The organism is Streptomyces sp. NPDC104096 (genome assembly GCF_055584385.1).
Genome location: NZ_JBVJMD010000001.1, coordinates 54,502 through 167,694, shown reverse-complemented (window position 1 = coordinate 167,694; position 113,193 = coordinate 54,502). Strand labels below are relative to the sequence as shown.

Genomic DNA, 113,193 nt, shown 5'->3' with positions numbered 1-113,193 from the left:
TCTCGAAGGTCGAGCGGCAGGAGGTCGACAACGCCCTCAACCAGACCGCCAAGGAGATCTCGCAGCGCTACGACTTCAAGGGCGTGGGTGCCTCGATCTCGTGGTCCGGCGAGAAGATCCTGATGGAGGCGAACTCCGAGGACCGGGTGAAGGCCGTCCTCGACGTCTTCGAGACCAAGCTGGTCAAGCGGGGCATCTCGCTCAAGGCGCTGGACGCGGGCGAGCCGCAGCTCTCCGGCAAGGAGTACAAGATCTTCGCCTCCATCGAGGAGGGCATCTCCCAGGAGAACGCCAAGAAGGTGGCGAAGATCATCCGCGACGAGGGCCCGAAGGGTGTGAAGGCCCAGGTGCAGGGCGACGAACTGCGCGTCAGCTCCAAGAGCCGTGACGACCTTCAGGCCATCATCGCCCTGCTGAAGGGCAAGGACTTCGACTTCGCGCTTCAGTTCGTGAACTACCGGTAGTTCCGGCGCGTCGGGCGCGTCGGCGCCGGGCGGACGCGAGGGAGGGGTGGGCGCCGTCGGTGCCCACCCCTCCCTCGCGTGTGTCGGGATCAGTCGCGTGAGTTGCCGAACAGCAGGCGGTAGACGATGAGGAGCACGAGCGCTCCGCCGATCGCCGCCGCCCAGGTGGCGCCGTCGTAGAAGTCCTTGGCGATCGGGTGGTCCAGCCAGCGCGCCGATATCCAGCCGCCGAGGAACGCGCCCACGATGCCGATCACGGTCGTGCCGATGAAGCCGCCCGGGTCACGGCCCGGCAGCAGGAACTTGGCGATGGCTCCGGCCAACAGACCCAGGATGATCCAGCTGATGATGCTCATGCCGTGAACCTGCCCCTCCAGGTTGTGCTTGCACTGTCCCGGCGCTGTGACTTTCTTCCGGCCGGGCCGTGTTCCGCCGTTCTCGCCACGCCCGTTCATGGCGTGTCGGCCAGGAAGACGTCACCGCGCCTCCCGGCGGTTGCGGCGGTCAGTAGGGTGCCGCCCATGACACAGTCCGGCTCTGAACTGCGGCGGACGCTGGGCGTGGGCGACGCCGTCGTCATCGGTCTCGGCTCGATGATCGGCGCCGGCGTCTTCGCGGCCCTGGGGCCGGCGGCGCGCGCCGCCGGCTCCGGGCTGCTGCTCGGGCTCGCCCTGGCCGCGGTGGTCGCGTACTGCAACGCCACCTCGTCCGCCCGGCTCGCGGCCCGGTATCCCGCCTCGGGCGGCACGTACGTGTACGGACGCGAGCGGCTCGGGGCGTTCTGGGGGTATCTCGCGGGCTGGTCGTTCGTGGTCGGCAAGACCGCCTCGTGCGCGGCGATGGCGCTGACGGTGGGCACGTACCTCTGGCCGGGGCAGGCACACGCGGTGGCGGTGGCGGCCGTGGTGGCGTTGACCGCGGTGAACTACGGCGGCGTCCAGAAGTCGGCGTGGCTGACGCGGTCGATCGTGGCGGTGGTGCTGGCCGTGCTCGCCGCCGTGGTGGTCGTGTGCCTGGGGTCCGGGGCGTCCGGTGCCGGACGGCTGGGCGCGGGCGCCTCCGGGGGCGTGGGCGGGGTGCTCCAGGCCGCCGGGCTGCTGTTCTTCGCGTTCGCCGGGTACGCGCGCATCGCGACCCTCGGCGAGGAGGTACGGGATCCCGCGCGCACCATTCCGCGGGCGGTCCCGCTGGCCCTCGGCATCACGCTGGTGGTGTACGCGTGCGTGGCGGTGGCCGCCCTGTCCGTGCTGGGACCGGACGGGCTCGCGCGCGCCACGGCACCGCTGGCGGACGCGGTACGGGCGGCCGGGGTGCCGGCGCTGGTGCCGGTGGTCCGGGCCGGGGCGGCGCTGGCCGCTCTGGGGTCGCTCCTCGCGCTGATCCTCGGCGTCTCGCGGACCACGCTGGCCATGGCCCGGGACCGGCATCTGCCGGGCGCGCTGGCCGCCGTGCATCCGCGGTTCCAGGTACCGCACCGGGCCGAGCTGGCCGTGGGGGCGGTGGTCGCGGTGCTCGCCGCCACGGTGGACCTGCGCGGCGCGATCGGCTTCTCCTCCTTCGGCGTGCTGACGTACTACGCGGTCGCCAACGCCTCGGCCTGGACCCTCGACCCGCGCCCGGCGGCACGGATGGTGCCCGTGGCGGGGCTGCTGGGGTGCGTGGTGCTGGCGTTCGCGCTGCCGTGGGGATCGGTGGCGGTGGGCGCGGGTGTGCTGGCCGTGGGGGTCGTTCTGTACGGCGTACGGCGGTGGCGGCGAGGGTGATCCCGGGGATGTCCGTCTCCGGATGTTCCCGATCACGCCACAAGGTCGCCGCAGCCCGCGGTCGGGCGCTCCGCCCGCTCATACTTGTCCGGGACGGACGGTGTCCGCGCAGCCACCTGGGGAGAGGTACTGATCATGAAGCTGTTCAACCTGTTGCTGAACATCCTGTGGCTGGTCTTCTGCGGTATCTGGATGGCCATCGCGTACACGGTCGCCGCCCTGATCTGTTTCGTGCTGATCATCACGATCCCGTTCGGGATCGCGTCGCTGCGCATCGCCGGGTTCGTGCTGTGGCCCTTCGGCCGGACCACGGTGGAACGGCCGGGCGCCGGAGCCGGGTCCTTCATCGGCAACGTCATCTGGGTGATCTTCGCGGGCTGGTGGCTGGCCCTGGCTCACCTGGTCACCAGCATCCCGCTCTTCGTGTCGATCATCGGCATCCCGTTCGGCTGGGCCAACCTGAAGCTGATCCCGATCTCCCTGATGCCGCTGGGCCGGGAAGTGGTCTCGACGGACGAGCGGTTCGGCGGCCGCTGACCGGGGTTGTGCGCGGCGGACGCCGACCGGGCCTACGACCGGCGGCCCGCCATCCGCTCCAGGCGGGCGATGCGCTCCGCCATCGGCGGGTGGGTGGAGAACATCTTCGACAGCCCCTGGCCGGGCCGGAACGGGTTCGCGATCATCATGTGGCTCGCGGTCTCGATGCGCGGCTCGGGAGGCAGCGGCAGTTGCTTGGTGCCGGCGTCGAGCTTGCGCAGGGCGCTGGCGAGCGCTATCGGATCGCCGGTGAGCTGGGCGCCGGAGGCGTCGGCCTCGTACTCCCGGGAGCGGCTGATGGCCAGTTGGATGACGGAGGCCGCGAGCGGGCCCAGGATCATGATCAGCAACAGGCCCAGGAAGCCGGGGCCGTCGTCGTCGTCCGAGCGGCCGACCGGGATGAGCCAGGCGAAGTTGACCAGGAACATGATCACCGACGCGAGGGCGCCGGCGACGGACGAGATCAGGATGTCGCGGTTGTAGACGTGGCTGAGCTCATGGCCGATGACCCCGCGCAGTTCGCGCTCGTCCAGGATCCGCAGGATGCCCTCGGTGCAGCACACGGCGGCGTTGCGCGGGTTGCGGCCGGTCGCGAAGGCGTTCGGGGCCTCCGTCGGGGAGATGTACAGGCGCGGCATGGGCTGGCGGGCCTGGGTGGAGAGCTCGCGGACCATGCGGTAGAGCGCCGGGGCCTCGAACTCGCTGACCGGGCGGGCACGCATCGCGCGTAGCGCCAGTTTGTCGCTGTTCCAGTACGCGTACGCGTTGGTGCCGAGAGCGACGACGACCGCGGCGATCAGGCCCGTACGGCCGAAGAAGCTGCCGATCAGGATGATGAGTGCGGACAGTCCCCCGAGGAGGACTGCGGTCCTGAGCCCGTTGTGCCGGCGGTGCACGGTACGCCCTCCAAGTGGTGCAGCAGGGGAACCCTTTGCTTGCTGTCTCCGATGCCACTGGTGTCGTGTCACGTCCAGTGGACCCTCCCGCTCTCGACAACGCCAGGCGGGAGCGCCGAGTTCCCTTGTGCCCGCGCGAGCGCGCGTACGCCGTCCGGGTGACGGGTCCGCCTACCGCCGCGCCGGTCTCAGAACAGCCCGGTGGCGGCGAAGCGCAGGACCAGCTGCGGCGCGCCGGACAGGACGACGCCCAGGACGCCGGTCAGGGCGATGGCGGCGGTGAGGGGCGCCGGGACGCGATGCCGCTCGGGCTCGCCCTCGGGCGCGCGGAACAGCAGCGTCGTCCACTGGAGGTAGTAGAAGAGGGCGATCACCACGTTGACGGCCATCACCACCGCGAGCCATCCCAGGCCCGCGTCGACGGCCGCCGAGAAGACGGTGACCTTCGCGAACAGGCCGATGACGCCCGGCGGCAGCCCGGCGAGGCAGAGCAGGAAGAAGGCCAGGAGCAGGGCGGCCAGGGGGTTCGAGGCGTAGAGGCCGCGGTAGTCCGTGAGGCGGTTCAGGGGGCTCCTGCGGCCGACCATGGCGGCCACCGCGAAGGCGCCCAGGTTCACGGCCGCGTACATGAGGGCGTACGCGAGCGTGGAGCCGACCGACTTCTGGGGGTCGTCGGAGTACGCGGCGGCGGCGATCGGTACGAGGAGGTAGCCGGCCTGGCCGACCGACGACCACGCGAGCAGCCGTACCGCGCTGTACGCGCGCGTGGCCTGCTGGCGCAGCGCGCCGACGTTGCCGACGGTCATGGTGAGGGCGGCCAGCGCGGCCAGCGCCGGGCCCCAGGCGTGGGCGTACGACGGGAGGGCGACGACGGTGACGAGGATCAGCCCGGAGAAGCCGACCGCCTTGCCGACCACCGACAGGTAGGCGGCGACGGGGAGGGGTGCTCCCACGTAGGTGTCGGGCACCCAGAAGTGGAAGGGGACGGCGGCCGTCTTGAAGGCGAACCCGACGAGGGTGAGGACGACGCCGGCCGCGGCGAGGGTGTGGAGGCGGCCGTCGACGTGCTGGATGCGGTCGGCGACCTGGGTGAGGTAGAGGCTGCCGGTGCAGGCGTAGACGAAGCTGATGCCCATCAGGCTGACCGCGGTCGCGGTCACCGAGGACAGGAAGAACTTCAGCGCCGCCTCGGAGGACTTCCGGTCGCCGTGCCGGATGCCCACCAGGGCGAACGCGGGCAGGGAGGCGACCTCCAGGGCGACGACGAGGGTGGCGAGGTCGCGGGAGGCGGGCAGCAGGGCGGCGCCCGCGGCGGAGGAGAGCAGCAGGAACCAGTACTCCCCCTCGGGCAGTCCCTTGTCGGCGTCCTTCAGGGTGGTGACGGACAGGAGCGCCGCGAGGAGGGCGCCGCCGAGGACCAGGAACTGCACGACGAGGGTGAAGCGGTCCACGGTGTAGCTGCACACCGCCGGGTCGCCGCTGAGGCAGAAGGTGGAGCGGTCGCCGTCGAGGAGGGGCAGCAGCAGGAGTGCGGCCGCGGCGAGTCCCGCGACCGACGTCCAGCCGAGCACGGCCTTCCTGGCCTCGGGCAGGAACAGGTCGGCGACGAGGACGGCGAGTCCCACCACGGCCGCGAGGGTGGGCGGCGCGACGGCGAGCCAGTCGACGGACTGGACCACGGACTGGGCGGCGGACTGTGCCGTGGACTCGGCCAGGGGCTGGGCCGCGGGCAGGGCCAGGGCGCTCATCGGGTGCCTCCTGCGAGGAGCTGCTGCACGGCCGGGTCGGTCAGGCCGAGAAGGGCCCTCGGCCACAGTCCGGCCACGACGGTGAGGACGACGAGCGGGGTCCAGGCCGCGAACTCGTAGGTCTGGACGTCGGCGAGCCGCCAGGTCGGCTGCGGGGCCGACGGGACGGCGCCCATGCAGACGCGCCGGACCACGATGAGCATGTACGCGGCCGTGAGCAGCGTGCCGAACGCGGCGATCGCCATGAAGGTGAGGAAGGCGGGGCGGCTGAGGCCCGCGGCGGGGTCGAACGCGCCGAACAGCGCCAGCATCTCGCCCCAGAACCCGGCGAGGCCGGGCAGGCCGAGCGAGGCGACCGCGGCGAAGGCGAGCAGGCCGCCCAGGCGCGGGGCCCTGCCGTAGAGCGCTGCGCCGGTCCCCTCGGCGAGGGTGTCGAGGTCGGTGCTGCCGGTGCGCTCCTTCAGGGCGCCGACCAGGAAGAAGAGCAGGCCGGTGATGAGGCCGTGGGCGATGTTGGCGAACAGGGCGCCGTTCACGCCGGTCGGGGTCATGGTCGCGATGCCGAGCAGGACGAAGCCCATGTGGCCGACGGAGGAGTAGGCGATCAGGCGCTTGAGGTCGCCCTTCGCGCCCTGCTTAGCGAGGGCGAGGCAGGCCAGGGATCCGTAGACGATCCCGACGACGGCGAAGGCGGCGAGGTAGGGCGCGAAGGTGCTCAGGCCGTCGGGCGTGATCGGCAGGAGGATGCGTACGAACCCGTAGGTGCCCATCTTCAGCAGCACGCCGGCCAGCAGGACCGAACCGACGGTCGGCGCGGCGGTGTGGGCGTCGGGCAGCCAGCTGTGCAGCGGCCACATCGGCGTCTTCACCGCGAGTCCGATCCCGATCGCCAGAGCGGCGATGACCTGCACGGATGTGGTCAGCGACCGGCCGTTGTCAGTGGCGAGTGCCACCATGTCGAACGTGCCCGCCTTGATTCCGATCAGGAGCAGGCCGAGCAGCATGACGACCGAACCGAGCAGCGTGAAGAGGATGAACTTCCAGGCCGCCTGGGCCCGCCCGGCGCCGCCCCAGCGGGCGATGAGGAAGTACATCGGGATCAGGACCGTCTCGAAGGCGAGGAAGAACAGCAGCAGGTCGAGGACGGCGAAGGTGGCGAGGGTGCCGGACTCCAGGACGAGCAGCAGCGCGACGAACGCCTTCGGGGCCGGCCCCGCGGGCGGCTTGAAGTAGGAGTACAGCGCGCACAGGAAGGTCAGCAGCGCGGTCAGGACCAGGAGGGGGAGGGAGATGCCGTCGACGCCGAGGTGGATCCGCACGCCGAGTGCGGGGATCCAGCTGATGTCCGTACTGGCCTGCATCTTCGACGGGTGGTCGTGGTCGAAGCCGAGCGCCAGGACGATCGCGGCCAGGAGGACGACGCCGGTGACGGTCACGCCGTGCCGCAGCACGGCCTGCCCGGGCGACTTCCCCTTCAGTCCGGGCGGGGCCGGCAGCAGAGCGGCGACGGCGCCGAGGAGCGGGCCGACGACGACGAACGCCAGAAGGAACTGCATCACGGACTCGTTGATATCGATCACGCCTGCTCACGCTCCCGTGGCGACGAGGACGGCGGCGACCGTCAGGACGACGGCGCCGGCGAGCAGCGCGCTCACATAGGTCTGCACATTGCCGGTCTGGGCCCGCCGTACGGCGGCACCGAGCCAGCGGGGTAGGGCGCCCGCGCCGCGTACGTAGGTGTCGACGACCTCCCGGTCGAGGAACCGCACGAGGCTCGCTCCGGCCTGGACCGGGCGGACGAACAGCACGCCGTACAGGGCGTCCAGGTGGAAGCCTGCGGCCGCGTGGCGGTGCAGCGGGCCGAGCAGGAGACGGCCGGGGTCGGCCGGGTCGGGGGCCAGGGCGATGTCCCCGTAGGCCGGCTCGTGGGCGGCGATGGCCTCGGCCTCGACGAGTCCCGCGTCGCCGCCGGGGTGGGCGGCGACCGCTCCGAGCGGTGCCCGGGGGGCGAGGGCGGTGACACGCTGCCAGGCGCCGTAGGTGACCAGTCCGCCGACCAGGGCGAGGCCCGTGCCGAGGATGGACGTGGTGAGCGTCGGGGTCAGGTCGCGGCCGTCGAACCAGGCGGGCAGTACCCCGTAGGCGAACCCGCCGAAGGCGAGGGACGGGACGGCGAGCACCCACAGCACCACGGTCATGGTGAGGGGCTCGCGGACCCGGTGCTCCTCGTCACGGCCGGAGTCGCCGGTCCGGGCGAGGCCCGGCACCTCGGCACCCTGTCCGCGGAAGGCGAGCAGCCACAGCCGGGTCGCGTACCCGGCGGTGAGCAGGGCCGTGACCAGGCCGGCGACGAGGACCGTCCAGCCTGCGGCGACGGGGGCGTGCCCGGTGTGGCCGGCGACGACGTGCTCGGCGGCGCCGAGGACGGACTCCTTGGAGAAGAAGCCGCTGAACGGCGGGATCGCGGCAAGGGAGAGGAGCGCCACGGTCATCGTCCAGTAGGCGTCCGGGATGCGGTCCCGCAGGCCCGTCATCCGGGACATGGCGGCGAGCGAGTTGGTGCCGGTGGCGTGGATGACCACGCCGGCGGCGAGGAACAGCAGCGCCTTGAAGGCGCCGTGCGAGAGGAGGTGGAAGACGGCGGCACCGCGGTCGCCGACGGCGAGGGCGCCGGTCATGTAGCCGAGCTGACTGATCGTCGAGTAGGCGAGGACGCGTTTGATGTCGTCCTGGGCGAGCGCCGCGAGCGCCGCCCCCGTCATGGTGACGGCGGCCATCACGGCGAGGACGACCATGGCCGCCGTGGAGGCCTGGAAGAGCGGGAGGAGCCGGGCGACGAAGTAGACACCGGCGGCCACCATGGTCGCGGCGTGGATCAGCGCCGAGACGGGCGTGGGGCCCGCCATCGCGTCGGGGAGCCAGGTGTGCAGCGGGAACTGCGCCGACTTGCCCGCCACACCCGCCAGGAGCAGCAGGGCGACCAGGGTCACGTGATGGATGCCGCCGCTCGCGACGGCGCCGAGGACCTTGGTGATCTGGAAGGAGCCGGCGTCGGTGGCGAGGGCGAACAGACCGATCAGGAAGGGGACGTCGCCGAGCTTGGTGACCAGGAAGGCCTTCAGGGAGGCGGCGCGGGCCTCCGGTGTCTCCCAGTAGTGGCCGACCAGGAAGTAGGAGCAGATGCCCATGACTTCCCAGCCGACCAGCAGCACCATCAGGTCGCCGGAGTAGACGACCAGGAGCATCGCGGAGGTGAACAGGGAGACGAGGGCCGCGTAGGAGGGGTAGCGCGGGTCGTTGTGCAGGTAGCCCGTCGAATAGATCTGCACGCAGGTGGCGACGACGCCGACCAGGACGGCGACGAGGGCGGCGAAGCCGTCGATGTGCAGGGCGAGTTCGATGGGCACCGAGCCGGTGGGCGTGAGTTCGGTGGCGGCGTCGATCGCCGGGCCGCCGCCCTGGCGCACCGCGGTCAGTACGGCGAGGACGAGCGCCCCGAGCGTCGGCAGCACGGCGAGCGGGCGGACGAGGCCGGGGGCCGTGCGGCCCAGGAGCAGGCAGGCCGCGGCACCCAGGAAGGGGAGGAGGGGGACGAGCGCGGCAAGGGTCGTGGTGGTCACGCGGTGGCCTCAGCCTTCTCGCCGGGCCGGTCGTCGGCCTTCCGCGCCGCGAGGGCGCCGCTGTCGGAGCCGTCCTTGTCGGGTCCCTCGGCGGTGTCGCGGAGCTTGTCGATGTCCGAGGTGCCGCGGTTGCGGTGGACGGCGAGGACGATCGCCAGGCCGATACCGATCTCGGCGGCGGCGATGGCGATGGTGAACAGGGTCAGGGCCTGGCCGGAGTGCAGGGTCTCCTCGGCGGTCCTGCTGAGCCAGACGTCGAAGGCGACCAGGTTGAGGTTGACGGCGTTGAGCATCAGCTCGACCGACATCAGGACCAGGATCGCGTTGCGGCGGGCGAGGACGCCGTAGAGGCCGGTGCAGAAGAGGAGGGCGGAGAGCACGGCGGGATAGACGAGGTGCATCAGCGGACGCCTTCCTGGTCGGCCTTCTCCTTGCGGGACAGGACGATCGCGCCGACCAGGGCGGCGAGGAGGAGCACGGAGAGGGCCTCGAAGGGGAGGACCCAGTTCTGGAAGAGGCTCTCGCCGGTGACACGGGTGGTGCCGGCGGGTTCTCCGTCCAGGTCGATCCAGGTGGCGCGGAAGGCGTCGACGACGACCCAGACCAGGGCGGCCGCCGCGGCGACGGCCACCGTGAGGGCGGCCCAGCGGTTGCCGGAGTCGGCGTCCGGGGAGCGGCCGATCGGCGCCCTGGTGAGCATCAGACCGAACAGCAGGAGGACGACGACGGAACCGACGTAGATGAGGACCTGCACCCAGGCGATGAACTCGGCGGTCAGCAGGAGGTACTCGACGGCCAGGCCGCCGAGGGTCACCACGAGCCACAGGGCGGCGTGCACCAGTTGCCGGGTGGTGACGGTGACGAGCGCGGCGCCGAAGGTGACCAGGCCGACGAGGAGGAAGGCGATCTCCACACCCGTCGGGGAGAGGAAGCCGTGCGGGACGGCGGCGGCGAGGGTCACGGCTGCTCCCCCTGCCGCTCGTCCGGCCGGTCCTGCGCGGCGGCCAGTTTCTCGGCGGTCTTGCGGGCGGCGGCGATCTCCTTGGGTTCCTCCGCCGCCGGGTCGAGGGCCGGCGGGGCCGGGACCGTCCACATCCACTCACGGAGCTTGTCGCGTTCGTGGGTGAGTTCACGGATGTCGGTCTCGGCGTACTCGAACTCCGGGGACCAGAACAGGGCGTCGAAAGGACACACCTCGATGCAGATACCGCAGTACATGCACAGGGAGAAGTCGATGGCGAAGCGGTCGAGCACGTTGCGGCTGCGCTCACGGCCGCCGGGGGCCGCGGGCGGGACCGTCTCCTTGTGGGAGTCGATGTAGATGCACCAGTCGGGGCACTCACGGGCGCACAGCATGCAGACCGTGCAGTTCTCCTCGAACAGACCGATCACACCGCGGGTGCGGGGCGGGAGGTCGGGCTGGACTTCCGGGTACTGCTCGGTGACCGTCTTCCTCGTCATCGTGCGCAGGGTGACGGCCAGGCCCTTGGCCAGTCCGGAGCCGGGGAACGTCAGACGGGGCCGCCCGGAGGGCGTCGTCGAGGGGCGGTGGTCGGGCGACGGGCGGGACACTAGGAGATCACCACCTTGACGATGCCGGTGAGGGCGATCTGGGCGAGGGAGAGCGGGACGAGGAGGGTCCAGGAGAACCGCTGGAGCTGGTCCTCGCGCAGCCGGGGGTAGGTGACGCGGAGCCAGATCACCACGAAGGCGAGCAGCGCGGCCTTCAGCAGGGTCCAGACCCAGCCGAGGCCGTCGGCGCCCCACGGGCCGTGCCAGCCGCCCAGGAAGAGCACCGTGGTCAGAGCGCACAGGACGACGATCCCGGCGTACTCGGCGAGGAGGAAGAGGGCGAAACGCAGACCGGTGTACTCGGTGTACGCGCCGAAGATGATCTCCGAGTCGGCGACGGGCATGTCGAAGGGCGGACGCTGGAGTTCGGCGAGGCCGGCGACGAAGAAGACGAACGCGCCGGTGAGCTGCCAGGGTAGCCACCACCAGTGGAAGGCGTCCACGATGCCGGGCAGGGAGACCGTGCCGGCCGCCATCGCCACCGAGGCGGCGGCGAGCAGCATCGGCAGTTCGTAGGCGAGGAGCTGGGCGGCGGTGCGCAGTCCGCCGAGGAGGGAGAACTTGTTGGCGGAGGCCCAGCCGGCCATGAGGGAGCCGAGGACGCCCACGCCCATCACGGCGAGCACGAAGAAGATGCCCGCGTCGACGACCTGGCCGACCGCGCCCTCCCCCGGGCCGATGGGGACGGCGAGCAGGACCAGGAGGTAGGGCAGCAGGGCCACGGCGGGGGCGAGCTGGAAGACACGCCGGTCCGCGCCCGCCGGAACCACGTCCTCCTTCTGCGCGAACTTCACACCGTCCGCGACGAGCTGGGCCCAGCCGTGGAAGCCACCGGCGTACATCGGGCCGAGGCGGCCCTGCATGTGGGCCATCACCTTGTGCTCGGTCTGACCGACGATCAGGGGGAAGGTGAGGAAGACGCCGAAGACGACGAGGAGTCGCAGGGCGACATCCAGCGCGTCGTTCACTGCGGGCCTCCTTGGGGGTCGGTGGGGGCGTCGGGGGCCGGTTCGCCGGACGCGGGGCCCTTTTTGGGCGTCGGCTTCGACTCGGGCTCGGGCGCCGACGCGGGTTCGGACTCACGCTCCGGCTCGGGCGCTGGCGCCGACTCCGGCTCCGGCTCCGGCTCGGGCGCTGGCTCGGGCGCTGGCTCCGACTCCGGCTCCGGCTCCGGCTCAGCGGTCGGCTCCGACTTCGGCTCCGGCTCCGGCTCCGGCTCAGCGGTCGGCTCCGACTTCGGCTCCGGCTCCGGCTCCGGCTCAGCGGTCGGCGCCGACTTCGGCTCGGGCGCCGACGTCGGCTTCGGCTCGGGCGCCGACGTCGGCTTCGGACGCGGTTCCGATTCGGGCTTCGGTTCGGCCTGGGGTTCGGGCCCCGGCTCCTGCCCCTGCTTCGGCTCCGGTTCCTCGAAGGCCGGGCGGGCGTGGTGCCACGGGGCGTCCGAGCTGCGGGGGCCGGTGGAGGTGGGCCGGGCAGGCGTGGCCGGGGCCGCGGGGGTTTCGGCGCGCTGGGATGCGGACCCCTCCGTCGCCGAGCGGGCGCGACGCGCTCCCCCGGTTCCCGTCGGTCCCGTCCCTGTTCCCGCTGCCCCCGCTGCTCCCGCTGCTCCCGTTCGCTGCGAGGCGGAGCCGCCGGTCGCGCTGCGGGACCGGCGGGCGGTGCCGGTCGTGGGAGCCGGAGCGGCGGCGGGCGACTGCGCCGCCGGGGCCGCGCCGGTTCCGGTGCCGGGGCCGGTGGTCGTGCCGGGCGTCGTATCCGCCGTCGCACCGGCATCTGCCCGCGTACCGGCATCCGCACGCGCACCCGAAGCCGCGCTCGCACCCGCACCCGCGTCCACACCCGTAGGGGCCGGCGTGCCGGTCTGGCTGGCCGAGCCCTCCGAGGCCGTACGGGCACGGCGCACCGGGCGTTCGCCGGGGGTGCGAGCCGCGGCGCGGGCCGGACGGGCCGGGGCGGCGGGGAGCTGACCCTTGAGCGGGCCCCACTCGTTCGGGTCGGGGACCCCCGGGGGAAGCATCTGGCGGCGCTTGGGGCCGCCGTGCTCGGACTCCCCGGGCTCCTTGGCGCCGGGCCAGGCCTTGGCGACCCGTGCCGCCAGCACGAAGTCCTTGCGCAGCGGATGGCCCTCGAAGCCCTCGGGCAGAAGGAGGTGGTCCAGGGCCGGGTGGCCCTCGAAGACGATGCCGAACATCTCGTGGGTCTCGCGCTCGTGCCAGGCGGCACCCGCGTAGACGTCCACGGCGGACGGCAGGACCGGCGACTCGTGCGGGACGGTCGTGCGCACCAGGAGCCGGCGCACCGGTCCCAGGGCGGCCACATGGGCGCAGACACGGAACCCGGTGCCCGGCTCGTCGACGGCGCTCAGCCAGTCGAAGTAGGCGCAGCCCAGTTCGTCGCGGGCGACGCGCAGCGCCGCGGTCCAGGCCTCCGGCGGCACGTCGACCGTCAGGACGTCGTACGACTCCTCGGCCGTGGCCTGCGCGCCGAAGAGCTCCTCGGCGGGGGCGGGCAGCCAGCCGACCGCGCTCATCGGTTCTCCCCTGCCGCGGTGGGGGCCGGCGGCGGCTGCACCAGCCCGCTCTGGAGGGCGGCCGCGGAGGGCCGCGTGGTCCCGTAGCGCTCGGCCAGCGACTCCCGGGCGATCTTCTCCTGGAGTTTCAGGATTCCCTGGAGCAGGGCTTCGGGGCGGGGCGGGCAGCCGGGTACGTAGACGTCCACCGGAATGATCTGGTCGACGCCCTTCGTGACCGAGTAGGAGTCCCAGTACGGGCCGCCGCAGTTGGAGCAGGCACCGAAGGAGATGACGTACTTCGGCTCGGGCATCTGCTCGTACAGGCGCTTGACGGCCGGCGCCATCTTGTCCGTGACCGTGCCCGAGACCACCATCAGGTCGGCCTGGCGCGGCCCCGGCGCGAAGGGGATGACGCCCAGCCGGATGAAGTCGTGGCGGGCCATGGACGCGGCGATGAACTCGATCGCGCAGCAGGCGAGGCCGAAGTTGAAGACCCACAGCGAGTAGCGGCGGCCCCAGTTGAGGACCACCTTCATCGGCTCGGGAGCCAGTCGGGCGAGGGCGCCCAGCCGCTTCGGCTCGGGGAGCGGCACGGGCTCGGGGGAGGCGGGGGTCACGTCCATGTCAGGACGCCCTTCTTGTATGCGTACAGCAGGCCCACGGTCAGGAAGCCGAGGAAGATGAACATCTCCACCAGCGTCGTCGCGCCGTATCCATGGTCGGCGAAAACCGTCGCCCACGGGAACAGGAAGATCGAGTCGACGGCGAAGATGACGTACAGGAACGCGTAGACGTAGTAGCGGACCTGGGTGTGGGCCCAGCCCTCGCCGACGGGGTCGACGCCGCACTCGTACGTGAGGAGCTTCTCGGGGGTGGGGACCACCGGGCGCAGCAGGCGGCCCGCCCCGAAGGCGACGGCGACGAACAGCACACCGACGACGGCGAGCAGCCCGACGACCGAATAGGAGTGGAAGTAGTCCGCCGCGACGACGACGGACGGGTCCCGCAGCGTGTCCCGCAACGTGTCCGGCAACGTCCGCCTCGCTCCCTGAACTCGTGACCCTCGTGAACCCTGCGTTCGACGATCTGTACGCACGGGAGTCTAGGCCCTGATAAAGAAGCGGTAAGCAGCCCGTCACGCCTTGAGATCCGACGGTGGGGCCGACGGTGGGGTTTTCCCCCGTCGATCGCGGTGGCCGGCCTCATAGCGTCCTGGCGCCGCGCCGGGCACCCTGACCGGTATGACCGCAGCCATGCCTTCCGACGGCGGAGACGTCGCCGAAGACACCCATCACGTCCACGGCCCCCGCAGCGCCCGGGAGGCGCGAGACGTACGAGACACCCCGGACGCCCGGGACACGCGCGCCTTCCGCAGTCCTCAGGGCAGCCCGCAGGGCATCTACGGCACCCCGGGCGCGCAGGTCGTCGACCGCGGTGACGACGGCGAGGACCGACTGCCTCCGGCCCGGATCGCCTTCGCCCCGCAGACGTGGAAGGAGATCGCGCATCTCCTGGCGAACCTGCCGATGGCACTGCTCGGCTTCGTCTACGTGACGACGGCGCTGCTCGTCAGCAGCGTGCTCACCTTCACCGTGGTCGGGCTGCCGCTGCTGGCGCTGGGGCTGATGGGGTCGCGGCTGCTGGGCCGGTTCGAGCGGGGCCGGGCGCGGACGCTGCTCGGGATACGGATCGACGAGCCGAGCCCGCTGCCGCTGAAGCGGACGGAGGGGTTCTTCCCGCGGATCTGGATGATGGTGAAGGACCCGGTGGGCTGGCGGGCGGCGCTGTACGACGTCATCCGGCTCCCCTGGGGCGTCCTCACCTTCACCATCACGCTGACCTCGCTCTTCGTGCTGTGGCCGGTGATGCCCTTCCTGGCGCGCGGGCTCGCCAACGCGGACCGGGCGATGGTGCGCGCGCTGCTGTCGCCCTCCGACGAGCTGGAGCGGCGCATCGCCGAGCTGGAGTCCGACCGCGGGGTCGTGGTCGACACGGCCGCGGCCGACCTGCGGCGCATCGAACGGGACCTGCACGACGGGGCGCAGGCCCGGCTGGTCAATCTGGCGATGGGGCTCGGCCTGGCCAAGGAGAAGCTGCTGGAGGGCCAGGCCGACGAACACGTGGCGGCGATGGTGGAGGAGGCGCACGGCGAGGTGAAGCTGGCGCTCCAGGAGCTGCGCGACCTCGCCCGGGGCATCCACCCGGCCGTCCTCACCGACCGCGGTCTCGACGCCGCGCTGTCGTCGGTCGCCTCGCGCTGCACGGTGCCGGTGAAGGTGACGGCCGAGCTGCCGTCGAGACCCGCCGCGGCCATCGAGGGCATCGCCTACTTCACCGTCTCGGAGCTGCTCCAGAACGTCAGCAAGCACAGCGGGGCGAAGTCCGCGTCGGTCGACGTGTGGCGGATGGACGACCGGCTCCTCATCCAGGTCGCGGACGACGGCGGCGGGGGCGCGCGGCTCGACGGCGGCAGCGGTATGCGGGGCCTGGCCGAGCGCCTCGGTGCCGTCGACGGGCTGTTCGTCGTCGACTCCCCGCCGGGCGGTCCGACGACGGTGACCGCGGAGCTGCCCTGGCGGGAGCGCGCGGAGGACTCCCCGCGGAGGTGAGCCGGGCCCGGGGGGTGGGGAAAACCCCCCGCCCAAGACGCCGACGGCCTCCATGTCCCGCTGACCTGCGATCGAGCAGGGTTGGAGATACGGGAGCAGGCCCGCCGACGAGCAGAACGGACGACACCGATGGCCAGCGAGTACGGACCGCGCTACGGGCAGGAGTACGGGATGTCCTACGGGCAGGAGCACCGGCAGGGCCACGGCGGCGGCGAGCGGCGCCACCGGCTGCCGGCCGTGCTGCGGGCGCCGTTCGAGGCGCGCGCCTGGCGCGAGTTCGGGTACGTCCTGCTGAGCCTGCCGATCAGCGTTCTGCTGTTCACGTACGCCGTCACGATGGTCTCGCTCGGCGCGGGACTGCTGGTGACCTTCCTCGGCGTCCCGGTGCTGGCGGCGGGGCTGGTCGGCTGCCGGGGCTTCGGGGCGCTGGAGCGGGCGCGGGCCCGCGGCCTGCTCGGCCTGGAGGTGGCCGAGCCCGAGCCGCTGCGGATGCGTACGCGGGGCGCGTGGGCGTGGATGGGCGCGGTCCTGAAGAGCGGCGCGTCGTGGCGGCAGCTGCTGTACGCGGTGCTGCACTTCCCGTGGGCGGTGTTCTCGTTCTGCGTCGCGGTGACCTTCTGGGTGTACGGCTGGGCGACGCTGACGTATCCGCTGTGGTTCTGGGTCTTCCCGATGTACGGCGGTCAGGACGGTCTCCAGCTGTACGGCGACGAGCACCACCGGGTCTACCTCGACAACCCGTTCGAGATCACCGTCACCGCGCTGGTCGGCCTGCTGTTCACACTGGCCACGCCGTGGATCGTACGGGCGCTGACACAGGTGGACCGGCTGATGGTGCACGGGCTGCTGGGGCCGTCGCGGCTGGCGTCCCGGGTGGTGGAGCTGGAGTCGGACCGGGGTGTCGTCGTCGACACGGCCGCCGCCGACCTGCGGCGCATCGAACGGGACCTGCACGACGGGGCGCAGGCGCGGCTGGTGGCGCTGGCCATGGATCTCGGGCTGGCGAAGGAGAAGCTGACCGAGGACCCGCAGGCGGCGGCGCGGATGGTGGACGACGCGCACGGCGAGGTGAAGACGGCGCTCCAGGAGCTGCGCGACCTCGCCCGGGGCATCCACCCGGCCGTCCTCACCGACCGCGGTCTCGACGCCGCGCTGTCGTCGGTCGCCTCGCGCTGCACGGTGCCGGTGCGGGTGCACGTGGACCTGACGGAGCGGCCTGCGCAGGCGATCGAGGGGATCGCCTACTTCACGGTCTCCGAGCTGCTCCAGAACATCAGCAAGCACGCGCGGGCCACGAGCGCGACGGTGGACGTGTGGCAGGCGGAGGACCGGCTGATGCTCCAGGTCCTCGACGACGGGGTCGGTGGCGCGGACGCGTCCGCGGGCTCCGGGCTGGCGGGGCTGGCCGGGCGGCTCGACGCGGTGGACGGGCTGCTGGTGGTGGACTCGCCGCCCGGCGGGCCGACCCTGGTGACGGCGGAACTGCCCTGGCGGGACTGACCCGCCCCGCCGGCGGCCGGACCCACCCCGGCCTCGTTCAGCGCCTGCCCCGAGGGCCGATGCCCCGGGGCAGGCCGTCGTCACGCCCCCGCAGACTCCGGCAGGACTCCGTACGACCCCCGACGGCTCCCGCAGGACCGCGCGCGGAACCGGGCAGGACACGACCCCGTGCCCGACCGTGCGCCCGAAGGCCGGAAGTCGGCATGCCGTGCGCGTTTTCCCGTCGCCGCGCCGCGGTCGGATCCGATTGCTGGAATGCTGGACGTATACGTACGGGCAGGTACCCGGTGGGGGTACGGCGAGCCGTGCGGAAGCCGTCGGGAGACACCGGGCTGTGGGGGGCCGAAGATCGTGGAGGACAGAGTGCGGGTGGTCATCGCCGAGGATTCGGTGCTGCTGCGGGAGGGACTGACCCGGTTGCTGACCGACCGCGGGCACGACGTCGTCGCCGGGGTCGGCGACGCGGAGGCCCTGGTGAAGACCATCACGGAGCTGGACGCCGAGGGCGCGCTGCCGGACGTCGTGGTGGCCGATGTGCGGATGCCGCCGACGCACACCGACGAAGGGGTGCGGGCCGCCGTACAGCTGCGCAAGTCGCACCCCGGGCTGGGGGTGCTGGTGCTGTCACAGTACGTGGAGGAGCGTTACGCCACCGAACTGCTGGCCGGTTCCAGCCGCGGCGTGGGCTATCTGCTCAAGGACCGGGTGGCCGAGGTGCGCGAGTTCGTGGACGCGGTGGTGCGGGTGGCCCAGGGCGGTACGGCACTCGACCCCGAGGTGGTCGCGCAGCTCCTCGGGCGCAGCCGCAAGCAGGACGTGCTCACCGGGCTCACCCCGCGGGAGCGGGAGGTCCTCGGGCTGATGGCGGAGGGACGGACGAACTCCGCGATCGCCCGGCAGCTGGTGGTGAGCGACGGGGCGGTGGAGAAGCACGTCAGCAACATCTTCCTGAAGCTCGGGCTGTCCCCGAGCGACGGGGATCACCGCCGCGTACTCGCGGTGCTTACCTATCTGAACTCATGACGTACTGACACTGCGGCCGGCACCTGTTTCAGTTGAACGGCCGCATGAACCACCACACGCACGGAAATGCACCACACGCACCACGCGCACCACATCTTCAAGGCAAGCGCCGGGGTCGGGTGAACCGTGTCGAGCCGGGCCGTCGGGAAGCTGCCACCTCCGGGCGCGCAAGCGCCCCGAAGCGGTGACCGTCGCCCGGATGACCCGGGGAAGGCGCCCCTTGCGGACGTAGGGTTGATTTCGGGAGGGCCTTCGCAAAGGCCACTCCCAGCCAGCCGCCTCGAGGGAGGTCCAGTTCAGTGACCAGCAAGGTCAGCAGCGCAGCGGAACAGGCCGACGGAGCCGTCGTAGGAGAGCAGCGCAAACCGGGCGGGGCGAAGGACGTACAACGCCTCGACCGGGTGATCATCAGGTTCGCGGGGGACTCCGGTGACGGCATGCAGCTGACCGGTGACCGCTTCACCTCCGAGACCGCGTCGTTCGGGAACGACCTGTCGACGCTGCCGAACTTCCCCGCCGAGATCCGGGCCCCCGCCGGCACCCTGCCCGGTGTCTCCTCCTTCCAGCTGCACTTCGCCGACCACGACATCCTCACCCCGGGGGACGCGCCCAACGTCCTGGTCGCGATGAACCCGGCGGCGCTGAAGGCCAACATCGGGGACGTGCCGCGCGGCGCGGAGATCATCGTCAACACGGACGAATTCACCAAGCGGGCGATGCAGAAGGTGGGGTACGAGGCCTCGCCGCTGGAGGACGGGTCGCTCGACGGCTACCAGCTCCATCCGGTGCCGCTGACGACACTGACCGTCGAGGCACTCAAGGACTTCGACCTCAGTCGCAAGGAAGCCGAGCGCAGCAAGAACATGTTCGCGCTCGGCCTCTTGTCGTGGATGTACCACCGGCCGACCGAGGGCACCGAGAAGTTCCTGACGTCGAAGTTCGCGAAGAAGCCCGACATCGCGGCGGCCAACATCGCCGCGTTCCGCGCGGGCTGGAACTTCGGCGAGACGACCGAGGACTTCGCGGTCTCCTACGAGGTCGCACCTGCGGCGAAGGCGTTCCCGACCGGCACGTACCGCAACATCTCGGGGAACCTGGCCCTGTCCTACGGGCTCGTCGCCGCGTCCCGCCAGGCGGACCTGCCGCTGTTCCTGGGCTCGTACCCGATCACCCCGGCCTCCGACATCCTGCACGAGCTGAGCCGGCACAAGAACTTCGGCGTACGGACCTTCCAGGCCGAGGACGAGATCGCGGGCATCGGGGCGGCGCTCGGGGCGGCCTTCGGCGGCTCCCTCGCGGTCACCACGACGTCCGGTCCCGGCGTGGCGCTCAAGAGCGAGACGATCGGTCTCGCCGTCTCCCTCGAACTCCCGCTGCTGGTGATCGACATCCAGCGCGGCGGCCCCTCCACCGGTCTGCCGACCAAGACCGAGCAGGCCGACCTGCTCCAGGCCATGCACGGACGCAACGGCGAGGCCCCGGTCCCGGTGGTCGCGCCGCGCACCCCGGCCGACTGCTTCGACGCGGCGCTGGAGGCGGCCGGGATCGCGCTGACCTACCGCACACCCGTCTTCCTGCTCTCCGACGGCTATCTCGCCAACGGCTCCGAGCCCTGGCGCATCCCCGAACTCGACGAGCTGCCCGACCTGCGGGTGCAGTTCGCCCAGGGCCCCAACCACACCCTCGACGACGGCACCGAGGTCTTCTGGCCGTACAAGCGCGACCCGCAGACCCTCGCCCGCCCCTGGGCGATCCCGGGCACGCCGGGCCTGGAGCACCGCATCGGCGGCATCGAGAAGCAGGACGGCACCGGCAACATCTCCTACGACCCCGCCAACCACGACTTCATGGTCCGCACCCGGCAGGCCAAGGTCGACGGCATCGACGTCCCCGACATCGAGGTCGACGACCCGCACGGGGCGAGCACGCTGGTGCTGGGCTGGGGATCGACGTACGGCCCGATCACGGCGGCGGTGCGCCGTCTGCGCGCGGCCGGCGAGTCGGTCGCCCAGGCGCACCTGCGTCATCTCAACCCGTTCCCGCGCAACCTCGGCGCGGTGCTCAGGCACTACGAGAAGGTGGTGATCCCCGAGATGAACCTCGGGCAGCTCGCCACGCTCGTCCGGGCGAAGTACCTGGTCGACGCTCATTCGTACAACCAGGTCAACGGCATGCCGTTCAAGGCGGAGCAGCTCGCCACGGCGCTCAAGGAGGCCATCGATGGCTGAGACGTCCACGGAAGGCACGGGCACGATCGAGGCACTTTCGCTCGTCCCCAAGGCCGAGGCCAGGCAGTCCATGAGGGACTTCAAGTCCGATCAGGAAGTGCGCTGGTGCCCCGGCTGCGGTGACTACGCGATCCTGGCCGCCGTGCAGGGCTTCATGCCCGAGCTCGGTCTGGCCAGGGAGAACATCGTCTTCGTCTCGGGCATCGGCTGCTCGTCGCGCTTCCCGTACTACATGAACACGTACGGCATGCACTCCATCCACGGCCGCGCGCCCGCGATCGCGACGGGACTCGCCTCCAGCAGGCGCGACCTGAGCGTGTGGGTGGTCACGGGTGACGGCGACGCGCTGTCGATCGGCGGCAACCACCTGATCCACGCCCTGCGCCGCAACGTGAACCTCAAGATCCTGCTCTTCAACAACCGGATCTACGGCCTGACGAAGGGCCAGTACAGCCCGACGTCGGAGGTCGGCAAGATCACCAAGTCGACGCCGATGGGCTCCCTGGACGCACCCTTCAACCCGGTGTCCCTGGCCCTGGGCGCGGAGGCGTCGTTCGTGGCCCGCACGATCGACTCCGACCGCAAGCATCTGACGGAGGTGCTGCGGCAGGCCGCCGCACACCCCGGCACGGCGCTGGTGGAGATCTACCAGAACTGCAACATCTTCAACGACGGCGCCTTCGAGGCGTTGAAGGACCGGCAGTCGTCGCAGGAGGCGCTGATCCGCCTCGAACACGGGCAGCCGATCCGCTTCGGAGCGGACGGTTCGCGCGGTGTCGTACGCGACCAGCACACCGGCGATCTGCGGGTGGTCAGCGTGACCCCGGAGAACGAGGCACGGATCCTGGTCCACGACGCCCACTGCGCGTCCCCGACCACCGCCTTCGCCCTCTCCCGGCTGGCCGACCCGGACACCCTGCACCACACCCCGATCGGTGTGCTGCGCTCGGTGGAGCGGCCGGTCTACGACACGCAGATGGCCGACCAGCTGGACACGGCGATCGAGCAGAACGGCAAGGGGGACCTGGCGGCGCTGCTGGCGGGCGGCGACACCTGGACGGTCGTCGGCTGACCGGACCGGAGGTTCCCGACCGGGCCCGGGCCTTTCGGTCCGGGCCTCGTCATGAGCGCGGCGCACGCCTTCAGGGCCGTCCTCGTCCCAGGCACGGCGCGAACCTTCAGGCCCGGGCCCCGTCGTAGGCGCGGCGCGCCTTCTCCACGTCGTCCATCCGCCGGTGGGTCCACATCGCCAGCGAGCGGACCTGCTCCGCCGCCTCGCGTCCCAGCTCGGTCAGGGAGTAGTCGACGCGCGGCGGAATGACCGGCTTGGCGTCCCGGTGCACCAGGCCGTCCCGCTCCAGGGTCTGCAACGTCTGCGTCAGCATCTTCTCGCTGACCCGGCCGATCGCCCGGCGCAGCTCGCTGAAGCGGTACGGGCGGTCCAGCAGCTCGATCAGGACGAGCACGCCCCAGCGGCTGGTGACGTGCTCCAGGACCAGCCGGTAGGGGCACATGTCCTCGGTGACGGTGTACTTGCCGTTCCCGGGGGCGGCCGGCGCGCCTGCCGCACTCACTGCGTTCACTGCACTTACTGCCATGTCGGTACCTTACTTCAAAGTGGGTACTTTCGCAGAGTTAGCGCTCCTTCTAGGGTTGACGACATCGCACCCCACAAGGAGATCCAGATCATGAGCATCGTCGTCACCGGAGCCACCGGACATCTCGGCCGCCACGTCGTGGAGCAGTTGCTGGAGAAGGTCCCGGCCGAACAGATCACCGCCGTCGTACGCGACGAGGCGAAGGGCGCCGACCTCGCCGCCCGGGGCGTGCGGCTCGCGGTCGCCGACTACAACGCCCCCGAGACCTTCGACGGCCTCTTCGCGGCCGGCGACAAGGTGCTGCTGATCTCCGGCAACGAGTTCGACAAGGGCCGGGTGCGGCAGCACCAGGTCGTCATCGACGCGGCCGCCGCGGCCGGTGTCGCCCTGCTCGCCTACACCAGCGCCCCGGGCAGCCTGACCGCGACGCTCGCCGACGACCACCGCGCCACCGAGCAGGTCCTGCTCGCCTCCGGCCTGCCCTACGTCCTGCTGCGCAACGGCTGGTACCACGAGAACTACACCGAGAACCTGGCCCCGGTGCTGGAGCACTCCGCCGTCGTCCAGGCGGCCGGCGAGGGCCGGCTGACCTCCGCGTCGCGCGCCGACTACGCGGCGGCCGCCGTCGCCGTGCTGACCGGCGAGGGACACGAGAACACGACGTACGAACTGGGCGGCGACGAGCCCTGGGGCTTCGCCGAGTACGCGGCGGAGCTGAGCCGGCAGACCGGCAGGAAGATCGCCTACACCTCCGTCTCCGTCGAGGCCTACAGCGACATCCTGGCCGGGGCCGGGCTCCCGGGCCCGTTCGTCGCGATCCTGGCCGGGGTGGACGCGTCCATCGAGAAGGGCGAGCTGGCCGTCACCTCCGGCGACCTCTCCCGGCTGACCGGCCGCCCGGCCACCCCGCTGGCCGAGGCCGTCGCCGCCGCGCTCAAGGGCTGACCGCGACACCGCGTCCCCGACCGCGCCTCCGCCCTCGTCATGACCGTATGGCGATACGGGCATGACAGGCGGAGGCGGTCGGCGTTACCTTCTGCGTACACGCCATGTGTACGAGCGAGAAGGAGGGGCCCGTGGCCGAACAGTCGAGGGGCGAGCAGCGGACGGGTCTGCTGAACGGCTTCGCGGCCTACGGGATGTGGGGGCTCGTCCCGCTCTTCTGGCCCCTGCTGAAGCCCGCCGGCTCGGTGGAGATACTCGCCCACCGGATGGCCTGGTCCCTGGTCTTCGTCGCCGTCGCACTGGTCTTCGTACGGCGCTGGGCCTGGGCCGGCGAGCTGCTGCGGCAGCCGCGCAGGCTGGCGCTGGTCACCCTGGCCGCCGCGGTCATCACCGTGAACTGGGGCATCTACATCTGGGCCGTGAACAGCGGGCACGTGGTCGAGGCCTCGCTCGGCTACTTCATCAACCCGCTGGTCACCATCGCGATGGGCGTGCTGCTGCTGAAGGAGCGGCTGCGGCCCGTGCAGTGGGCGGCCGTCGGAGTCGGCGCCGCCGCCGTCCTGGTCCTCACCGTCGGCTACGGCCGCCCGCCGTGGATCTCCCTCACGCTCGCCTTCTCCTTCGCCACCTACGGGCTGATGAAGAAGAAGGTCAACCTCGGCGGTGTCGAGTCGCTGGCCGCCGAGACCGCGATCCAGTTCCTGCCCGCGCTCGGCTATCTGCTGTGGCTGTCGGCGCACGGCGAGTCCACCTTCACGAGCGAGGGCGTGGGGCACTCCGCGCTGCTCGCCTCGACCGGCATCGTCACCGCGCTGCCCCTCGTGTGCTTCGGCGCGGCCGCGATCCGGGTGCCCCTGTCCACGCTGGGCCTGCTCCAGTACATGGCCCCGGTCTTCCAGTTCCTGCTCGGCGTCCTGTACTTCGGCGAGGCCATGCCGCCCGAGCGCTGGGCCGGCTTCGCGCTGGTCTGGCTGGCCCTGGCCCTGCTCACCTGGAACGCGCTGCGCACCGCGCGCCGCACCGCGCGGCTCAGGGCCGGGATCCCGGCGGGGACCGGGACGGGGACGGCGGCCGGAGCGGCCGTCGTCGTGGCCGGGTCCGGAGCCGTCACCGAGGCCGCCGCCGGGGCCGAAGTCGCTGCCGGGGCCGAGGCAGTGCCCGGTGTGCGCGGGGCCGCCGCGTCCAGCTCCGCCCCCGTGGACGCCTGAGCGGAGGATCGCTCGGCGGCGGGACTGTCGTCCGGTGCCCGCGAGCCGTCCGGCCGGACGGCTCGCGGGCACCGCGTTCACGGGGGAACCGGGCGCCCGGCCGCGGGTGCCGTTATAAGTGGTAACCATGACGCAGACGACCGATCCCGCCCCGCTGCACTGGAAACTCGTCATCGACGCCCTCGACCCGCACACCCAGGCCGACTTCTGGGCCGGCGCGCTGCACTACACGGTCGAGGACAACAGCGCCCTCGTCGAACGGCTGCTGGAGGCCGGTGCCCTGCCGGGCGCGGCCACCGTCGAGTTCCACGGCCGCCCCGCCTTCCGGGACCTGATCGCCGTACGCCATCCGGACGACCCCTACGACGAGGACAGCGGGACCGGGCACGGGCGGCGGCTGCTCTTCCAGCGCGTCCCCGAGGCCAAGTCCGGCAAGAACCGGCTGCACCTGGATCTGCACCCCGGCCGGGACCGGCGGGCGGAGGAGGTCGAGCGGCTGCTGAAGCTGGGGGCGAGCGTGGTGCGCGAGGTCGACGAGCCGGGCGGCACCTGGGTGGTCATGGCGGACCCGGAGGACAACGAGTTCTGCGTGCACTGACACCGCCGCCCGGGCCCGTCGCGGCGGGCCCGGGCGCGTGCGGTCCGGGCGTCACCCGGTCCAGGTGTCGCGCGGTCCAGGCGCCGTGCGGTCCGGGTGCGGTGCGGTCCCCGGGTGTCGCGGCGGGCGGTCGTCCGTCTATCGGGCGTCCGGGTTGCGGGCCGCCCGTTCGGCGAGTCGGTTCATCCGGGTGCGGGCGGACTCCAGCGGACCGAGGTCCTCGGCGGCGGGCCCGTCCTCGAACGTGAGCTCGGTCCACAGCCCGAGGAGCTCCTGCCCCAGTTGCAGGCCCTGCAGGGGCTCTCGCACCGCGCGCCAGGCCGCGGCCGCGCTCTGGACGTTGCCGTAGGCGGCCTCCGCGTCCCCGGCGCGGCGATGGACCCGGGACAGGTCGAGGGAGAGGTGGAAGGCGCGCAGCGGGTCGCCCGCGAGGTAGGCGATGTACGCCGTGAGTTCGAGCAGTCGGAGCACCTCGGGGTGTTCCGGGCCGAGCGTGCCCGACGCCTCGGCCACGGTCCGCTCGGCCAGCGCCGCCGCCACATCGATCTGCCCCGCCTTCACGGCCCCGCTGATCCGCGCGATCGGCTCGGCGAGGAGGGCCGGGGCGTCGGTGTCCCCGGAGCCGGCCGGCGGCTCGTCCCCGAGTACGGCCTCGGCGACCGCGTCGAAGCCCCGGGCGGGGGTGGGTTTGGGGTCGAGGTCGACGACGGCGTAGGGGTCCAGGTGCGGTTCCGGCGTACCGCCGCGGGGCGCCCCGAAAGCTGGAGCGGGGGCGGGGCTCGGAGGTTCGGCGGCGGGCGGGAGGGCCGCGGGTGCGGGAGCCGGCAAGGGGGTCAGCGGCCCGGAGACGGGCGAGAGGCCCGGCGCGGGTGCGGGGGCCGGGGGGCCGTCCATGGTGGGCGGCGGGCCGAACTCGCCCTTCGGGGCCACGGCCGTGCCGTAGGGCGTCTCCGGCGACGGCTCCGACACCACGCGCAGACGGAAGGTGGGGGCCGGGTCGTCCAGCCGCGGCGACTGCGGGTGCGAGTGCAGCCGCGGGTGCTCCGACTGCGGCGGGCCTGCCTGCGGCGGGCCTGCCTGCGGCGGGCCCGCCTGCGGTGCGCGGTCCGGCAGCGCGCGCAGGAGATGGGTCGGCTGCTCCTGACGGACCGGCACGGCGTCCTCCGGCTGCCAGGCCGGGGCCGCCGAAGGCGCGGGGGCCGGGGCGTCCTTCGGGGGCGCGGGGGCGGCGGCGGGCGCGGGGGCGTCCTTCGGGGGCGCGGTGCGGGCGGGCTCCCCCGCGAAGTGGCTGGCGCCGTCCAGATCCACTCGAAGGGGGACGACGTAACCGATGCGATCGTCCTGGACCATGGCGACGACCGGATGTCCGGTGGCGAGGGCGATGCGGTGGAGATGACTCAGCACGGCGTGCTGGACCTCCTGGCCGGGCGCCGGGAGGACCGGCACGCCGCCGATCGACGCACCGCCCAGGCCCGGTCCGGACGCCGGCACCCGGACGTCCAGGGGCGCCACCACGGGCGACGCGGGGTCCGCGGAGCGCTCGGAGCGCTTCTCTTCACGCTTCTTCTCGCGGCTGAGTCGAGACATCGCTTCCCTCACTCGGATGCGTCGGGGAGTCGGCGGTCGGCGCGGGCCGGTGCCGTGGGTTCCGCAGCTTCCATGGTGCTCCTTCCCGACGCCGGGCCACCGCTCCCCCGGCGGCAGGACCCGGTCGTGCACATACTGTCGAGTCTCTCCGCCCGCTTACGGTGCATGCGTCACCACGACGTCACAGACTCGTCCCAGGACCTTGCCCGGGTGCCGGACGCGTCACGGGCGGAGCCACGACGACCGGGACCGACGGGCGACCCGGATCGACGAGTGACCGAGACCGACGGATGAGGAGCACGGGAATGCCGAACGGCGGCGCACGGCAGGGGCCGGAGATCTGGATCCGGGGTCCGGTGAGCCCGCCGGAGGGGAACGTGCAGGTCTCGCGGAGTGCGGACCCGCAGGAGGGGTACGGGCCCGGACACGTCCACGGCACCCACCGGCGCTTCTCCTGGGTGGCCACGCACGGCGGCGCGGGCACCTCCACGCTCGCCGCCGTCTACGGCGGCCGGGACTGCGGGCGCGACTGGCCGGGGCCGGACGACCCGTCGTCCGTCCTGCTGGTCGCCCGGACCCATGCGGCGGGACTGGACGCCGTACTGCGCACCCTGGAGGTCTTCCGTCTCGGGGAGGCCCCCGTGGGGCTCGACCTGGACTCCGTCGTGCTCGTCGCGGACGCGCCGGGCCGGCTGCCGCGCCCCCTCGCCCAGCGGGTCGCACGGATCGAGTCGGCCGTCGACGTGCACCGGGTGCCCTGGGTGTCCGCCTGGCGCGTCGGCGACCTGGGCGGGGAGCCGCCGCGGGAAACCCGGACACTGATCCGCCTGACCGAGTACAGTTGCACGTGCATGTAATGCATGCGCATTCATTGCGGAACATGCACCTGTCGTCCGTCACTTGCCGTCAGTCACCTGTCGTCAGCCGACTCTCCTGGGGGAGCAATGGGCCGCCGTTTCCTGTTCGTACTGGGCAGCAGCCGCACCGAGGGCAACACCGAACTGCTCGCCCGCCGGGCCGCCGAGCAGCTGCCCGCGGACGTGGAGCAGGAGTGGATCAGCCTCCTCGAACGGCCGTTGCCGGAATTCGAGGACCGGCGGCACCCCGGCGGCCGCACCCGTCCCGACGCCGACGCCGCCCCGGCCGACACGGCGACCCGGGACAACGCGGCGGCGCTGCTGGACGCCACGCTCGCCGCGACGGACATCGTGATCGCCTCGCCGCTGTACTGGTACACGGTGTCCGGCCCCACCAAGCGCTACCTGGACCACTGGACGGGCTGGCTGCGCACCCCCGGCATCGACTTCAGGGCGACCCTGGCCGGACGCACCCTCTGGGGTGTCACCGCGCTCGCGGACCACGAGCCGGTCGTCGCCGACCCGCTGATCGGCACGCTCAACAACACGGCCGCGTACCTGAAGATGCGGTTCGGCGGGGTCCTGCTCGGCAACGGCAGCGACCGCGGCGACGTACTGAAGGACACGGCGGCGCTGACCCGCGCGAAGACGTTCTTCGCGCGCGAGGCGCCCCTCGCCCGCTTCCCGTTCGAGGACGCGTGACCTGTGGCCCTCCGGCACATCCGCCGTGGTGCTAGGTACTGATGTCCTTCGTCGTGAAGCGGGCCCACGCGGCGGTGCCGAACACCGCCGCGTACAGCCCCTGGAGGCCGAGGTTCTTCACCAGGTCGTCCCAGTAGACCGGCTCGCGCATCAGGTCGGCGAAGGACAGCCAGTAGTGCGAGAACAGGTACGGCTGGATCGCGTGCAACTGCGGGATCTGGTCGAGGATCTGGACGGTGATCAGCAGGCCCACGGTCGTCGCCATGGCCGCGATGCCGCTGCCGGTCAGGGTCGAGACGAACAGGCCGAGCGCCGCGACGCCGACCAGTGAGGCGGCGACGGCCAGGGCGATCAGCGCCGCCCGGACCAGGCCCTCGGCGAACGTGATCCGGGTGCCGGAGATCGTCGTCAGGTCGCCGAGCGGGAAGAGCAGCGCCCCGACCACCATCGCCGAGGTGGCGACGACGAGCGTGGCCACCAGGCAGAAGGCGATCGTGGTCGCGTACTTGGTGAGCAGCAGGCGGGTGCGGCCGGCGGGCGCCACCAGGAGGTAGCGGAGCGTCCCGGCGTTGGCCTCGCCCGCGATCGCGTCGCCCGCGACGACCCCGATCGCCATCGGCAGGAAGAACGGAAGCGTCGCGGCCAGCGCCGTGAACACCAGGAACAGTCCGTTGTTGGTGATCTGCGAGATGAACGCCGGCCCGCCGCCGCCTCCGCGGCCGGCCGGGGACCCGTCGCCGGTCTCGATCCTGACCGCGATCCCGACCAGGACCGGCACCGCCGCCAGCACGCCCAGCAGGGCGAGCGTGCGCCAGCGCCGGAAGGTGGTCACGAGTTCGCTGCCCAGCAGGCCGAGGGTCCACGACGGGCCGGGCCGGCGGGGGGCGTCCGCCACTCCGGCCGGGACGGCCGCCTCAACCCGCGACATCGAACCCCTCCCCCGTCAGGGCCACGAACGCGTCCTCCAGCGAGGCCCGTTCGACCCCGAAGCCACGCACCCGGACACCCGCGCTCACCAGTGCCGCGTTCACCTCGGCGAGATCCCTCCCGGGCGGTTCGCCGGTCACCCGGTCCTCGGCCACGACGATGTCGCCGACGCCCTGCTCCTTCAGCACCCTGGCCGCGTCGCCCGGGTCGGGCGTGGTCACCACCAGTCGGCCGCGCGCCCCCGCGGCCAGGTCGGAGACCGCTCCCTGGGTGACGAGCCGCCCCCGCGTCATCACCGCGGCATGGGTGCACACCTGCTCGATCTCGTCGAGCAGGTGCGAGGAGAGGAAGACGGTCGTGCCGTCGGAGGCCAGTTCCCGCACCAGGGTCCGGATCTCCCGCATGCCCTGCGGGTCGAGACCGTTGGTCGGCTCGTCCAGGACGAGCAGCCGGCGCGGCTGGAGGAGCGCGGCCGCCAGACCGAGCCGCTGTTTCATGCCGAGGGAGTACGCCTTCGCCTTCTTGCCCGCCGCGGCCGACAGGCCCACCCGGTCCAGCGCCTGCGCGACGCGGGTGCGCCGGGTGCGCGGGTCGGCCGTCGGGTCGGCGGCGTCGTACCTCGTCAGGTTGTCGCGGCCGGAGAGGAAACCGTAGAGGGCGGGGCCCTCGATGAGCGCGCCGACCTGCGGCAGCACGACGCGCGAGGCGCTGGGCATGGACCGGCCCAGCACCCGCGCCGTGCCCGAGGTGGGCGCGATCAGGCCCATCAGCATGCGGATGGTGGTGGTCTTGCCGGAGCCGTTCGGGCCGAGGAAGCCGAAGACGCTGCCCGCCGGGACGGTCAGGTCGAGACCGTCCACGGCGAGCTGTCCGCCGCGGTAGCGCTTGGTCAGGCCGCGGGTGTCGATGACCCCGGCACCGGCATGCGCACCGGCGTCGGCATCCGCGTCCCGCGGCGGCGCTTGCGTGGCGGACGGCTCGTCCATCGGCTCCCTCGTTTCGTCGTACCCGCCTCAGTGACCGGCGTCCGCCGCCTTGACCAGCGCGCCCTTGGTGACCGCGCCGACGTAGACCTTGCCGTCGTCCGTGATCAGGGCGTTCACCAGCCGGGTGGAGAAGACCGTGCCCGAACCGAACTTGCCGGTGACCTTGTCGCCGAGCGAGCCGAGGAAGCCACCGAGGTCGCCGGCCGGACCGGCGGCGCCGTCGGCGGAACCGGTGGGCAGGCCGCTCTTGCTGCCGGAGTCGAAGGTGGCGATGGAGGTCCAGCCCTCGCCGATGACCTTGGCCTCGCCGGGACCGTCGGAGCCCGTGAGACCCGAGAGGCCCGGGAAGCCTTCGAGGCCCTGCGCGCCCTTGGCGCCCTTCGCGCTGTCGTCCCGGGACTTCCCGCTCTCCCGGCCCTGCCCGTGGTCGCCGTCCTCGGTGACCTTGGCCCCCTTGGGCGGGGTGAAGCGGAAGGTCGACGCGGCGGGCTCGGCGAAGCTGATCCGGGTGAAGCCCACGTCCACCACGGCCGCGCCGCCACCGGCCGGGGTCAGCGTGAACTTCAGCGGCAGCCCGGTCTTCGCATCCACGGCCACGCTGATCGTGCCGACCGTGCTGCCGGACTGCTTGGGCTTGACGAGCAGCTTGTACGCGTCCCGCCCGGCGACCTGCATGGTGCCGTCGACGGTCACGGACGTGGTGTCGTCGACCGACTTCAAGGCCTCCTCGGTGAGGCCCTCGGGGGTCGCCGGGACCGGCTCCTCGCGGCTGTCGCCCTTGGCCGCGCTCTCGTCCGCGGTCGAGTGGTAGACCTCGTTGGACTTGCTGTCGTAGCCCCAGACGTCCTTGCCGTCGTGGATGACGCTGTACTCGGCGGCGCTCTCCAGCAGCGAGAGCTTCTGCCGGTCCGGCCCGTCGGTCGCGACCCGCAGGGTGTGCGTGCCGGAGGCGAGTTCGGTCAGCCTGGCGGACGGGTCCGCGCTCGACCCGTCGCCGGCGGAGCCCGTGGCGCCCGACAGCAGGCCGCTCTCCAGTCCGCCGAGATCGGGGAGCCCCAGGTCCGTGGTGATCTTCACCGTGCCGGACAGTTGCTCCACGTCCGACTGGGCGATCCTGTCGATGAGTTGCTGCGCGGTGATCTTCGGAAGGTCGGGGTCCCCGGAGGAGGCGAGTGCCGGGACGAGCCCGATGGTCGCCGCGGCCACCCCCACCACCGCGACCGGAACGACGTACCGAGCGGCCGTACGGCGCCCGGAGCGCAGGTCGTCGGCCTCCCCGGCGGTCGTACCGGTCGCACCGGTCGTGCTGTCGTCGGATTCGTACGGTGCCATGTGTGCCCTACCTCCGTGGTCGGCGGCGGCTGTCCGTCTCGGCGCGTCCTCGCACTCGTGGTCCCACCCTGAGCCGCCATTCTCACCCGAATCGGTGAGGAGTGGTGTTTTCCGTTGTGTCCATCTCACCAAAACGGGGCTGTCGAAGCGTCAGACCGCGGGATCAACTCCGCGTACTGCTGGGGTATGACACGAAGAGGCGGTGCAGCGCCCGACCCGTAGGGGTCGCGCACGGCACCGCACTCGTCCGACTCGGCACCTGCCGTCCGGCCCCCGCGGCGGGGCAGCCGGACGGAAGTCCCGGGGCCTGCCCGGGGACGGAGCCCTGGAGCCTGCCCGGCAGGGCCTAGCCGGCCCGGTGCACCACCGCGTCGCACAGCTCCACCAGCGCCCGCTTCGCGTCGCACTCCCGCAGCGGTGCCAGCGCGGCGCGCGCGTCCTGCGCGTACCGCACGGTGTCCTTGCGGGCCTGCTCCAGCGCGGGGTGCCCGCGCAGCGCCGCCAGCGCCTCCGTCAGCTTCGCGTCGTCGCTCAGGTCGGAGTCCAGCAGCTCGCACAGCGCGATGTCCTCCGCCAGTCCCAGCCGTGCCGCCCGCTCCCGCAGCCGCAGCACCGGGAGCGTGGGGATGCCCTCCCGCAGATCCGTGCCGGGCGTCTTGCCCGACTCACGGGAGTCCGACGCGATGTCCAGCACGTCGTCGGCGAGCTGGAAGGCGACTCCCAGCCGCTCCCCGTACTGCGTCAGCACGTCCACGACCGTCTCGTCCGCCCCGGACATCATCGCCCCGAACCGGCACGACACCGCCACCAGCGATCCGGTCTTGCCACCCAGTACGTCCAGGTAGTGCTCGACCGGGTCACGCCCGTCCTGCGGCCCCGCCGTCTCCAGGATCTGCCCGGTCACCAGCCGCTCGAACGCCTCCGCCTGCACCCGCACCGCCTCGGGCCCGAGGTCGGCCAGGATGTGCGACGCCCGCGCGAACAGGAAGTCACCGGTGAGGACCGCGACGGCGTTGCCCCAGCGGGTGTTCGCGCTGTCCACCCCGCGCCGCACCTCGGCCTCGTCCATGACGTCGTCGTGGTACAGCGTGGCGAGGTGCGTCAGCTCCACGACCACCGCCGACGGCACGATCCCCGGCGCGTACCGGTCCCCGAACTGCGCGGCGAGCATCACGAGCAGCGGCCGGAAACGCTTCCCGCCCGCCCGCACCAGATGCTGCGCGGCCTCCGTGATGAAGGGGACCTCGCTCTTGGTGGCCTCGAGCAAGCCTTCCTCGACAGCCGCCAATCCGGCCTGGACATCGGCTTCCAGAGCCTGGTCCCGCACGCTCAGCCCGAACGGCCCGACGACGGTCACGAGGGGTCTCCTGTCTGCTGGTGTCCACTGGCGCTTGCACGGTTTGTCGATAGGTCGCTGCCACCACCTCAAGTCAGCGTATCCGGTCACGTTTCGATCACCGATAGCCCCCACGGTTACCGGCCAGGCGGTACCGGCTCATGCCCGAGATGTTTCCCGACAGGCGACAAGGCAGGTGTTCGACCGTTTTCTACGGACAGGACGACGCCTGTCGGCATACCGCAGAGGCGGACCGGAAGCACCCGACCGAGTTCACGCCCCCGCCGCGCGCCACACACTCCGCGGCGGGCGCGCCGGGCACAGTACGGCGACACCCCGCCAGATGTTACAGAAACACACTCTAATAACCTTTATGTCCGATTTGCCGCTATTAATTACAGAATTCCACTTGGCGGTAAATGCGATCGGCTGCATAAACAGTGAATTGGCTCACACGGGCACATAAATGGATGCATCCGCCACTTACCTCCGCTACCCCTCCCCGGCAAGCGAGTTGAGCCTTGGCAACCGCAAAGGATCAAGTGCACCAAATGCCTCAGACCAAGGTCAAATGGGGCGAGGTGTGAACCAGTCGCTTGTTCCGGACATGTGCTCTCGCATACGTTCCCGGCGAGTCGGGCGGACGCCTAATCCTGCCGCCGCCCTTCAACACCACCGACGAACACACTCGTACGGCAGGAGCGGGGGAACCAGGTAAGCCGCCGGACCGGGCATCGCCCCCGGAACGGCTCGGGGTTGAGCCGCGTCGCCACAGTGCGGCGCGGACGGGCACCTCCCGGCCCGAACCCGACAGCTCACCTCGCAGGCACCGGAGAGGAAACACGCCATGCACGCTGCCGGTAACAGCCGTCGCGCCCGATTCGTCCGCACCCTCGCCGTCGCCGGTACCGGCGCCGCCGTGCTCGCCATGCCGCTCCTCGGCGCCACCAGCGCCTCCGCGGCCACCACCACGTCCGTGACCAAGGCCCCGAACTACACCAACAACCTCGACGGCTGGATCCGGCAGTCGCTGTCTGTCATGGCCCAGCACAACATCCCGGGCAGCTACAACGGGATCTACCGCAACGTGATGCGCGAGTCCTCCGGCAACCCGCGCGCCATCAACCTCTGGGACTCCAACGCGGCCAAGGGCATCCCGTCCAAGGGCCTGCTCCAGGTCATCGACCCGACCTTCGCCGCGTACCACGTGGGCGGCACGTCGTTCGACATCTACGACCCGGTCGCGAACATCACGGCCGCCTGCAACTACGCCGCCAAGCGCTACGGCTCGATCGACCGCGTGTTCAGCGCCTACTGACCGGCCCGCCCGGGACGGTCAGACCTCTCCGGGAAAGAGTCTCTCGAGGACGACGGCGATGCCGTCGTCCTCGTTCGACAGGGTGATCTCGTCGGCCACGGACTTGAGTTCGGGATGGGCGTTGGCCATCGCCACGCCGTGGGCGGCCCAGTCGAACATGGGGATGTCGTTGGGCATGTCGCCGAAGGCCACGGCGTGTTCGGCGCGCAGGCCGAGGTGCTCGGCGGCCAGCGCCAGACCGGTCGCCTTGGTGATGCCGCACGGCTGGAGCTCGACGGTCCCCGGCCCCGACATGGTGACCGTCGCCAGCGAGCCCACCACCGAGCGGGCCGTCGCCGCCAACTCGTCGTCGGACAGGGCGGGATGGCGCAGCAGAACCTTGCTGATGGGTTCGCACCACAGATCTTCGCGCCGCCCGACCCGTACCGCGGGCAGGGTCGGGTGCGGCATCAGATAGCCCGGCTCGATGAGCGTGAGGCCGTCGACCCCGTCCTGGTCGACGGCCGCGTACACCTGCCCCACCTCGGCCTCGATCTTGCCGAGGGCGGTCTCGGCCAGCTCCCGGTCGAGGGTGACCGACCACAGCAGCCGGTCCGCGCCCGCGTCGTACAACTGCGCGCCCTGCCCGCACACCGCGAGCCCGACGCAGCCGATGTCCTCGAGCAGCGGCCGCACCCTCGGCGCCGGGCGGCCCGTCACCACGAGGTGCCGGGCACCGGCCCGGGTCACCCGCGCGAGTGCGGCCAGGGACCGGTCGGAGAGCGTGTCGTCGCCGCGCAGCAACGAGCCGTCCAGATCGGTGGCGACGAGTGAGAACGCGAGGGAGGCGGCCATGATCAGAGAATACGGACCCCGCGCCCTCGCGACTCACCACTGTTTCGGCCCCAAGTGAGGCCTGCGGGCTCCTTGTTCGCTCCCCTCAGCCGTGGGCCGCCGTCAGGTGCTCGGCCAGCCGTGGGGAGGCGAACTCGGTGCCGCACACGAACCGCATGACCGGGCCGTACGAGGCCGCCGCCGGCAGTCCGGTGAAGTACAGACCCGGTACGGACGACACATAGCCCGCGCCCAGCTCGGGAGTGCCTCGGCTCACCACGAGCTCGGCACGCAGCCGGTGGCCCAGGAAGTCCATCGCCGCCATGTCCACCCGGTAGCCGGTCGCCGCTATGACATGGTCGGCGGACAGCCGGTGGGTACCGCTCGAGTACGGGGTGACGGTCAGCGTCGCCCGGCCGTCCGCCGTGCCCGCCTCGACGATCCGCTCGACCTCGGTGACCTGCACCTTTCCCTCGAAGCGGTCGCGCAGCCACCAGGCGCCGAGCGGACCGAGCACGCGGCGGACCAGGTAGTGGCGGGCCTGGGCCGGCAGGTACCGGTAGGGGTGCGGGTAGTAGCTGAGCGCCCACAGCGACCAGGCGCGGCCGAAGGGGGACTCGGGGCGCAGCCGCGGCTGCTTCCACGGGGGTGCGCCGAAGGCCACCCGGCCATGGCCGCGCGAGACCACGCGCACCTGCGCGCCCGCCTCCGCCGCCAGCGCCGCCGTCTCCAGCGCGGACTGGCCCGCGCCGACCACGATGAGTTCCCGGCCGGAGAAGCGGCCGAGGTCGTGGTGCTGGGAGCTGTGGGAGACCGGGCCGGTGGGCGAGGGCCCGTGCGCCCCGGCGACGGTCAGCTCGGGCGGCAGATGGGACAGTCCGGCCAGGCCCGTGGCCACGACGACCGCGCGAGCGGTGAACGACTCACCGGAGTCCAGTTTCAGTTCGAAGCCCGAGCCGCGGGGTTCCCCGGCCCTGCGGTCCACGGAGACCACCCGCACCCGCTCCAGTCGGGGCACCAGTCGCTGCTGGAACCACTCGCCGTAGGCGATGAAGGTCTCGGCGGGGATGATGTCCTCGTCCGTCACGAGCCGGCGTATGCCGGCCGCGTCGCAGTAGTCGGCGAGGGTGTGGCCGGCCTGCGGCGCGTCGATGCTGGAGGCCGCGGGCGTCGACTTCAGCAGCATGCCCGCGGGCATGTGGTCGCGCCAGCTGACCATGGGGTCGCCGAAGACGCGGACGGGGACACCGCGCGCCCGCAGATGGGCGGCGGTCGACAGGCCGAAAGGTCCGGCGCCGATGACTGCTACGGGTTGGCTCACGAAGTCCCTCCCCAGGACGTCACTTCGTCACTTCGTGGTGGTGCCGCCGCGGCGGTTGGTGCGCCACAGCTGATACAGGTGTTTCGCGCCCGGCCGCACGAAGCGCGCGAGCATCGTGAAGAACGGCCGCAGGTCGTCACCCGCCAGCCAGGCCAGCTCCGTGCCGCTCGCCCGCGCCGGCGCGTGCGGCGTCGTATAGCCGCTGCGGCGGTAGGCCAGCAGGGCGGGCAGGTCGATGTTCTCCACGAGATACCGGCGGCCGGTTCGCTGTTCCCCCTCCGGAACGGCACGCCCGGTCAGATCCAGATGCATGGCGCGCACGACGTCCACCCTCGTCCCGCTCTCGAAGAGCCGGAACTGGGCGCCCATGCGCGGGTTGAAGTCGAGGAGTTTGTACTGTCCGTCGCGCCGGTCGAAGCGCAGGTCGAGGTCGATGATTCCGGTGAAGCCGATCTGTTTGATGAAACGTGCGGCGAGGTCCGCGAGCTCCGGATTGTCGACGACGTAGGCATTCGCCGTCATCCCCGCGTGCGGCGGCCAGGAGCGGACCTTCACTCCGGTGAACATCGCCAGCGGGGTCGAGTCCCGGTCGAAGTAGGCGTGCACGATCCAGTCCTCGGCCTCCTCCCGCGGCAGGTACTCCTGGAGGATCACCCCGGGGTCGCCGGGGCGGCCGACCCAGTCGCGGGCGAGCGCGAGCAGGCCCTCACGGGTGGCGATCCTCGTCGTCCCGTTCACCGCCGGCCGTTCACGGCGCACGAACGCCTCACGGTTCTTGGCCACCACCGGGAAGCGGGCCTTCTCGGCGAAGGCGACGATGTCGTCGTAGGACTGCGGGAAGACCGCCGACGGGCTCGGGATGCCGTGTTCCACGCACAGTTCGTGCAGGCCCTGCTTGCTGGCCAGCCGGCGCGGCAGCTCCGGCTCGACCCGCGGGAAGAGGAAGCTGTCGCCGAGCGCTTCCTGGTGCTCGGCGATCAGGACCGCGGCCTCCTCGTCGGTGGGGACGAGCACGGCGGGACGGCCGATCCGGCGGCCGATCCGCAGCAGCCCCTCCACCAGGTACGCCGGCTCCTCGGTGCCGGTGGTCGGCCAGACGAACGCCCGCTCCAGATAGCGGGAGGCCGCCGCGGGTGTGTAACGGTCCTCGGTTATCGCGTACATCGGGACGCCCAGGCGGCCCAGACTGCGGATCGCTCCGACCCCGCCGTGGTGCAGCGGATAGTCGCCGAACTTGACGATCAGGCCCGGCACGCCGGCGTCGGCCTGTAAAGGCACGCTGCCGCCGCCCATGGCCACGGGTCCCCCCACGTGTCCCCCTCCACGGACCGGACCCACCCCGTCCGTGTCCCGAAAAAGACGCTAAGCCGGAATTGACCACTCCGACAACCCCAAAAGGGACATTGCAAACTCTTTAGACACTGCCCAAGACAGGCAACTCGGCCGTAACGTGTGGCGCGGCCACATGGAACGCACCGTGTGGCACGAACAGACGGAAAGCACCGCACGCATCCGAGAGTGAGGCAGCACCCATGCCCCCCTTCGACGTCCCCGAGGGCGATCCCTTCGGGCCGCACAACCTGCCGTACGGCGTCTTCTCCCCCGCGGGTCCGGACTCCGCCGAACGCAGGGTCGGTGTCCGGCTCGGCGATCACGTCCTCGACGCGGGGGCCGCGGCCCGGGCGCTCGGCTCGCCGTACGCCTCCGTGCTCGCCCGCCCCACCCTCAATCCGCTGCTGGCGGCCGGCCGCACGGTGTGGTCCGACGTACGGCGCGCGCTGACCGGGTGGGTGACCGTGCCGGCCCACCGGCAGGTCGTCGAGCCGTTCCTCCACCCGCTGTCGTCGGTGACCCTGCATCTGCCGTTCGAGGTCGCCGACTACGTGGACTTCTACGCCTCGGAGAACCACGCCCGCAACGTCGGGCAGATCTTCCGCCCGGACGCGGCGGACTCCCTGACCCCGAACTGGAAGCACCTGCCCATCGGTTACCACGGACGGTCCGGCACGGTCGTGGTCTCGGGCACGGACGTCGTCCGGCCGTCGGGCCAGCGCAAGGCGCCCACGGACGAGGCACCGGTCTTCGGCCCGTCGGTCCGGCTGGACATCGAGGCCGAGGTCGGCTTCGTGGTGGGGACGCCCTCGGAGCTGGGCCGGCCGGTGGCGCTCGGGGACTTCGAGGAGCACGTCTTCGGACTGTGCCTCCTGAACGACTGGTCCGCACGCGACATCCAGGCCTGGGAGTACGTGCCGCTCGGCCCGTTCCTCGGCAAGTCCTTCGCCACCTCGGTGTCGGCGTGGATCACGCCGCTGGACGCGCTGGAGGAGGCGCGGGTGGCACCGCCCGTCCGCACGCACGCCCTGCTGCCCTACCTGGACGACTCGGGCGAGGAACCCGGCGGCTACGACCTGCGCATCTCCGTCGCGATCAACGGCCATGTCGTGTCCGAGCCGCCCTTCTCCGGCATGTACTGGACCGCCGCCCAGCAGCTCGCCCACATGACCGTGAACGGCGCCTCGCTGCGCACGGGTGACCTGTACGGGTCGGGCACGGTCAGCGGTCCCACCGAACGCGAGCGCGGCTCCCTGCTGGAGCTGACCTGGAACGGCCGCGACCCCCTCGAACTCCCCGACGGGAAGCGGGCGTTCCTGGAGGACGGCGACGTGGTGACCATGACCGCGTGGGCGCCGGGTCCGAACGGGCTGCGGGTGGGCCTCGGAGAGGTGACGGGACGCGTGGTGCCGCGCGACTGACCGGCACGGGTGCGCGCGGTCCGGGCCGGGGAAGGCGCGGCCGACCCCGGCCCGGGCCCCGGCCCCGGTCTCCCCGGACGAAGGACCTTCTTCCGGCGCCCGGCGACCGCATACTGGCGGTGGACGCACGACGCGCCGGACGACGCGCGTGCCGTACCGCCCGAAGAGCCGTGTGCCGAACCCACCGCCCGACCGCCGCACCACCCCACGCTCCACCCGCGCACCCCGTTGTCTCCACGCACCCCGCTCCACCCGTACGCCCCTGACATCCACCCCCCTCCGATCAGGATCCGGAGCCCGTGGCATGACCGTCTGCCTGCTCCTGTTGAGCGCCGTCGCCCTGGCCGCCGCCGTACCGATCCCCCGTGCGCTGACCCGCGCCGTATGGCCGGAGCGAGAACCCGTGGTCGCGCTGTGGGTGTGGCAGTGCCTGGTCGCCACCGTGCTGCTGTGCTGTCTGACGGCTCTCGTGCTGAGCGCCGCCGCCGTCTTCCACACCGTCCGCGTCCGGGTCTTCGCGCCCGCGCCGCCGTCCGTGACCGAGGCCTACGACCTGTCCGGCACACCGCCCTGGGCGACCGCCGTCACCCTGCTGCTGGCCTGCGGGGCCGCCTGGACCACGGCGATGCTGGCCCGCGAACTGGTCGAGGCCCGGCGCAGCCGCGGCCTGGCCCGCGCCCACCTGCGCGAACGCGCCCCCGATCTGCCGCCCGGCCTGCCCCGCGCCCGGGGGCCGCTGCTGGTGCTGGAGGACGAGTACCCCGACGCCTGGTGGCTGCCCGGTCACCCGCCCCAGCTGGTCGTCACCACGGGGGCCCTGCACCGGCTCACCGCGCACCAGCTCGACGCCGTCCTCACCCATGAGCGCGACCACGCCCGCGCCCATCACGACTGGCTGCTGCATCTGTCCACGGCCCTGGCCACCGGCTTCCCCCGGGTCCCCCTGTTCACCCACTTCTGCGAACAGACCCACCGGCTGGTGGAGCTCGCCGCCGACGACACGGCCTCCCGCCGCTGCGGCCATCTGACCACCGCGCTGGCCCTCATCGAACTGAACCAGCACCGCGGCGTGCTCTCCTGCGCCTCCAGTCACCGTCTGCTGGGCGAGCGGGTCGACCGCCTGCTCGCGCCGCCGCCGCGCCTGGGCCGCAGGGACCGGGCCCTGACGACGACGGTGGCCGCGCTGGTCCCGCTCCTCCCGCTGCTGATCACCTTCGCACCGGCGCTGACGGCACTGAGCTGACGGCACTGAGCCGACCGCGCCCGGCGGCCCCCCTCGGGCCCCGGACTACATCCAGTCGTCGGGCTCCGGCTCGGCGTCCATCTCGGGCCAGTCGTCGTCTCCGTGACCGGTGTCTCCCCGATGGGCGTCGCCCGCCGGGGCCGACTCCGCCCTCGCCGTCCCGCCCTGGGCGGCCAGGGCCGCGATCACACCCTCCCCGTACGTCGCCAGCTTCTTCTCGCCGACCCCGCCGATCCCGCCGAGCTGGGCGACGGACGTGGGCCACACGGTGACGATCTCCCGGAGCGTGGCGTCGTGGAAGATGACGTACGCCGGGACCCCCTGCTCACGGGCCTGCTCCGCACGCCAGGCGCGCAGTGCCTCGAAGGCGGGCAGCAGTTCCTCGGGCAGCTCGGCCGCGGCGGCCCTGGGCTTGCGCTCACCCCGGCCGGAGGAGCCGGTCCGCGCGGCCGCGGGCTTCTTCGGTTCCTTGCGCAGCGCCACCTCACGCTCGCGCCGCAGCACCGCGCCGCTGTCCTCGGTCAGCACCAGCGTGCCGTACTCCCCCTCGACCGCGAGCAGCCCCTGCGCCAGCAGCTGCCGCACGACACCACGCCACTCGCCCTCGGCCAGATCCTCGCCGATGCCGAACACGGACAGCTGGTCGTGGTCGAACTGGATCACCTTGGCGGTGCGCTTGCCCATCAGGATGTCGACGATCTGCACCGCGCCGAACTTCTGCCCGCGCTCCCGCTGCAACCGCACCACCGTCGACAGCACCTTCTGGGCCGCGACCGTGCCGTCCCAGGTCTCGGGCGGGGTGAGACAGGTGTCGCAGTTGCCGCAGCCCGCCGGGCCCGGTTCCTGCCCGAAGTAGGCGAGGAGCTGTCCGCGGCGGCACCGGGCGGTCTCGCACAGCGCCAGCATCGAGTCCAGGTGCGCGGCGGCCCGGCGGCGGAACGCCTCGTCGCCCTCGCCGGACTGGATCAGCTTGCGCTGCTGGACGACGTCGTTGAGCCCGTAGGCCATCCAGGCCGTCGAGGGCAGTCCGTCGCGGCCGGCGCGGCCCGTCTCCTGGTAGTAGCCCTCGACCGACTTGGGCAGGTCGAGGTGGGCGACGAACCGTACGTCGGGCTTGTCGATGCCCATGCCGAAGGCGATGGTCGCCACCACGACCAGGCCTTCCTCCCGCAGGAACCGCGACTGGTGGGCCGCGCGCGTGCCCGCGTCCAGCCCCGCGTGGTAGGGCACCGCCTCGACGCCGTTGCGGCTCAGGAACTCCGCCGTCTTCTCGACCGAATTGCGCGAGAGGCAGTACACGATGCCCGCGTCGCCCGCGTGCTCCTCGCGCAGGAAGCTCAGCAGCTGCTTCTTGGGATCGGCCTTGGGCACGATCCGGTACTGGATGTTCGGCCGGTCGAAGCTCGCCTCGAAGTGCCGGGCCCTCGGCATGTTCAGGCGCTGGGTGAGCTCCTGGTGGGTCGCGCGGGTGGCCGTGGCCGTGAGGGCGATCCGCGGGACGTCCGGCCAGCGCTCGCCGAGCAGGGACAGGGCGAGATAGTCGGGACGGAAGTCGTGGCCCCACTGGGACACGCAGTGCGCCTCGTCGATCGCGAAGAGCGCGATCTTGCCGCGGGAGAGCAGGTCCAGCGTGGAGTCGAGGCGCAGCCGCTCCGGTGCCAGGTACAGCATGTCGAGCTCACCGGCGAGGAACTCGGCCTCGACCGTCCGCCGCTCGTCGAAGCCCTGCGTGGAGTTCATGAAGCCCGCGCGCACACCCAGCGCCCGCAAGGCGTCCACCTGGTCCTGCATCAGCGCGATGAGCGGGGAGACGACGATGCCCGTACCCGGTCTGACCAGGGACGGGATCTGGTAGCACAGCGACTTGCCGCCGCCGGTCGGCATCAGCACCACGGCGTCCCCGCCGGCCACCACGTGCTCGACGATCGCTTCCTGCTCGCCGCGGAACGCTCCGTATCCGAAGACCCGGTGCAGCGTGGCCAGCGCCTCGCTGTCCGTCACCTCTGGCATCTCGCTGATCCCGCCCGTCGCGCCCATCGCCCTGCTCTCGTACGTCGTCCCTCGACCACTGCCCCCACGATAGGGGTCCGCACCGACAGCGCCGGAGTTGTCCACAGAACCGACGGCCCCTCGGTCGTCCACAGGCCACCCGGCACCCTTGCGTGTCAAGGACACGAGCATCGTTCACACGTTCGCGGGAGACCTGCCCGTTTGCGACGGATAGTCTGATTGCACCGGCGAGACTCCGTCCCATGGGAGCACTGATGAGCGTCGCACCGAAGGCGTCCACGCCCAGCTGGCCGACCCCGCCGGAAGGCGGCTGGACCGCCGACGACCTGGACCGCCTCCCGAATCTTCCTCCGCACACGGAATTGATCGACGGGAGCCTGGTCTTCGTGAGTCCGCAGACCATCTTTCACGAGCGCGCCATCGATTTCCTCAAATGGCAGCTCCAGTCACTGGCGCCTGCGGACCTCGAGGTGTTCCGCGAGTTCACCATCGACCTCGACAGCCAGAACAGGCCGGAGCCGGATGTGGTCGTCGTACGCGAGGACGTGGTCCAGGACACGGACCAGACGCGCTTCCCCGTCGAGTCCGTGGTCCTGGCCGTCGAGGTCGTCTCCGAGGACTCCGTCTCCCGGGACCGCGAGACCAAGCCCCTGAAGTACGCCCGTGCCAAGATCCCCCACTACTGGCGGGTCGAGAACGAGAAGGGCCGCGCCGTGGTGCACGTCTTCGAGCTGGAACCCACCACCGGCACCTACACCAGCACCGGCATCTTCCGCGAACGGCTGAAGACCGACGTCCCGTTCCCGATGGATCTGGACCTGACGAAGATCAAGGCCCGCCGCGACGGCGGCCGGTGACGGACCACCCTTGATCGCGCGGCTGCCCGGCACCCCTCCGCGGGTGCCGGGCAGCCGTGTCTCGCGGTGTCGTGGGTCAGCGCACGAACACCCCCGCCTGGCCGGCCAGGTCCAGGAAGTACTGCGGCGCCACACCGAGGACCAGGGTCACCGCGACGCCGACCGCGATCGCGGTCATCGTCAGCGGCGACGGCACCGCGACCGTCGGACCCTCCGGCTTCGGTTCGCTGAAGAACATCAGCACGATCACCCGGATGTAGAAGAACGCCGCGATCGCCGACGAGATCACACCGACCACGACCAGCGGGGCCGCCCCGCCCTCCGCCGCCGCGCGGAACACCGCGAACTTCCCGGCGAAGCCGGAGGTCAGCGGGATGCCCGCGAAGGCCAGCAGGAACACCGCGAACACGGCCGCCACCAGCGGCGACCTACGGCCGAGACCCGCCCACTTGGACAGGTGCGTCGCCTCGCCGCCCGCGTCGCGGACGAGGGTGACGACCGCGAACGCGCCGATCGTCACGAACGAGTACGCGCCCAGGTAGAAGAGCACCGAGGACACGCCGTCCGGTGTGGTCGCGACGACACCGGCGAGGATGAATCCCGCGTGCGCGATCGAGGAGTACGCCAGCAGCCGCTTGATGTCGGTCTGGGTGATCGCGACGATCGCGCCGCCCAGCATCGTGACGATCGCGACGCCCCACATGACGGGCCGCCAGTCCCAGCGCAGGCCAGGCAGGATGACGTACAGCAGTCGCAGCAGCGCGCCGAAGGCCGCGACCTTGGTCGCCGCCGCCATGAATCCGGTCACCGGTGTCGGGGCGCCCTGGTACACGTCCGGCGTCCACATGTGGAACGGGACCGCGCCCACCTTGAACAGCAGGCCCATGGCGAGCAGCGCGGTGCCGACGAGCAGCAGCGCGTCGTTGCCCATGGTGCCGGCGAGCGCCGGGTCGACGCTGGTGACCCTGCCCTCGACGACCTGCGCGATGGTGGCGTACGACACCGACCCGGCGTACCCGTACAGCAGGGCGATGCCGAAGAGCGTGAACGCGGAGGCGAAGGCGCCGAGCAGGAAGTACTTGACGGCGGCCTCCTGCGACATGAGCCGCTTGCGGCGGGCCAGCGCGCAGAGCAGGTACAGCGGGAGCGAGAAGACCTCCAGGGCCACGAACAGCGTCAGCAGGTCGTTGGCCGAGGGGAAGACCAGCATGCCGGAGACCGCGAAGAGCAGCAGCGGGAAGACCTCGGTGGTGGTGAACCCGGCCTTCACGGCCGCCTTCTCGCTGTCGCTGCCGGGCACGGACGCGGCCTGTGCCGCGAACGAGTCGACCCGGTTGCCGTGCGCCTGCGGGTCGAGGCGGCGTTCGGCGAACGTGAACAGGCCGACCAGGGCGGTCAGCAGGATCGTGCCCTGGAGGAACAGGGACGGTCCGTCGACCGCGATCGCGCCCATCGCCGCGATGTGCGCCTTGGTGGTGCCGTAGCCGCCGGCCGCGAGGGCGATCACCGCGGCGAAGGCGGCGACGAGCGCCACCGCGGACACGAACAGCTGTGCGTGGTAACGGGACTTGCGGGGCACGAACGCCTCGACCAGCACCCCGATGATCGCGGCGCCCACGACGATCAGGGTGGGCGAGAGCTGCCCGTATTCGATCTTCGGCGTTTCGATCTTCGAGATCGGGCCGGCCGCGGTTGCCGCGGTTGTCCACAGGCTGTGGACGGCTGTTGCGCTCACTTGGCCGCCTCCACCTCGGGCTGGGGGTCCTTCTTCTGGACGTCGGACAGGGTCTGCTTGACCGCCGGGTTGACGATGTCCGTGACGGGCTTCGGGTAGACACCCAGGAAGATCAGCAGGACGATCAACGGCGCGACGACCAGGAGTTCGCGGGCCCTGAGGTCCGGCATCGCCTCGACCTCCGTCTTCACCGGGCCCGTCATCGTCCGCTGGTAGAGGACGAGGGTGTAGAGCGCGGCGAGGACGATGCCGAAGGTGGCGATGACGCCGATCGCCGGATAGCGCGCGAACGTGCCGACCAGCACCAGGAACTCGCTGACGAACGGCGCCAGACCCGGCAGGGAGAGGGTCGCCAGACCACCGATCAGGAAGGTGCCCGCGAGGACCGGGGCCACCTTCTGCACGCCGCCGTAGTCGGCGATGAGCCGGGAGCCGCGCCGGGAGATCAGGAAGCCCGCGACCAGCATCAGCGCGGCCGTCGAGATCCCGTGGTTGACCATGTAGAGCGTGGCGCCGGACTGGCCCTGGCTGGTCATCGCGAAGATGCCCATGACGATGAACCCGAAGTGCGAGATCGACGCGTACGCCACCAGCCGCTTGATGTCACGCTGTCCGACGGCGAGCAGCGCCCCGTAGATGATGCTGATCAGCGCCAGTACGAGGATCGCGGGCGTCGCCCACTTCGAGGCCTCCGGGAAGAGCTGGAGGCAGTAGCGGAGCATCGCGAAGGTGCCCACCTTGTCGACCACCGCCGTGATGAGGACGGCGACCGGAGTGGTGGCCTCCCCCATCGCGTTGGGCAGCCAGGTGTGCAGCGGCCACAGCGGGGCCTTCACCGCGAAGGCGAAGAAGAAGCCCAGGAACAGCCAGCGTTCGGTGCTGGTCGCCATGTGCAGCGAGCCGTTCGCCCGCGCCTGCGCGATCTCCTGGAGGCTGAAGTTGCCGGCCACCACGTAGAGGCCGATCACCGCGGCCAGCATGATCAGACCGCCGACCAGGTTGTAGAGGAGGAACTTCACCGCCGCGTACGAGCGTTGCGTGGACGCGGCCGCCTCCCCGTGCTCGTGGGCACGGTCCCCGAAGCCGCCGATGAGGAAGTACATCGGGATCAGCATGGCTTCGAAGAAGACGTAGAAGAGGAAGACGTCGGTGGCCTCGAAGGAGAGGATCACCATCGCCTCGACGGCCAGGATCAGGGCGAAGAAGCCCTGCGTCGGCCGCCAGCGGCGGCTTCCGGTCTCCAGCGGGTCGGCGTCGTGCCAGCCCGCGAGGACGATGAACGGGATCAGCAGGGCGGTCAGCGCGATCAGCGCCACCCCGATGCCGTCCACGCCCAGCTCGTACCTGACCCCGAACTCCTTGATCCAGGCGTGGGACTCGGTGAGCTGGTACCGGTCGCCGCCCGGGTCGAACCGGACCAGGACGACGATCGCCAGAGCGAGGGTGGCGAGCGAGACGAGCAGCGCCAGCGCCTTGGCGACGTTGCGTCGGGCGGCCGGCACGGCGGCCGTGGCGATCGCCCCGACGGCCGGGAGCGTCGCCGTCGCTGTCAGCAGAGGAAAGGACATCGGTATCAGACCGCCCTCATCAGCAGGGTCGCGGCGACGAGGAGTGCCGCACCGCCGAACATCGAGACCGCGTACGACCGCGCGAAGCCGTTCTGCAGCCGGCGCAGCCGTCCGGAGAGCCCGCCGACCGAGGCCGCCGTGCCGTTGACGACGCCGTCGACCAGGGTGTGATCGACGTACACCAGGGAGCGCGTCAGGTGCTCCCCGCCGCGTACGAGGACGACGTGGTTGAAGTCGTCCTGGTAGAGGTCGCGGCGGGCGGCCCGGGTGAGCAGCGACCCGCGCGGGGCGACGACCGGGACCGGGCGCCGTCCGTACCGGGCGTACGCGAGGGCGACGCCGACGACGAGCAGGGCCGTGGTGACCAGGGTGACCGTCATCGGGCTGAGGGGCGAGTCGCCCTCGGCGTGCCCGGTGACGGGTTCCAGCCAGTTCAGGAAGCGGTCGCCGATGCTGAACAGGCCACCCGCGAAGACGGATCCGAAGGCCAGCACGATCATCGGGATCGTCATGGACCTGGGCGACTCGTGCGGGTGCGGCTCGTGGCCGTGCTCGTCGGGCTGCCAGCGCTTCTCGCCGAAGAACGTCATCAGCATCACGCGCGTCATGTAGAACGCGGTGATGGCCGCGCCGAGCAGGGCCGCGCCGCCGAGGATCCAGCCCTCGGTGCCGCCCTTGGCGAAGGCCGCCTCGATGATCTTGTCCTTGGAGAAGAAGCCGGACAGGCCCGGGAAGCCGATGATGGCGAGGTAGCCGAGGCTGAAGGTCGCGAAGGTGATCGGCATGTACTTCCTGAGGTCGCCGTACTTCCGCATGTCGACCTCGTCGTTCATGCCGTGCATGACCGAACCGGCGCCGAGGAACAGTCCGGCCTTGAAGAAGCCGTGGGTGACCAGGTGCATGATCGCGAAGACGTAGCCGATGGGGCCGAGGCCCGCGGCGAGCACCATGTAGCCGATCTGCGACATGGTCGAGCCGGCCAGTGCCTTCTTGATGTCGTCCTTCGCGCAACCGACGATCGCACCGAACAGGAGCGTGACCGCGCCGACGACGGTGACCACGAGCTGTGCGTCGGGGCTGCCGTTGAAGATCGCCGCGGACCGGACGATCAGGTACACGCCCGCGGTCACCATCGTCGCGGCGTGGATGAGGGCCGAGACCGGGGTCGGGCCCTCCATCGCGTCCCCGAGCCAGGACTGCAGCGGCACCTGGGCGGACTTGCCGCAGGCCGCGAGCAGCAGCATCAGGGCGATGGCGGTGAGCTTCCCGCCGGTCGCGTCACCGGCGAGACCGGGGTGCTCGTGGCTGCCGAGCACCGGACCGAAGGCGAAGGTCCCGAAGGTGGTGAACATCAGCATGATGGCGATCGACAGGCCCATGTCGCCGACGCGGTTGACCAGGAAGGCCTTCTTGGCCGCGGTGGCCGCGCTGGGCTTGTGCTGCCAGAAGCCGATGAGGAGGTACGAGGCGAGGCCGACGCCCTCCCAGCCGACGTACAGCAGAAGGTAGTTGTCGGCGAGGACGAGCAGCAGCATCGCCGCGAGGAACAGGTTCAGGTAGCCGAAGAAGCGGCGCCGCCGCTCGTCGTGCTCCATGTACCCGATCGAGTACAGGTGGATCAGCGAGCCGACGCCCGTGATCAGCAGCACGAAGGTCATCGACAGCTGGTCCAGGCGGAAGGCGACGTCCGCCTGGAAGCCCTCGACCGGGATCCAGCTGTACAGGTGCTGGGTCAGCGTCCGGTCCTCGGCGCTCCGGCCGAGCAGGTCGGCGAAGAGGACGACTCCGACGGCGAAGGAGGCGGCCGCCAGGGCGGTGCCGATCCAGTGGCCGACGGCGTCCAGCCGCCGGCCGCCGACCAGCAGGACGGCCGCTCCGAGCAGGGGCGCCGCGATCAGCAGCGCGATCAGGTTCTCCACGATTCTTCCGACCCCTTACAGCTTCATCAGGCTGGCGTCGTCGACCGAGGCCGAGTGGCGGGAACGGAACAGCGACACGATGATCGCCAGGCCCACCACGACCTCCGCGGCGGCGACGACCATCGTGAAGAAGGCGATGATCTGGCCGTCGAGATTGCCGTGCATCCGGGAGAAGACGACGAACGCGAGGTTGCAGGCGTTCAGCATGAGCTCGATGCACATGAAGACCACGATGGCGTTGCGCCGGATCAGTACGCCGGTGGCGCCGATCGTGAACAGCAGGGCCGCGAGATAGAGGTAGTTCACGGGGTTCACTTCGACGCCTCCTCGGTCCGCCGGAAGGTCGCCGGTTCGGCCTCCGTCCGCTCCAGGCGCTCCTCGGCACGCTGCTCCAGCGCACGGAGGTCGTTGAGCGCCTCGGTGGACACGTCACGGATCTGGCCGCGCTCGCGCAGCGTCTTGCTGACCGTGAGCTCGGACGGGGTGCCGTCGGGCAGCAGGCCCGCGATGTCCACGGCGTTGTGCCGGGCGTAGACACCCGGTGCCGGCAGCGGCGGCAGGTGCTTGCCCTCCCGTACCCGCTGTTCGGCCAGTTCGCGCTGCGTCTTCGCGCGCTCGGTGCGCTCGCGGTGGGTGAGCACCATGGCGCCGACGGCGGCGGTGATCAGCAGCGCGCCGGTGATCTCGAAGGCGAAGACGTACTTGGTGAAGAGCAGGGCGGCGAGCCCCTGCACATTGCCGTTCGCGTTGGCCTGTCCCAGGCCGTCGAACTCGGTGAGGGAGGCGTGGGCGATGCCGGCCAGCAGCAGGACGCCGAAGCCCAGACCACTGACGAGGGCCAGCCAGCGCTGGCCCTTGATGGTCTCCTTCAAGGAGTCGGCCGCCGTCACGCCGACGAGCATCACCACGAACAGGAACAGCATCATGATCGCGCCGGTGTAGACGACGATCTGCACGATGCCCAGGAAGTAGGCGCCGTTGGCGAGGTAGAACACCGCCAGGACGATCATGGTCCCGGCCAGGCAGAGCGCGCTGTGCACGGCCTTGCGCATGAAGACGGTGCCCAGGGCCCCGATCAGCGCGACCGAGCCGAGGACCCAGAACTGGAAGGCCTCTCCGGTCGAGGTGGAGTAGGCGGCGAGCTGCGCGCTCATGCCTTCACCTCCTGCTCCCCGGGCTGCTCGCCCTTGGAGACGGCGACCTGGCGCTCCGTGCCGGGAGCGGCCTCGGTGACCAGCCCCCGGTAGTAGTCCTGCTCGTCCATCCCCGGGTAGATGGCGTGCGGGGTGTCGACCATGTCCTCGTCGAGCCCGGCGAGGAGCTGCTCCTTGGTGTAGATGAGGTTCGCGCGGCTGGAGTCGGCCAGCTCGAACTCGTTCGTCATCGTCAGCGCGCGCGTGGGGCACGCCTCGATGCACAGGCCGCACAGGATGCAGCGGGCGTAGTTGATCTGGTAGACGCGGCCGTACCGCTCGCCCGGCGAGTAGCGCTCCTCGTCCGTGTTGTCGGCGCCCTCCACATAGATGGCGTCGGCGGGACAGGCCCAGGCGCACAGCTCACAGCCGACGCACTTCTCCAGGCCGTCCGGATGACGGTTGAGCTGGTGCCGCCCGTGGAAGCGCGGAGCGGTGGTCTTCTGCTGCTCCGGGTACTGCTCGGTCAGCCGCTTCTTGAACATGGCCTTGAAGGTCACACCGAAGCCGGCCACGGGGTTCTGGAAACCGGGTTTGGTCTCCTTGGGCTCCTCAGTCATCGGACGCCTCCTTTCCGTCACGAGATCCGCCGATCGATCCGTCACTCGCAGTATCGGATCCACCACTGACAATCAACTCCCGCTCGCGGTGCGGGCGCCGCCGGGGCACCGGCGGCAGCTCCTGTCCCGGCAGCGGGGGTACGGGGAATCCACCGGCCATCGGGTCGAAGCCGACCGCCTCCTCGGCGGTCCGCCCGGCCGCCTCGGCCTTCTCCGCCTTGTCGCGGAAGAGGTCGGCGACGAAGGACAGCAGCAGCAGGACGAGGACGGCGCCGCCGACGTACAGGGCGATGTCGGCGAAGTCGTAGTGCTCGTTGCGCAGGGTCCGCACGGTCGCCACGAGCATCAGCCAGACGACGGAGACCGGGATGAGGACCTTCCAGCCGAGCTTCATCAGCTGGTCGTAGCGGACCCGGGGCAGCGTGCCGCGCAGCCAGATGAAGCCGAACAGCAGCAGCTGCACCTTCACCACGAACCAGAGCATCGGCCACCAGCCGTGGTTCGCGCCCTCCCAGAAGGTGCTGATGGGCCACGGGGCCCGCCAGCCGCCCAGGAACAGCGTGGTCGACACGGCCGAGACCGTCACCATGTTGACGTACTCGGCGAGCATGAACATCGCGAACTTGATCGAGGAGTACTCGGTGTTGAAGCCGCCGACCAGGTCGCCCTCGGACTCCGGCATGTCGAACGGGGCCCGGTTGGTCTCGCCGATCATCGTGACGATGTAGATCACGAAGGAGACCGGCAGCAGCAGGACGTACCAGCGGTCGTGCTGCTGCTCCACGATCGTCGAGGTCGACATCGAACCCGAGTAGAGGAACACCGAAGCGAACGCGGCGCCCATCGCGATCTCGTACGAGATCATCTGCGCGCAGGAGCGCAGGCCGCCGAGCAGCGGGTAGGTGGATCCGGAGCTCCAGCCCGCCAGCACGATCCCGTAGATGCCGACCGACGCGACCGCGAGCACGTAGAGCATCGCGATCGGCAGGTCGGTGAGCTGCATCGTGGTGCGCGTGCCGAAGATCGAGATCTCGTTGTCGGCCGGGCCGAAGGGGATCACCGCGATGGCCATGAAGGCCGGGATGGCCGCGACGATCGGCGCGAGGACGTAGACCACCTTGTCCGCGCGCTTGACGATGACGTCTTCCTTGAGCATCAGCTTGATGCCGTCGGCGAGCGACTGGAGCATGCCCCAGGGGCCGTGCCGGTTGGGGCCGATGCGCAGCTGCATCCAGGCGACGACCTTGCGCTCCCAGACGATGGAGAACAGCACGGTCACCATCAGGAAGGCGAAGCAGAACACCGCCTTGACGACGACCAGCCACCAGGGGTCGTGGCCGAACATCGAGAGGTCTTCAGCGGCGAGGTACGGACTCATGCCTCCACCTCCTTGGGAGCTTCGGCGGCGAGCGTCGCCGGGCCGATGCGGACGAGGGAGCCGGGCTGCGCCCCGGTGTCGGAGGCGACGCCGCCGCCGGTGGAGTTCAGCGGGAGCCAGACCACCCGGTCGGGCATCTCGGTGACCTCCAGCAGGAGTTCGACCGTTCCGGCGGTACCGGTCACGGCCAGCAGATCTCCGTCCTTGACGCCCGCCTCGGCGGCCGTGGCGGCCGACACACGCGCGCGTGCCGGGTGCCGGGTGCCGGCGAGCGCGTCGTCGCCCTCCTGGAGGACGCCCTGGTCGAGCAGCAGCCGGTGCCCGGCCAGCACGGCCTCACCGGCCGCGGGCCGCGCCAGCACACCCGCGGTCTGCAAGGGGTTCGAGGCCCGCGGCCCGTCCCACGCGCCGATCCGGTCCAGCTCCGCGCGGGCGGTGCGCAGGTCCGGCAGGCCCAGGTGGACGTCCATGGCGTCGGCGAGCATGTGGAGCACGCGCGCGTCGCCGGGAGCCAGCCGGCGCGTGAGCTGATCGGGCTTGAGCGCGGCCTCGAAGGAGCGGACCCTGCCCTCCCAGTTGAGGAAGCTGCCCGCCTTCTCGGCGACCGCAGCCACCGGGAACACCACGTCCGCGTGGACGGTGACCTCGCTGGGCCGCAGCTCCAGCGACACCAGGAAGCCGACCGAGGCGAGCGCCTCACGCGCGCGTGCCGGGTCGGGCAGGTCGGCGACCTCCACGCCCGCCACCACCAGCGCCTGGAGCTCTCCTCGGGCGGCGGCCTCGACGATCTGCCCGGTGTCACGGCCGAAGCGGTGCGGAAGCTCGGCGACGCCCCAGGCGGCCGCGACCTCCTCACGCGCGCGCGGGTCGGTGGCCGGGCGCCCGCCCGGCAGCAGGGTCGGCAGCGCACCCGCCTCGACCGCGCCGCGCTCGCCCGCCCGGCGCGGGATCCAGACCAGCTTCGCGCCGGTCACCCCGGCGGCCCGGACGGCCGCGGTCAGCCCGCCCGCGACCGAGGCCAGCCGCTCGCCGACGACGATCACCGCGCCCTCGGTGCGCAGCGCCTCGGCGGCGACGGTGCCGCCCTCCTCCAGACCCACGCCGCTCGCCAGCGCGTCCAGCCACTCGGTCTCGGTCCCGGGAGCCGCCGGCAGCAGCGTGCCGCCCGCCTTCTCCAGACCGCGGGTGGCGTACGTCGCCAGGGCGTACACCTTCTGCTTGTGCGTCCGCCAGGCCTTGCGCAGCCGCAGGAAGACGCCGGGGGCCTCCTCCTCGGACTCGAACCCGACCAGCAGGACGGCGGGCGCCTTCTCCAGGGACGTGTACGTGACACCCGTACCGTCGAGGTCACGGCCGCGTCCGGCGACCCGCGCGGCCAGGAAGTCGGCCTCCTCGCCGCTGTGCACGCGCGCGCGGAAGTCGATGTCGTTGGTGTCGAGCGCCACGCGCGCGAACTTGCTGTAGGCGTAGGCGTCCTCGACGGTGAGGCGGCCGCCGGTCAGGACGCCGGCCCGGGAACGGGCCGCGGCCAGCCCCTGGGCCGCCGCCTCCAGCGCCTCCGGCCAGGACGCGGGCTCCAGAACACCCGCGGCGTTGCGCACCAGCGGCGTCTCGATCCGGTCCCGTGTCTGCGCGTACCGGAACGCGAAGCGCCCCTTGTCGCACATCCACTCCTCGTTGACCTCCGGGTCGGGGGCCGCGAGGCGCCGCATGACCTTGCCGCGCCGGTGGTCGGTGCGGGTCGCGCAGCCGCCGGAGCAGTGCTCGCACACGGAGTGCGAGGAGACCAGGTCGAAGGGGCGGGAACGGAACCGGTACGCCGCCGAGGTCAGCGCCCCGACCGGGCAGATCTGGATGGTGTTCCCGGAGAAGTACGACTCGAACGGGTCGCCCTCGCCGGTGCCGACCTGCTGGAGCGCACCCCGTTCGACCAGCTCGATCATCGGGTCGCCGGCGATCTGGTTGGAGAAGCGGGTGCAGCGCGCGCACAGCACGCACCGCTCGCGGTCGAGCAGCACCTGTGTGGAGATCGGGACCGGCTTCTCGTACGTGCGCTTGCGGCCCTCGAAGCGGGACTCGGCGTTGCCGTGCGACATCGCCTGGTTCTGCAGGGGGCACTCGCCGCCCTTGTCGCAGACCGGGCAGTCCAGCGGGTGGTTGATGAGGAGCAGCTCCATCACACCCTGCTGGGCCTTCTCGGCGGCGGGCGAGGTGAGGTGGGTCTTCACCACCATCCCGTCCGTGCACGTGATCGTGCAGGACGCCATCGGCTTGCGCTGGCCCTCGACCTCGACGATGCACTGCCGGCAGGCGCCGGCCGGATCGAGGAGGGGATGGTCGCAGAAGCGCGGGATCTCGACGCCGAGCTGTTCGGCGGCCCGGATGACCAGGGTGCCCTTGGGCACGCTGATCTCCACGCCGTCGATGGTCAGCGAGACGAGGTCCTCCGGCGGGACCGCCGCCTCTCCCCCTCCGGAGGGAGCGCTGGTGGTCACAGTCATGCGTTCACCTCCGTGCGGTCGGCCCAGGCCGTCGACCTGGCCGGGTCGAAGGGGCAGCCGCGGCCCGTGATGTGCTGCTCGTACTCCGCGCGGAAGTACTTCAGCGAGGAGAAGATCGGCGAGGCGGCGCCGTCGCCGAGGGCGCAGAACGACTTGCCGTTGATGTTGTCGGCGATGTCGTTCAGCTTGTCGAGGTCGGACATCACGCCCTTGCCGGCCTCGATGTCGCGCAGCAACTGCACCAGCCAGTAGGTGCCTTCGCGGCACGGCGTGCACTTGCCGCAGGACTCGTGGGCGTAGAACTCGGTCCAGCGCGTCACGGCGCGCACGACACAGGTCGTCTCGTCGAAGCACTGGAGAGCTTTGGTGCCGAGCATGGAACCCGCGGCGCCCACTCCTTCGTAATCAAGGGGGACGTCGAGGTGCTCGTCGGTGAACATCGGCGTCGAGGAACCGCCGGGCGTCCAGAACTTCAGCCGGTGCCCCGGGCGCATCCCGCCGCTCATCTCCAGGAGCTGCCGCAGCGTGATGCCGAGCGGGGCCTCGTACTGGCCGGGGCTGGCGACATGGCCGCTGAGCGAGTAGAGCGTGAAGCCCGGGGACTTCTCGCTGCCCATCGACCTGAACCAGTCCTTGCCCCGTTGCAGGATCGCGGGAACCGACGCGATCGACTCGACGTTGTTCACCACAGTCGGGCACGCGTAGAGGCCCGCGACCGCGGGGAAGGGGGGACGCAGCCGCGGCTGACCACGGCGGCCTTCGAGCGAGTCGAGCAGTGCGGTCTCCTCACCGCAGATGTACGCGCCGGCGCCCGCGTGCACGGTGAGTTCGAGGTCGAGTCCGCTGCCCAGGACGTTCTCGCCGAGGTAGCCGGCCGCGTAGGCCTCGCGCACGGCCTCGTGCAACCGCCGCAGCACCGGGACGACCTCACCACGCAGATAGATGAAGGCATGCGACGACCTGATGGCGTAGCACGCGATCACGATGCCCTCGATGAGGCTGTGCGGGTTCGCGAAGAGGAGCGGGATGTCCTTGCAGGTCCCCGGCTCCGATTCGTCGGCGTTGACAACCAGATAGTGCGGTTTCCCATCGCCCTGGGGAATGAACTGCCACTTCATTCCCGTCGGGAATCCCGCGCCGCCGCGTCCGCGCAGACCGGAGTCCTTGACGTACGCGATCAGGTCGTCCGGCGACATCGCGAGCGCCTTGCGGAGCCCCTCGTATCCCTCGTGCCTCCGGTAGACGTCCAGCGTCCAGGACCGGTCCTCGTCCCAGAAGGCCGACAGCACGGGTGCGAGCAGCTTCTCGGGGCTGGTGTCTTTCAGCTCGGGTGCCAAGGTCATCACTCCCCCTCCTCGGCGGCGGGCCCTGCCGGGTGGGCCGGGTCGGAGGCCGATGTGGCCTGCGGCGCGTCGTGCGAGCTCAGGTGCTCGGTGGGCGAGGGCTCGTGCACGACCCTGTCCCGCGGCTCGTCGTGCGGACCGCCGTCGCGCGGATGGACCACGCGCGCGGGTGCGGCCTCTCCCCTGGCCAGGCGGAGGCCCACCAGCGACGCGGGTCCCGCACTGCCGCCGGCCTCGACGGCCCCCTCCCGCTCGTCGGGGAAGCCCGCCAGGATCCGCGCGGTCTCCTTGAAGGTGCACAGCGGCGCCCCGCGCGTGGGCTCGACCGGCCGTCCCGCGCGCAGGTCGTCGACGAGACGCTTGGCGCTGCCCGGGGTCTGGTTGTCGAAGAACTCCCAGTTGACCATCACGACCGGCGCGAAGTCGCAGGCCGCGTTGCACTCGATGTGCTCCAGGGTGACCTTGCCGTCCTCGGTGGTCCCGCCGTTGCCGACGCCCAGGTGCTCCTGGAGGGTCTCGAAGATCGCGTCGCCGCCCATCACCGCGCACAGCGTGTTGGTGCAGACGCCCACCTGGTAGTCGCCGCTCGGCCTGCGCCGGTACATCGTGTAGAAGGTCGCGACCGCGGTGACCTCGGCGGTGGTCAGGTCCAGCACGTCCGCGCAGAACCGCATCCCGGTGCGTGTGACGTGTCCTTCCTCCGACTGCACGAGATGCAGCAACGGCAGAAGGGCCGACCGGGAGTCCGGGTAGCGCGCGATGATCTCGCGGGCGTCGGCCTCCAGCCGGGCTCGGACGTCGTCCGGGTAGCCGGGCGCGGGCAGTTCGGGCATGCCCAGGCTGACGCCGCGCTCCGAAGAACTGGTGGTCACCGGTCGACGCCTCCCATCACGGGGTCGATGGACGCGACGGCGACGATGACGTCGGCGACCTGGCCGCCCTCGCACATCGCCGCCATGGCCTGAAGGTTGGTGAAGGACGGGTCCCGGAAGTGGACCCGGTAGGGGCGGGTGCCGCCGTCGGACACGACATGCACCCCGAGCTCTCCCTTGGGCGACTCGACCGCCGCGTACGCCTGTCCCGGCGGTACCCGGAAGCCCTCGGTGACCAGCTTGAAGTGGTGGATCAGGGCCTCCATGGAGGTGCCCATGATCTTCTTGATGTGGTCGAGGGAGTTGCCCAGTCCGTCCGGTCCCAGGGCGAGCTGGGCGGGCCAGGCGATCTTCTTGTCGGCGACCATGACCGGGCCGGGCTGGAGCCGGTCCAGGCACTGCTCGACGATCGCGAGCGACTGGCGCATCTCCTCCAGCCGGACCAGGAAGCGGCCGTAGGCGTCGCAGGAGTCGGCGGTCGGGATCTCGAAGTCGTACGTCTCGTAGTCGCAGTACGGCTGCGCCTTGCGCAGGTCGTGCGGCAGGCCGGTGGAGCGCAGGATCGGGCCGGTGGCGCCGAGGGCCATGCAGCCGGCCAGGTCGAGATAGCCGATGTCCTGCATACGGGCCTTGAAGATGGGGTTCCCGGTGGCGAGCTTGTCGTACTCCGGGAGGTTCTTCCTCATCTTCTTCACGAACTCGCGGATCTGGTCCACCGCGCCGGGCGGCAGGTCCTGGGCGAGTCCGCCGGGGCGGATGTACGCGTGGTTCATCCGCAGGCCCGTGATGAGCTCGTAGATGTCGAGAATCATTTCACGATCACGGAATCCGTAGATCATGATCGTGGTGGCGCCGAGCTCCATGCCTCCGGTGGCGATGCACACCAGGTGGGAGGACAACCGGTTCAGCTCCATCAGGAGCACCCGGATGATCTTGGCGCGCTCGGTGATCTGGTCCTCGATGCCGAGGAGCTTCTCGACGCCGAGACAGTAGGCGGTCTCGTTGAAGAAGGACGTCAGGTAGTCCATGCGCGTCACGAAGGTGGTGCCCTGCGTCCACGTCCGGAACTCGAGGTTCTTCTCGATGCCGGTGTGCAGGTAGCCGATGCCGCAGCGGGCCTCGGTGACCGTCTCGCCGTCGATCTCCAGGATCAGGCGAAGCACTCCATGGGTGGACGGGTGCTGAGGACCCATGTTGACGACGATGCGTTCGTCGTCGGCGCGGGCCGCGGACTGGACGACCTCGTCCCAGTCGCCACCGGTGACCGTATATACGGTGCCCTCGGTGGTCTCGCGCGCCGAGGCGGCCGACGCCGCGGATGCTGACTGCGTGCTCACGAGTACGACCTCCGCTGGTCCGGAGCCGGGATCTGGGCGCCCTTGTACTCGACGGGGATGCCGCCGAGGGGGTAGTCCTTGCGCTGCGGGTGGCCCTGCCAGTCGTCCGGCATCATGATCCGCGTCAGGGCCGGGTGACCGTCGAAGACGATCCCGAAGAAGTCGTAGGCCTCGCGCTCGTGCCAGTCGTTCGTCGGATAGACGGGGACCAGGGTCGGGATGCGCGGGTCGCTGTCCGGGGCGCTGACCTCGAGGCGGATCAGCCTGTTGTGGGTGATCGAGCGCAGGTGGTAGACGGCGTGCAGCTCACGGCCCTTGTCGCTCGGGTAGTGCACCCCGCTCACACCGGTGCAGAGCTCGAAGCGCAGGGCCGGGTCGTCGCGCAGGGTGCGGGCGACCCGCACCAGGTGCTCGCGCTCGATGTGGAAGGTCAGTTCGCCGCGGTCGACGATCGTCTTCTCGATCGCGTTCCCGGCGAGCAGCCCCTGCTCCTCCAGCGCGCCCTCGAGTTCGTCGGCGACCTCGTCGAACCAGCCGCCGTAGGGGCGGCTCGCCGGACCCGGGAGCCGGACCGAGCGGACCAGACCGCCGTACCCGCTGGTGTCGCCGCCGTTGTCGGCGCCGAACATGCCGCGCTGCACGCGGATCTGCTCACCGCCCTGACCGCGCTGGCCGGGGAGGTTGTCGGCGGCCAGGTCCTTGTCGGGGTTCACCCCGTCGGCGCCGCCGTGGCCGTTGGCGTCGCTCATCGCAGCAGCCCCTTCATCTCGATCGTGGGCAGGGCCTTGAGCGCCGCTTCCTCCGCCTCCCGGGCCGCTTCCCGCGCGTTCACGCCGAGCTTGGAGGTCTGGATCTTCTGGTGCAGCTTGAGGATCGCGTCCATCAGCATCTCGGGCCGCGGCGGACAGCCGGGCAGATAGATGTCGACGGGGACGATGTGATCGACGCCCTGGACGATCGCGTAGTTGTTGAACATGCCGCCGGAGGAGGCGCAGACCCCCATGGAGATGACCCACTTGGGGTTCGGCATCTGGTCGTAGACCTGCCGCAGCACCGGCGCCATCTTCTGGCTCACCCGGCCGGCGACGATCATCAGGTCCGCCTGGCGCGGAGAGCCCCGGAAGACCTCCATGCCGAAGCGCGCCAGGTCGTACCGTCCGGCACCGGTGGTCATCATCTCGATGGCGCAGCAGGCCAGGCCGAACGTGGCGGGGAAGACGGACGCCTTGCGCACCCAGCCCGCGGCCTGCTCGACGGTGGTCAGCAGGAAACCGCTCGGCAGCTTTTCTTCGAGTCCCATGTCCCTTGGCCCCTCAGTCCCATTCCAGCCCGCCGCGCCGCCACACATACGCGTAGGCGACGAAGACGGTGAGCACGAAGAGCAGCATCTCCACGAGCCCGAACACACCCAGGGCGTCGAAGGTGACGGCCCACGGGTAGAGGAAGACGATCTCGATGTCGAAGACGATGAAGAGCATCGCCGTCAGGTAGTACTTGATGGGGAAGCGCCCGCCGCCGGCCGGCGTGGGGGTCGGCTCGATGCCGCACTCGTAGGCCTCGAGCTTGGCCCGGTTGTACCGCTTCGGACCGATCAGCGTGGCCATGACCACGGAGAAGATCGCAAAGCCTGCCCCGAGGGCTCCCAGTACGAGGATGGGCGCATACGCGTTCACCGCTCCTCGCTCCTCTCAGTCGGCACTGACTGGTGGCGGTTGCGTCGGGCCCGGGGCCCTCCTCACCGGTCCCGCGAACCTCGCCCGTCCGGGCGAAGATCGCGAACATGTGAAGCAGGTCACAAGCCCAACCGCCTCGCATCTTATGCCTGCCGGTCTGTGATCTGCGACACGGGGTATTGCACAAGCTTTGTGATCTCCACCACCTGACGAAGGATCATGAAGTCGGATGAGCGGTGATCTTCACACGTGAAGCGTCCGAGTGGTCACCAGAGGTGACATTTTCCCTCGTCCGCGCAGGTGGTCGGGGGCGTCTCAATATCAAGAGGCTTCCCTTGCATGCAAATTGGCGCTGGGCCGGACCCCTTGATATTGGGCGGCATTCACACATCAGAGGGAGCCGGGCAACGCGATGTGGACGCGTGCACGCGTTCACGAGCTCCCCGGGGCGCGAACCGGAGGCGAGCCGGAGCGGAGCGGGGGCACGAAGAAAGGGCGGAGAGGAGTCGGATGGGAGAGCCGGGCGCGAGGCCGATCACCGGCCGGGCGCGGACCGTCGACGCGCGGCGACGCCGCCTCCCGCGCGAGACGCGGCCGCCCCGGTGACCGTTCCGTGACCTCCGCCACATCCATGAGAGTCCCATGAGAACCGGGCTTGGCCAACGGTCCTCGGCGATGGTAGGTCGCGGGCAATTCGGACGTAACCGCGAAAGACCGTGATCACAGGCTTGATCACCTGTGTCCACAATGTCCGTTACGGCGTCAATAAGGAGTGGCGCGAACGGTATTGAGGGGCCCCGTTGAACAATTGTGGCGCAGCACACGTTGCTTGAAGGTATGGAGGAGCCCCTGATACCGCTAGTACCCATGTCCCACACCGCTCACATACGCAGCCACCGGAAGCCCCGCCGCAGCGCGTCGACGATCGCGATGCGGGCCGGAGTCGCCGGCGGCGTCCTCGGCACCCTGGCCGTCGCGGCATCGGGCGCGGCCAACGCCGCCGAGCCGGTGACGCAGACCTTCGAAATGCCCACCCTCACCGGCGACCTGGTCGCCCAGATCGCCCAGTCCGCGGACGCCACGCAGCAGGCCGCCGCGGACTACCAGCTCCAGGCCGAGCGCGACGCGGCTGCCGCGAATGCCGCGAAGCAGGCCAAGGCGGACCTGGCCGAGGCGAAGCAGAAGGCCGAGGCGGCCAGGAAGAAGGCTGCCGAGACGGCCCGCAAGGCCGCCGCGGAGCGCGCCTCGCGCGACTCGGCGCGGGACACGCTCAGCACGAGCGCCTCCACGGCCACGCAGGCGAGCACCTCGACGGCGACCGGTTCGGCCGCGGCCGTCATCGCCTTCGTCAAGGCCCAGGTCGGCGACGCCTACGTCTCCGGTGGCACCGGCCCCAACTCGTGGGACTGCTCGGGTCTGGTGCAGGCCGCCTTCAAGCAGGTCGGCATCGACCTGCCGCGCGTCTCCCAGGACCAGTCGGTCGCCGGCACCCAGGTCTCGCTGAGCAACCTCCAGCCAGGCGACATCCTGTACTGGGGCAGCGCGGGCAGCGCGTACCACGTGGCGGTGTACGTCGGTGACGGCATGTTCGTCGGCGCGCAGAACCCGTCCACGGGCGTCGTGATGAAGCCCCTGTCGTACGACCCGCCGAGCGGCGCGGTGCGCATGCTCTGACGCGCACGCGCAAGCCGTACGGGGTGAAGGGCCGCAGCCGCTCGGGGGCAGCGGCCCTTCCGGCATGAAGGGGTCCCGGTCCTCGGCCGGGACCCCTTCCCCGGGTCAGGCCTTCGGGGCCACCTTGCTCAGGCCGTTGATGATGCGGTCCATCGCGTCGCCGCCGGTCGGGTCGGTGAGGTTGGCGAGGAGCTTGAGGGTGAACTTCATCAGCATCGGGTGGGTCAGACCGCGCTGGGCCGCGATCTTCATGACCTTCGGGTTGCCGATGAGCTTCACGAAGGCGCGCCCCAGCGTGTAGTAGCCGCCGTAGGTGTCCTTGAGGACCCGCGGGTAGTGCTGGAGGGCCGTCTCGCGCTGCGCCGGGGTCGAACGGGCGTGGGCCTGGACGATGACGTCGGCCGCGATCTGGCCGGACTCCATGGCGTAGGCGATGCCCTCGCCGTTGAAGGGGTTGACCAGACCGCCGGCGTCGCCGACGAGGAGCAGGCCCTTGGTGTAGTGGGGCTGGCGGTTGAAGGCCATGGGCAGGGCCGCGCCGCGGATCGGGCCGGTCATGTTGTCCGGGGTGTAGCCCCAGTCCTCGGGCATCGACGCGCACCAGGCCTTCAGGACCTCGCGCCAGTCGAGTTCCTTGAAGGAGTCCGAGGTGTTGAGCACGCCCAGTCCGACGTTCGACGTGCCGTCGCCCATGCCGAAGATCCAGCCGTAGCCGGGCAGCAGCCGGTCCTCGCCGGGGCCGCGGCGGTCCCACAGTTCCAGCCAGGACTCCAGGTAGTCGTCCTCGTGCCGCGGCGAGGTGAAGTACGTGCGCACCGCGACGCCCATCGGGCGGTCCTCACGGCGGTGCAGTCCCATCGCCAGGGACAGCCGGGTGGAGTTGCCGTCGGCGGCCACCACCAGCGGGGCGTGGAAGGTGACCTCCCGCTTCTCCTCGCCGAGCTTGGCCGTCACACCGGTGATCCGGCCGGTGCGGTCGTCGATGACCGGGCCGGAGACATTGCAGCGCTCGAACAGGCGGGCGCCCGCCTTCTGCGCCTGGCGGGCGAGCTGCTCGTCGAAGTCGTCGCGCTTGCGGACGAGCCCGTAGTCGGGGAAGGAGGCGAGTTCCGGCCAGTCGAGCTGGAGGCGGACGCCTCCGCCGATGATCCTGAGCCCCTTGTTGCGGAGCCAGCCGGCCTCCTCCGAGATGTCGACGCCCATCGCGACGAGTTGCTTGACGGCGCGCGGGGTGAGTCCGTCGCCGCAGACCTTCTCGCGCGGGAACTCGGTCTTCTCCAGCAGGAGTACGTCGAGGCCGGCCTGGGCCAGGTGGTAGGCGGTGGCGGAGCCGGCCGGCCCCGCGCCCACGACGATCACATCGGCGGTGTTGTCGGAGAGTGGCTCGGTCACGGCGGGATCTCCCCAAGGTTCGAAATCTGCGTGCCGACCGGCACTGGACATGGGCAGTCTATTCAGCAGAATTGATCACCCGGATGAAGGGCTGCTCCGTGAACCGACCTCTGCCCGTCGTGCACCTGCGCGTCCCCACCGACGAGGACGCCGTCGCCTGGCATCGGATCTTCGACGACCCCGATGTCATGGAGTTCCACGGCGGCAGATCCTCGGAGTTGTACGTCTACGAGGAACTCACGGCCCGCCAGCGCCGGCACGACGCCGAACGCGGCTTCTGCCTGTGGACGATGCTGGACGAGTCCGGCCGGGTCATCGGCTTCACCGGGGCGCAGCCGTGGCCGCAGGAGTGGGGGCCGAAGGGCGAGATCGAGATCGGCTGGCGGCTCGGGCGGGAGCACTGGGGCAAGGGGTACGCGACCGCGGCCGCGCAGCTGACGCTGGAGCGGGTGCGCGCGGCGGGGGTGGAGAGCGTGGTGGCGATGGTCCTGTCCCAGAACGCCCGGTCGATCGCGGTCACCCGGCGGCTGGGCATGAGCCTCGCCGAGACGTTCACGACCCCGACCTCGAAGAAGGAGGGGCACTGCTACCGGCTCGCGTTGTGAATCCCGCAAGCAACGGGTGACGCTAAGTAAGTATTCGTCACAGAAAGCCACTTGAAGCTTCCGGACGGCACCCTCGGGCGGTTACTCTGCCAGTACCGCTGGGGGTGACATCTGTGCGCTTGACACCCAAAACGCCTGAAGTGCGCGTACCCAAGCTCGTCGGTCTCATGGCCGTGGACGCCCGCGAGACCGCCGCGGCGCACGGCTTGCTGCTGGCCGCACCCGACCGGCCCGAATTCCATCGAACCGTCGTCGACTACGTCGTACGGCAGTATCCGCCGCCCGGTGTCGAGGTGCCGCGCGGTGTCGTCGTGACCGTGTGGTTCGACCTCGGCGAGGGGGAGGGCGGCGGAGGCGCCGGCGTGCGCGAGCCACGGATCCCGAACCCCACCGGGGGCGGGATGCAGCGCGAACTGGGCGAACCGGGCGGCGCCTTCGAGGTGACCAGGTAGCGGAAGGGCAGGGGGCACGGCCACGGGGAGCGGCCGCGCGCCGAAGGCCCGCCTCAGGCCTGCTTGAAGCCCCGGTGCAGGGCGACGATGCCGCCGCTCAGGTTCCGCCAGGCCACCTTCGACCAGCCGGCCCCGCGCAGGCGCGCGGCGAGTCCGGACTGGTCGGGCCAGGCGCGGATGGACTCGGCGAGGTAGACGTACGCGTCGGGGTTGGAGGAGACCGCGCGGGCCACCGGCGGCAGCGCGCGCATCAGGTACTCGGTGTAGACGGTGCGGAACGGCGCCCAGGTCGGGTGGGAGAACTCGCAGATCACCACGCGGCCGCCGGGCTTGGTCACCCGGTACATCTCCCGCAGCGCGGTGTCGGTGTCCTGCACGTTGCGCAGCCCGAAGGAGATGGTGACGGCGTCGAAGGTGTCGTCCTTGAAGGGCAGCCGGGTCGCGTCGCCGGCCGTGAACGGCAGCCAGCCGTTGCGCTTCTTGCCGACCTGGAGCATCCCGATGGAGAAGTCGCAGGGGACGACGTAGGCGCCGGTGCGGGCGAAGGGGAGCGACGACGTCGCCGTACCGGCGGCCAGGTCGAGGACCTTCTGGGCGGGGCGGGCGTCCACCGCCTTCGCGACCTCCTTGCGCCAGCGCCGGTCCTGACCGAGGGACAGCACGTCGTTGGTGAGGTCGTACCGTTCCGCCACGTTGTCGAACATCGAGGCGACTTCGTGCGGCTGCTTGTCCAAGGATGCGCGGGTCACCGGCCCATTGTGGCAGTACGGGCCGGACGCACCCACGCCCGGCCCACCCACCGACGTGTCACGGCAGCAGCCTCGGCCTCTTCCTGGCCGCCACGTCCTCGACCCACCCGCACAGCAACACGAAGAGCGCTATCAGGATCCAGCCGATGCCGAACATGAACCACTGGCTCTCCAGCGGCAGCCACTTCTCGAACGCGGGCACGTCCCAGAACCGGTCTATCAGCGGGACGGCGAGGATCAGCGCTATCTCGTGCCACAGGTAGATCGTCACCGCGCGGGCGTTGAAGACCGTCACGATCCGGTCCAGCCGGCGGAACCGGGAGAGGCCGGCGAAGTCGACCGCGAAGCGCGCCTTGAAGTACATCAGCAGCGTCACGAACCCGGCCGACCAGAAGGCCTGCGCGAGCGGTATCTCGTCCAGGTCGTAGGTGCCGAACTCGCCCTGGTGCGAGAGGGCGTACCAGCCGCCGAAGGCGATCGCGGCGAGCGGGAGCACGACGACCACGGCCGGCCGCAGCCGCTGGAGCACTCCGTCGCGGTGCGCGAAGCCGAGGATCCAGCAGAACAGGTACGTCGCCAGGTCCCACAGGGCGCTGCCGAAGCGTCCGTCGGGCGGCGACCAGACGAGCTGGAGGACCGTGATCGGGGCCAGGGAGGCCAGCAGGACCGGCACCGGGGCCGCCCGGAACACCCTGAGCAGCACCGGGGACAGCAGCACGAACCAGAGGTACGTCCGCAGGTACCAGAGGATCTCCCAGGCCTGCTCGCCCCAGGCGTTGCCCGGCGGATCGCCCAGCGGCACGACCCAGTAGACGATCTGCCAGCCCGGCATCCAGTCGTGGAGCAGCATCGCGAGGACCACGAAGAAGCCCCAGAACCAGAACGGCGGCAGCAGCCTGCGCAGCCGGCTCCTCACGACCTTGGCCGCCGGGCGCTCCAGGGACTTCGCCATCAGGGTGCCGGCCAGGCCGAACATGATCCCCATCGAGGGGAAGACCATCCCCGCCCAGGCCCACCCGAACGTGTGATACGCGACCACGCGCACCAGCGCCACGGCGCGCAGGGTGTCGAAGTAGCGGTCACGGCCGGCCGGCTTCGGCGCGGGTGGGGGCGGGGGCGGAGAGGGGGGCGTCTCCTCCGCGCCGGCGGGCGCCTCGGTCTCCGGCTCTGCTTCGGGCGCAGACCCGGGTTCGGGCTCGGTCTCCACCGGGGGCAGCGTCGTCGTCAGGTCGGCCGGCGGCTGCTGCTGCCCGTACCCCGCGTGCGGCTGGGGGTAGGGCTGCCGTACGTACTGCTGCTGCGGTTCCTGACCGCCGTATCCATACCCGTAGCCCTGCCCGTAGCCCTGCTCGTACCCGTACCCGGGCTGCTGCGGCTGCTGCCCGTGGCCGTGGCCGTGCCCCTGCGGCGGATACCCCGGCCGGTACGGCTGCTGCTCCGCTCCCCAGCTCATCGGCTCGCCCCCGCCGGGGTGCCGACCTCGCCGGTGCGCTTGAGCTTCTGCCACCGCAGCCGGCCGCCGGTGAGTGCGGTGATGCAGGAGTGGATGAGGACGAGGTACATCATCTGCCGGTAGGCCAGTTGCTGGAGCGGCATCATCAGCAGGTAGCGGTACTTCTCGCGGTCGAGACGGAACGCGTACGCCGCGCAGGTCAGCTGGACCGCCAGCACCGCCAGCCAGGCCAGCAGGGCCGCCCGGAAGTCGATGAAGATCATCGAGTAGACGGTGAACACGTCGATGAGGGGCGCGAAGACCGGGGTGACGATCTGGAAGATCACCACCAGCGGCATGCCCACCCGGCCGAATCGGCCCGACGGCCCCTTGTCCGTCAGGGACTTGCGGTGCTTCCACAGCGCCTGCATGGTGCCGTACGACCAGCGGTAGCGCTGGGACCAGAGCTGCTTGAGCGAACCGGGCGCCTCCGTCCAGGCCTTGGCGTGCTCCTGGTAGACGACCCGCCAGCCGTCGCGGTGCATGGCGATGGTGATGTCGGTGTCCTCGGCGAGGGTGTCCTCGCTCATCCCGCCGACCTCCAGCACGGCGTCCCTGCGGAACGCGCCGATCGCACCCGGGATGGTGGGCATGCAGCGCAGCAGGTCGTACATCCGGCGGTCGAGGTTGAAGCCCATCACGTACTCGATGTGCTGCCAGGCGCCGATGACCGTGTCGCGGTTGCCCACCTTGGCGTTGCCCGCGACCGCGCCGACCTCCGGGTCGGCGAAGGGCTGGACCAGCTGGTGCACGGCGTCCGGCTCGAAGACGGTGTCGCCGTCCATCATCACGACGATGTCGTGACTGGCGCTGCGCACACCGTTGTTGAGGGCGGCCGGCTTGCCCGCGTTCTCCTGGCGGACGACCCGGACGTTCGTCATGCCGAGCGACTCGGCCGCGGCACGGGCGATCTCGGAGGTACCGTCCGTGGAACCGTCGTCGACGACGATGATCTCGATCGGATGGGTGCTCTGCGCCAGCGACTTCAGGGTGTTGGCGATGCACTCCTTCTCGTTGTACGCCGGGACGATCACGCTCACCGGCCGGGTCACCGTGGGCCCCCAGCCGAACCGGCGTCTGTTGCGCTGCCGGTAGTGGCGGCGGGCGAGGATCAGCATCATCCCGAAGCGGCCCATGACGGCGACGCCCACGACCATGAGCCCGACCGAGAGCACGGGCACCGTCCACTCGGCGACGGCCACCGCCACGATCAGGGCCTTGCCCTCGTAGAGGGTGGCGCCGGTGGCCTGCCGGTGCGCGGCCTGGAGACCGGAGGTGGTGCCGGCGGTGGTGCCGCCTGTGGTGCCGCCGCCGTTCGGCGGGGTTCCGGTGGGCTGACCGCCGGACGCACCGGCATCGGCGGCACCCGCCGCCTGCTGCCGGTCCGCATCCGTGCCCGCGCCTGTAGCGGCCGCGCCCGAGCCCGTGCCCTTCGCGGCCGTGCCCCGGCCCGCCGCCTCGTCCTTCTGCATGACGCCGCTGATGGTGGTGAAGGTGTAGCCCTTCGCCTTCATCTTCTTGATGTACTTCGGCAGCGCCTCGATCGTCTGGGAGCGCTCGCCGCCCGCGTCGTGGAACAGGACCGACGCGCCGTCGGTGCCGCTCGGCGTCGCCCACTGGATGATCTTCGAGACGCCCGGCCGCTTCCAGTCGTCGCTGTCGGTGTCGACGAAGACGCTGGTGTAGCCGTCCTCGCCGAGCCTCTTGTAGACGGGCCAGCTGTAGTTGTCGATCGCGTCCGTCTCGGAGGAGTACGGCGCGCGGAACAACGTCGTCGTGATGCCGGCCGCGCCCGCCAGGGCGAGCTGAGTCTGTTCCATTTCCCGGTCGACCCGGGTGCCGCTCTGGTACGAAAGGTCGACATGGGTGAAAGTATGGATTCCGACCTCGTTGCCCTGTTCGACCATCGTCTTCACGATGCCCGGATAGCGCGAGACCATCGAGCCGACCAGGAAGAACGTGCCGGGCACGTCGTTCTCCTGAAGGATCTTCAGGACCTGGGGCGTCCAGGTGGGGTTCGGGCCGTCGTCGAAGGTGAGGGCGATCGTCTTGTCCGGCACCGAGACGCTCGTGGCCTGCCCGCCCCGGAAGGTGAGGATCGGACCGCCGTCGAGGATCTTCTCGGGGACCTTGCTCGAACTCGCCCCGTCGCGCACCCGTTCGTCACCGCCGACCTCGGCGCGCAGATAGCCGTCGAGCAGCATCACGCACGTCAGGGCGAGCAGGAGCAGCAGAGCGAGGATGACACGGGGCTTCTGGAGTGCCGCGGCCCGGCCGGCCGCCCGCTCGATACGGGTGGGGGCGCGGCGCCGGCCGCGGGGGGACGTCGTGGTCGTCATGAGGGTGGCTGCGTTCCCGTCAGTTGGCGGCCGCGGCGGCGGACGCGGACGAGGTCGGGTCGGCGGCACCTGAGGGCAGTGCCGACGGGGTGCCGCCGGGGCGGCCGATCCGGTTGCCGATGCCGCCGTCCGGCCGCAGGCCGCCGGGTCCCTGCACGCTCTGCGCGGTGTCCCCGAACGGCAGGAGCGAGGACGGGTTCAGCGAGGTGCCCCACCCCATGAAGGCGGCGCCGAGCACACCCGCGTACGCGAGGCAGACCACGCCCAGGAGGACGCCGATCCGCCGCAGCAGCTTCGATCTGCGTCCCGAGTTGTCAACGAACACGGGCCCCTCGACGGAGGCGTTGCCGCGTTTGCGACGGCGACCACGGTCGGCGCCACGACTTTCGATGGCAGTCTCTGAATGCATTCCACGGATATTAGGGACGCTTTATGTGCCAACCCCTTCGACTTCCCTGTGAGCCCACTATGAGAGGCACTCCAACCTGTCTTTTCACTAAGAGAAACCGTAAATCCCGACGCCCCCTGTCGCCCGCACGGGCGTATCGAATGCCCCTTTCGTACGGGCGTTTCGCCCAACTTGCCCACACCTTTCCATGAAATTCCTGTGAGATACCTGTGCACGAAAGACCACAGCGTGATGTGAGACATTTCCATACGGCAATCACGCTTTGTTTCCATCCTGAGACAGAAATCACGAGAGCGGGTGCATACGCAATGAGGAGTTTCCTGAGGCCGATGGCCGGGCTGGCCTGCCTGTTTGCCATGGCCACGGCGGGCTGCTCCGCGGGGTCCGGCGGCACGTCGGACGCGGCACCCGCGGCGCCGGAACAGTCCGACTCCTCCCCCTCGGCGGGTGCTTCGGACAAGGGTTCGGGGGGTGCCTCGCAGACCCCGTCGTACGAGCCGTACGTCAGCGCCGAGGAGGCCTCGGCCAATGACTCGGCCGGCTCCCCGACGACGTACAACCTGGCTTTCGTGATCTCGGACGGCAGCTGTACGCCGAAGTGGAACGGCACCTCGGCCGTCGGGGACCCGGCGGTGAAGTCCCGGATCGCGAAGCTGACGAAGTCCGGCGCGAGCGTGCGCGTCTCCTTCGGCGGGGCCTCCGGCAAGGAACTGGCGTCGGTCTGCGACAGCGCCTCGAAGCTGGCGGACGCCTACGGCCGGGCGCTGGACGCGGCGGGGGCGACCCAGGCCGACTTCGACATCGAGGGCACCCAGCTGGCCGACTCCGGCTCGGTCGCCCTGCGCTCCCGGGCGATCGCCGAGTTGCAGAAGGACCGGCCCGGCCTGCGGGTGTCCTTCACCCTGCCGGTCATGCCCAGCGGCCTCGACGCCGAGGGCCTGGCGCTGCTGAAGTCCGCGAACAAGTACGACGTCCAGGTCTCCGTCGTGAACATCATGACGATGAACTACGGGGAGTCGTACACCGCCGACATGGGCGACTACGCCCTCACCTCGGCCAAGGCCACCCACACCCAGCTGAAGGAGGTGTTCGGGCTGTCCGACGCGGCCGCCTGGCGGGGGATGGCCCTCACCTCGATGCTCGGCGTGAACGACGTCGCCAACGAGACGTTCTCGCTGTCGGACGCGGCCCAGGTGCGGACGTTCGCCGAGGAGAAGGAGATCGCCTGGGTGTCCATGTGGTCCACCTTCCGCGACCAGCAGTGCGAGGACGGCCGGGCGTCGCGGGACGACGCCGCGACCGACTGCAGCGGGGTGAAGCAGAGTTCGGGGGCGTTCGCGGAGGCGTTCTCGGGCTAGGGCCTTTCGTCTGGATCAGCCCGGCGTCGGCACCATCAGGATCACCGGCGCCGGTGCACCAGCCGTCCCGCGACGACGGTCGCCACGCAGGTCGCGGCCCCGCGCCCCAGCAGCGTGACCTCGTCCGGGACGTCGAAGACGGCGAAGGTCGCGACACCGGTCGGCAGCAGCGGCCCCACACCGGCCTCCGCGAGGCTCCCGGCGGAGGCCAGCGGGTCCAGGGACGGCGCCCCGGCGGGCGGCGCCGGACGCTCCACGGTGAGCAGCCCCGCCCGGCGCACCGCGTCCAGCACGGCGGGCCGCGCCAACTCCCCCGCCACCGCGACGGTTCCGTGCGCCAGCATCCGCTGCACACCGCGCCGGGCGCTCGCACCCCAGCGGGTGTCGGTGGGCGCGAGCGCGGCCAGCGCCTCGCCGGTGAGCGGTTCGGTGCCCAGTTCGTCGGCCTCGCGCGGGTCGGGATGGTAGGCCCGCTCCAGCAGTTCGGGCCCGTACGGATTCAGCAGTCCCGGCGTGAGCAGTCCCGGCCAGCGGCGGACGCGGGCCGTCGGGTGCCCGGCCGCCAGTTCCCCGTACGGGCCGACGGCCGCCAGCTCCCGGCCGTCGACGAGCACCGCGCCGTCCGGCAGGGCGGGCCGCCGGCCGTCCGGGATCAGCAGGTCGGCGGCGTGGATCGTCAGCACGCGCTGGTCAGTTGGAGGCCAGCAGCTTCAGCTCGGGATGTGCCGTGCCGCCCTCGATCGCCGTGGAGGAGATGTGCGACATGACGCGCTCGTCCACGGGGTCGTTCGCCGGGTCGTCGTGCACGACGACGTGCTCGTACGTCGTGGTCCGCTGGGCCGGGACCCGGCCCGCCTTGCGGATCAGGTCGATGATCTCCATGCGGTTGGAGCGGTGCTTGGCGCCGGCGGAGGAGACGACGTTCTCCTCCAGCATGATCGAGCCGAGGTCGTCCGCGCCGTAGTGCAGGGACAGTTGGCCGACCTCCTTGCCGGTGGTCAGCCACGAGCCCTGGATGTGGGCGACGTTGTCCATGAACAGCCGCGCGATGGCGATCATCCGCAGGTACTCGAAGAGCGTGGCCTGGGTGCGGCCCTTCAGGTGGTTGTTCTCGGGCTGGTAGGTGTACGGGATGAAGGCCCGGAAGCCGCCCGTACGGTCCTGGACGTCACGGATCATCCGCAGGTGCTCGATGCGCTCGGCGTTGGTCTCGCCGGTGCCCATGAGCATCGTGGACGTGGACTCGACGCCGAGCCCGTGCGCGGTCTCCATGATCTCCAGCCAGCGCTCGCCGCTCTCCTTCAGCGGGGCGATGGCCTTGCGCGGCCGCTCCGGGAGCAGCTCGGCGCCGGCGCCGGCGAAGGAGTCGAGTCCGGCCTGGTGGATCCGGGTGATGGCCTCCTCGACCGACACCTTCGAGATCCGGGCCATGTGCTCGACCTCGCTCGCCCCCAGGCTGTGGATGACGAGCTGCGGGAACTCCTTCTTGATGGCGGAGAAGTGCTTCTCGTAGTACTCGACGCCGTAGTCCGGGTGGTGGCCGCCCTGGAACATGATCTGGGTGCCGCCCAGTTCGACGGTCTCCGCGCAGCGGCGCAGGATGTCGTCGAGGTCGCGGGTCCAACCCTTGTCGGTGTCCTTGGGGGCCGCGTAGAAGGCGCAGAACCGGCACGCCGTGACGCACACGTTCGTGTAGTTGATGTTGCGCTCGATGATGTACGTCGCGATGTGCTCGGTGCCGGCGTACCGGCGGCGGCGTACGGCGTCGGCGGCGGCGCCCAGCGCGTGCAGCGGGGCGTCACGGTAGAGGACTAGCGCCTCCTCGGGCGTGATGCGTCCGCCCGCCGCCGCGCGGTCGAGCACGGCTGTGACATCAAAAGACGTGGGCTCGGCCTTCTCGGTCACCGGAGCATCCCCTTCGTCACGGGTTGTGGACGGACCGAACCAGCCTACGCCAGGCCTTTTCCCGCCCCGGCCGCACCCGCCCGCTACACGGTCGCACCCACCCGCACCGGACGGCGGACGCGGGGGCAGCACGCGGCCGCCCCCGCCCTCAGGCCGAGTACGCGCCGATCAGCAGCCCGGCGAACGCGCCCGCGATCAGGAAGGGCCCGAACGCGATGGACGTCTTGCGCCCGGCGCCCCGCGCGACGACGAGGACACCCCCGTACACGGCCCCGAAGAGGAACCCGGCGAAGGTGCCGAGCAGCACCGTCGGCCAGCCGTACCAGCCGAGGACCGCCCCGACGCCGAGCGCCAGCTTCACATCGCCGAATCCCATGCCGCCCGGGTTGACGAGGAACAGCACGAAGTACCCGCCGCCCAGGGCGAGGGCGCCGTACAGCGCGGTGAGCCAGGTGCCCGCGTGCTCGGGCGCCAGGGCGGCCGCGCCCAGCAGGGCGAGGGCGGCGGCGGCCAGCGGGAGGGTCAGGACGTCGGGCAGCCGCTGCACCCGGAAGTCGACCACCGCCAGCAGCACGCCGACCGGTGCCAGCAGCAGCCAGACGGCGAGTTCGGGCCGGGTGCCGGTGGCGGCGGCGAGAGCGGCGCAGACCGCGGCGGCGGAAAGGGCGAGGAGGGCCGCACCGGGGCCGTACCGTGCCTCGGCGCGCGGGCAGCGCGCGCACCGCGCCGGTCCGGTCCAGCCGCGCAGCGGATGCCCGCCCGGACACTCCCGGCGCCACGGTTCGCCCGACGGCACGGAGAAGCGATGGGCGGCCCGGGGCAGCAGCGCCCCCGTCGCCGCACCCCACAGGGCGGCGACGAGGACCAGCGCGGTGCTGCTCATCCCGCCGCGGCGACGCCGTCGCGCCAGGTCGGCAGCAGCTCGTCGAGCAGCGCCTCGGTGCGCGGCGGCAGACCGCGCGCGCCGCTGCGCCCGACGAGGTCGGCGGCGAGCACGGTGAGCCGGTCCGTGTCCTCGGTGGCGTGCGTGGCGCGCAGCAGCTCGTGCCAGAGCCGCTCGTCGTCCGAGGCGGTCCGCACGGCCGCGTTCAGCGCCTCGATGGCCTTCTCCGCGCGGCCCTTCTCCAGGTGGAACTCGGACAGCGCGAGCCCGATGTCGGCGACGAGCAGCGGCAGCTGGGCGTCGACGATCTCGTGGGTGAGCCAGCGGTAGCGGCCCTCGGCCCGGTCGGCGAGCAGCGGCCCGCGCACCAGCACCAGCGCGTCGGTGAGCAGCCGGCCGCGCACGACCCGGCTGTCGACGCCCTTGCCCTGGGTGGCCTCGTGGTAGAGGGAGCGCAGCACGTCCAGGTCGGAGACGACGGACCGGGCGAGGGTGAGCCGTCCGGTCGCGTCGGCGGTGAGCCGGGGCGAGCCGTCCGGGTCGGTGCCGAGCCAGGCCCGCAGCCGTTCGATCAGCGCGTCGCGCACGTCGTCGGTGACCCCGCGCGGCCACAGCGCGGAGGACAGCACCCGCGGGTGCACGCCCTCGCGGTGCAGCAGCAACAGGGCCAGCGCCTCGTGCAGCAGCGCGCTGCGCTCGTCCTCGGGGGCGTCCAGACCGATGATCTCGTACGAGCCCACGAGCCGCGCGTACACGGCCGGACGGCCCTGCTCGCTGATGTCGACCAGGAACGGCGGGGTCGTCGTCGGCCCGTCCGGGCCGTGCTCGGGGTCCGCCTGTACGAACAGCTCGACGACGGCCTGCTGTTGGGCCACCGGCAGCATCTGGGCGGCCAGTTCGAGGCCGAGCAGCGGGGCGCGCAGGGTGCCGTCGCCGCTGATCTCCATCTCCCAGGCCGCGCCGGGCAGCCGGCCGGTCTCGGTGCCGACGAGATAGCCGATGCCCAGCCGGCTGGCGTCAGCGGCGAGTTCGGCCAGCTTGACGGCGTCCTCGGCGGAGGGCTGGGCGGCGAGCAGCACCAGGTGCGGGGCCCAACGGGTGTGCTGGGCGGGGCCGGTGCGCCCGGTGAGGACGGAGTCGTGCCCGGCGGCGCCGAGCGCGCCCCGGCGCTGCCGGGTCTCCGCCTCCATGGCCTCGACGAGCGCCTCGATGCCGTCGAGGTGACGCAGCCGGTTGGGCGCGAGCGGGGTGAGGTCCTCGCCGAACCCGACGAGCGTGATGGTCATCCGGTCCGACCAGCCGTTGGTGGCGAGTTCGGCGGCGACGGAGGCGAACACGGCGGCCCGGTCGGCCTCGCGGCCGCTGAGGGAGACGATGCCGGGCACGGCCTCCAGGTTGAGCAGCAGCCGCGAGTCGTCCATGGTGCCGAGGCTGACCAGGCCGGGGTACGGGGCGGCGGTGTCGAGGTCGTCGTACCGCGCGGCTTCGGCGCGGGTCAGCACCCAGAAGGTCTGGTCCTGCCCGAGCTGCCACGGCGCGGGCGGCTTGCCCGCGGGCTGGGCGAGCTGGAGGTGCAGGTCGCCGTTGCTGAGCCAGGCCGCGTACACGGTGGGCAGGGCGCGCGACTCGTCGGCGAGGGCGGCGGACAGGCCGCGCAGCGAGCGGTCGAGGAGCCGTACGCCCTCGGGGTCGGCGCCGACCAGCAGCGCGTCCTGGACGTCGAGGGCGTCGCCGGTCGGGGTCGGCGGCTCCATGCCGCGACGGCCGCCGACGGCACCGATGGCCGACTGCCACAGCGCCTGTCGGCGCCGGCGGCCGAGCGCGCCGAGCAGACCGGCGGCGAGCAGCGGCGCGCCGAGCAGTGCCTCGGGCAGTCCGAACGCCTGGTCGCCGGAGTCGGCGGAGGCCGTCCGCCCGTGCTGCTGCGCACCGTCGCCCGCGGGCCGCTGTGCGGGCAGCGACGCCTCGGAGGCGCCGGCCCCCTGCCGGTGCCCGCCGCCCTGGGCCTGGTCCCCACCCTGGGCCTGGTCCCCGGACTTCGCGTGGTCCCCGGACTTCGCGTGGTCCCCGCCCGCCGCCTGGTCGCCGGACTTCGCGTAGTCGTGGATCTGCTGCTGGACCTCGGGCGAGACCGCGGCACCGGCGTCCGGCATCTCCACGAGGTCACCGCCCCGCGCGTCCCCCGGCATCTCCATGATCCAGCCGGGCCTGATGAGACTGGCCTCGGACAGCCGCGAACCGTCCGGCTGCACACGGTCCTTGTTGAGCTGGTAGATCTCCTTGTACCGGCGGCCGTCGCCGAGGTGCCGCTGGGCGACCTCCCACAGGGAGTCGTGGTGGCGCCCCTCGGGCGGCTGGATCCGGTAGAACTTCGTGGCGCCCGCCCTGGCCGTACCGCTGTCGGCGTCGGCCTGCGCGTGGGACGCCTGTTCGGCCAGGGCGGCGGCGGTGGACGCGGCCTGCTCCTGCTGCTGCGCGAACAGTCCGGGCGTCGCCTGCGCGGCGGCCACGGTCCCCTTCTGGTTGCCCTCCATGCCGTGCCCGAGCTGCGAGAGCCCCGGGGTGAAGCTGGCGGCCGTGGCCCCGACGAGCAGCAGCGCGGCGACGAGCTGGCGGGCGAGCAGCTGGCTGGGCCCGGACCCGGGCACCCGCCCCGGCACGCCCACGCCCGACACCGCCGCCTTCACCTCGACGAGCACGCACGCGGTGAACTGCGCCCAGGCCAGCCAGACCACGACGGTCAGGATGTGCAGGAACGTCGTGACGGTTATCTCCTGCTGCAGCCAGTCCAGGCTCGGCGCCTCGCTGGGCAGCGGCCACCCGACCTCCACGGCCAGCGCCCCGGGCACACCGACGACCAGCGCGAGCAGGGCGACGAAGGCGAAGAACGCCTTCACGAAGTCCCCGAACGTGCGCCGCCGCAGCCGCACGGGCTGCGGAGTGCGGTTCCGCGGGCCGGTCGGGCTGCCCGTGGAGCTTGGAGTGCTGCGTCGCGCCATGGCGGGTGTCCTGGGTGGTGTGGAGACGGGGGTGGACTACGTCGAATCTTATGGACTGCCGCTGACACCGGGTAAGGGCAGCGACAGCGCCCTAGTCGGCACCGAGCGCCGCGCCGAGCGCGGTGAGGAAGGCCGCACGGTCCCGGGTCGGCACCATCAGCGCCTCACCGCCACGCGTCACGAGCACCGCACTGTCCATGCCCATCGGCACGGACCAGCCGCCGCCCACCAGACGGGGGTTGCCGAGGTCGGCGGCGCGCAGACCCGGGACCGGGGCGTCGACGGCGCCCGCGGAGGTCGCGAGGCGCTGGACCACGCCCGGCCGCGCCTGCCCGGCGGCCTCCCGCACGGACGCGGGGTCGAGGTCGGTGAGCGCGATCCGCTCCCGGCCCACCCGCAGGGTCTCGTCGTCGATCCGGATGCGGTTGTAGACGTACTTCGACAGCGGGACCGCGTTGAAGGGCACCCAGATCAGCACGAGGAACATCGCCGACATCGCGAGCCACAGCCCGAGGTCGTCGGGCAGGCTGCCCACGGCCATCCAGGCGATGCCGACGACGTAGAGGACCGTGGTGACGGTCAGCCACGTCCTGGGGATCTTCTCTTCGTACCGCATGGGGGATTCCGTTCCTCTGCTCGTGCTGCTCGGCGGGGCCGGCTCAGCCGACCTCGTTCTCCGCCACCGCCTGGCCGTGGACGACCACGTTCCCGCCGTAGAACATTCCGGTGAAGACCGGCGAGTACGTCAACTGGATCTCGACCTGCACCCGTTGGGCGTCGGCCGCGACACAGTGGCTGGCGGCGATGTCCGCGCCGTTCATGTCCATCTCGCGGGCGAAGGTCTTGACCCGCGTGTCGCAGTTCTGGAAGTTGATCGGCGCGGGCCCGTTCTCGTTCTCGTAGAGGGACCCGCGGTCTATGTCCTGGGCTGCGAACCGGGCCGCCTGTTCCGCGATGTCGGCGGCCCGCTCCCGCTTGGAGATGGACAGGCCGCCGTCGATGACGAACGCCGACAGGGACAGGAAGACCAGCGCGAAGATGATGACCGCGCCGGCTCCGGAGCCGCGGTCGTCCAACTGCGGGCGCCGGGCGGCCCACCAGCCGCGGCCCGCGCGCACGAGTTCTCTCACGCCGTCCTCCGGAACGGGTCCAGGGGTGAGCTGAAGCTCGCCGTCAGCGTGGTCGGCACGTCCAGGCCCAGCATCGCCAGGCCGCGCACCTCGCAGCTCACCCGGACCGTGAAGATGGTGTCGGGCTCGAAGCCCGCGCTGGTCTGGGTCACCGACACCGGTCCGGAGCACACGTCCGTCAGGTCGGCCTCGGCCGCCCTGCGCGCCTCGGCGATGGCCGTCCCGTGGTCCTTCTGGATCGACCCCGCGCGGGCCGCGTCGCGGGCCGCGCCGTCGAGCGCGCCCCGGCCGTCGACCAGCTGCCCGAAAGCCACCAGCACCAGGATGAACAGGATCATCACCGGGGCCAGGATCACGACCTCGACGGTGGACAGACCGCGGTCGTCGGCCCGCACGTTCCGCGTGACCCGCGCGACCCATGCCCCCCGGACATCCCGCATGTCCCGTGTACGGCGCCTGCCCGGCCGGGGAACCGTGGAGTCCATCTAGTTCCCCCCGTCCCGCACGAACCGCTCCACCGGCCCCGACGACTGCGCGTGCACCGTCAGGTCCAGCCCCGGGAACACCGTCGGCACCCGGGCCGTGATCTCCACCCCCACGGTGTTCTGCTCCGGCTGGAGCAGCGACACGTCGGGCGCGAGCACGAGCTGCGGGCCGAGCTGCCTGATGTAGGTGTCGACCACGCCCCGTGCCTCGCCCCGCCACTCGCCGGGGTGCTCGTCGGCGGTGGCGCGGGCCTTGCGGGCCCCGGCCTGGGCGGCGGCCTGGGCCACGTGGTCGGCGAAGAAGTACAGCGCGAACTGCACCGTCGCGAAGATCATGAAGAAGAGGACGGGAGTGAGCAGCACGAACTCGATCGCCGTCATGCCGGAGTCGCCGCGGGTGGATGCCGCCTCACGCGTCATCGCCACCCTGCGGCGTATCCCTCTGCCTACGCCCACGAGCAACCCCGTCACCCCGTATCCCCGCATTGCGAACTCCGGACCCCGTACGTCCGGTCAGCAGGTGCCGCTGGCGTTCGCGCCCTTGATGCAGTCGCCGACCTTGTTGGCGCCGTCGCTGAGCGCGGCGTTGATGATCGCCGCGACCACACCGACGATCGCCACCACGACCGCGGAGATGATGACCCACTCGACCGCGGAGGCGCCGCGGTCCAGTTCGCCGGAGCGGGCACGCTCGACGCGGGCCTGGAGGAAGGCGACCAGGAAGTCCACGGCCGGCATCCCCGTGCTGAAGTTCCGTCCGTTCATGATGAGTTGTCCTCTCGAATGCGATTTCACTGCGAGTGTGGCCAGTTGAGCCTAAGCGCGGCAGTTCTGGAATCGGTGTCAGCTCTGTGTCACACCTGGAACACCCGCATCGCCGCGGGGAAGATCAGGAACACCAGGAACCCGGCGCACAGCAGCAGTTGGGCGACCAGCATCGACTGCGACTTCTCGCCCGCGCTGCCCTCGATCTCGGCGAGCTCGCGGTGCCGCATGGTCTCGGCGCGCGAGGCGAGCGACTCGCGCACCTTCGCACCGTCGTCGGCGACCAGGGCGAGGGAGGCGGAGAGGTCCTTGAGCTCCTCCACGCCGATCTCCTCGCCCAGCTGGCCGAGCGCCTGCCACTGGCTGATACCGGTGATCCGGGCGTCGGCGAGGGCGTTGCGGATGCGCTGCGTCGCCCAGCCGTCGGAGACCTCCGCCGCCGCCATCAGCGCCTCGGGCAGACCCCGGCCGCCGGCCAGGCTCATCGACACCAGGTCGAGGTAGGCGCCGATCACCCGGCGCAGGTCGCGGCGCTTCTCGGTGGCGTCCCGGCGCACCTCGAGGTCCGGCAGGAAGAAGAACAGCGCCCCGCACAGCAGGGCCAGCCAGACCGGGATGACGGGGCTGGAGCTGAAGCCGAGCTGCCACACGATGGCGAACAGGAAGGGCCCGAAGAACAGCCCCGCCGCCGACAGCAGCACCTTGGTCGCCAGGAAGCTCTCCCAGCTGCGGTCCAGTACGGCGAGGTCCGCGCGCAGCGACCGCTGCTCCCAGCCCTGCTGGAGGTAGAAGTCGGAGACACGGGCGCCGACCTGGGCACGCAGCGAGCCGAGGCGGCCGCTCTCCTGGGTCTGGCGGGACGACTCGTACGCCGTGCCGCGCGCCCGCAGCGCGTCGATCCGCGCGACCTGCGCGACGGCGCTGCGCTTGGACGGCATCAGGGCACGGATGAGGGCGTAGACGCCCAGGCCCAGGACCGCGCCGACCGTGATCGGCATCGTCAGGTTCACCGGCGTATCCCTTCCTCCGGACGAAGCGGCGGGGACTGGCCCGGCGGGACCTGTCCCGGCAGCGGCTGGCCCGGCCCGCCCTGACCCGTCTGCGGGGCCGGCATCCGGGGTCGTACGAACTGCACCGCGGACTCGTCGCGCACCAGGAACCGCTCGGGCGTCTCGATGGTGGACAGCTTGCGCAGCCACCAGAAGCCCAGCGCGAACAGGCCGCAGACCACGGCGAGGACCAACTGGCCGACCGCGGTGCCGTACGGCTCCACGAAGTCGCGGTTGAAGACGGCCAGGCCCAGCACGAAGGCGACCGAGACCGCCACGACGATCTGCACCGAACGGCGGGTCGAGGCACGCTGGGCCATCACGCGCTGACGCATGTCGACCTCCTCGCGCGCCGATTTCGCCAGCGCGCCCAGCACCTGGCGCAGACCCGGTCCGCGCAGCCGCGCGTTGAGGATCAGCGCCGCGACGATGATGTCCGCGGAGGCGTCGTCGATCTCGTCGGCGAGGATCTGGAGCGCGTCGGGCAGCGGGGTGCGCGCGCGCAACCGGTCCACCAGGGCGTCCAGATGGGGGCGCAGCACCGGGGCGGCCGCGCGGGCCGAGGCCGGGATGGCCTGCTCCAGGCCGACCGCGCCGGCGATGGTGTCGCGCAGCGACTCCGTCCAGGAGGCGAGGGCCTCCACCCGGCGCATCGCGGTCCGCTCCTCGCCGGCACCGCCGAACAGGCGGTCCCAGAAGAAGACGAGCACGCCCGCCGCGATACCGGCCACCGCCCAGCGGGTCAGCAGCAGCACGACCAGACCGATCACGGCCGCGAGCGAACCGCGCTGTCCGGCGAACCGGAGCAACTCGCTCGCCCGCTCGCTGGCCTTCTGCTTCTCGTGCGCGGGCTTGGCGGGCAGCCCGCGGATCGCGACGACGAGCAGCGCGAGTCCGCCGCCGACCGCGACGCCGGAGCCGATCGCGTACATGACGGTGGTGGAGAACAGTCCGCCCAGGGAACCGGGCGAGCCGAGCGCCGTGTAGGACGTCATCGCGCTCACCCCCAGCTTCCGTGGGGCTGGTAGCCGTAGGCGATCAGTTCCTCCAGGCAGGCTATGGGGGCGTGCGGGACGACCCGGCCGTCCGGCGCCTCGGCGAACACCTCGCTGGACAGCACACGGCCGTCGACGCCGTTGACCTCGCGCACGGAGGTCACCACGCGCTGGAGGCGGCCGCCGCTCTGGTAGTTGTTGCGCCGCTGGATGAAGACGACGAAGTTCACCGCGCCCGCGATCAGCATCTGGCTGGCCTCGATGGGCAGTCGCTCGGACGCCTGGAGGGCGTAGGTCGAGATGCGGTTGAAGACCTCGTGCGAGCTGTTGGCGTGGATCGTGGACAGCGAACCGTCGTTGCCCTGCGACATCGCGTTGAGCATCGTCACGATCTCGTCGCCGAGCACCTCGCCGACGATGACGCGGGAGGGGTTCATACGCAGCGACCGGCGCACCAGCTCGGCCATCGCGATGGCGCCCTGGCCCTCGGAGTTGGGCAGCCGCTCCTCGAACGCCACCACGTTGGGGTGCAGTTCGGGGAACGTGTCGAGGCCGAGCTCCAGCGCGCGCTCGACGGTGATGAGCCGCTCCTGCGGCGGGATCTCGTTGGCGAGGGCGCGCAGCAGCGTCGTCTTGCCCGCGTTCGTGGCCCCCGCGATCATGATGTTCTTGCGGGCGCGCACGGCACAGGCCAGGAAGTGCCCGAGCTCCGGGGCGATGGTGCCGTTGCCGACCAGGTCGGAGATGAACACCTTGCCCATACGCGCACGACGGATGGACAGGGCGGGGCGGCGGGCCACGTCCATCACGGCCGACAGTCGCGAACCGTCCGGCAGCCGCAGGTCGAGCTGCGGGTTCGCGGAGTCGAACGGCCGTGACGACAGACCCGAGTAGGCGCCCAGCACCTGGATGAGCTCGATGAGCTCCTCGTCGGTCTCGGCGACCGGATCGCCCTTGACCTCGCGCCCGTCCGCGTACCCGACGAACACCTGGTCGCAGCCGTTGATGTCGATGTTCTCGACCTCGGCGTCGTCCAGCAGCGGCTGGAGCCGGCCGACCCCGAACAGCGCGGCGTGCACGGCGGCCGCGTACTGCTCCTCGGTCTCCGCGTCCAGCGGCGTACGGCCCGCGTTGATCTCGGTGCGGGCGTGGTCCTCCAGGATCTGGGCTATGACGGCGCGTGCGTAGTGACGCTCGTCCTCGCTGGACATCGGCGTGACGCCGGAGACCTGGTCGAGGCGGCGCTGCTCGGCGATACGGTCACCGGCGTCCTGCCGGAACCGCTTGACCAGCTGGTGGTCGACAGCGGTCATCGGCCGGCTCCCGCATGGCCGGTGACCTGGCCCTGCTGCGGTACGGACCAGGCGGCGCCGTACTGCTGGTAGAGGTCGGCGGCGACCTTGCGGGCCGAACGGATCAGCAGCGACTTGTCCAGCCGGCCGCGCCTGCGGCCCGCGAGCTGCTCGGCGCCCGCCGTGTCGTCGGCGATCGTGCCGACCACCCGGGCGCCGGTCTGGGCGTGCACGAGCATGTCGTTGACCTGGTTGACCAGCTTGCCCGCGTCGGACGGGTCGGCGACCAGGACGACCCCGATCACCGGGTTGCCCAGGCTCGCGGCACCGCGCGGACCGCCGTGCAGCTTCGCCGACAGGGCGGCGGCCCGGTCCCGCACCCGGGCGATGGCCTCGGGCTCGGTACGGGAGATCAGCAGCACCAGCGCCGCGTGCGGGAACAGCTCCACCGCCGGGGTGTCACCGCTGATCCGGCCGCAGTCGGCGATCACGTCGGCGGGCGCGTTCGGGGAGTCGGCGAGCGTGGCGAAGGCCTGTCCGAGCGTCGGCCACAGCCCCGCGAGACCGGCGGCCTGCTCGGCGATCCCGAGCCCGACCACGACCTCCAGACCGCCGCTCAACGGCTGCACATGGTCCCAGAGTTGATCCGGTACGAGACCACGGCGGGCGGTCGCGGCGATCGACAGCATGCCTATGTTCGGGTTGAGCTGCCCGCCGTGCGCGGCGGCACTGCGGTACACGAGGTCGCCGCCCGCCGGGTCGGCCTCGACCAGCAGGGAACGCCGCGGCCAGACCGCCGCGAGGGCGACGGCCGCGGTGGTGACGCCGGGAGAACCCTTGTCAGCGGCCAGAGCGATGAGAGCCATGGGTCCGAAGCCGCCTTCAGCTACTGGGGACGAGAACGATGGCCACTTCGCCGTTGGACGCGGCCTGGGCCAGCGCGGCGGCCTTGTCGCTGTCGACGACCAGCGTGACCGGCAGGTTGGTGCTGCTGATCACGTCGTCGCCCTTGGCCGGCTGCACATAGCTGACCCGCGCCTTGTCGACCAGCAGCGAGTTGTCGCCCGCGGCCGAACCGCTCGCACCCGAACCCGAGCTGCTGCGGGAGCCGACCCGGTACGCCGCCACGACGTCCCCGGACTCCAGGTTCGACGGGTACTGGCCCTCCTTGAGGGAGAGACCGACGGTCGCCTTGCCGGCTTCGAGCTTGCTTCCGTCGCCGAACATCTCCCCGACGGCCACCACACCCTTGGGGATGGTGCTGACGGCCTTCAGCTTCGTCAGCTGGTCCAGCTGGGACCACGGCACATAGTGGATGCCCGCGTCCTCGGCGACCAGGACGGACGTCGTGTTGGACTTCGACACCGAACCGCCCGCCGGGATCTCCGCCGTGATCTTCACGACCTCGATGCGGTTTCCGGCCTGGAGCACGAGCATGGTCGCCCCGAGCGCCCCGACCAGGATCAGCAGCACCGCCAGCGCGGCCAGCGCGGGCTTGCGCTCGCGCGGCGGCGTGGGAAGCCGGTCACCGACCGACGTCTGAGTCGGTGTCGCGGGACGACCCGCGCCCGCCCCCGTACGCTCCTGGATCTTCACGCCACCGCTCCCCGTACAACCAAGAAATCGTCTGCCAATTTCTTTGCATTCATTGCAAATCCGGACACTTTCCCCGTCATCCCGTGTGCGGGACGCACCGAACACGGTTCCCCGGTCGGGCAGTCGGACGAAGCGAGGCCGAGTGTCAGGCGCTCGCACGGTATCAGCCGCACATAAGCCCCTCAAGGCGAGCCGGGACCCTCAAAACGCGCCCGGACCGCCCTTGTCGAACTGCAACGCCCGCCCACAGCAGCCCAGTTGAGTACGCATCTCCGTCAACTCCGGTCCGGTGTGCGGCTGCGAATCCGTTGCCGCTCCGTCATATTGCCGATCTCACAAGACTGGACCTCATTTGTCACCACCTGGTCATAGGGCCCGCACGATTCACCCACGCCCCCCGACCCGGCCGACCGCCCGCACACCAACTCACCTCCCCGAGTGAACCCCTGTCACATGCCGGACCGGCCGGGGCCCGCCGCCCTGCCGTTTCCGCACAGGGCCGGCCCATCCCGCGGGGCGACGCATCGCCCCGTCGCGGTCAGGGACGGCGAGGACCACCAAGGGCTCGGCTCGACTCCGATCGACCTCGGGCCGGCGACTCGAACGCGGCCGTCACACGGACGGGCCTCCTCGCCGAAGGCGAAGAGGCCACGTGCTGTCCGCGTCCCCTACCGGTTGACGGCCTGGATCTCGTGCACGGTCACGTCCTGCTCGACCGTCGACAGCCCGTCGGGCAGCCCCGGCTGCCTCGCCGGACCGTCCGGGTCGGCCGAGTCGGTCCAGGTGACCTTCCAGGTGATCGACGCCTTGAACGGGTAGGTGCCGTCACCGGAGGAACGGCGGTACGTGACGTTGCAACCGGCGTCCGCGCTGTCGACCGTGTACCCGCCCTTGCCCTTGACCAGGTCGTACGAGCAGGTCTGCGGGTCGGCGTCGGCGGTGCCGGCATCCACCTTGAGCGCCACGGGGGTGGCGACCGTGGTCGCCGCCATCGCGACGCCCTTGTAGTCGATGCTGGCGGTCGTCCAGACCCGGTCGAAGTCGCCCTCGAACTTCACCCGCGTACCGAGGTTCACCACGAGCCGGTCCGCAGCCGGGCTGAGCACCACGGGCGGCTTCGGCAGCTTGGTCGAGTTGTAGGCCAGCTGGGAGAGGATCTCCGGCGTCAGCTTGTTGGGGTCCGGGGCCGGGTCGGCCGGCGGGACCCAGATCTCCCAGTTGTCGGTCGTGACCGGACACGCGGTGGTGTAGTCGTCGTTGCGGAACTTCACCTGCCACCACAGGCCGTCGTCGCCCTTGTGGTACTTCTCCCCGTCCCGCTTCTTGGCATAGCTCGCCGCAGGCTCTTGGGCGCCGTTGTACGCGGATTTGATGAACTCCTCGTACTCGTCCGAGGTGTACATCGGCTCGTACCAGCACACCGGGGGCTTCCAGTTGGCGTTGGAGGAGGTGGCCGTGGTGCTGCCACCACCCGAACCGGGCTTGCTCTGCTTGATCTGGATGTGCGCGCCGATGGTGCCGCCACCGGAGTCGGCGCCGGAGTCCGTGCTGGTGTTGTCGGTGGTGCCGGTGCCGCCGCTGCCACCACGAGTGTCGTCCGCGTACGCCGGAAATGCCATTCCCAGCGCCACGACGAGTCCAGCGACCGCGGCCGTCCGCAGGACCGGCCGCACAGTCTGCACCCGCGACCGCGTTCCTGCTCTTGTCCCTATCCCTGCACGCACGAGGGGTCCCCCTTCTTCCAGCTCTGTCGTGTCACCTGCCAGTCACCGGCCGAGTCCTTCGACGCCTGGAGCGTGTACAGGACATAGCTGTTGTCGCTCGGCGAGGTGCGCAGCACCTTCTGCGTCTTGATCTCCTTGCTGAATGCCTTGCTCTGGTCCTCGCAGTAGGTGACGGCGGCCGTTTTGCCCTCCGCGACGTCCGTCACCTTGAAGTTGTAGTACCGGTAGCCGCCTGTGAGCGTGAGCCCGTCCTTCTTGAAGTCCGCTACCTGCTTGGCCCAGTAGGTGTAGGCGGAGCCCGCGAAGTACCGGTTCAGGTTGGCGCTCTGGCTTTTGCCCTGCGCGAAGGCCTCGATGTTGGCCTGGGTGGAGTACGCCGCATCCCGCAAGATCGCGTCCTTCGTCGCGTCACTGGTGGAACTCCGGTCCACGGTGATCGTGAGACCGGAAGGGAGGTCGAAGGTCGGCGCGTTCTTCTCGGCCGCGGCGGAAGCGGAGGCGGACGGCGAGGCGGAGGCGCTCTCCTCCGAACCCGCCCCCTTGATCTTGTCGTTGTCCGAACCGTGGCCCGAATCGCTGCTGCAACCGGCCACGGAGAAGGCGACGGCAGCGAGAAGGCTTGCCGTGGCGGCCCTCTGTCGTGTGGTCAGCATGTCGTTCGTCCTCAGAACTAGGTGATCGGCTTGCCCAGGGATGATCCCACGTGGGCCGAATCGAGCACCAAGCTCACGACTGGACTGATGCGACACCGTGAAGTTCGTGAAGCCCCCTTCACACAACCACCCACCAACACCCCGATGCACAGGCAAACCCCGAAGGCCCCTACCTCCTCCCCTACCGGGCCCACCCAGCACCCGACGGTCGGGCTGGCGCGGCAACTGCCCCCGGGCACACCAGGCTCCCTCAAGGCCACACCCGAGGCACCCTCTCCCTGCCGCCCGTCCCTCTTACGTGTGAAGTCGATCTCCAGCCAAGCGAGCCCAATGTCCCAGTCGGGAAGGCACCTCGACACCCTCCATGGCCGGAATCCATCCCACATCGCGACAACAGTCGCACCGGCATGCGTATTTCACCCCACTAAGCTCCCACTTGCCCGCCTCCCGGATTGCCTCGAGGCATAACCGTCGGCCCCACCCGGCGACGCTCCGAGCGGGCTGAACTGGTCTGCCGTCCATCGGAGAGCCGACTGTGAAACGCCTAGCACCTGTCGAGCCCATGCGCGCTCGGGGCACGAACAACGCGCCCGACATTCGCCGCCGTGCCGCTGGTGCGTAACGGAGAACAGATCACCCTGGGGCCCGGTTGTTCCGAGTAGCACCGTGGCAGAGGCGGCGCACTGACTTGGCGATCAGCGATTTGCACGAAACGAGGAACCACCTTGGCTGACCCCAAAAGCCGGCAACTCACGCACCGAGCGGCCCAACTACGCGCTCTGGCAGAGGACATCGCAGCGATGGCAGACGCAGCGCAGAAGTTCGTCATCACAACCATGAAAACTTGGTCAGGACCACACGCGGATCGCGTCCGGGGCGAGCTGAAGGCCTGGCGATCGAAGTGCGCACAGGTCGCTGAATCACTGCGCCAGGAAGCTCACAAGTGCGATCAGTCCGCGAAGGAACACACGCAGCCAACTCCCTGAGCCGGAGAACGAAGCGTGATTGCCAGTGGGGCACGTGATTACACGCCTGGTCGGACGCGATCTGCCCCCGGCCCCTGCACGCGGCTCTCCAATTCCCTTGACTTGCCCCTCATCCCACTGGGAGCCGACCATGAACCGCCGCTCTTTACCCACTGCTGTCGTACTTGCCGCAAGCACAGCCATGTTGCTGACCGCGTGCGGCAACGGAACCGACTCGCCCAAGAGCAATGACAAGATCGAGGGCGCTCAACAGAGCGGGACGAATTCCGCGTCACCGACCCCTGCATCTGACACCGGCCGCCCAGAGCTGACACTCCCGAGCGACATCACAGAGGCCTTCGTAGGCTGGACGACCGGCGACGCGGCCAGGGATGCGATCCTCACAGATGCCGGGCGGGCCCAGACCGCTGTGACACACGCTGTCGTCAAGGGGGATCCCGAGGATCCGGGCCTGAGGTTCTACCAAGCAGACACGGCGCTCGCGGGCAGCCAGGACTGGGTGAAGTTGATCGTCGACTCCGGATCCACCTTCACTGGCACAGTTCGCTACTACGCGCCGAAGATCAGTATCTTCGGCAAGAAGTCGGCGGCCGTGGCTTACTGCTCAGACGAGAGCAAGGCCTTCAACAAAAACCGAAAGACGGAGAAGGTCGAAGAGACGCCTGTCTCGAACGACTCCTACGTCATGTACAGCACGCGCCTGAAGAAGAACGCACAGGGTGTCTGGCAGACCACGAAGCTCGAATCCGAACGAGGGAGCAAGTCGTGTGCGCCCTGAGCAAGCTGGTCGTGATGGGTATCATGACCGGATTCTGCGCCCTAATTCCGAGCACAGCAGCGGCAGGTTGGGGCCCATCAGGCCAAGCGAACAGCGTCAAGGCCGTGTCGAGCGGCAGCAAAAGCGGCGGCGATCTCGTCTCCATGGTCCGGTTTTCCGGTAGTACTGCCGGAGACAACAGCAGTGGCGTCGGGAACCTGACACCCGTGGGCGAGTGGAAGCCGCCGGCCTGCTGGTACGAGCCGCGTAGCGCGCGGGAGTTCTCGACGCACGTCGAGCGCATGTACGACGAGACCGTCAACGCTCCGGGTCAGGCGAACTATGCCAAGGCCAGCGTCGGCGAGTTCCGCAACACCTACAAGGACGGCCAGTACCAGAACTACAACCTCGACAAGGCGGATGAGGGCAGTTGGTGGGTGGCCGTCCATGACGAGACCCGCTGGATGGAACCCGAAGCCCAAGCCTGCGACAGAGCGCCGTTCTGGGTCGAGACCGGTGATACCCCCGATGTCCCCCAAGCCGTCACCTCGCAGGTGCTCGCCGGGCTCGCGTACAACAGGCTCCATCTGCCGGACACCAAGCTCACCCTCGCGCCGGCCGCCGCCACCAAGGTCAACCTCCCCACCTGGGCCTGGCTCGACAAGGCAGAGTTCAGAGAAGTCTCCGTGACTGCCTCCCTCCGAGCCGCCGGCCTCAACGTCCAGGCAACGACGACAGCGAAGCCGATCTCTCTCAAGCTCGAACCGGGCACCGGTGACGCCGCGACGTATCCGGCTTCGGGTATCTGCACACTCGGCGCAGGCGACACGATCGGTCAGCCCTACGCCAGGGGCAAGGCCGATGAGACTCCCCCGTGTGGCATCAGGTACCTCCGCTCCTCTGGCGCCGGACCATACAAGCTGCGGGCAAGCGTTACATGGCAGATCAACTGGACCGGAACAGGTGGAGCGGGTGGTGTCCTTCCTGATGGCACATTCGGAAGCACTCAGGACGTCACCGTGCAAGAAATCCAGGCGGTCAACCGCTAGGCGATCGCGGACATAAGCGCCTGGAACAAATCTGCCAGCGGAACATCGCGGCGAGCACCTGTGACGGCATCGCCAGGTGACCCTCACACGTGAGCACACTCCGCAGCGAACAGACCTCACGCCATGGAGAACAGCCAGAATGCGCATGGTAAACCCCGACGATCTCGACCAGCTCGCCAAGCTTCTGGATGGGAGAGGCAGCCTGGCCAACAAACTCGACGAGGCCGTCACCCGGGCATCCGCTCTCGGCGTTACGGAGAAGTTGGCCCCTCTCAGACCGATGCGCTCGTGGGTTGCGGAGACAGCGCCCGACCTTCGCAAGCGAGCCAGTATGGCTCGAGAGGATCAAGTTTTTGTTCGCGGCCATCGGGAGACATACAGCGACTGGCTGACACGTATCGGGGCTCATTACCTGGCTGACGTCCCAGGCGGGGCACAAATCGGTGAAGATAACATCGAAAATTTCCTCAATGACGTCAGCGATGCCACAGGCGTGATCAAGATCGGCGGCACCACCCTTGTTTCTGGCGCCTCGCTGAGTAATGTCTTATTCAAAAACTCTTGGTACCACGGATCGCTCCGTCAAGGCATTGAATCTCCCTGGTGGAGAGCGGATGGCGCCAGTGCAGCCCGCTCACGGATCGGCACTGCTTTAGGGAAGTTTCCCGTCGGCGAACTTCGCTCTCTCAGCGCACCAGGCAGCTGGCTACCCGGACAGCTAGGAAATTACTTTTCCAGAAGCACGCTGTACCAAAACGTGAGCCAGATCCCCTTCACCACGTCCCAACGGGCCAATCTCTTCGCTCAAGCTTGGGACAGCTTTCGCTCCCTGCCGCTCGTACGCTCGACCATTGCCAGAAGCGCAATCGACTTCATCGTCGGATCTGATTCCCTGGCCGCGAAGTACGGCGGACAGACTCATTCAGGCGCATGGACCGCGCGCGCTGGCCACGCCAATCTTTTTAGGGTTTTTCGCACTGCCTCATACGTCCAGAAGTTGAGCAATTCTCGGCCTTCTGTAATCACTGCAGGAAAGACAGCCTCACCATTCCTTAAAGGGCTCGGCGCGGCCATCAGAACCGGCGGTTTTCTGCGTGTCGCAGGCATTGGAGCAGGCGCCTTCTCGACAGGTGTCAGCTTCGCTAATCTCTGGGCACAGGGAAATCCCATCAGTGCTTTCAAGGAAAAAGGTGCCGCCTATGTCGCCGATGTGGCGGAACCCTGCTTCAACGCCTCCTTGACATGGGCCATGGTGTCTCCTAACCCGATCAGCATTGGGGCGACAATCGGAACCGGCGTGATCTACGGGGGAGCAAAGGTCATCGAACATCGAGGCGAGATCAGGGAAATAATGAGACGATCTGCCCACTGGGCCGGAGAAAGAGTGTCGGAAACGGCATGCGGTCTTGCGAGCAGCGTCAAGAGTTCCGCTAGGGCCGCCAACCCCATGAACTGGTTTCAGGGCGCATGAAAATAATGACTTCAAGGAGAAGATACATGACGGGACTTCAGTTCGAGCTGCGCCCGTTCTCGCGCAAGGAAAAAAACAGCCGTAAAGCGTTCATCGGAGCTTTTGGGGAGGTGGCTGTTACCAAGGAGCGTCGACAACGATCGCTCCGGTCAGGATTCGATCAGTTGACGGTCAGCCTCCAGGGCAAGCTAATGCCGGAAATTGAGTACCGCACGGTCGGCCCGGGTCGTCCCACCCTGAGGAGCGCAAGGCTGAGCATCAACGGCCAATCGGTACCACTCACATTCAACAGTAAGGCCGTCCGCAACACCTCGAGATCTTTGAAATTCAGTTATCAAGACCGATCGTACGAATATTCCGTCATCGGCTTCGACAAGGGCTCTACTCTCAGTCGCCCCGGCGTAATCGTCACAGTGACCCGTGGAATCAGCACGGCAGGGAAGGGGATGAGCAGTTTCGGCACTGTGACCGGAGACGCTGACGCGCTCGACCTCGCCCTGTCTCTTATCTTCGAAGAGATCAATACAACAGAATTGACAACCTCCGGACTTGTATCAGATGTCCTGAACAAAATCCTCAACCCGCGTGCCGATGAACTGGGCTGATGCAGATTTCAGTCGTGGGTCGAGGCTTATCGGGCTGGCCAGGGAGGTTGGTCGCGACCGGTCAATGAACACGTCACATCCAGAACAGGCTCGCATCTCAGCCCGGTAGCTTGGACGGGAGGTCGCACTCTGCCTCTTTGTGGGCGTATTGACCGAATGCCGTAGCCAGACGGATGAGCTTCTCTCGGACTTCGTTGTCCGATCCTTGAAGGCCCTTCAAAGCGTGAGCGAATATCGTCAGGTCGTGGGGTTGCTTGGTATTGGTCTCGCTGCTGTAGCACGGGACGTAGATCGCGGCCAGGTCCGACGTCGAGACACCCTTGATGCCGGCGCTGAAGTAGGTGACCTTTCCGGAGGTCGGGGGCAGTTCTTGCTCGGCCCATTGCTTCCAGGGCATGGCGACACCCATCTCGGCGTGCAGGTTGAGGAGGCGTTGGTCGTCGTCACCCATGGCCGAACAGGTTCCGCTGTAAGTCTCGTCCGGGTCGGGGTTCGATGTCATGACGAAGTCGTACTGCGCGGCTTGAGGCAGTACGGACTTGAAGATGTCGACTGCCGCCTGCCGGTCCGGCAGGTTGGGGCAGATATCGTCAGCCTTGATCTCGCCGCGCGCACCCGAGAAGGCACCGAGGAGGTAGGCCAGAACAACGGAGATGGCGACAACAGCGATCCCGCCGACGCAGCCGATGGTTCTGCGGTGAATTCTATTGCCGCTCGATCCTGTCAAGGCCCATCACCCATTCGTTTGTCGCGGCGGAGCAATTACTGTGCCGCAGCTTCGCTGTTCGATACCAGAGAATCCGCGTCCCGGAACCCCCTGCCCGCCGCGTGGCCGGCCTTGGATTCGTCCTCCTCGGATCCAGTGGCGGCCTTGACGGACTCTTGGGTGGTCAGTATGGCTGAGTCTTCGACCTGTCCCATATTTTGTACGTTCTTGTAGACTTCCTGCTTCAGCCCGTCCCCGTCGCCACCGAAGCCGTCGAGGATGCCGTTGAAGATCTCCCCCGATGCTGTGCCGGCCAGGCCGCCTGCCACCACTCCACCGGGGCCCGTGAAGGGGGCTGTGGCAATAGCCGTCGCGCTTCCGACCAAAGAGCCACCCCAAGTACTCACGTGATCCTTCCAGGCATTGTCTCGCGCATCCGCCTCCAGGTCGTCCTTGTCCGCCTGGAAATGCTGCCCGGCACCGATCACACCCTGGAACAGGCCGGTCTCGTAAGCAAGTTCGTTGATGGTGTCCCTGGTGTTCTGCGGGTAGGCGCCGGGGTGCTGCACCTGCGCCTCCATCAGCGCGGCAGCGTATACGTGCTGGGATACGTTGAGCCGGTCGTAGCCTTCCTTGTTGCGGGCCACCGTATGCAGGAATCGCGCAGCATCGTATTTCTGTATCTGAGCGACGGCTCCCGTGACCGGGAAGAGCTTGGCTCCATTCGCCTTGTCGGAATCCAGCGCCCGATGGAGATCCGGCATGTATTCAGCCGATATGTTCGCGAAGCTGTCCGACATGAAAGCGTGGCTGCGCAGCCGGTCCTGGTCCTCGGAGACCGACTTCACCAGGGCGCTGAACAGATCGGCCTGGTCCTTGGAGTGCTTGGTGTCCTCTGCCGTGGCCTGTTCTCCGGGGCGGTGGCCGGTGGTGGCTGCTTCGAGGGCGTGGCCCATCGAGTTCAGTCCGGTCACGCTCTCCTTTCCCGGCATGCTGTCGTTCGGCCACTTGCGTTCTTCGAAGAGGTACTTGAAGTTCGACTCCGCCTTGCCGTCTTCGCCCTTCTGCTCGGCGGTGAAGAACGCGGTGGCTGCGTCGGGGCTGTTCGCGAGGGCCTTCATGTAACCGGTGAGCGGGTCGGTGCCGCGGTCGTTGCCCAGGTGGTTGACGTGTTCCTCGGTGCCCCAGCCGGTTCCGTAGAGCTGGCCGGCTTCCTCCAGCACCCGTCTGTCTTCCTTGATGAGCGCCGTTCCGTAGTCCTCGAGGAACTTGTCGTCGTAGTCGCCGTAGCGCATCAGGTTGCTCATGATGACGAACCCCTCGGGGCCTGCGCTGCCGCTGTGGGGGGAGGGACCGAAGTCCCGGATCGGTTCGTCGCCGATCGCGACCATGTCCTTCTTCCACTTGGTCATGGCCGGCGAGTCGGAGTTGGTCGCGGCGGCGACCGTGAGGCACAGGTTCTTCTGCATCTCGTCCAGCTCGTCGGCGCGCTGGAAGTCCGAGGTCTGCCCGTATCCGTCCGGGTGCCCGAGACCTCTCAGGTCGCTCCAGAGCCGCAGTGTCTTCTTCGCGCCCAGGGCGCCCACGAGCTTCTCGGCGAAGGGGTATTCGTCGTAGTTCGCGGCGAGGAGCGCGTTCAGCTCGTCGAACTCCTGCGGGGAGAGGTCCTGGGGGTCCTTCTTCGCCAGCTCGGTCGCACGCTTGGCGTCGCGGACGGCCTCGGCGTTGGCAGCGCGGGTCACCCGAGCCTCGTCGATCCGGACCATCCCCTTGAAGCCCGGGTAGGGGTCGTTCTCCATGTTCATGGCCAAGTGGTGGCGGCGGTTCAGCATGGGGAGCTCGTCGCGGGCCCAGGCCGCCACCTTCAGTACGTCGCCGAGTTCCGTGACGCCGATGCCGTAGTAGGCGAGCTGAGTCTTGTAGTAGGCGGCCCGGCTCTGCAGGGTCTCCTGGTCCTGTCGTACGGAGTCGATCGTGTGCTTGAGTGCGTCCGGGTCTATGCCCGAGAAGACGCCTGGGCTGCCTCCGCCTTCGTCCGCGCGCATGCCTTACCCATCCCCGTTCGTTTCGGTTGCGCCGGTCTGCTCGGTCCTCGCCTCAGTACATGCGCCTGTTCCGGTTCATGGACGTGGCTTCCTCGGCTGTGACCTTCTCCGGCATGGTGTCGATCTCACGTTGGATGTCTTCGAGCACCTTGTCGATGCGAGTACGCACCACCTTGCGGTGGCCGGCCACCTCGCTGTGCCAGGTGTCGGCGTTCTTGCCGACCCACGATTTGGCGGAGTTCCGGCCGCCGTTGCCGACGTCCTTCTCCGCCTGCTTCAACGCGCCCACCAGATCGGCGCGTTCCCGTTGCAGGTCGTGTTTCAGCTCTTTGAGCCGCTCCCGCTCCGGGTTGTCCACCTTCGGCGTGTCCCCGTCGGTTGCCATGGTCCTCCCCTCGACCGGATGCACCCTACCGAGCCGCTGTATGAGCGGCAGCAAATCCCAGGCTGCCAGCTGAATTCGATCGCTTGGCCGAATGAGTAGCCGTACTCAGGACAAGTGCCGGACCCACTCGCAGAATCAAGCCATGCATCAGCATCAGCAGCCTCAGACGGCACCGGCCCTGCAGATCGCTCGTTCCTCGTTCCCGATCGCGCATCCGCGGGGCGGCTGGTACGCACTTCCCGGCGTACTGCTGGGGCTCGGTGTCGTGTGTGGTCTGTATGCCGTGGTGCAGTGGGGACAGGAAGCCGCGCAGGGCATCGGGACGCGCTCGGCCCGGTGGGTTCACGGGCTGGTCGAGCCGTGGAGGGAGATCGCCGTCTACGGTGACGGCAATTCCGCGCCGGACGGACCCCGGCACAGCGTCGGGACGGCCGCCCACCGCGCCGCAGTCGTGCACCACTCCACCGCTGCACTGCCGTTGACGTCTGCCGTCGTGCTGATTTCCGCGGCTTTGGTCTCGTTCGTCGTCATCGCGTCCGCACGTCGTCGCGGCCTTCGCGGCCCCGTTCGGGCCCGGCACCGCGATCGGTCGAATGTGGTGGCCCTGTAACGGTCGGAGGCACTTCCCGCTCGTCGGCTCATGGGTCGTAGGGCCCTCGTATGCTGCACAGCGATGTCGCCGGGAATCAGTTTCGGACATAGCCGAGCAGAAGCGGTCAACGGGGGAGGTGTGGCACATGGCGGTCACGGATGACGGTGGTGGCGGCGACGGCGCCGAACTGAAGCACCGGGCGGAGCAGTTGCGCGGGTGCGCGCGGGAGGCGCGGTCGCTCGCTCGTGAGTTGGGGCCGTATCTCGACGACGCGGTGAAGAAGGCCACACCGCGCGCGGCTTCGTCCCGTACGGGGGGCGGCAAGGGCGCGATCTGGCAGGGGCCGTTCGCCGACGAGTCCACCGCCACCCTTCAGCAGCGGCAGCGCAGCCTGAACCGGATGGGTACGGCACTGCTCGCGGACGCCACGCGCTGGGAGTCGCAGGCGGACGAGCTGGACCGACAGGCCAAGGAGAAGGACAAGGCCAAGTCGGCGGCGGGAGGCGGTCACTGATGGTGTTCAGGGGCTTCGACGCGACGGGACTCACGGCGCTCGCGAACCAGTTGGACGCGCTCTCCCAGAACTCCGGAAAGCTGCACTCCCGGCTCGCGACCGTTCTGACCACCGCCCAGCAGAACCTGCCCTCGGGGCAGAACGCCTCCCGGGACCCCGAGCTCCAGGACCTGGTCGGCGATGTGATCCCGATGCCGTCGCTCTTCGGCGTCGGCCGTCGGCGGCTGCCCGGTTCCCTCGGTGGCGAGCTCTCCGACATGCAGACGTCGATGAAGCACCGGATCAAGCAGCTGGAGGGCTTGCAGGAGCTGGAGAAGCGCGGCTACCCGGTCAACGACAGCATGGTCTTCCTGGACGAGTCGGCGCCGAACGCGCAGAAGATCGACGACGCGCTGCGCGACCTCCAGGCCCTGCAGGGCAAGGACTTCGGGATGGACGGCAACCGTGACGACCTGGAGAAGGTCTCCGGTGAGCTGGACGGTCTGACCGGGGCCGAGCTGGACGCGCTGATGACGAAGGCGTCCCCGAAGGATCTCGCCTTCTACAACCAGCTGGTCACCGACACGGACGACTCGGGCTGGAACCCCTTCGACGACAACGGCCTGCCCGAGGACAGACGGCGAGCCACCCTGGGCCTGATGCTGTCCAAGATCAGTCCGGAGAACGTGGGCAAGTTCCAGGCTGCCTTCCCCGGTACGCAGCCGACGTTCACCAACACGGGGGCGTACGAGAGCGGCGGCAACAACCAGAACGGCCAGACCAACAACGGCATCCACTGGGCGCCGCCCTCCGACCCGCTGTTCCAGGACGGGGTGTCGGCCGACGACGTCAACCAGAACCAGTTCGGCGACTGCTGGTACGTCGCCTCGCTGGCCGGCCTGGCGCAGAAGGACCCCAAGTTCGTGCAGGACGGGATCAGGCAGAACCCGAACGGCACCGTGAGCGTCCGGGTCTGGGACAAGAGCGGCAACTACCAGTGGGTCACCATGACCGCCGACCTGCCGACCGACCAGAACGGCAACCCGATCAGCACGTACGGCAACGGCGAGACCTGGCCGGCGTACTACGAGAAGGCCTTCGCGTTGGTCTACTCGGACGACGGCGACGGCGAGCGCGGGTACGGCGGTATCGAGGGCGACGACCCGAAGAAGTCCGCCCCCTACCTGACCGGCAAGGAGGGTGACGACCTGGAGTCCGGCGGCTTCCTCGGCCTCGGCAAGCACGACGACAAGGACATCGGCTCGCTGAAGAAGGCCTTCGACTCCGGGAAGGTCGTCACCGTCTCCACGCCGGACGACGAGGACCTGGACAAGAACCACCCCAAGGAGTGGGGCAACACGTATCACAGCAACCACGCCTACTACGTGCGCGGCTTCACCGACGACGGGAAGATCATCCTGGGTAACCCCTGGGGCGTGAAGGGGTATCCGCCGATCACCGTGACGCAGGACCAATTCGACGAGTACTTCCAGGGACCCGAGGCGTTCGATGTCCCCTGAGGCCCGACAGGTGAGTGCAGTGACCGAGCCCGAACTCCAGCCGGAGCGACCGCACGTCAAGTACCCCTTCGAGTTCGACGGGCGCTGGGTGCTGCGCTACCACATTCCGTACACCGTCGAACACGAGGGCCGCACCCACCGGATCGTCGCGACGATCTTCGCGCAGCCCTCCGTGCACGGCCGGATCCAGGTCAGCAGCGAGGACGGGCCGGGCGTGGAGTACGACGACCTGGTCCCGGGCGCGGTCGTGGAGATCACCGGAGACACCTGGCGGGTCGCGGAGGTCGACTACCGCACCCGTGTGGTGCTGGAGCGGGCGAACGTCGGTGGGGAGGAGGGGACGAGTGCGGAGGGCATCGGGTAGCTGCGCTGTCGCGGCCGTCGCCGCTCTGCTGCTCTCGGGCTGCGCCGACACCGGAGGGGATCACGGCGACGGGGAACCGACCGCCGCACCCGCCCGGGACAGCGGACCGGTCTGCGTGGGCGCCGCCCCGGCCGCGGGCGGGCTGCATGTGCTGCGGGGCGGCGGCTTCCGGCTGCCCGGTGGCGGAGGCGTGCGGTACGAGACCGCGCACGCCGACGGCACGACCCGCAACGCCGTAGTGGGCGACGGAGCCCGGTACGAGGCGGGCCTGAAGCAGCAGGCCGTGCGGGCCGGACAGCGGATCGATGTCTCCGGGCACGCGTACACCGTCCGCCAGATCTGCTCCTACCGGGTCGTACTGGAGCCCGCGGCCGAGCGGGACAGGGCAGCCGCGGCCGCCGCTCCCGGTTCCCCGCGCCCGGTCGGCGGCGAGGCGGACGACGGCTTCTGCTTCACCACCAACCCGGCCGTGCTGGCCACGGCGGCGAAGGGCTTCCCGGCCCGGGGAGAGACCCTGTCGCTGCTCGACAACGGAGGCGTGCGGCGCTTCCCGACCGGCCTTTCGATCACCGTCTCGTACGTCGACACGAAGACGCGTACCGCGCGGCTGCGGGGCGACTGCGCGGCGGTCGCCGTGGCCGACTACGACAACGTCCGGGTCGGCGACACGGTCGAGTTCGCCGGAGTGCTGTTCACGGTGTCCGGGCTGACGGAACAGGCGGTACGGCTGAAGCGGACGTCGGCGTGATGGTGAGCGCGGTACGAGGACGGCAACGCCGACTGCATTGAATTGATGTGCCGAACCCGTCGGCCAGGCAACGGCGTTCAGCCTCGCGTCCGTGACGACGCAGGTCACCCGGAACGTCGTAGGGAGGGCGGTGCGACTATGGTCGGACCGCCCCCGACAACTGTGGAGAGACTCGTGTTCGGCAAGAGCAAGCACGTCGACGAACCTCCCGTCCCCGTACTTCCCTGGGCCGACGCCTGGGAGTTCGCCATCAGCGACGAGGAACGCCCCGCGACAGGTCAGCGCAAGCGGCCGGTGCTCGGAGTCCGCGCCTTCCGGATCCCGCACGGCGGAGGAACCCAACGGGTCAACGCCCCATGCGCCTTCTTCCCCCCACAGACGGCCCCGGAGGGGGGCACGCTGCGTCTGTACGAGGACGTGGACGGGCACACGCTGCTCTGTGCTGTCGACGAGCCGCAGAATGTCGACGGCGAACGCCGGCACAGCGTGCGGGACGGACAGGGCCAGGTCATCGGCACGATTCGCCGCCTCGCACCGCTCAAGCATGCGCTCAAGCCGACCTGGCGCATCGACCAGCCGGGACACCCTGAGATCGTGAGCAGCGCGGAATGGGCCAAGGGCGGCCCCAAGGAGATGGCCCGAATCGGCGCCGGGAAGGCCCTGCTCGGCGTCGTCCAGGCCGTCGCCGACATGGGTGCCGAAGGCGGCGACCAGCCTGGCAAGTCGCGCGTCCTGGAGTGGAAGGCGGACGGCGAACTGGTGCTGACTTCTGACAGTGACCGTCGGTTCCTGGTCAGAGCCGCATGGCTGGACCGCCGGCTCGTCTTCGCCTACGCCCTGCTGCGCACGCGCTGACGGCCTCCGTCTCTCCGGCCGTGAAGCAACTGTGATGCATCGCCGCGTCAGAACACCCTTCCGTATCATGTTGAGCCGGTCCCGACCAGTGCCGTAGAAGTGAGGGCCGCAGCTTCCTTGGGGGATGAAGCATGGTGATGAGGAATGTCAATCCAGACGACCTGGATCAGTTGGCGAAGCTTCTCGACGGCCGCGGTGGTGTGCAGGACAAGCTGGACGAGGCGTTCACCCGGGCATCGCGGCTCGGGGTCTCCAGCAAGCTCGCCTCGCTCAACCCCATGCGTTCATGGGTGAAGGACACGGCCCCCGATCTGCGCAAGCGGGCGGTCTACGCCCGGCTGGAGAGCGGGGATCCGGAGGCGGGGCTGCGCTGGGCGGGCTTCAGCGCCAAGGACATCGAGGCGTACAAGGGGCTCTCGCCGGACGAGATGCTGCTGGCCAACTCGGTGGCAGCCAGCGACGACCCGGGCGCCAATGTCTTCAAGCGCCGCCCGGACGAGTCCCTCGCCGACTACCTCGACCGGCTCAAGGCACACGCGATCTCGGAGATACCGGGGCTCCAGCCGCACGAGGAGACGATCGCCACCATGATCGGCCTCTACGGCGACTGGGGTGCCGTCACCACCGCCTCGGCGTTCGTCACCATCCAGGGCGCCTCGCTCACCAAGGTGCTGCTGGGCAACTCCCTGAAGGCCGGAGCCCTGCGCACCTGGAAAACGCGCCTGGGCGTGGTCCTGCGCGGGTCCGACAACGGACTCATACGCTCCGCCGGAAACGGCCTCATCAAGTGGACGCCGAAGATCCGCTCTCTGAGCGCGCCCGGCAGTTGGCTGCCCAGCCAGCTCGGCCGGATGTTCTCCGGCAGTTCCCTCTACCAGAACGCCAGCCGGGTCCCGCTGACCGCGGGTGTGCGCGGCGACCTCCTGGGTAACGCGTACAACTGGGTGCGCAGTACGCCTCTCATGCGCAGCTTCGGTGTCAACAACGCCATCGACTTCCTGGTCGGGTCGGATGACGTCGCCAAGATGTACGCCGGTTTCACGCACTCGGGCCAGCCCGTCGCCCGCGCCGGCAGCGCGAGTCTCGTCAAGGTGTTCACCAAGGCCGCGAACAGCCAGCGGTTCGCCAACTCGGTAGCAGAGGCCACGGACGCCGCACGCGGCGCCGGTGCCCTGCGTACGGGTCTCGGCGCCGCCGCCAAGACCGCCGGGTTCCTGCGTGGCGCGGGCATCGTCGGCGGTGTGGTGTCGACGGGGTTCAGCGCCGCCAACGTCATCTCGCAGGGCAATCCGGTCGAGGCATTCAAGCGCAACGGCGCTGGCTACGTCGCCGACGTCGCCGAGGTCGGCTTCAACGCCTCCCTCACCGCGGCCATGATCGCCCCCAACCCGATCACCATCGGCCTCGCCGTCGGCACGGGCCTCATCTACGGCGGCGCCAAGGTCGTCGAGCACTGGGACGACATCACGAAGGGGGCCGGCCAGGCGGCCGACTGGGTGGGCGACAAGGCGAGCGACCTGGGCAAGAGCATCGCCAAGTCGAAGGCGAATCCGATGAACTGGTTCTGACCGGCGGTCACGGTGTCCCTTCGTCCCGGCCCCTGCCGAAGAGGAAGTTCGCCGGGATCGCCAGCAGGGCGCCGCTGGTCGTCAGGGCGGACCTGTCGACCTCCTCCAGCACGATCGCGACGGCGAGATCCGTGGCGTCGGCCTCACCCTCGACCTTGCCGACCCGGGTGCCGCCGGCCTTGGGGATGTAGCGGCCCCGGTCGATGGTGACGGTGACGCCTTCCCGCTTGAGCTGGGCCTGCTTCATGGCACCGAGCGACGTGTAGGTGTAACGGCGGTCGCGGTACGTCATCTCCAGCCAGCGAGAGCCCCTGCGGACGCCCTTGACCTTGAGGTCCATCTGGACGAGCGTCTGGTCGACCTTCAGCCAGCCGCCGTCCAGCGAGGGGAGGACGCCGCTGCCTCCGCTGAACAAGGTCTCCGGAAACTGGTCGCCCTGCACGACTGCCTGCCGCAGGGGGCCATCAAGGGTCGTGCCGGACGGGCTGTACACCCTCACTCCGCCGAATTCTCCGACGGTCCCGGAATATCCGTTCGCGATCTGGCCGTCATGAACGGGCACCAGCTCGAATTCAAAACTCTTCGACATTCATTTTCCGCTCGGCGTGGGATTCCCTGAAGCTAGAACCAGTTCATGGGATTCGCTTTGGACCTGGCTACGCTCTTCCCCAAGTCCTTCGTCTTGCCACCGGCCCATTTGGTGACCTGCCCGGCACCTTTCTTGATGCCGTCCCAGTGCTCGACGACCTTGGCACCCGCGTACACCCCTCCAGTCACCACGGCAGCACCGATGGTGAATGGGTTGGGAGCGACCGTGGCAGCTGTCAGCGACGCATTGAACAGGGTCTCGCTCACGTCGCCGACGTACTTGGCCCCTTCGGTCCTGCTGCCGAAATGGCGTCTCGGATCCCCCTGGGTCCATACGTTGGCGCCGCTGTACACCGTGGCGAACACGCCACCGGCGACACCGGCGGCCCGCAGGGCTCCGCCCATCCTGCCCGCCACCCTGAAGCCTTCTCCAGCAGCGGCGAAGCGGCCCTTACCGAACAGCCGGGCGTCCTGGTAGACGCTTTTGCCGACCTTCCAGTAGCTGGCGTTTCCCGCACGGCCGGGGATCTTTCCGGCATGTGTCAGGCCGCCGTACATCCGCGCAAGCCTGTCCGAGCCGACCAGTCCATCAATGATCTTGTTACCGCTCATCCCGAACAGGAGGCGGTCGCCAGAAGATCTGCGACCCATATTTTCGGCCGTTCAGGTAGCCCTGGGGCACAGAGTTCCCCACCAAGATCTTGGTCAGGTTCGCCCCGTGGAAGGCGGCCAGGCCTCCGTGTCGGAGCGTGGACTTGACGTCGCCGATGTCGCCGAGGAGTTCGGCGATCTCCGGCTCGTACGGCTGGAGCGCCGGGATCCCGGCGATGCCGTGGGCCCTCATGCGGTCGACCCAGTCGTCCAGGGACTCCCCGTTCCTGCGCCGGAACGCGTCCGTGCGGGGGTCGTCGCCGACCGCCAGGGCGTTGGCCAGGAGGAGGACTCCGGGGGCCTTCAGATAGACGGCCGCCCTGGCGACGTCCTTCGCGTCGAACCCGGCCCACTTGAGGCCGGCCGTGAGGTCGCCGTCCTCCAGCCTCGCGATGGCGGCCCGTCGGCGCAGGTCCGAGGATGTGCCGGGGAGCCAGGTGCGCAGGGGCTTGAGGGGGGTCAGGTCCGCGGTCACGCCCAGGCGCGAGGCCCGGGTGAAGGCCTCGTCGAGCCTGTCCCGTACTCCGCTCCGGCCGTCGAGCAGTTTCGCGAGGTGGTCGAGGTCCTCGGGATTGACGTTCCTCATGTGCTGTGAGGTGGCAGCGGACTGCTACTCGGCTTCGATCAGGAGTTCTTCCTTGTCCGGGAGGAGGTCGGTGAGCTTCTCCCAGACCTCCGCGGAGTTGGAGAGGGTGAGGACGAGGGGGCTGTCCGGGGTGACCTGGCCGGGCATGATCGGCTCCTCGGGCTTCTCGCGGATCCAGTAGCCGAGGGGGCCGCAGTCCCAGACGGCGAGGGCGCGGATCATCGCGGAGCGCTCGCCGTCGTGGAGGCCGTCCCAGGCGGTGGTGACGCGCCAGGTGGCGTTGAGGGCGACGACCAGGTCGCGGAACTGCTCCAGGGCCGGGGACGTGAGGTTCGCGTCGGCCTCGACCAGGGCCTTGCCGACGGCGGCGAGGGTGGCGTCGTCGTCCGGGCCCGGCTCCTCCAGGGCGACGAACGCGGCGTCCAGCGCGGCCATCGTCGTCTCGATCCGGACCTCGGGGGCGCCCTCCTGCGGCTTCTCGCCGCGGTGCAGGTTGACCTTGCGGGCCAACTCCCAGACGAGGGTGTTGGGTTCGATGGAGACGTACTCGGACTCCTCCTCCCCCGGCCAGCCGTCGTGGGAGATGACGGCGTCCTGACCCACGACCACACCGTGGTTGACCGCGCCGTGCTCGCCGGTGACCTCCACCTGGATCATCACCATCGGGTCGGCGAGGGCGCCGAGCAGGTCCCGCAGCACGGGGGCCAGTTCGCCCTCCTCGCCGACCAGTCCGACGCGCTGGAGCTCGACCAGCGACTCCCACAGTTCCTCGGGGGGCGTCTCTCCGTCCAGGAGGTGGGCGAATACGGCGACATGGCGGTCGGCCAGCCGGAAACGGGCTCGGGAGCTGTCGTACGAGGGCACTGGTCTGGAATCCTCCCGTGAAACCGGCGGTGTCGCCGGCTCTCACCGCTTACTTCTTGTCGTCCTTCAGGTCCTTGGCGTCCTGCGTGCACCGATGCGCCTCGTCCCGCAGGGCCTTGGCGACCGTCCCGCACGTCGTGGTCCAGGTCTTGAGCCTGCCGCGCACGTCGTCCGCGTTCGGGCCGGACCAGGTCTTCATCCCGGTCGTGCTGTGGTTCCTGGCCGAGTCGACCAGTGAGTCGATGTGGTCGGCCAGGGACGTCAACTGGCTGGCCCGCTGGTTGAGTTCCTGTATGTCTGGATTCGCCATAGCAGTCTCCCCCGGTGTCTCAAGGGCCCCAGCATACTGGCGGCGCACGCTCGTTCCGAGTGAACCCCCTGGCCCGGAGGAACGGGATGAACGGGGGTGAACACGCTTCGTTCACCGGACGATCGCATCTTCGGCAGCTCTGGACGGGAACTGCGCATGGTGCGGTAGCGTCCACTGTTGCAAACGGACAGTCCGCTTGCTTCTGACGACTACACGGGGAGGATTCGCTATGGATCGCGGTGCAGATCTCGGACGGCTCCGGGAACTCTCCAAGCTCTATGCGCGCAAGGCCAACGACCTTCAGGCCCTGATCAAGGACCTCCAGGCGGCCACTGCCGACAGCACGGGCTTCTGGAAGGGTCCGAAGGCCGATCGCTTCCGTGACGACTGGCACGACGTGAAGCCCACCTTCGAGAAGTGGGTCGACACGCTGAACGACGCCAGCAAGTCGGCGAACACCAGCGCCGACAACATCGAGCGCGCCACCTGATTCCGGGCGAGCCGCGCGATTGTCGCGATGCATCGGGGCGCCCGGCCGGGGATCTGCGGATCCCGGGCCGGGCGCCCCGGTCGTTCACGGACACCACCCTTGAGACGGACACCCGCCCCCGAGGGTGACCCCCACCCTCAAGAGGGACGGGGACACCGCCCTCAAGGGGGCGGGGCCGCTCAGCCGTTCATGACGCCCTGCACCGGCATGAAGGAGCCGCCGGAGACGAACAGGCCGCTGCCGGCCGGACCGCCGCCGCTGTTGGCCGGCAGCCGGATGCCGAACAGCTCGCCCTCGGAGGGCGACTGCGGGGTCAGCAGCAGACCGTTGCGGGACTTGCGGGCCTCGACCGAGAAGCCGCGGTACTGGCCGGAGAGGCTGTCGGTCGCACCGGCGGCGAGCAGGCCGATGCCGCCGTCGGCTCCCTTGCGGACGACGGCTTCGAGGGCCTCGTCGAGGCGGGTGTCGTAGAGGAGTTCGGCGTCGTCGACCACGACGACGTAGGAGCCGTTCGGGGCGGCGGTCGTCAACTCCTCCAGATCGTCCTCACGGCTGTCGGCGTTGAGGAGGCCGAGGACACCGTCCCGTCCCGCCAGGTCGCGCAGCGGCGAGCGGCGCGGGGCGACCAGGACCACCGAGGTGCCCGAGCGCAGCAGTGACTCGGTCGCGGCCACCAGGAGGGTGGAGCGGCCGGACTTCGGGGGTCCGGCGATGACGAAGCCGGGGCCGTTCTCCTCCAGGTCGATGCCGATGGGGTGGAGTTCGTCGCCGCCGACGCCGACGAGGGCCCACAGGGGGGACGGCGCGGTGAAGTCCGGGTCCAGGGCGAGGGCCTCGGCCGCCGTGATGCGGGTCGGCAGGGCGTCCACGCGCAGCGGCCGGCGGGCGGCCGGGATGCGGCCGTGCCGGGTGTGCGCCTCCTCGGCGATCTCGCGCAGCGCCCTGACCTGGGCCTGGCCCGCCGGTTCGGGCGCGAGCAGGCCGATCTGGGTCTCGTCCACGCCGGTGTCGGTGATGCGCAGGGCGCGGCCGGGAGGCATGTTCTTCGGGACCTCGCGGGCCTGGAGGCCGGCCGTGGAGTAGTCGTTGGAGTCGGCGAAGCGCATGACCAGCCGGTCCGCGAAGGCGGAGGAGACATGGCCGCTGAGCCCGCTGCGGTCGGCCGTCATGACGACCTTCAGGCCCACCGCGGAGCCCTCACGGAAGATCCGCTGGGCCGCTTCGAGCAACTGGCCGTAGTTGTAGGCCTCGAAGGTGGAGGCGAAGCCCTCCCAGCTGTCCAGGAGCAGCACCATCCAGGGCAGGCGGTCCTCCGGGGCGGCCGAGGCGCGCTGTTCGGCGGCGCTCGACGCGCCTTCCAGCGCGAGGAGTTGCTGGCGCCGGGCGATCTCCGCCAGCAGCCGGTCGATGAGCCGGCGCACCCGGTCGGGCTCGTCACGGGTGACGACCGCGCCGACGTGCGGCAGCCGCATCAGGGGCAGCAGGGCGTTGGAGCCGCAGTCGATGCCGTAGACGTGCACGTCGCGCGGGGAGGTCGAGCGGGCCAGGGAGCCCGCGAGGGTGCGCAGGGCGGTGGAGCGGCCCGAGCGGGCGCCGCCCAGCAGCAGGGTGTGCTCGCCGTGCACCAGGTCCAGGGAGAGCGGCTTGCGGCTCTGCTTCGCGGGCAGGTCGATCAGACCGTACGGGACGGGGGCCACGTCCGCCTGCGTGGGGGCGCCCGCGGTCTCCGGTGTGCCGTACGACTCCAGTTCCGCCAGGGTCACCAGTTCCGCCAGCGGCGGCAGCCAGGGGCTGCGCTGCTCGCCGAAGCCCATCCGCTGCGCGCCGTCGCGCACCGCGTCGACGAGGACCGCGAGGTCGGTGACCATCGTGCCGTCGTCCTCGGCCTCCTCCCGCTTGGGCAGGGGGCGGGCGTAGGAGTTCCACTGCAACGGGATCAGCGTCGCCTTGGGACCCGTCTGCCCGGTGGCCGGGCGGCGGCCACCGATGCGGGCCGACTGCACGCCGACCAGGGACTGGGCGCCGGAGCGGACGTACATCCGGCCGGGGGTCGACTTCGCGATGGCGCCGGAGTCGGGGGCGTCGATGACGTCCGTGGACTCGGCGGCGTCCGTGACGCGCAGGGCGATACGGAGGTTGGTGTTGGCCCGGATGTCGGCGCTCACCACGCCCGCCGGGCGCTGGGTGGCCAGCACGAGGTGGACGCCGAGCGAGCGGCCTCGGCGGGCGATGTCGACCAACCCGACGATGAAGTCGGGGAGTTCGTTGACCAGGGACGCGAACTCATCGATGACCAGGACCAGTCGGGCCATCGGCTCCAGCTCGGGGCGGAGCTTGCGGGTGTCGTTGTAGTCCTCGATGTCCTTGGCGGCGGCGTCGAACAGGATCCGTTCGCGCCGGTGGAGTTCGGCGGCGAGCGAGGCCAGGGCCCGTTCGGTGAGGTGGGCGTCGAGGTCGCTGACCATGCCGACGGTGTGCGGCAGCCGGGCGCAGTCCATGAAGGCGCTGCCGCCCTTGTAGTCGATGAGGACGTAGTTCAGGGCGTCCGGCCGGTTGGCCATGGCCAGCGAGGCGATGATCGTCTGGAGGAGCTCCGACTTGCCGGCACCCGTCGTACCCGCGACCAGCGCGTGCGGGCCGTCGCGGCGGATGTCCAGGGTGAACGTGCCGTCCGCCGCGATGCCGACCGGCGCCGACGTCGTCGAGCCGCCCGCCCGCCAGATCCGCTCCACGTCCGCGCCGGTCGGGTCGGGCAGGCCGAGCAGGGTCAGCAGCCGGGCGGCGGTGGGCAGCGCGCTGTCGGCGTCGTCGCGGCTGACGTCGCGCACCGGCGCGAGGGAGCGGGCGAGCAGCTCGCACCACTCCGGGGTGACCTGGTCGGCGAGGATGTCGCCGACGCCCTCCATGCCGTAACCGCGGACGCGGACGTGGTGGGCGGCGTCCGGGGACCAGGCGACGACGGCCTTGCACTCCTCCGGGAGCAGCCGTTCGTCCTCGTCGATGCAGAGGGCGATGATGCCGTGCTGCGGTCCCTCGGTGAGGAGCTGGGGCACGCCCGGGACGCGGCGCAGCAGGCGGGCGCCGTCGAGGATCACGAGGATGTTCGGGTCCGGGTAGAGCTGGCCCATCATGTTGTTCTGCTCGCGGGCCGCCTTGCGCCGGGCGAGTTCGCCCAGCAGTTCGTTGACGCGGCGGGTGATGCCCTCGGAGTCGAAGCCGACCAGCGCGACACAGTCCTGGCCCTGGTCGGGGTCGGTGTGCGGCAGCCAGTGCGCCCAGTGCCAGTCGGCGCCGGCGGCCGGGGTGGCGGACAGGGAGACGAGGGAGAGGTCGCGGGGGCTGTGCAGGACGGCGGCCTGCACGCTCAGCCAGCGGGCGGTGGACAGCGCGCGGGTCCGGTCGCCGGCGATGCCGACGACGCCGAGCCGGGCGAAGGGCAGGGTGACCGGGACGTCGGGCAGGACGGGCGGTTCGGGGGTCTCCTCGTCGTACGAGGTGCCGCCGCGGCCCATGACCATCTCGACGTCGGAGGGCAGGCCGCCGACGCCGACGCGCAGTTGCATGGCGTCCGGGTCGGTGAGGCGGCGTTCCCACAGGCGGCGGCGCGGGCCGGTGGCGAACAGGAGGAGCTCGGCCGGGTCGGGGCTGTCCTCGCGGCGGCCGCGCTGCTCCTCCTTGGCGAGCTGGGCGAGTTCGGCCTGGTGCTCGGCGAGGTCCTTCTTGTACTGCTTGAGCGAGGTCTTGTGCTTCTTCTTGCCCTCGCGGTTCTCGCTGAACCACTGGCCGATCATCATCAGCGGGCTCATCGCGCAGAACAGCAGCATGTAGATCTGCTTGGTGACGAAGTACATGGTCAGCCCGAAGAGCATCGGGATGAAGGCCATGATGAACTGAAAGCGCGCCCGCTCGTTCTTCGACGGCGGCAGCGGTACGACGATGCGCCGCCGGGGCCGCAGCGGGTTCAGCCGGGGCGGACGGTTGTAGGCGAGGCCGCCCTCGCTCATCGCGGAGAGGTGGGCGTCCGGCTCGGCCACCCGGTCGAGCACGAGCAGCGAGTCGGCGACCCGGACGACACCGCCGAGCGGCCACGGGGTGCCGGTCGCGCCGCCCGCCTTGCCGACGGCCGCCGCCTTGGCTCCCTTCGCCCCCTTGGCTCCCTTGCCCGCTTTCTTCGCCGCCGCGGCCGTTCCCGCTCCACCGGCCGTCACCGGCTCGTCGTCGAGCAGGACCTCGGCCCCGCCCTCCGCGGCGAGCGTGGTGTTGCCCTGGAGGTCGACGGTCAGCCGCAGCGCGACCGGCGGCAGCGAAGGGTCGGGGAGGGACAGCGAACAGGTCGGCGCCGAGCCGACCGTGGCGACGCCGACGCCCAGCCGGACCACCCGTCCGGCGGCGGGACCGCCGGCCACTCTCAGCTCGTACTGCCCGACCGGCTCGCCCTTGCGCAGCAGCGGGCCTATCGCGTCGTCGACGGAGATGCGCATCCCGTCGCGCAGCACCCCGGCCGCCGGGGCCGCCGGGTCGCACAGCACACCGTCCGCCCACAGGGACAGCGCCCCGGTCACCGCCGTCCCGTAGCCGGGCGGCGGGGCCAGTGACGTACCGCGCATGGGTACGACGTTGCCCGGCATGCCGCCCGGTGGCCGGCCGGCCCGTCCTACGGCCGTCCCCAGCACCTCGGCGACATCGCCGGCCGTGGCCGTGTCGTCCGCAGTGACGACGACGTCCTGTGGCTCACCGCCTTCGTGCACGAGCGTGACCAGCATCCGCATGGTGGTCGTCCTCCCCGTCTTCGCTTCCGCAGACACAGTAGTGACAGCCGGGGCGTTGGGGAGCGACGGGGGAACGGCGGGGACAACAGCCGTTCCGCTACCCGACCTTCGACATACGGGCCACCGGGTTCCCCTCGGCCGAGCTGTCCGAGGTGTACGTCAAGTCGTCGCCGGAGGGGGAGAGTCGGACGGTGTGCGCGGCGGGGTTGCAGCCGTCGTGGTTGCCCTTGGCGCCCACGGAGGTCGCCACGATCTCCGTCGCCGTCACGGACTTCAGGGTGAGAATGTCGTTGCAGACCCCGCCGAACAGGTCCGTCTGTCGCACCCTGCCCAACTCCTGGCCCACGGCGACCTGTTGCACGGTGAGCCGGAAGGTGCCCATCGGCACGGTGCCGTCGAGACCGCTGCCCTGCCCCTCCCAGGTGCCGAGGTAGCGGGTGGGAACGGTGGCGGTCCCGGCGGGGGCCGACGCGCCGGTGGACGGCGTTCGCTCACCGGTGGGCGGTGTCGCGTGGCCGGTGGCGGCGGCCGAGTGGGAGCTGTCGCTGCTCGCCGACGTGTCGTGGCCGCCGTCCGGCAGCAGGTCGAGGACGAACACCGAGCCGACCGTCACCGCGGCCAGCGCCCCGGCCACCGCGAGGGCCAGCGTGCAGCTCACCCGCCGCCCCCGGCCGCGCTCCCCCGGAGCCGAGGTCGCCGCCACGGTCACGGAGACCTTGCCGGGACGGGGCGGGGACGACGGCGACGCGGCCGCGGGGGCGGTGTCCGGGTGGGCGTCGCGCGGGCCGGGCAGGGGCGGCGCTGCGGCCCCGGCCGCAGCCTGCTCGCCCGACGGCGTCCCGGGCGGCGGCATCACGGGCGGCGGCCCGAACCCGCCCGCCGCGGCCGGCGCCTCCACCGACGCGCTGCTGAAGCCCACCGGCCCGGACGGGACCGCCTCCGCGGCCTGGGCCGCCTCCAGGTTCAGCAGTCGTACGGCGCTGCGGCTGACCTGTTCGACCAGCGGGCCCGGCAGCCAGCCGCCCGACATCAGCCGGGCCGCGCCGTCCGGTGCGAGCCGCCGGGCCACCTCGCGGGGTGCCGGGCGGTCGCCCGGCGTCTTGGCCAGGCACGCCTGAGCCATCGCGCGCAGGTCGCCCTCCAGGTCGCCCAGGCGCGGCTCCTCGTGGACGACCTTGTAGAGCAGCGCGGCCGAGGAGTCCCCGGGGAACGGCGGCTCGCCGGTCGCCGCGTACGCCAGGACCGCGCCCAGCGAGAAGACGTCGGCGGCGCCGGTGACGCCGTCGCCGAGGATCTGCTCGGGCGCCATGTAACCGGGCGAGCCCACGGAGACACCGGTCGAGGTCAGCGAGGCGGTGCCGTCGGTCGCCCGGGCGATGCCGAAGTCGATGAGCAGGGGGCCGTCGAGGGTGAGCAGGACGTTCGACGGCTTCACGTCCCGGTGCACCAGGCCCAGGTCGTGCACCGCGGCCAGCGCCTCGGCGAGGCCCGCGGTCAGCGCCCGTACGGAGTGCGCGGGCAGCGGGCCGACGTCCGCCACCGCGGCCGCCAGGGACGGACCCGCCGCGTACGCGGTCGCCACCCAGGGGACCGGCGCGGACGGGTCCGCGTCCAGCACCGAGGCGGTCCAGGCGCCGCCGACCCGCCGGGCGGACTCGACCTCGCGCCGGAAGCGGGCGCGGAACTCCTCGTCGAGCGCGAGGTGCGGGTGCACGATCTTGACCGCCACCGTGCGGCCACCGGCGCTGCGGCCCAGGTAGACGCGGCCCATCCCGCCGGATCCGAGCCGGCCGAGCAGGCGGTAGGGCCCGACGGCAGTGGGCTCGTCGGCTGCGAGCGGCTGCATGACGTCCGCCTCTCCCCCGTAGGACACAGCAGCAGATTAGTGCGGAACCACCGCCGACGGCCCCTGCCGCCGCACGGGCGCTACGGCTGGAGGAGGTCCACCTTCACGTCCGCCGGGAAGCCGGTCGTCGGGCCGACGCGGCGGGCGAACTCGGTGACCGCCGCGAGCTGCGGGCCGCCGAAGCGGAAGTCGAGCGTGGTGAAGTACTGCTCCAGGACCCGCTCGTCGAAGGCCTCCCAGCGGGCCGCCTGCTCGGCGACCTTGCCGACCTCCTCCAGGGAGAGGTTGCGGGAGGCGAGGAACGCCTCGTGCACCTGACGCGTGATGGACGGCTCGCGCTCCAGGTAGTCCCGCCGGGCCGCCCAGACCGCGAAGACGAACGGCAGGCCCGTCCACTCCTTCCACAGCGCGCCCAGGTCGTGCACGGCGAGGCCGTAGCGCGGGCCGTCCAGCAGGTTGGCGCGCAGCGCCGCGTCGCCGATGAGGACCGCGGCATCCGCCTCCTGCATCATCAGGCTGAGGTCGGGCGGGCAGGTGTAGTACTCCGGCTGGACGCCGAAGCGGTCGGCCAGCAGCAGCTGGGCCAGGCGGACCGAGGTGCGCGAGGTCGAGCCGAGGGCGACCCGGCGGCCGTGGAGCCGGTCCAGCGGCACCTGGGAGACGATCACGCAGGACATCACCGGACCGTCGCAGCCGACGGCGATGTCCGGGAAGGCGACCAGGTCGTCCGCGTTCTTCAGGAACTCGACGAGGGTGATGGGCCCGATGTCGAGGTCGCCCTGCACCAGCTTCTCGCTGAGCTTCTCCGGGGTGTCCTTGGTCAGCTCGAAGTCGAGAAGCGTGCCTGTTCTCGCGAGGCCCCAGTACAGGGGCAGGCAGTTGAGGAACTGGATGTGGCCGACACGCGGCCGGGTGCGAGGAATGTCCACATCGGGAGGCTAGACCCTGGGGTGAGACGGTCCGCGGGCACCCCCCGGGGGCGCGATTTGTCAACCTCATCCGATCGGCTTCAAACGTCCGAGTGACGTGATCTTGACCTCTATTGCATTCGGCCTACCGCGTGCTAGGCTCGCCGCAAGTTGCAGTTTGGTTTCCCTTGCAGTACAGAGCCTGCGGAGCATGTGACCGCGGGCTCTAGTCGTTTTCAGACGTATGCAGTTGTGCGGCACAGTTTTCACACTTGCAGGTTCTGGAGCAGGGCGACCCTTTGGGCCCAAGGAGGGCTTATGGCTACCGGAACCGTGAAGTGGTTCAACGCCGAAAAGGGCTTTGGCTTCATCGCCCAGGAAGGCGGAGGCCCCGACGTCTTCGTCCACTACTCCGCGATCAACGCCAACGGTTTCCGTTCGCTCGAGGAGAACCAGTCGGTCTCCTTCGACGTGACCCAGGGCCCGAAGGGTCCGCAGGCGGAGAACGTCACCCCGCTCTAAGCCTTAGGCTCTTCGAGCCCGAAGCTTTGATTCGGATCAGATAGCAGTACCCAAGGAGCCCCGCGCCATCCGGCGACGGGGCTCCTGCCTTTGTCCGGAACACGCGCCCCGCCCGCGGCAGGCCGGCCCGCTTGTCAGTGGCACCCGCTACGGTGCCCGGCCATGACCTCCGAAGCCACCACACCGCCCGTGTCCGGCACCGGGACCGCCGCCGACTTCCTCGCCACCACCCGCACCTTCTACGACGCCATCGCCGAGGACTACGCCGACCGCTTCCGCGAGGAGCTCGTCGGCAGGCCGTTGGAGCGGGCGATCCTCGGCGCGTACGCCGAGCTCGTGGGCGACCGCGGTCCGGTGGCCGACCTCGGCTGCGGGCCCGGCCGGACCACGGGGCACCTCGCCCGGCTGGGGCTGTCGGTGTTCGGCCTCGACCTGTCCGAGTCGATGCTCGCCATCGCCCGCCGGGAGAATCCGGGACTGCGTTTCGAGCAGGGCTCGATGCTCGAACTGGACCTGCCCGACGGCGCGCTCGCCGGAGCGCTCTCCTGGTACTCGTCCATCCACACTCCGGTGGACCGGCTCCCCGACCTGTTCGCGGAGTTCCACCGCGTCCTGGCCCCCGGCGGCCATCTGCTCGTCGCCTTCCAGGTGGGCGACGAGCCGCGCCACCACGACCGGCCCTGGGGACACCCCGTGTCGCTGGACTTCCTGCGGCGGCGGCCCGAGCGGATCGCCGAGCTGCTGACGGAGGCCGGTTTCGTACTCCGCTCGCGGACGGTACGCGAACCCGACCCCGCGCTCCAGGAGTCGGTCCCGCAGGCCTTCCTCGTCGCCGACAAGCCTCGGGTGGCGGCGACTGTCTCGGAGTGACCGCGCCCCTCACCCCGGATACAGCCCCGCCACCTCGCGGGCGAAGTCCCGCATGATCGTCTCGCGGCGGAGTTTCATCGACGGGGTGAGGTGACCGGCCTCCTCCGTGAAGTCGACGGGGAGGACGGCGAAGCGGCGGACGGATTCCGGCCGGGAGACCATTCTGTTCGCCTCGTCCAGCGCGCGTTGCAGGATCATCCGCAACTCGTCGTCGTCGACGAGGAGTTCCGGCGGGACCGGATGCTTGCCGTGCATCCGGCGCCAGTGGGTGATGCCGTCCTGGTCGAGGGTGATCAGCGCCGTGACATAGGGGCGGGCGTCGCCCAGGAGCATGCACTGTGAGATCAGGGGGTGCGAGCGCAGCCAGTTCTCCATGGGGGCGGGTGCCACGCTCTTGCCGCCCGCCGTGATCAGCAGTTCCTTCTTGCGGCCGGTGATGGTGAGGTAGCCGTCGTCGTCGAGTTCGCCGAGGTCGCCCGTGGCGAGCCAGCCGTCCGGGGCGGCGGGGACGACACCGCCGGCCGCCGGGTCCCAGTAGCCGCGCAGCACATGGTCGCCGCCGAGCAGGATCTCGCCGTCGGCGGCGACCCGGACGCGGGTGCCGGGCAACGGCCAGCCCACGGTGCCCAGTCGGGGCCTGAGGGGCGGGGTCACCGTCGACGCTCCGGTGGTCTCCGTCAGCCCGTAGCCCTCGAAGATCTCGATGCCCGCGCCCGCGTAGAACGCGGCCAGACGGCGGCCGAGCGGGGAACCGCCGCAGATGGCGTGGCGGACCCGGCCGCCCATGGCGTTGCGGATGCGGCGGTAGACCAGGGGGTCGTAGAGGGCGCGGGCCGCCTTCAGGGCGGTGGACGGGCCGGGGCCGGTACCGGTCTGTCTGGCTTCCAGGGCCTCGCCGTAGCGGCGGGCCACGGCCGCCGCGCGGTCGAACGACGACAGCCGCCCGCCCTCCTCCGCCCGCGCGCGGGCGGTGTTGAAGATCTTCTCCAGCATGTACGGGATGGCCAGCAGGCAGGTCGGCCGGAACGCGGCCAGGTCCGGCAGCAGTTCCTGCGGCTTCAGGCTCGGCGCGTGGCCGAGGCGCACCCGGGCGCGGACGCAGGCGATCGCCACCATGCGGCCGAAGACATGGGACATGGGCAGGAAGAGCAGGACGGAGACCTCCTCCTTCGTCCCGGCCCGGAAGACCGGGTGGAGCAGTTCGATGGCGTTGTCGACCTCGGCGAAGAAGTTGCCGTGGGTGAGGACGCAGCCCTTGGGCCGGCCGGTGGTGCCCGAGGTGTAGATGACGGTGGCCAGGGTGTCGGGGACGAGCACTCCCCGCCGTACGGCCACCTCCTGGTCCGGCACCTCCTCGCCGGTCTCCGCCAGGCGGTCCAGCTGGCCCTTCTCGATCACCCACAGGTGTCGCAGGTCGGGCAGCCGCTCCAGTTCCGGGCCGAGCGCCGCCGCCTGGGCGGCCGTCTCGGTGACCAGGGCGACCGCGCCGGAGTCCTGGAGGATCCACCGGGTCTGGAAGACGGACGAGGTGGGGTAGACGGGGACGGTGACCAGGCCCGCGGCCCAGGCGGCGAAGTCGAGCAGCGTCCACTCGTAGCGGGTCCGGGCCATGACGGCGATGCGGTCGCCCGGCACCAGGCCCTCGGCGATCAGGCCCTTGGCCACCGCCTGCACCTCGGCCGCGAACCCGGCCGCCGTCACGTCCTGCCAGGGCCCGTCGCCCCCGGCCCGGCGGCTGAGGACGACGGCGTCCGGTG

At 70.5% G+C, this 113,193-nt stretch carries 104 protein-coding genes (2 of these 104 cut by a window edge); 35 read left to right on the top strand and 69 right to left on the bottom strand.

Going from position 1 to position 113,193, the window contains the following annotated elements; all coding sequences use genetic code 11:
• Positions 1-464, top strand: partial view of a YajQ family cyclic di-GMP-binding protein gene (locus ACZ60B_RS00805; RefSeq protein ID WP_469383090.1) — the 3' portion only. 25 nt of this gene lie to the left of the window's left edge; the window shows 464 of its 489 coding nt (coding positions 26-489); its start codon lies off the left edge, out of view; the stop codon is at positions 462-464.
• Positions 465-553: 89 nt separating this feature from the next.
• Here the strand turns inward: ACZ60B_RS00805 and ACZ60B_RS00800 are convergent, their stop codons facing one another.
• Entirely contained in the window at positions 554-820 is a 267-nt protein-coding gene (locus tag ACZ60B_RS00800) for a GlsB/YeaQ/YmgE family stress response membrane protein (RefSeq protein ID WP_469383088.1), read from the bottom strand.
• Between the two features lie 165 nt (positions 821-985).
• Here ACZ60B_RS00800 and ACZ60B_RS00795 point away from each other — a divergent pair, with 165 nt between their 5' ends.
• Both ACZ60B_RS00795 and ACZ60B_RS00790 read left to right on the top strand, forming a co-directional pair.
• Positions 986-2,227, top strand: coding sequence for an APC family permease (locus tag ACZ60B_RS00795; protein WP_469383086.1), 1,242 nt, complete (start codon positions 986-988; stop codon positions 2,225-2,227).
• Between the two features lie 135 nt (positions 2,228-2,362).
• Complete coding sequence (locus ACZ60B_RS00790; RefSeq protein ID WP_469383084.1) at positions 2,363-2,764, top strand: YccF domain-containing protein; 402 nt, start codon at positions 2,363-2,365, stop codon at positions 2,762-2,764.
• A gap of 32 nt (positions 2,765-2,796) precedes the next feature.
• Here ACZ60B_RS00790 and htpX read toward each other — a convergent pair whose 3' ends face one another.
• From htpX to ACZ60B_RS00735, 11 genes are all read right to left on the bottom strand, one after another.
• A complete protein-coding gene (gene htpX, locus ACZ60B_RS00785; protein ID WP_469383082.1) occupies positions 2,797-3,660 on the bottom strand; it encodes a zinc metalloprotease HtpX in 864 nt (287 codons plus the stop codon).
• A gap of 188 nt (positions 3,661-3,848) precedes the next feature.
• Complete coding sequence (locus ACZ60B_RS00780; protein WP_469383081.1) at positions 3,849-5,408, bottom strand: NADH-quinone oxidoreductase subunit N; 1,560 nt, start codon at positions 5,406-5,408, stop codon at positions 3,849-3,851.
• The gene (locus tag ACZ60B_RS00775; protein WP_469383079.1) at positions 5,405-6,988 is read right to left on the bottom strand and encodes an NADH-quinone oxidoreductase subunit M; all 1,584 of its coding nucleotides are present in this window, start codon (positions 6,986-6,988) and stop codon (positions 5,405-5,407) included. Before ACZ60B_RS00775 ends, ACZ60B_RS00780 begins: the two co-directional genes overlap by 4 nt.
• Positions 6,989-6,994: 6 nt before the next feature.
• Positions 6,995-9,028, bottom strand: coding sequence for an NADH-quinone oxidoreductase subunit 5 family protein (locus tag ACZ60B_RS00770; protein ID WP_469383077.1), 2,034 nt, complete (start codon positions 9,026-9,028; stop codon positions 6,995-6,997).
• A complete protein-coding gene (nuoK, locus tag ACZ60B_RS00765; RefSeq protein ID WP_469383074.1) occupies positions 9,025-9,429 on the bottom strand; it encodes an NADH-quinone oxidoreductase subunit NuoK in 405 nt (134 codons plus the stop codon). Before nuoK (ACZ60B_RS00765) ends, ACZ60B_RS00770 begins: the two co-directional genes overlap by 4 nt.
• Positions 9,429-9,989: an NADH-quinone oxidoreductase subunit J family protein gene (locus tag ACZ60B_RS00760; protein WP_469383072.1), complete on the bottom strand. Its 561-nt coding sequence runs from the start codon at positions 9,987-9,989 to the stop codon at positions 9,429-9,431. The genes nuoK (ACZ60B_RS00765) and ACZ60B_RS00760 overlap by 1 nt, the downstream gene beginning before the upstream one ends.
• Positions 9,986-10,489, bottom strand: a complete 504-nt coding sequence (locus ACZ60B_RS00755; RefSeq protein ID WP_469383536.1) for a 4Fe-4S binding protein — start codon at positions 10,487-10,489, stop codon at positions 9,986-9,988. The genes ACZ60B_RS00760 and ACZ60B_RS00755 overlap by 4 nt, the downstream gene beginning before the upstream one ends.
• A gap of 110 nt (positions 10,490-10,599) precedes the next feature.
• Complete coding sequence (locus ACZ60B_RS00750; RefSeq protein ID WP_469383070.1) at positions 10,600-11,568, bottom strand: complex I subunit 1/NuoH family protein; 969 nt, start codon at positions 11,566-11,568, stop codon at positions 10,600-10,602.
• Positions 11,565-13,130: an NADH-quinone oxidoreductase subunit C gene (locus ACZ60B_RS00745; RefSeq protein ID WP_469383068.1), complete on the bottom strand. Its 1,566-nt coding sequence runs from the start codon at positions 13,128-13,130 to the stop codon at positions 11,565-11,567. Before ACZ60B_RS00745 ends, ACZ60B_RS00750 begins: the two co-directional genes overlap by 4 nt.
• Positions 13,127-13,735 (bottom strand): NADH-quinone oxidoreductase subunit B, encoded by a 609-nt coding sequence (locus ACZ60B_RS00740; RefSeq protein WP_469383065.1) that lies wholly within the window; start codon positions 13,733-13,735, stop codon positions 13,127-13,129. The genes ACZ60B_RS00745 and ACZ60B_RS00740 overlap by 4 nt, the downstream gene beginning before the upstream one ends.
• The gene (locus ACZ60B_RS00735; RefSeq protein ID WP_450664232.1) at positions 13,726-14,145 is read right to left on the bottom strand and encodes an NADH-quinone oxidoreductase subunit A; all 420 of its coding nucleotides are present in this window, start codon (positions 14,143-14,145) and stop codon (positions 13,726-13,728) included. Before ACZ60B_RS00735 ends, ACZ60B_RS00740 begins: the two co-directional genes overlap by 10 nt.
• A gap of 208 nt (positions 14,146-14,353) precedes the next feature.
• Here ACZ60B_RS00735 and ACZ60B_RS00730 point away from each other — a divergent pair, with 208 nt between their 5' ends.
• The 5 genes from ACZ60B_RS00730 to ACZ60B_RS00710 all read left to right on the top strand — a co-directional run bounded on the left by ACZ60B_RS00730 (position 14,354) and on the right by ACZ60B_RS00710 (position 21,544).
• Positions 14,354-15,721 (top strand): sensor histidine kinase, encoded by a 1,368-nt coding sequence (locus tag ACZ60B_RS00730; RefSeq protein WP_469383063.1) that lies wholly within the window; start codon positions 14,354-14,356, stop codon positions 15,719-15,721.
• Between the two features lie 129 nt (positions 15,722-15,850).
• Positions 15,851-17,221 carry a sensor histidine kinase gene (locus ACZ60B_RS00725; protein WP_469383061.1) on the top strand — a complete coding sequence of 457 codons (1,371 nt, stop codon included), beginning with the start codon at positions 15,851-15,853 and terminating at the stop codon, positions 17,219-17,221.
• Between the two features lie 363 nt (positions 17,222-17,584).
• Positions 17,585-18,244, top strand: coding sequence for a response regulator transcription factor (locus ACZ60B_RS00720; RefSeq protein ID WP_351607368.1), 660 nt, complete (start codon positions 17,585-17,587; stop codon positions 18,242-18,244).
• A 299-nt stretch (positions 18,245-18,543) separates the two neighbouring features.
• Complete coding sequence (locus ACZ60B_RS00715) at positions 18,544-20,472, top strand: 2-oxoacid:acceptor oxidoreductase subunit alpha (RefSeq protein WP_469383059.1); 1,929 nt, start codon at positions 18,544-18,546, stop codon at positions 20,470-20,472.
• Positions 20,465-21,544 carry a 2-oxoacid:ferredoxin oxidoreductase subunit beta gene (locus tag ACZ60B_RS00710; RefSeq protein ID WP_469383057.1) on the top strand — a complete coding sequence of 360 codons (1,080 nt, stop codon included), beginning with the start codon at positions 20,465-20,467 and terminating at the stop codon, positions 21,542-21,544. Before ACZ60B_RS00715 ends, ACZ60B_RS00710 begins: the two co-directional genes overlap by 8 nt.
• Before the next feature lie 106 nt (positions 21,545-21,650).
• On the opposite strand, the gene ACZ60B_RS00705 is transcribed toward ACZ60B_RS00710, so the two are convergent.
• Positions 21,651-22,070 carry a winged helix-turn-helix transcriptional regulator gene (locus ACZ60B_RS00705; protein ID WP_469383055.1) on the bottom strand — a complete coding sequence of 140 codons (420 nt, stop codon included), beginning with the start codon at positions 22,068-22,070 and terminating at the stop codon, positions 21,651-21,653.
• 90 nt (positions 22,071-22,160) lie between these two features.
• On the opposite strand from ACZ60B_RS00705, the gene ACZ60B_RS00700 reads away from it, so the two are divergent.
• The 3 genes from ACZ60B_RS00700 to ACZ60B_RS00690 all read left to right on the top strand — a co-directional run bounded on the left by ACZ60B_RS00700 (position 22,161) and on the right by ACZ60B_RS00690 (position 24,821).
• On the top strand, positions 22,161-23,015 hold the full coding sequence (locus tag ACZ60B_RS00700; protein WP_469383052.1) for an NAD(P)H-binding protein: 855 nt from the start codon (positions 22,161-22,163) through the stop codon (positions 23,013-23,015).
• Between the two features lie 131 nt (positions 23,016-23,146).
• Positions 23,147-24,223 carry an EamA family transporter RarD gene (gene rarD / locus ACZ60B_RS00695; RefSeq protein ID WP_469383050.1) on the top strand — a complete coding sequence of 359 codons (1,077 nt, stop codon included), beginning with the start codon at positions 23,147-23,149 and terminating at the stop codon, positions 24,221-24,223.
• A 127-nt stretch (positions 24,224-24,350) separates the two neighbouring features.
• Entirely contained in the window at positions 24,351-24,821 is a 471-nt protein-coding gene (locus ACZ60B_RS00690; RefSeq protein ID WP_469383048.1) for a VOC family protein, read from the top strand.
• 138 nt (positions 24,822-24,959) lie between these two features.
• Here the strand turns inward: ACZ60B_RS00690 and ACZ60B_RS00685 are convergent, their stop codons facing one another.
• Positions 24,960-26,408: a tetratricopeptide repeat protein gene (locus ACZ60B_RS00685; protein WP_469383046.1), complete on the bottom strand. Its 1,449-nt coding sequence runs from the start codon at positions 26,406-26,408 to the stop codon at positions 24,960-24,962.
• A gap of 305 nt (positions 26,409-26,713) precedes the next feature.
• Between ACZ60B_RS00685 and ACZ60B_RS00680 the strand changes: the two genes are divergently transcribed.
• Positions 26,714-27,265 (top strand): DUF6668 family protein, encoded by a 552-nt coding sequence (locus tag ACZ60B_RS00680; protein WP_469383044.1) that lies wholly within the window; start codon positions 26,714-26,716, stop codon positions 27,263-27,265.
• A gap of 87 nt (positions 27,266-27,352) precedes the next feature.
• On the top strand, positions 27,353-27,967 hold the full coding sequence (locus tag ACZ60B_RS00675) for a flavodoxin family protein (RefSeq protein WP_469383042.1): 615 nt from the start codon (positions 27,353-27,355) through the stop codon (positions 27,965-27,967).
• Between the two features lie 31 nt (positions 27,968-27,998).
• On the opposite strand, the gene ACZ60B_RS00670 is transcribed toward ACZ60B_RS00675, so the two are convergent.
• The 4 genes from ACZ60B_RS00670 to ACZ60B_RS00655 form a co-directional block, all read right to left on the bottom strand.
• Positions 27,999-28,895: an ABC transporter permease gene (locus tag ACZ60B_RS00670; protein ID WP_469383039.1), complete on the bottom strand. Its 897-nt coding sequence runs from the start codon at positions 28,893-28,895 to the stop codon at positions 27,999-28,001.
• Complete coding sequence (locus ACZ60B_RS00665) at positions 28,882-29,880, bottom strand: ABC transporter ATP-binding protein (protein ID WP_469383037.1); 999 nt, start codon at positions 29,878-29,880, stop codon at positions 28,882-28,884. The genes ACZ60B_RS00670 and ACZ60B_RS00665 overlap by 14 nt, the downstream gene beginning before the upstream one ends.
• Before the next feature lie 27 nt (positions 29,881-29,907).
• Entirely contained in the window at positions 29,908-31,212 is a 1,305-nt protein-coding gene (locus ACZ60B_RS00660; RefSeq protein ID WP_469383035.1) for a LolA family protein, read from the bottom strand.
• 346 nt (positions 31,213-31,558) lie between these two features.
• On the bottom strand, positions 31,559-32,569 hold the full coding sequence (locus ACZ60B_RS00655) for a polyprenyl synthetase family protein (protein WP_450664218.1): 1,011 nt from the start codon (positions 32,567-32,569) through the stop codon (positions 31,559-31,561).
• Positions 32,570-33,395: 826 nt separating this feature from the next.
• Here ACZ60B_RS00655 and ACZ60B_RS00650 point away from each other — a divergent pair.
• Entirely contained in the window at positions 33,396-33,866 is a 471-nt protein-coding gene (locus tag ACZ60B_RS00650) for a transglycosylase SLT domain-containing protein (protein ID WP_469383032.1), read from the top strand.
• Between the two features lie 18 nt (positions 33,867-33,884).
• On the opposite strand, the gene ACZ60B_RS00645 is transcribed toward ACZ60B_RS00650, so the two are convergent.
• The 3 genes from ACZ60B_RS00645 to ACZ60B_RS00635 form a co-directional block, all read right to left on the bottom strand.
• The gene (locus tag ACZ60B_RS00645) at positions 33,885-34,700 is read right to left on the bottom strand and encodes an HAD family hydrolase (protein ID WP_469383030.1); all 816 of its coding nucleotides are present in this window, start codon (positions 34,698-34,700) and stop codon (positions 33,885-33,887) included.
• 85 nt (positions 34,701-34,785) lie between these two features.
• Complete coding sequence (locus ACZ60B_RS00640) at positions 34,786-36,000, bottom strand: FAD-dependent oxidoreductase (RefSeq protein WP_469383028.1); 1,215 nt, start codon at positions 35,998-36,000, stop codon at positions 34,786-34,788.
• Between the two features lie 27 nt (positions 36,001-36,027).
• Positions 36,028-37,293: a carboxylate--amine ligase gene (locus tag ACZ60B_RS00635; RefSeq protein WP_469383534.1), complete on the bottom strand. Its 1,266-nt coding sequence runs from the start codon at positions 37,291-37,293 to the stop codon at positions 36,028-36,030.
• 239 nt (positions 37,294-37,532) lie between these two features.
• Between ACZ60B_RS00635 and fahA the strand changes: the two genes are divergently transcribed.
• A complete protein-coding gene (gene fahA, locus ACZ60B_RS00630) occupies positions 37,533-38,753 on the top strand; it encodes a fumarylacetoacetase (protein WP_469383026.1) in 1,221 nt (406 codons plus the stop codon).
• A 304-nt stretch (positions 38,754-39,057) separates the two neighbouring features.
• The gene (locus ACZ60B_RS00625) at positions 39,058-39,996 is read left to right on the top strand and encodes a M56 family metallopeptidase (RefSeq protein ID WP_469383024.1); all 939 of its coding nucleotides are present in this window, start codon (positions 39,058-39,060) and stop codon (positions 39,994-39,996) included.
• Between the two features lie 45 nt (positions 39,997-40,041).
• Here ACZ60B_RS00625 and recQ read toward each other — a convergent pair whose 3' ends face one another.
• Complete coding sequence (gene recQ / locus ACZ60B_RS00620) at positions 40,042-42,033, bottom strand: DNA helicase RecQ (protein WP_469383022.1); 1,992 nt, start codon at positions 42,031-42,033, stop codon at positions 40,042-40,044.
• A 227-nt stretch (positions 42,034-42,260) separates the two neighbouring features.
• On the opposite strand from recQ, the gene ACZ60B_RS00615 reads away from it, so the two are divergent.
• Positions 42,261-42,863 carry a Uma2 family endonuclease gene (locus ACZ60B_RS00615; protein ID WP_469383020.1) on the top strand — a complete coding sequence of 201 codons (603 nt, stop codon included), beginning with the start codon at positions 42,261-42,263 and terminating at the stop codon, positions 42,861-42,863.
• Positions 42,864-42,939: 76 nt separating this feature from the next.
• Here ACZ60B_RS00615 and nuoN read toward each other — a convergent pair whose 3' ends face one another.
• Genes nuoN through ACZ60B_RS00545 form a run of 14 tightly spaced genes read right to left on the bottom strand, consistent with a single transcriptional unit; the run spans position 42,940 to position 58,942 of the window.
• Positions 42,940-44,598: an NADH-quinone oxidoreductase subunit NuoN gene (gene nuoN, locus ACZ60B_RS00610; RefSeq protein WP_469383018.1), complete on the bottom strand. Its 1,659-nt coding sequence runs from the start codon at positions 44,596-44,598 to the stop codon at positions 42,940-42,942.
• On the bottom strand, positions 44,595-46,166 hold the full coding sequence (locus tag ACZ60B_RS00605; RefSeq protein WP_469383016.1) for an NADH-quinone oxidoreductase subunit M: 1,572 nt from the start codon (positions 46,164-46,166) through the stop codon (positions 44,595-44,597). Before ACZ60B_RS00605 ends, nuoN begins: the two co-directional genes overlap by 4 nt.
• A gap of 5 nt (positions 46,167-46,171) precedes the next feature.
• Entirely contained in the window at positions 46,172-48,085 is a 1,914-nt protein-coding gene (nuoL, locus tag ACZ60B_RS00600) for an NADH-quinone oxidoreductase subunit L (RefSeq protein ID WP_469383014.1), read from the bottom strand.
• 15 nt (positions 48,086-48,100) lie between these two features.
• On the bottom strand, positions 48,101-48,400 hold the full coding sequence (nuoK, locus tag ACZ60B_RS00595; RefSeq protein ID WP_009190046.1) for an NADH-quinone oxidoreductase subunit NuoK: 300 nt from the start codon (positions 48,398-48,400) through the stop codon (positions 48,101-48,103).
• A complete protein-coding gene (locus ACZ60B_RS00590; RefSeq protein WP_469383012.1) occupies positions 48,397-49,239 on the bottom strand; it encodes an NADH-quinone oxidoreductase subunit J in 843 nt (280 codons plus the stop codon). The genes nuoK (ACZ60B_RS00595) and ACZ60B_RS00590 overlap by 4 nt, the downstream gene beginning before the upstream one ends.
• Positions 49,236-49,838: an NADH-quinone oxidoreductase subunit NuoI gene (gene nuoI, locus ACZ60B_RS00585; protein ID WP_469383010.1), complete on the bottom strand. Its 603-nt coding sequence runs from the start codon at positions 49,836-49,838 to the stop codon at positions 49,236-49,238. Before nuoI ends, ACZ60B_RS00590 begins: the two co-directional genes overlap by 4 nt.
• Positions 49,831-51,216 carry an NADH-quinone oxidoreductase subunit NuoH gene (nuoH, locus tag ACZ60B_RS00580; protein WP_469383009.1) on the bottom strand — a complete coding sequence of 462 codons (1,386 nt, stop codon included), beginning with the start codon at positions 51,214-51,216 and terminating at the stop codon, positions 49,831-49,833. The genes nuoI and nuoH overlap by 8 nt, the downstream gene beginning before the upstream one ends.
• Positions 51,213-53,717: an NADH-quinone oxidoreductase subunit G gene (locus tag ACZ60B_RS00575; protein WP_469383007.1), complete on the bottom strand. Its 2,505-nt coding sequence runs from the start codon at positions 53,715-53,717 to the stop codon at positions 51,213-51,215. The genes nuoH and ACZ60B_RS00575 overlap by 4 nt, the downstream gene beginning before the upstream one ends.
• Positions 53,714-55,060: an NADH-quinone oxidoreductase subunit NuoF gene (gene nuoF / locus ACZ60B_RS00570; protein ID WP_469383005.1), complete on the bottom strand. Its 1,347-nt coding sequence runs from the start codon at positions 55,058-55,060 to the stop codon at positions 53,714-53,716. Before nuoF ends, ACZ60B_RS00575 begins: the two co-directional genes overlap by 4 nt.
• The gene (nuoE, locus tag ACZ60B_RS00565) at positions 55,060-55,932 is read right to left on the bottom strand and encodes an NADH-quinone oxidoreductase subunit NuoE (protein ID WP_469383003.1); all 873 of its coding nucleotides are present in this window, start codon (positions 55,930-55,932) and stop codon (positions 55,060-55,062) included. Before nuoE ends, nuoF begins: the two co-directional genes overlap by 1 nt.
• Positions 55,929-57,269 (bottom strand): NADH-quinone oxidoreductase subunit D, encoded by a 1,341-nt coding sequence (locus ACZ60B_RS00560; RefSeq protein ID WP_469383001.1) that lies wholly within the window; start codon positions 57,267-57,269, stop codon positions 55,929-55,931. The genes nuoE and ACZ60B_RS00560 overlap by 4 nt, the downstream gene beginning before the upstream one ends.
• The gene (locus ACZ60B_RS00555; protein WP_469382999.1) at positions 57,266-58,018 is read right to left on the bottom strand and encodes an NADH-quinone oxidoreductase subunit C; all 753 of its coding nucleotides are present in this window, start codon (positions 58,016-58,018) and stop codon (positions 57,266-57,268) included. Before ACZ60B_RS00555 ends, ACZ60B_RS00560 begins: the two co-directional genes overlap by 4 nt.
• The gene (locus tag ACZ60B_RS00550) at positions 58,015-58,569 is read right to left on the bottom strand and encodes a NuoB/complex I 20 kDa subunit family protein (RefSeq protein WP_152885510.1); all 555 of its coding nucleotides are present in this window, start codon (positions 58,567-58,569) and stop codon (positions 58,015-58,017) included. The genes ACZ60B_RS00555 and ACZ60B_RS00550 overlap by 4 nt, the downstream gene beginning before the upstream one ends.
• Before the next feature lie 13 nt (positions 58,570-58,582).
• On the bottom strand, positions 58,583-58,942 hold the full coding sequence (locus tag ACZ60B_RS00545; protein WP_007383963.1) for an NADH-quinone oxidoreductase subunit A: 360 nt from the start codon (positions 58,940-58,942) through the stop codon (positions 58,583-58,585).
• An 867-nt stretch (positions 58,943-59,809) separates the two neighbouring features.
• Between ACZ60B_RS00545 and ACZ60B_RS00540 the strand changes: the two genes are divergently transcribed.
• Positions 59,810-60,616, top strand: coding sequence for a C40 family peptidase (locus ACZ60B_RS00540; protein WP_469382995.1), 807 nt, complete (start codon positions 59,810-59,812; stop codon positions 60,614-60,616).
• Positions 60,617-60,721: 105 nt separating this feature from the next.
• Here the strand turns inward: ACZ60B_RS00540 and ACZ60B_RS00535 are convergent, their stop codons facing one another.
• Positions 60,722-62,059: a geranylgeranyl reductase family protein gene (locus ACZ60B_RS00535; protein ID WP_469382994.1), complete on the bottom strand. Its 1,338-nt coding sequence runs from the start codon at positions 62,057-62,059 to the stop codon at positions 60,722-60,724.
• Positions 62,060-62,106: 47 nt separating this feature from the next.
• On the opposite strand from ACZ60B_RS00535, the gene ACZ60B_RS00530 reads away from it, so the two are divergent.
• Positions 62,107-62,613: a GNAT family N-acetyltransferase gene (locus ACZ60B_RS00530; RefSeq protein ID WP_469382992.1), complete on the top strand. Its 507-nt coding sequence runs from the start codon at positions 62,107-62,109 to the stop codon at positions 62,611-62,613.
• Positions 62,614-62,726: 113 nt separating this feature from the next.
• Entirely contained in the window at positions 62,727-63,065 is a 339-nt protein-coding gene (locus ACZ60B_RS00525; RefSeq protein ID WP_450664195.1) for a PASTA domain-containing protein, read from the top strand.
• A gap of 53 nt (positions 63,066-63,118) precedes the next feature.
• Here ACZ60B_RS00525 and ACZ60B_RS00520 read toward each other — a convergent pair whose 3' ends face one another.
• The 4 genes from ACZ60B_RS00520 to ACZ60B_RS00505 are packed head-to-tail and all read right to left on the bottom strand — an operon-like array spanning position 63,119 to position 67,970.
• A complete protein-coding gene (locus ACZ60B_RS00520; RefSeq protein ID WP_469382990.1) occupies positions 63,119-63,814 on the bottom strand; it encodes a demethylmenaquinone methyltransferase in 696 nt (231 codons plus the stop codon).
• 58 nt (positions 63,815-63,872) lie between these two features.
• On the bottom strand, positions 63,873-65,267 hold the full coding sequence (locus ACZ60B_RS00515; protein ID WP_469382988.1) for an acyltransferase family protein: 1,395 nt from the start codon (positions 65,265-65,267) through the stop codon (positions 63,873-63,875).
• Positions 65,264-67,645: a bifunctional polysaccharide deacetylase/glycosyltransferase family 2 protein gene (locus ACZ60B_RS00510; protein ID WP_469382986.1), complete on the bottom strand. Its 2,382-nt coding sequence runs from the start codon at positions 67,643-67,645 to the stop codon at positions 65,264-65,266. Before ACZ60B_RS00510 ends, ACZ60B_RS00515 begins: the two co-directional genes overlap by 4 nt.
• A gap of 19 nt (positions 67,646-67,664) precedes the next feature.
• Positions 67,665-67,970, bottom strand: coding sequence for a hypothetical protein (locus ACZ60B_RS00505; protein ID WP_469382984.1), 306 nt, complete (start codon positions 67,968-67,970; stop codon positions 67,665-67,667).
• A gap of 392 nt (positions 67,971-68,362) precedes the next feature.
• Here ACZ60B_RS00505 and ACZ60B_RS00500 point away from each other — a divergent pair, with 392 nt between their 5' ends.
• Complete coding sequence (locus tag ACZ60B_RS00500) at positions 68,363-69,412, top strand: chitinase (protein WP_469382982.1); 1,050 nt, start codon at positions 68,363-68,365, stop codon at positions 69,410-69,412.
• Between the two features lie 41 nt (positions 69,413-69,453).
• On the opposite strand, the gene ACZ60B_RS00495 is transcribed toward ACZ60B_RS00500, so the two are convergent.
• The 16 genes from ACZ60B_RS00495 to ACZ60B_RS00420 all read right to left on the bottom strand — a co-directional run bounded on the left by ACZ60B_RS00495 (position 69,454) and on the right by ACZ60B_RS00420 (position 84,888).
• Positions 69,454-70,095 (bottom strand): amidohydrolase family protein, encoded by a 642-nt coding sequence (locus tag ACZ60B_RS00495; RefSeq protein WP_469382981.1) that lies wholly within the window; start codon positions 70,093-70,095, stop codon positions 69,454-69,456.
• Between the two features lie 7 nt (positions 70,096-70,102).
• Complete coding sequence (gene mqnC, locus ACZ60B_RS00490) at positions 70,103-71,317, bottom strand: cyclic dehypoxanthinyl futalosine synthase (RefSeq protein WP_469382979.1); 1,215 nt, start codon at positions 71,315-71,317, stop codon at positions 70,103-70,105.
• A gap of 148 nt (positions 71,318-71,465) precedes the next feature.
• A complete protein-coding gene (locus tag ACZ60B_RS00485; protein ID WP_469382977.1) occupies positions 71,466-72,200 on the bottom strand; it encodes a prepilin peptidase in 735 nt (244 codons plus the stop codon).
• Complete coding sequence (locus ACZ60B_RS00480; RefSeq protein ID WP_469382975.1) at positions 72,197-75,199, bottom strand: BTAD domain-containing putative transcriptional regulator; 3,003 nt, start codon at positions 75,197-75,199, stop codon at positions 72,197-72,199. Before ACZ60B_RS00480 ends, ACZ60B_RS00485 begins: the two co-directional genes overlap by 4 nt.
• Before the next feature lie 91 nt (positions 75,200-75,290).
• Positions 75,291-75,815 (bottom strand): hypothetical protein, encoded by a 525-nt coding sequence (locus ACZ60B_RS00475; RefSeq protein ID WP_469382973.1) that lies wholly within the window; start codon positions 75,813-75,815, stop codon positions 75,291-75,293.
• Between the two features lie 43 nt (positions 75,816-75,858).
• Positions 75,859-76,329, bottom strand: a complete 471-nt coding sequence (locus tag ACZ60B_RS00470; protein ID WP_469382971.1) for a pilus assembly protein TadG-related protein — start codon at positions 76,327-76,329, stop codon at positions 75,859-75,861.
• Entirely contained in the window at positions 76,326-76,769 is a 444-nt protein-coding gene (locus ACZ60B_RS00465) for a TadE/TadG family type IV pilus assembly protein (protein WP_469382969.1), read from the bottom strand. Before ACZ60B_RS00465 ends, ACZ60B_RS00470 begins: the two co-directional genes overlap by 4 nt.
• 45 nt (positions 76,770-76,814) lie before the next feature.
• On the bottom strand, positions 76,815-77,234 hold the full coding sequence (locus ACZ60B_RS00460; protein ID WP_450664253.1) for a TadE family protein: 420 nt from the start codon (positions 77,232-77,234) through the stop codon (positions 76,815-76,817).
• A gap of 93 nt (positions 77,235-77,327) precedes the next feature.
• Positions 77,328-77,579, bottom strand: coding sequence for a hypothetical protein (locus ACZ60B_RS00455; protein WP_469382967.1), 252 nt, complete (start codon positions 77,577-77,579; stop codon positions 77,328-77,330).
• 89 nt (positions 77,580-77,668) lie between these two features.
• A complete protein-coding gene (locus ACZ60B_RS00450) occupies positions 77,669-78,589 on the bottom strand; it encodes a type II secretion system F family protein (protein ID WP_469382965.1) in 921 nt (306 codons plus the stop codon).
• The gene (locus tag ACZ60B_RS00445; protein ID WP_469383532.1) at positions 78,586-79,623 is read right to left on the bottom strand and encodes a type II secretion system F family protein; all 1,038 of its coding nucleotides are present in this window, start codon (positions 79,621-79,623) and stop codon (positions 78,586-78,588) included. Before ACZ60B_RS00445 ends, ACZ60B_RS00450 begins: the two co-directional genes overlap by 4 nt.
• Before the next feature lie 5 nt (positions 79,624-79,628).
• Positions 79,629-80,936, bottom strand: a complete 1,308-nt coding sequence (locus ACZ60B_RS00440) for a CpaF family protein (RefSeq protein WP_469382963.1) — start codon at positions 80,934-80,936, stop codon at positions 79,629-79,631.
• Positions 80,933-81,781, bottom strand: coding sequence for a hypothetical protein (locus tag ACZ60B_RS00435; protein ID WP_469382962.1), 849 nt, complete (start codon positions 81,779-81,781; stop codon positions 80,933-80,935). The genes ACZ60B_RS00440 and ACZ60B_RS00435 overlap by 4 nt, the downstream gene beginning before the upstream one ends.
• A gap of 16 nt (positions 81,782-81,797) precedes the next feature.
• On the bottom strand, positions 81,798-82,511 hold the full coding sequence (locus ACZ60B_RS00430) for a hypothetical protein (RefSeq protein WP_469382960.1): 714 nt from the start codon (positions 82,509-82,511) through the stop codon (positions 81,798-81,800).
• Positions 82,512-83,179: 668 nt separating this feature from the next.
• Positions 83,180-84,193 (bottom strand): hypothetical protein, encoded by a 1,014-nt coding sequence (locus ACZ60B_RS00425; protein ID WP_469382958.1) that lies wholly within the window; start codon positions 84,191-84,193, stop codon positions 83,180-83,182.
• Between the two features lie 26 nt (positions 84,194-84,219).
• Complete coding sequence (locus ACZ60B_RS00420; protein ID WP_469382956.1) at positions 84,220-84,888, bottom strand: hypothetical protein; 669 nt, start codon at positions 84,886-84,888, stop codon at positions 84,220-84,222.
• Between the two features lie 1,116 nt (positions 84,889-86,004).
• Between ACZ60B_RS00420 and ACZ60B_RS00415 the strand changes: the two genes are divergently transcribed.
• The 4 genes from ACZ60B_RS00415 (at position 86,005) to ACZ60B_RS00400 (ending at position 89,756) form a co-directional block, all read left to right on the top strand.
• The gene (locus ACZ60B_RS00415; RefSeq protein ID WP_469382954.1) at positions 86,005-86,652 is read left to right on the top strand and encodes a hypothetical protein; all 648 of its coding nucleotides are present in this window, start codon (positions 86,005-86,007) and stop codon (positions 86,650-86,652) included.
• Positions 86,640-87,680 (top strand): hypothetical protein, encoded by a 1,041-nt coding sequence (locus ACZ60B_RS00410; RefSeq protein ID WP_469382953.1) that lies wholly within the window; start codon positions 86,640-86,642, stop codon positions 87,678-87,680. Before ACZ60B_RS00415 ends, ACZ60B_RS00410 begins: the two co-directional genes overlap by 13 nt.
• Positions 87,681-87,819: 139 nt before the next feature.
• Positions 87,820-89,151: a PE-PGRS family protein gene (locus ACZ60B_RS00405; protein WP_469382951.1), complete on the top strand. Its 1,332-nt coding sequence runs from the start codon at positions 87,820-87,822 to the stop codon at positions 89,149-89,151.
• Between the two features lie 26 nt (positions 89,152-89,177).
• Entirely contained in the window at positions 89,178-89,756 is a 579-nt protein-coding gene (locus tag ACZ60B_RS00400; RefSeq protein WP_469382950.1) for a hypothetical protein, read from the top strand.
• Between the two features lie 97 nt (positions 89,757-89,853).
• On the opposite strand, the gene ACZ60B_RS00395 is transcribed toward ACZ60B_RS00400, so the two are convergent.
• The 3 genes from ACZ60B_RS00395 to ACZ60B_RS00385 are packed head-to-tail and all read right to left on the bottom strand — an operon-like array spanning position 89,854 to position 92,892.
• Complete coding sequence (locus ACZ60B_RS00395) at positions 89,854-90,483, bottom strand: hypothetical protein (protein WP_469382948.1); 630 nt, start codon at positions 90,481-90,483, stop codon at positions 89,854-89,856.
• 35 nt (positions 90,484-90,518) lie between these two features.
• Positions 90,519-92,507: a DUF6571 family protein gene (locus ACZ60B_RS00390; protein WP_469382947.1), complete on the bottom strand. Its 1,989-nt coding sequence runs from the start codon at positions 92,505-92,507 to the stop codon at positions 90,519-90,521.
• 52 nt (positions 92,508-92,559) lie between these two features.
• Positions 92,560-92,892: a hypothetical protein gene (locus ACZ60B_RS00385; RefSeq protein WP_469382946.1), complete on the bottom strand. Its 333-nt coding sequence runs from the start codon at positions 92,890-92,892 to the stop codon at positions 92,560-92,562.
• A 142-nt stretch (positions 92,893-93,034) separates the two neighbouring features.
• On the opposite strand from ACZ60B_RS00385, the gene ACZ60B_RS00380 reads away from it, so the two are divergent.
• The 7 genes from ACZ60B_RS00380 (at position 93,035) to ACZ60B_RS00350 (ending at position 99,032) form a co-directional block, all read left to right on the top strand.
• Positions 93,035-93,502, top strand: a complete 468-nt coding sequence (locus tag ACZ60B_RS00380) for a hypothetical protein (protein WP_469382945.1) — start codon at positions 93,035-93,037, stop codon at positions 93,500-93,502.
• Positions 93,503-93,629: 127 nt separating this feature from the next.
• The gene (locus tag ACZ60B_RS00375) at positions 93,630-93,998 is read left to right on the top strand and encodes a hypothetical protein (RefSeq protein ID WP_469382944.1); all 369 of its coding nucleotides are present in this window, start codon (positions 93,630-93,632) and stop codon (positions 93,996-93,998) included.
• Positions 93,998-95,497 (top strand): C2 family cysteine protease, encoded by a 1,500-nt coding sequence (locus tag ACZ60B_RS00370; RefSeq protein ID WP_469382942.1) that lies wholly within the window; start codon positions 93,998-94,000, stop codon positions 95,495-95,497. Before ACZ60B_RS00375 ends, ACZ60B_RS00370 begins: the two co-directional genes overlap by 1 nt.
• Positions 95,498-95,516: 19 nt before the next feature.
• Positions 95,517-95,861: a hypothetical protein gene (locus tag ACZ60B_RS00365; protein ID WP_469382941.1), complete on the top strand. Its 345-nt coding sequence runs from the start codon at positions 95,517-95,519 to the stop codon at positions 95,859-95,861.
• Positions 95,842-96,609 (top strand): hypothetical protein, encoded by a 768-nt coding sequence (locus ACZ60B_RS00360; protein ID WP_469382939.1) that lies wholly within the window; start codon positions 95,842-95,844, stop codon positions 96,607-96,609. Before ACZ60B_RS00365 ends, ACZ60B_RS00360 begins: the two co-directional genes overlap by 20 nt.
• Before the next feature lie 174 nt (positions 96,610-96,783).
• Complete coding sequence (locus tag ACZ60B_RS00355) at positions 96,784-97,464, top strand: hypothetical protein (RefSeq protein ID WP_469382937.1); 681 nt, start codon at positions 96,784-96,786, stop codon at positions 97,462-97,464.
• Between the two features lie 137 nt (positions 97,465-97,601).
• Positions 97,602-99,032 carry a PE-PGRS family protein gene (locus ACZ60B_RS00350; protein ID WP_469383531.1) on the top strand — a complete coding sequence of 477 codons (1,431 nt, stop codon included), beginning with the start codon at positions 97,602-97,604 and terminating at the stop codon, positions 99,030-99,032.
• A 7-nt stretch (positions 99,033-99,039) separates the two neighbouring features.
• Here ACZ60B_RS00350 and ACZ60B_RS00345 read toward each other — a convergent pair whose 3' ends face one another.
• The 5 genes from ACZ60B_RS00345 to ACZ60B_RS00325 form a co-directional block, all read right to left on the bottom strand.
• A complete protein-coding gene (locus ACZ60B_RS00345) occupies positions 99,040-99,531 on the bottom strand; it encodes a hypothetical protein (protein WP_469382936.1) in 492 nt (163 codons plus the stop codon).
• A gap of 122 nt (positions 99,532-99,653) precedes the next feature.
• A complete protein-coding gene (locus ACZ60B_RS00340) occupies positions 99,654-100,232 on the bottom strand; it encodes a hypothetical protein (RefSeq protein ID WP_469382935.1) in 579 nt (192 codons plus the stop codon).
• Entirely contained in the window at positions 100,222-100,857 is a 636-nt protein-coding gene (locus ACZ60B_RS00335; protein WP_469382934.1) for a hypothetical protein, read from the bottom strand. Before ACZ60B_RS00335 ends, ACZ60B_RS00340 begins: the two co-directional genes overlap by 11 nt.
• A 24-nt stretch (positions 100,858-100,881) precedes the next feature.
• Positions 100,882-101,721, bottom strand: coding sequence for a hypothetical protein (locus tag ACZ60B_RS00330; protein WP_469382933.1), 840 nt, complete (start codon positions 101,719-101,721; stop codon positions 100,882-100,884).
• A 49-nt stretch (positions 101,722-101,770) separates the two neighbouring features.
• Positions 101,771-102,031, bottom strand: coding sequence for a hypothetical protein (locus ACZ60B_RS00325; RefSeq protein WP_469382931.1), 261 nt, complete (start codon positions 102,029-102,031; stop codon positions 101,771-101,773).
• A 229-nt stretch (positions 102,032-102,260) separates the two neighbouring features.
• On the opposite strand from ACZ60B_RS00325, the gene ACZ60B_RS00320 reads away from it, so the two are divergent.
• Positions 102,261-102,521, top strand: coding sequence for a WXG100 family type VII secretion target (locus tag ACZ60B_RS00320; RefSeq protein WP_152885541.1), 261 nt, complete (start codon positions 102,261-102,263; stop codon positions 102,519-102,521).
• Between the two features lie 179 nt (positions 102,522-102,700).
• On the opposite strand, the gene ACZ60B_RS00315 is transcribed toward ACZ60B_RS00320, so the two are convergent.
• The 3 genes from ACZ60B_RS00315 to ACZ60B_RS00305 form a co-directional block, all read right to left on the bottom strand.
• Positions 102,701-107,290 (bottom strand): FtsK/SpoIIIE domain-containing protein, encoded by a 4,590-nt coding sequence (locus tag ACZ60B_RS00315; RefSeq protein WP_469382929.1) that lies wholly within the window; start codon positions 107,288-107,290, stop codon positions 102,701-102,703.
• A gap of 97 nt (positions 107,291-107,387) precedes the next feature.
• A complete protein-coding gene (locus ACZ60B_RS00310) occupies positions 107,388-109,136 on the bottom strand; it encodes a serine/threonine-protein kinase (protein WP_469382928.1) in 1,749 nt (582 codons plus the stop codon).
• Between the two features lie 80 nt (positions 109,137-109,216).
• Entirely contained in the window at positions 109,217-110,065 is an 849-nt protein-coding gene (locus tag ACZ60B_RS00305; RefSeq protein WP_469382926.1) for a menaquinone biosynthetic enzyme MqnA/MqnD family protein, read from the bottom strand.
• Between the two features lie 297 nt (positions 110,066-110,362).
• On the opposite strand from ACZ60B_RS00305, the gene ACZ60B_RS00300 reads away from it, so the two are divergent.
• Both ACZ60B_RS00300 and ACZ60B_RS00295 read left to right on the top strand, forming a co-directional pair.
• A complete protein-coding gene (locus ACZ60B_RS00300) occupies positions 110,363-110,566 on the top strand; it encodes a cold-shock protein (RefSeq protein ID WP_037627265.1) in 204 nt (67 codons plus the stop codon).
• A 162-nt stretch (positions 110,567-110,728) separates the two neighbouring features.
• On the top strand, positions 110,729-111,436 hold the full coding sequence (locus ACZ60B_RS00295; RefSeq protein WP_469382923.1) for a class I SAM-dependent DNA methyltransferase: 708 nt from the start codon (positions 110,729-110,731) through the stop codon (positions 111,434-111,436).
• 9 nt (positions 111,437-111,445) lie between these two features.
• On the opposite strand, the gene ACZ60B_RS00290 is transcribed toward ACZ60B_RS00295, so the two are convergent.
• Positions 111,446-113,193 carry the 3' portion of an AMP-dependent synthetase/ligase gene (locus ACZ60B_RS00290; protein WP_469382922.1) on the bottom strand. 175 nt of this gene lie beyond the right edge of the window, so the window shows 1,748 of its 1,923 coding nt (coding positions 176-1,923); its start codon lies off the right edge, out of view; its stop codon occupies positions 111,446-111,448.

Excerpts from the sequence above, each read along its gene's own strand:
- nuoH (WP_469383009.1), bottom strand. The coding sequence starts at position 51,216 with ATGAGTCCGTACCTCGCCGCTGAAGACCTCTCGATGTTCGGCCACGAC.
- ACZ60B_RS00690 (WP_469383048.1), top strand. The coding sequence starts at position 24,351 with ATGACGCAGACGACCGATCCCGCCCCGCTGCACTGGAAACTCGTCATC.
- ACZ60B_RS00405 (WP_469382951.1), top strand. The coding sequence starts at position 87,820 with ATGCGCATGGTAAACCCCGACGATCTCGACCAGCTCGCCAAGCTTCTG.
- ACZ60B_RS00535 (WP_469382994.1), bottom strand. The coding sequence starts at position 62,059 with ATGTCCAGTGCCGGTCGGCACGCAGATTTCGAACCTTGGGGAGATCCC.
- ACZ60B_RS00475 (WP_469382973.1), bottom strand. The coding sequence starts at position 75,815 with ATGCGGTACGAAGAGAAGATCCCCAGGACGTGGCTGACCGTCACCACG.
- ACZ60B_RS00465 (WP_469382969.1), bottom strand. The coding sequence starts at position 76,769 with ATGCGGGATGTCCGGGGGGCATGGGTCGCGCGGGTCACGCGGAACGTG.
- ACZ60B_RS00315 (WP_469382929.1), bottom strand. The coding sequence starts at position 107,290 with ATGCGGATGCTGGTCACGCTCGTGCACGAAGGCGGTGAGCCACAGGAC.
- ACZ60B_RS00635 (WP_469383534.1), bottom strand. The coding sequence starts at position 37,293 with ATGGGCGGCGGCAGCGTGCCTTTACAGGCCGACGCCGGCGTGCCGGGC.
- ACZ60B_RS00700 (WP_469383052.1), top strand. The coding sequence starts at position 22,161 with ATGAGCATCGTCGTCACCGGAGCCACCGGACATCTCGGCCGCCACGTC.
- ACZ60B_RS00575 (WP_469383007.1), bottom strand. The coding sequence starts at position 53,717 with ATGACTGTGACCACCAGCGCTCCCTCCGGAGGGGGAGAGGCGGCGGTC.
- ACZ60B_RS00605 (WP_469383016.1), bottom strand. The coding sequence starts at position 46,166 with ATGTCCTTTCCTCTGCTGACAGCGACGGCGACGCTCCCGGCCGTCGGG.
- ACZ60B_RS00590 (WP_469383012.1), bottom strand. The coding sequence starts at position 49,239 with ATGAGCGCGCAGCTCGCCGCCTACTCCACCTCGACCGGAGAGGCCTTC.
- ACZ60B_RS00435 (WP_469382962.1), bottom strand. The coding sequence starts at position 81,781 with ATGGCTCTCATCGCTCTGGCCGCTGACAAGGGTTCTCCCGGCGTCACC.
- ACZ60B_RS00445 (WP_469383532.1), bottom strand. The coding sequence starts at position 79,623 with ATGACGTCCTACACGGCGCTCGGCTCGCCCGGTTCCCTGGGCGGACTG.
- ACZ60B_RS00740 (WP_469383065.1), bottom strand. The coding sequence starts at position 13,735 with ATGGACGTGACCCCCGCCTCCCCCGAGCCCGTGCCGCTCCCCGAGCCG.
- ACZ60B_RS00755 (WP_469383536.1), bottom strand. The coding sequence starts at position 10,489 with ATGACGAGGAAGACGGTCACCGAGCAGTACCCGGAAGTCCAGCCCGAC.
- ACZ60B_RS00555 (WP_469382999.1), bottom strand. The coding sequence starts at position 58,018 with ATGAGCGACGCCAACGGCCACGGCGGCGCCGACGGGGTGAACCCCGAC.
- ACZ60B_RS00725 (WP_469383061.1), top strand. The coding sequence starts at position 15,851 with ATGGCCAGCGAGTACGGACCGCGCTACGGGCAGGAGTACGGGATGTCC.
- ACZ60B_RS00730 (WP_469383063.1), top strand. The coding sequence starts at position 14,354 with ATGACCGCAGCCATGCCTTCCGACGGCGGAGACGTCGCCGAAGACACC.
- ACZ60B_RS00615 (WP_469383020.1), top strand. The coding sequence starts at position 42,261 with ATGAGCGTCGCACCGAAGGCGTCCACGCCCAGCTGGCCGACCCCGCCG.
- ACZ60B_RS00650 (WP_469383032.1), top strand. The coding sequence starts at position 33,396 with ATGCACGCTGCCGGTAACAGCCGTCGCGCCCGATTCGTCCGCACCCTC.
- ACZ60B_RS00515 (WP_469382988.1), bottom strand. The coding sequence starts at position 65,267 with ATGAGCTGGGGAGCGGAGCAGCAGCCGTACCGGCCGGGGTATCCGCCG.
- fahA (WP_469383026.1), top strand. The coding sequence starts at position 37,533 with ATGCCCCCCTTCGACGTCCCCGAGGGCGATCCCTTCGGGCCGCACAAC.
- ACZ60B_RS00460 (WP_450664253.1), bottom strand. The coding sequence starts at position 77,234 with ATGACGCGTGAGGCGGCATCCACCCGCGGCGACTCCGGCATGACGGCG.
- ACZ60B_RS00455 (WP_469382967.1), bottom strand. The coding sequence starts at position 77,579 with ATGAACGGACGGAACTTCAGCACGGGGATGCCGGCCGTGGACTTCCTG.
- ACZ60B_RS00660 (WP_469383035.1), bottom strand. The coding sequence starts at position 31,212 with ATGGCACCGTACGAATCCGACGACAGCACGACCGGTGCGACCGGTACG.
- ACZ60B_RS00485 (WP_469382977.1), bottom strand. The coding sequence starts at position 72,200 with ATGAGCAGCACCGCGCTGGTCCTCGTCGCCGCCCTGTGGGGTGCGGCG.
- ACZ60B_RS00645 (WP_469383030.1), bottom strand. The coding sequence starts at position 34,700 with ATGGCCGCCTCCCTCGCGTTCTCACTCGTCGCCACCGATCTGGACGGC.
- recQ (WP_469383022.1), bottom strand. The coding sequence starts at position 42,033 with ATGGGCGCGACGGGCGGGATCAGCGAGATGCCAGAGGTGACGGACAGC.
- ACZ60B_RS00335 (WP_469382934.1), bottom strand. The coding sequence starts at position 100,857 with ATGAGGAACGTCAATCCCGAGGACCTCGACCACCTCGCGAAACTGCTC.
- ACZ60B_RS00375 (WP_469382944.1), top strand. The coding sequence starts at position 93,630 with ATGGCGGTCACGGATGACGGTGGTGGCGGCGACGGCGCCGAACTGAAG.
- ACZ60B_RS00745 (WP_469383068.1), bottom strand. The coding sequence starts at position 13,130 with ATGAGCGCGGTCGGCTGGCTGCCCGCCCCCGCCGAGGAGCTCTTCGGC.
- ACZ60B_RS00480 (WP_469382975.1), bottom strand. The coding sequence starts at position 75,199 with ATGGCGCGACGCAGCACTCCAAGCTCCACGGGCAGCCCGACCGGCCCG.
- ACZ60B_RS00390 (WP_469382947.1), bottom strand. The coding sequence starts at position 92,507 with ATGCGCGCGGACGAAGGCGGAGGCAGCCCAGGCGTCTTCTCGGGCATA.
- ACZ60B_RS00310 (WP_469382928.1), bottom strand. The coding sequence starts at position 109,136 with ATGCAGCCGCTCGCAGCCGACGAGCCCACTGCCGTCGGGCCCTACCGC.
- ACZ60B_RS00385 (WP_469382946.1), bottom strand. The coding sequence starts at position 92,892 with ATGGCAACCGACGGGGACACGCCGAAGGTGGACAACCCGGAGCGGGAG.
- ACZ60B_RS00680 (WP_469383044.1), top strand. The coding sequence starts at position 26,714 with ATGCCGAACGGCGGCGCACGGCAGGGGCCGGAGATCTGGATCCGGGGT.
- ACZ60B_RS00380 (WP_469382945.1), top strand. The coding sequence starts at position 93,035 with ATGCATCAGCATCAGCAGCCTCAGACGGCACCGGCCCTGCAGATCGCT.
- ACZ60B_RS00440 (WP_469382963.1), bottom strand. The coding sequence starts at position 80,936 with ATGACCGCTGTCGACCACCAGCTGGTCAAGCGGTTCCGGCAGGACGCC.
- ACZ60B_RS00675 (WP_469383042.1), top strand. The coding sequence starts at position 27,353 with ATGGGCCGCCGTTTCCTGTTCGTACTGGGCAGCAGCCGCACCGAGGGC.
- nuoK (WP_469383074.1), bottom strand. The coding sequence starts at position 9,429 with ATGCACCTCGTCTATCCCGCCGTGCTCTCCGCCCTCCTCTTCTGCACC.
- ACZ60B_RS00685 (WP_469383046.1), bottom strand. The coding sequence starts at position 26,408 with ATGTCTCGACTCAGCCGCGAGAAGAAGCGTGAAGAGAAGCGCTCCGAG.
- nuoF (WP_469383005.1), bottom strand. The coding sequence starts at position 55,060 with ATGACCTTGGCACCCGAGCTGAAAGACACCAGCCCCGAGAAGCTGCTC.
- ACZ60B_RS00625 (WP_469383024.1), top strand. The coding sequence starts at position 39,058 with ATGACCGTCTGCCTGCTCCTGTTGAGCGCCGTCGCCCTGGCCGCCGCC.
- ACZ60B_RS00710 (WP_469383057.1), top strand. The coding sequence starts at position 20,465 with ATGGCTGAGACGTCCACGGAAGGCACGGGCACGATCGAGGCACTTTCG.
- ACZ60B_RS00295 (WP_469382923.1), top strand. The coding sequence starts at position 110,729 with ATGACCTCCGAAGCCACCACACCGCCCGTGTCCGGCACCGGGACCGCC.
- ACZ60B_RS00350 (WP_469383531.1), top strand. The coding sequence starts at position 97,602 with ATGAGGAATGTCAATCCAGACGACCTGGATCAGTTGGCGAAGCTTCTC.
- ACZ60B_RS00300 (WP_037627265.1), top strand. The coding sequence starts at position 110,363 with ATGGCTACCGGAACCGTGAAGTGGTTCAACGCCGAAAAGGGCTTTGGC.
- ACZ60B_RS00510 (WP_469382986.1), bottom strand. The coding sequence starts at position 67,645 with ATGACGACCACGACGTCCCCCCGCGGCCGGCGCCGCGCCCCCACCCGT.
- ACZ60B_RS00550 (WP_152885510.1), bottom strand. The coding sequence starts at position 58,569 with ATGGGACTCGAAGAAAAGCTGCCGAGCGGTTTCCTGCTGACCACCGTC.
- ACZ60B_RS00665 (WP_469383037.1), bottom strand. The coding sequence starts at position 29,880 with ATGGACGAGCCGTCCGCCACGCAAGCGCCGCCGCGGGACGCGGATGCC.
- ACZ60B_RS00705 (WP_469383055.1), bottom strand. The coding sequence starts at position 22,070 with ATGGCAGTAAGTGCAGTGAACGCAGTGAGTGCGGCAGGCGCGCCGGCC.
- ACZ60B_RS00795 (WP_469383086.1), top strand. The coding sequence starts at position 986 with ATGACACAGTCCGGCTCTGAACTGCGGCGGACGCTGGGCGTGGGCGAC.
- ACZ60B_RS00400 (WP_469382950.1), top strand. The coding sequence starts at position 89,178 with ATGACGGGACTTCAGTTCGAGCTGCGCCCGTTCTCGCGCAAGGAAAAA.
- ACZ60B_RS00370 (WP_469382942.1), top strand. The coding sequence starts at position 93,998 with ATGGTGTTCAGGGGCTTCGACGCGACGGGACTCACGGCGCTCGCGAAC.
- ACZ60B_RS00320 (WP_152885541.1), top strand. The coding sequence starts at position 102,261 with ATGGATCGCGGTGCAGATCTCGGACGGCTCCGGGAACTCTCCAAGCTC.
- ACZ60B_RS00780 (WP_469383081.1), bottom strand. The coding sequence starts at position 5,408 with ATGAGCGCCCTGGCCCTGCCCGCGGCCCAGCCCCTGGCCGAGTCCACG.
- ACZ60B_RS00800 (WP_469383088.1), bottom strand. The coding sequence starts at position 820 with ATGAGCATCATCAGCTGGATCATCCTGGGTCTGTTGGCCGGAGCCATC.
- ACZ60B_RS00325 (WP_469382931.1), bottom strand. The coding sequence starts at position 102,031 with ATGGCGAATCCAGACATACAGGAACTCAACCAGCGGGCCAGCCAGTTG.
- ACZ60B_RS00420 (WP_469382956.1), bottom strand. The coding sequence starts at position 84,888 with ATGCTGACCACACGACAGAGGGCCGCCACGGCAAGCCTTCTCGCTGCC.
- nuoI (WP_469383010.1), bottom strand. The coding sequence starts at position 49,838 with ATGACTGAGGAGCCCAAGGAGACCAAACCCGGTTTCCAGAACCCCGTG.
- ACZ60B_RS00500 (WP_469382982.1), top strand. The coding sequence starts at position 68,363 with ATGAGGAGTTTCCTGAGGCCGATGGCCGGGCTGGCCTGCCTGTTTGCC.
- ACZ60B_RS00415 (WP_469382954.1), top strand. The coding sequence starts at position 86,005 with ATGAACCGCCGCTCTTTACCCACTGCTGTCGTACTTGCCGCAAGCACA.
- ACZ60B_RS00540 (WP_469382995.1), top strand. The coding sequence starts at position 59,810 with ATGTCCCACACCGCTCACATACGCAGCCACCGGAAGCCCCGCCGCAGC.
- ACZ60B_RS00670 (WP_469383039.1), bottom strand. The coding sequence starts at position 28,895 with ATGTCGCGGGTTGAGGCGGCCGTCCCGGCCGGAGTGGCGGACGCCCCC.
- ACZ60B_RS00790 (WP_469383084.1), top strand. The coding sequence starts at position 2,363 with ATGAAGCTGTTCAACCTGTTGCTGAACATCCTGTGGCTGGTCTTCTGC.
- ACZ60B_RS00340 (WP_469382935.1), bottom strand. The coding sequence starts at position 100,232 with ATGAGCGGTAACAAGATCATTGATGGACTGGTCGGCTCGGACAGGCTT.